At 64.1% G+C, this 107902-nt stretch carries 125 protein-coding genes (2 of these 125 running past the window's edge); 71 read left to right on the forward strand and 54 right to left on the reverse strand.

Annotation, left to right across the window (positions count from 1 at the left end; genetic code table 11):
- A protein-coding gene (locus tag J1C56_RS12840) for a diacylglycerol/lipid kinase family protein (protein ID WP_214389664.1) crosses the window boundary here: on the reverse strand, positions 1 to 391 show its beginning. The gene continues 548 nt to the left of window position 1, outside the view; the window shows 391 of its 939 coding nt (coding positions 1-391); its start codon is at positions 389 to 391; the stop codon falls past the left edge of the window.
- Between the two features lie 225 nt (positions 392 to 616).
- Positions 617 to 1279 carry a hypothetical protein gene (locus J1C56_RS12845; protein WP_214389666.1) on the reverse strand — a complete coding sequence of 221 codons (663 nt, stop codon included), beginning with the start codon at positions 1277 to 1279 and terminating at the stop codon, positions 617 to 619.
- Between the two features lie 152 nt (positions 1280 to 1431).
- On the opposite strand from J1C56_RS12845, the gene J1C56_RS12850 reads away from it, so the two are divergent.
- On the forward strand, positions 1432 to 1836 hold the full coding sequence (locus J1C56_RS12850; RefSeq protein ID WP_214389668.1) for a glycosyltransferase family protein: 405 nt from the start codon (positions 1432 to 1434) through the stop codon (positions 1834 to 1836).
- 140 nt (positions 1837 to 1976) lie between these two features.
- On the opposite strand, the gene J1C56_RS12855 is transcribed toward J1C56_RS12850, so the two are convergent.
- Entirely contained in the window at positions 1977 to 2219 is a 243-nt protein-coding gene (locus J1C56_RS12855) for a DUF1344 domain-containing protein (RefSeq protein ID WP_067959585.1), read from the reverse strand.
- Positions 2220 to 2682: 463 nt separating this feature from the next.
- Between J1C56_RS12855 and J1C56_RS12860 the strand changes: the two genes are divergently transcribed.
- Entirely contained in the window at positions 2683 to 2940 is a 258-nt protein-coding gene (locus tag J1C56_RS12860) for a SemiSWEET family sugar transporter (RefSeq protein ID WP_246591330.1), read from the forward strand.
- Positions 2941 to 2949: 9 nt separating this feature from the next.
- On the opposite strand, the gene J1C56_RS12865 is transcribed toward J1C56_RS12860, so the two are convergent.
- The 3 genes from J1C56_RS12865 to J1C56_RS12875 all read right to left on the reverse strand — a co-directional run bounded on the left by J1C56_RS12865 (position 2950) and on the right by J1C56_RS12875 (position 6219).
- Positions 2950 to 3897: a DUF3137 domain-containing protein gene (locus J1C56_RS12865; RefSeq protein WP_214389672.1), complete on the reverse strand. Its 948-nt coding sequence runs from the start codon at positions 3895 to 3897 to the stop codon at positions 2950 to 2952.
- 105 nt (positions 3898 to 4002) lie between these two features.
- Positions 4003 to 5082, reverse strand: coding sequence for a CapA family protein (locus J1C56_RS12870; protein ID WP_338001431.1), 1080 nt, complete (start codon positions 5080 to 5082; stop codon positions 4003 to 4005).
- A 45-nt stretch (positions 5083 to 5127) separates the two neighbouring features.
- Positions 5128 to 6219 (reverse strand): glycosyltransferase family 4 protein, encoded by a 1092-nt coding sequence (locus J1C56_RS12875; RefSeq protein ID WP_214389674.1) that lies wholly within the window; start codon positions 6217 to 6219, stop codon positions 5128 to 5130.
- A gap of 251 nt (positions 6220 to 6470) precedes the next feature.
- Between J1C56_RS12875 and J1C56_RS12880 the strand changes: the two genes are divergently transcribed.
- From J1C56_RS12880 to J1C56_RS12900, 5 genes are all read left to right on the forward strand, one after another.
- Positions 6471 to 6905, forward strand: coding sequence for an SH3 domain-containing protein (locus J1C56_RS12880; RefSeq protein ID WP_214389676.1), 435 nt, complete (start codon positions 6471 to 6473; stop codon positions 6903 to 6905).
- A gap of 110 nt (positions 6906 to 7015) precedes the next feature.
- A complete protein-coding gene (gene uvrB, locus J1C56_RS12885; protein WP_214389678.1) occupies positions 7016 to 10072 on the forward strand; it encodes an excinuclease ABC subunit UvrB in 3057 nt (1018 codons plus the stop codon).
- 76 nt (positions 10073 to 10148) lie between these two features.
- Complete coding sequence (locus J1C56_RS12890) at positions 10149 to 10373, forward strand: antitoxin MazE family protein (RefSeq protein ID WP_214389680.1); 225 nt, start codon at positions 10149 to 10151, stop codon at positions 10371 to 10373.
- Positions 10370 to 10720, forward strand: coding sequence for a type II toxin-antitoxin system PemK/MazF family toxin (locus tag J1C56_RS12895; protein WP_214389682.1), 351 nt, complete (start codon positions 10370 to 10372; stop codon positions 10718 to 10720). Before J1C56_RS12890 ends, J1C56_RS12895 begins: the two co-directional genes overlap by 4 nt.
- A 277-nt stretch (positions 10721 to 10997) precedes the next feature.
- Complete coding sequence (locus tag J1C56_RS12900) at positions 10998 to 11426, forward strand: VOC family protein (RefSeq protein WP_214389683.1); 429 nt, start codon at positions 10998 to 11000, stop codon at positions 11424 to 11426.
- Between the two features lie 40 nt (positions 11427 to 11466).
- On the opposite strand, the gene J1C56_RS12905 is transcribed toward J1C56_RS12900, so the two are convergent.
- A complete protein-coding gene (locus J1C56_RS12905) occupies positions 11467 to 12084 on the reverse strand; it encodes a glutathione S-transferase family protein (RefSeq protein WP_214389685.1) in 618 nt (205 codons plus the stop codon).
- Between the two features lie 233 nt (positions 12085 to 12317).
- Here J1C56_RS12905 and J1C56_RS12910 point away from each other — a divergent pair, with 233 nt between their 5' ends.
- From J1C56_RS12910 to J1C56_RS12925, 4 genes are all read left to right on the forward strand, one after another.
- The gene (locus tag J1C56_RS12910) at positions 12318 to 12761 is read left to right on the forward strand and encodes a hypothetical protein (RefSeq protein ID WP_214389693.1); all 444 of its coding nucleotides are present in this window, start codon (positions 12318 to 12320) and stop codon (positions 12759 to 12761) included.
- Positions 12736 to 13716 (forward strand): 4-hydroxy-tetrahydrodipicolinate synthase, encoded by a 981-nt coding sequence (dapA, locus tag J1C56_RS12915; RefSeq protein ID WP_214389695.1) that lies wholly within the window; start codon positions 12736 to 12738, stop codon positions 13714 to 13716. Before J1C56_RS12910 ends, dapA begins: the two co-directional genes overlap by 26 nt.
- Before the next feature lie 128 nt (positions 13717 to 13844).
- Positions 13845 to 14102, forward strand: a complete 258-nt coding sequence (locus J1C56_RS12920; RefSeq protein WP_214389697.1) for a hypothetical protein — start codon at positions 13845 to 13847, stop codon at positions 14100 to 14102.
- A gap of 107 nt (positions 14103 to 14209) precedes the next feature.
- Positions 14210 to 14530, forward strand: coding sequence for a hypothetical protein (locus J1C56_RS12925; RefSeq protein ID WP_214389699.1), 321 nt, complete (start codon positions 14210 to 14212; stop codon positions 14528 to 14530).
- 74 nt (positions 14531 to 14604) lie between these two features.
- Here J1C56_RS12925 and J1C56_RS12930 read toward each other — a convergent pair whose 3' ends face one another.
- Positions 14605 to 15087 (reverse strand): Lrp/AsnC family transcriptional regulator, encoded by a 483-nt coding sequence (locus tag J1C56_RS12930; protein WP_420797384.1) that lies wholly within the window; start codon positions 15085 to 15087, stop codon positions 14605 to 14607.
- A gap of 105 nt (positions 15088 to 15192) precedes the next feature.
- Between J1C56_RS12930 and J1C56_RS12935 the strand changes: the two genes are divergently transcribed.
- The 3 genes from J1C56_RS12935 (at position 15193) to J1C56_RS12945 (ending at position 18780) form a co-directional block, all read left to right on the forward strand.
- Entirely contained in the window at positions 15193 to 16389 is a 1197-nt protein-coding gene (locus J1C56_RS12935) for a diaminopropionate ammonia-lyase (RefSeq protein ID WP_214389703.1), read from the forward strand.
- 144 nt (positions 16390 to 16533) lie between these two features.
- Positions 16534 to 17889, forward strand: a complete 1356-nt coding sequence (locus tag J1C56_RS12940; RefSeq protein ID WP_214389705.1) for a serine hydrolase — start codon at positions 16534 to 16536, stop codon at positions 17887 to 17889.
- A gap of 72 nt (positions 17890 to 17961) precedes the next feature.
- Positions 17962 to 18780, forward strand: coding sequence for an alpha/beta fold hydrolase (locus tag J1C56_RS12945; protein ID WP_214389707.1), 819 nt, complete (start codon positions 17962 to 17964; stop codon positions 18778 to 18780).
- A gap of 4 nt (positions 18781 to 18784) precedes the next feature.
- On the opposite strand, the gene J1C56_RS12950 is transcribed toward J1C56_RS12945, so the two are convergent.
- From J1C56_RS12950 to J1C56_RS12960, 3 genes are all read right to left on the reverse strand, one after another.
- Positions 18785 to 21928, reverse strand: a complete 3144-nt coding sequence (locus tag J1C56_RS12950) for an efflux RND transporter permease subunit (RefSeq protein ID WP_214389709.1) — start codon at positions 21926 to 21928, stop codon at positions 18785 to 18787.
- Between the two features lie 113 nt (positions 21929 to 22041).
- Positions 22042 to 23181, reverse strand: coding sequence for an efflux RND transporter periplasmic adaptor subunit (locus J1C56_RS12955; RefSeq protein ID WP_214389711.1), 1140 nt, complete (start codon positions 23179 to 23181; stop codon positions 22042 to 22044).
- A 52-nt stretch (positions 23182 to 23233) separates the two neighbouring features.
- On the reverse strand, positions 23234 to 23839 hold the full coding sequence (locus J1C56_RS12960) for a TetR/AcrR family transcriptional regulator (RefSeq protein ID WP_214389713.1): 606 nt from the start codon (positions 23837 to 23839) through the stop codon (positions 23234 to 23236).
- 309 nt (positions 23840 to 24148) lie between these two features.
- Here J1C56_RS12960 and J1C56_RS12965 point away from each other — a divergent pair, with 309 nt between their 5' ends.
- Together J1C56_RS12965 and J1C56_RS12970 are read left to right on the forward strand one after the other, a co-directional pair.
- A complete protein-coding gene (locus tag J1C56_RS12965; protein WP_214389715.1) occupies positions 24149 to 24793 on the forward strand; it encodes a DUF1326 domain-containing protein in 645 nt (214 codons plus the stop codon).
- Positions 24790 to 25659: a DUF2182 domain-containing protein gene (locus tag J1C56_RS12970; RefSeq protein ID WP_214389717.1), complete on the forward strand. Its 870-nt coding sequence runs from the start codon at positions 24790 to 24792 to the stop codon at positions 25657 to 25659. The genes J1C56_RS12965 and J1C56_RS12970 overlap by 4 nt, the downstream gene beginning before the upstream one ends.
- Here J1C56_RS12970 and J1C56_RS12975 read toward each other — a convergent pair.
- From J1C56_RS12975 to J1C56_RS12985, 3 genes are all read right to left on the reverse strand, one after another.
- Entirely contained in the window at positions 25656 to 26183 is a 528-nt protein-coding gene (locus J1C56_RS12975; RefSeq protein WP_214389719.1) for a GNAT family N-acetyltransferase, read from the reverse strand. The two genes, J1C56_RS12970 and J1C56_RS12975, sit on opposite strands and share 4 nt — an antisense overlap.
- Positions 26184 to 26189: 6 nt before the next feature.
- Positions 26190 to 26747, reverse strand: coding sequence for a helix-turn-helix domain-containing protein (locus J1C56_RS12980; protein WP_338001432.1), 558 nt, complete (start codon positions 26745 to 26747; stop codon positions 26190 to 26192).
- 190 nt (positions 26748 to 26937) lie between these two features.
- The gene (locus tag J1C56_RS12985) at positions 26938 to 27612 is read right to left on the reverse strand and encodes a class I SAM-dependent methyltransferase (protein WP_420797385.1); all 675 of its coding nucleotides are present in this window, start codon (positions 27610 to 27612) and stop codon (positions 26938 to 26940) included.
- Between the two features lie 156 nt (positions 27613 to 27768).
- Here J1C56_RS12985 and J1C56_RS12990 point away from each other — a divergent pair, with 156 nt between their 5' ends.
- Positions 27769 to 28563 carry a polysaccharide deacetylase family protein gene (locus J1C56_RS12990; protein WP_246591331.1) on the forward strand — a complete coding sequence of 265 codons (795 nt, stop codon included), beginning with the start codon at positions 27769 to 27771 and terminating at the stop codon, positions 28561 to 28563.
- Positions 28564 to 28717: 154 nt separating this feature from the next.
- On the opposite strand, the gene J1C56_RS12995 is transcribed toward J1C56_RS12990, so the two are convergent.
- The 5 genes from J1C56_RS12995 to J1C56_RS13015 form a co-directional block, all read right to left on the reverse strand.
- Positions 28718 to 29011, reverse strand: coding sequence for a GYD domain-containing protein (locus J1C56_RS12995; RefSeq protein WP_214389723.1), 294 nt, complete (start codon positions 29009 to 29011; stop codon positions 28718 to 28720).
- Positions 29012 to 29176: 165 nt separating this feature from the next.
- Positions 29177 to 29749: an S-(hydroxymethyl)glutathione synthase gene (gene gfa / locus J1C56_RS13000; protein ID WP_214389725.1), complete on the reverse strand. Its 573-nt coding sequence runs from the start codon at positions 29747 to 29749 to the stop codon at positions 29177 to 29179.
- Between the two features lie 162 nt (positions 29750 to 29911).
- Positions 29912 to 30556, reverse strand: a complete 645-nt coding sequence (locus J1C56_RS13005) for a VOC family protein (RefSeq protein WP_214389727.1) — start codon at positions 30554 to 30556, stop codon at positions 29912 to 29914.
- Between the two features lie 184 nt (positions 30557 to 30740).
- Positions 30741 to 31439, reverse strand: a complete 699-nt coding sequence (locus J1C56_RS13010; protein ID WP_214389728.1) for an aspartate/glutamate racemase family protein — start codon at positions 31437 to 31439, stop codon at positions 30741 to 30743.
- 86 nt (positions 31440 to 31525) lie between these two features.
- Complete coding sequence (locus tag J1C56_RS13015) at positions 31526 to 32437, reverse strand: LysR substrate-binding domain-containing protein (RefSeq protein WP_214389730.1); 912 nt, start codon at positions 32435 to 32437, stop codon at positions 31526 to 31528.
- Positions 32438 to 32544: 107 nt separating this feature from the next.
- Between J1C56_RS13015 and J1C56_RS13020 the strand changes: the two genes are divergently transcribed.
- Together J1C56_RS13020 and J1C56_RS13025 are read left to right on the forward strand one after the other, a co-directional pair.
- Positions 32545 to 32724, forward strand: a complete 180-nt coding sequence (locus J1C56_RS13020; RefSeq protein ID WP_214389732.1) for a hypothetical protein — start codon at positions 32545 to 32547, stop codon at positions 32722 to 32724.
- A gap of 148 nt (positions 32725 to 32872) precedes the next feature.
- Positions 32873 to 34360, forward strand: coding sequence for a serine hydrolase (locus tag J1C56_RS13025; protein WP_246591367.1), 1488 nt, complete (start codon positions 32873 to 32875; stop codon positions 34358 to 34360).
- An 11-nt stretch (positions 34361 to 34371) separates the two neighbouring features.
- Here J1C56_RS13025 and J1C56_RS13030 read toward each other — a convergent pair whose 3' ends face one another.
- Together J1C56_RS13030 and J1C56_RS13035 are read right to left on the reverse strand one after the other, a co-directional pair.
- Entirely contained in the window at positions 34372 to 34755 is a 384-nt protein-coding gene (locus J1C56_RS13030) for a nuclear transport factor 2 family protein (RefSeq protein WP_246591332.1), read from the reverse strand.
- Between the two features lie 20 nt (positions 34756 to 34775).
- The gene (locus J1C56_RS13035) at positions 34776 to 35414 is read right to left on the reverse strand and encodes a glutathione S-transferase N-terminal domain-containing protein (RefSeq protein ID WP_214389738.1); all 639 of its coding nucleotides are present in this window, start codon (positions 35412 to 35414) and stop codon (positions 34776 to 34778) included.
- Positions 35415 to 35521: 107 nt separating this feature from the next.
- Here J1C56_RS13035 and J1C56_RS13040 point away from each other — a divergent pair, with 107 nt between their 5' ends.
- A complete protein-coding gene (locus J1C56_RS13040; RefSeq protein WP_214390273.1) occupies positions 35522 to 36151 on the forward strand; it encodes a TetR/AcrR family transcriptional regulator in 630 nt (209 codons plus the stop codon).
- A gap of 90 nt (positions 36152 to 36241) precedes the next feature.
- Here the strand turns inward: J1C56_RS13040 and J1C56_RS13045 are convergent, their stop codons facing one another.
- Positions 36242 to 37123 carry an NmrA family NAD(P)-binding protein gene (locus J1C56_RS13045; RefSeq protein ID WP_214389740.1) on the reverse strand — a complete coding sequence of 294 codons (882 nt, stop codon included), beginning with the start codon at positions 37121 to 37123 and terminating at the stop codon, positions 36242 to 36244.
- Positions 37124 to 37204: 81 nt separating this feature from the next.
- Here J1C56_RS13045 and J1C56_RS13050 point away from each other — a divergent pair, with 81 nt between their 5' ends.
- On the forward strand, positions 37205 to 38131 hold the full coding sequence (locus J1C56_RS13050; protein WP_214390275.1) for a LysR family transcriptional regulator: 927 nt from the start codon (positions 37205 to 37207) through the stop codon (positions 38129 to 38131).
- A 118-nt stretch (positions 38132 to 38249) separates the two neighbouring features.
- On the opposite strand, the gene J1C56_RS13055 is transcribed toward J1C56_RS13050, so the two are convergent.
- Positions 38250 to 38648, reverse strand: coding sequence for a GFA family protein (locus tag J1C56_RS13055; protein WP_246591335.1), 399 nt, complete (start codon positions 38646 to 38648; stop codon positions 38250 to 38252).
- Positions 38649 to 39250: 602 nt separating this feature from the next.
- Between J1C56_RS13055 and J1C56_RS13060 the strand changes: the two genes are divergently transcribed.
- Both J1C56_RS13060 and J1C56_RS13065 read left to right on the forward strand, forming a co-directional pair.
- The gene (locus J1C56_RS13060; RefSeq protein WP_214389743.1) at positions 39251 to 39685 is read left to right on the forward strand and encodes a hypothetical protein; all 435 of its coding nucleotides are present in this window, start codon (positions 39251 to 39253) and stop codon (positions 39683 to 39685) included.
- A 101-nt stretch (positions 39686 to 39786) separates the two neighbouring features.
- Complete coding sequence (locus J1C56_RS13065) at positions 39787 to 40140, forward strand: hypothetical protein (RefSeq protein WP_214389745.1); 354 nt, start codon at positions 39787 to 39789, stop codon at positions 40138 to 40140.
- 62 nt (positions 40141 to 40202) lie between these two features.
- Here the strand turns inward: J1C56_RS13065 and J1C56_RS13070 are convergent, their stop codons facing one another.
- Positions 40203 to 40661 carry a Kazal-type serine protease inhibitor domain-containing protein gene (locus tag J1C56_RS13070; protein WP_214389746.1) on the reverse strand — a complete coding sequence of 153 codons (459 nt, stop codon included), beginning with the start codon at positions 40659 to 40661 and terminating at the stop codon, positions 40203 to 40205.
- Positions 40662 to 41095: 434 nt separating this feature from the next.
- Between J1C56_RS13070 and J1C56_RS13075 the strand changes: the two genes are divergently transcribed.
- The 4 genes from J1C56_RS13075 to J1C56_RS13090 all read left to right on the forward strand — a co-directional run bounded on the left by J1C56_RS13075 (position 41096) and on the right by J1C56_RS13090 (position 42983).
- Complete coding sequence (locus tag J1C56_RS13075; protein ID WP_067959476.1) at positions 41096 to 41308, forward strand: cold-shock protein; 213 nt, start codon at positions 41096 to 41098, stop codon at positions 41306 to 41308.
- A 227-nt stretch (positions 41309 to 41535) separates the two neighbouring features.
- Positions 41536 to 41946, forward strand: a complete 411-nt coding sequence (locus J1C56_RS13080) for a hypothetical protein (RefSeq protein ID WP_214389747.1) — start codon at positions 41536 to 41538, stop codon at positions 41944 to 41946.
- Positions 41947 to 42127: 181 nt separating this feature from the next.
- On the forward strand, positions 42128 to 42340 hold the full coding sequence (locus J1C56_RS13085) for a cold-shock protein (protein ID WP_018428999.1): 213 nt from the start codon (positions 42128 to 42130) through the stop codon (positions 42338 to 42340).
- A 205-nt stretch (positions 42341 to 42545) separates the two neighbouring features.
- On the forward strand, positions 42546 to 42983 hold the full coding sequence (locus J1C56_RS13090) for a BA14K family protein (protein WP_214389749.1): 438 nt from the start codon (positions 42546 to 42548) through the stop codon (positions 42981 to 42983).
- Between the two features lie 164 nt (positions 42984 to 43147).
- Here J1C56_RS13090 and J1C56_RS13095 read toward each other — a convergent pair whose 3' ends face one another.
- The 3 genes from J1C56_RS13095 to J1C56_RS13105 form a co-directional block, all read right to left on the reverse strand.
- Positions 43148 to 43789 (reverse strand): MBL fold metallo-hydrolase, encoded by a 642-nt coding sequence (locus J1C56_RS13095; RefSeq protein WP_214389751.1) that lies wholly within the window; start codon positions 43787 to 43789, stop codon positions 43148 to 43150.
- Between the two features lie 164 nt (positions 43790 to 43953).
- Entirely contained in the window at positions 43954 to 44244 is a 291-nt protein-coding gene (locus tag J1C56_RS13100; protein ID WP_214389753.1) for a hypothetical protein, read from the reverse strand.
- Positions 44245 to 44396: 152 nt separating this feature from the next.
- Complete coding sequence (locus tag J1C56_RS13105; RefSeq protein WP_214389755.1) at positions 44397 to 45290, reverse strand: branched-chain amino acid aminotransferase; 894 nt, start codon at positions 45288 to 45290, stop codon at positions 44397 to 44399.
- Between the two features lie 239 nt (positions 45291 to 45529).
- On the opposite strand from J1C56_RS13105, the gene J1C56_RS13110 reads away from it, so the two are divergent.
- The 4 genes from J1C56_RS13110 to J1C56_RS13125 all read left to right on the forward strand — a co-directional run bounded on the left by J1C56_RS13110 (position 45530) and on the right by J1C56_RS13125 (position 48993).
- A complete protein-coding gene (locus J1C56_RS13110; RefSeq protein WP_214389764.1) occupies positions 45530 to 46060 on the forward strand; it encodes a MarR family winged helix-turn-helix transcriptional regulator in 531 nt (176 codons plus the stop codon).
- Positions 46050 to 46769 carry a response regulator gene (locus J1C56_RS13115; RefSeq protein WP_214389766.1) on the forward strand — a complete coding sequence of 240 codons (720 nt, stop codon included), beginning with the start codon at positions 46050 to 46052 and terminating at the stop codon, positions 46767 to 46769. The genes J1C56_RS13110 and J1C56_RS13115 overlap by 11 nt, the downstream gene beginning before the upstream one ends.
- A 127-nt stretch (positions 46770 to 46896) precedes the next feature.
- A complete protein-coding gene (locus J1C56_RS13120; RefSeq protein WP_214389768.1) occupies positions 46897 to 47136 on the forward strand; it encodes a hypothetical protein in 240 nt (79 codons plus the stop codon).
- A gap of 444 nt (positions 47137 to 47580) precedes the next feature.
- Positions 47581 to 48993 (forward strand): ATP-binding protein, encoded by a 1413-nt coding sequence (locus J1C56_RS13125; protein WP_214389769.1) that lies wholly within the window; start codon positions 47581 to 47583, stop codon positions 48991 to 48993.
- On the opposite strand, the gene J1C56_RS13130 is transcribed toward J1C56_RS13125, so the two are convergent.
- The 3 genes from J1C56_RS13130 to J1C56_RS13140 all read right to left on the reverse strand — a co-directional run bounded on the left by J1C56_RS13130 (position 48994) and on the right by J1C56_RS13140 (position 51638).
- The gene (locus J1C56_RS13130) at positions 48994 to 49650 is read right to left on the reverse strand and encodes a methionine ABC transporter permease (protein ID WP_214389771.1); all 657 of its coding nucleotides are present in this window, start codon (positions 49648 to 49650) and stop codon (positions 48994 to 48996) included.
- Positions 49631 to 50716 (reverse strand): methionine ABC transporter ATP-binding protein, encoded by a 1086-nt coding sequence (locus J1C56_RS13135; protein WP_214389773.1) that lies wholly within the window; start codon positions 50714 to 50716, stop codon positions 49631 to 49633. Before J1C56_RS13135 ends, J1C56_RS13130 begins: the two co-directional genes overlap by 20 nt.
- Positions 50717 to 50789: 73 nt before the next feature.
- Positions 50790 to 51638, reverse strand: coding sequence for a MetQ/NlpA family ABC transporter substrate-binding protein (locus J1C56_RS13140; protein WP_214389775.1), 849 nt, complete (start codon positions 51636 to 51638; stop codon positions 50790 to 50792).
- A 299-nt stretch (positions 51639 to 51937) separates the two neighbouring features.
- Here J1C56_RS13140 and J1C56_RS13145 point away from each other — a divergent pair, with 299 nt between their 5' ends.
- Positions 51938 to 52939 (forward strand): glycosyltransferase family 4 protein, encoded by a 1002-nt coding sequence (locus J1C56_RS13145; protein ID WP_214389777.1) that lies wholly within the window; start codon positions 51938 to 51940, stop codon positions 52937 to 52939.
- Between the two features lie 236 nt (positions 52940 to 53175).
- On the opposite strand, the gene J1C56_RS13150 is transcribed toward J1C56_RS13145, so the two are convergent.
- The 3 genes from J1C56_RS13150 to J1C56_RS13160 form a co-directional block, all read right to left on the reverse strand.
- Complete coding sequence (locus tag J1C56_RS13150) at positions 53176 to 53535, reverse strand: tRNA-binding protein (RefSeq protein WP_214389779.1); 360 nt, start codon at positions 53533 to 53535, stop codon at positions 53176 to 53178.
- A 9-nt stretch (positions 53536 to 53544) separates the two neighbouring features.
- Complete coding sequence (locus J1C56_RS13155; protein WP_214389781.1) at positions 53545 to 54045, reverse strand: type III secretion system chaperone family protein; 501 nt, start codon at positions 54043 to 54045, stop codon at positions 53545 to 53547.
- Positions 54046 to 54365: 320 nt separating this feature from the next.
- Positions 54366 to 54680 (reverse strand): accessory factor UbiK family protein, encoded by a 315-nt coding sequence (locus J1C56_RS13160; RefSeq protein ID WP_192568600.1) that lies wholly within the window; start codon positions 54678 to 54680, stop codon positions 54366 to 54368.
- A 160-nt stretch (positions 54681 to 54840) separates the two neighbouring features.
- Between J1C56_RS13160 and J1C56_RS13165 the strand changes: the two genes are divergently transcribed.
- The 8 genes from J1C56_RS13165 (at position 54841) to J1C56_RS13200 (ending at position 61160) form a co-directional block, all read left to right on the forward strand.
- Positions 54841 to 55092, forward strand: coding sequence for a type II toxin-antitoxin system ParD family antitoxin (locus J1C56_RS13165; protein WP_214389789.1), 252 nt, complete (start codon positions 54841 to 54843; stop codon positions 55090 to 55092).
- A 4-nt stretch (positions 55093 to 55096) separates the two neighbouring features.
- Positions 55097 to 55396: a type II toxin-antitoxin system RelE/ParE family toxin gene (locus J1C56_RS13170; protein ID WP_214389791.1), complete on the forward strand. Its 300-nt coding sequence runs from the start codon at positions 55097 to 55099 to the stop codon at positions 55394 to 55396.
- Between the two features lie 87 nt (positions 55397 to 55483).
- Positions 55484 to 56338, forward strand: coding sequence for a prolipoprotein diacylglyceryl transferase (lgt, locus tag J1C56_RS13175; RefSeq protein WP_214389792.1), 855 nt, complete (start codon positions 55484 to 55486; stop codon positions 56336 to 56338).
- A complete protein-coding gene (locus J1C56_RS13180; protein ID WP_214389795.1) occupies positions 56335 to 57420 on the forward strand; it encodes a class I SAM-dependent methyltransferase in 1086 nt (361 codons plus the stop codon). The genes lgt and J1C56_RS13180 overlap by 4 nt, the downstream gene beginning before the upstream one ends.
- Positions 57421 to 57526: 106 nt before the next feature.
- Positions 57527 to 58318: a peptidoglycan editing factor PgeF gene (gene pgeF / locus J1C56_RS13185; RefSeq protein WP_214390279.1), complete on the forward strand. Its 792-nt coding sequence runs from the start codon at positions 57527 to 57529 to the stop codon at positions 58316 to 58318.
- Between the two features lie 4 nt (positions 58319 to 58322).
- Complete coding sequence (locus J1C56_RS13190; RefSeq protein WP_214389803.1) at positions 58323 to 59474, forward strand: M24 family metallopeptidase; 1152 nt, start codon at positions 58323 to 58325, stop codon at positions 59472 to 59474.
- 43 nt (positions 59475 to 59517) lie between these two features.
- Positions 59518 to 60111: a hypothetical protein gene (locus J1C56_RS13195; protein WP_214389805.1), complete on the forward strand. Its 594-nt coding sequence runs from the start codon at positions 59518 to 59520 to the stop codon at positions 60109 to 60111.
- Between the two features lie 113 nt (positions 60112 to 60224).
- Positions 60225 to 61160 carry a ribose-phosphate pyrophosphokinase gene (locus J1C56_RS13200; RefSeq protein WP_214389807.1) on the forward strand — a complete coding sequence of 312 codons (936 nt, stop codon included), beginning with the start codon at positions 60225 to 60227 and terminating at the stop codon, positions 61158 to 61160.
- 76 nt (positions 61161 to 61236) lie between these two features.
- On the opposite strand, the gene chrA is transcribed toward J1C56_RS13200, so the two are convergent.
- The 3 genes from chrA to J1C56_RS13215 form a co-directional block, all read right to left on the reverse strand.
- A complete protein-coding gene (gene chrA / locus J1C56_RS13205) occupies positions 61237 to 62571 on the reverse strand; it encodes a chromate efflux transporter (RefSeq protein WP_214389809.1) in 1335 nt (444 codons plus the stop codon).
- Between the two features lies 1 nt (position 62572).
- Complete coding sequence (locus J1C56_RS13210) at positions 62573 to 63376, reverse strand: chromate resistance protein ChrB domain-containing protein (protein ID WP_420797390.1); 804 nt, start codon at positions 63374 to 63376, stop codon at positions 62573 to 62575.
- Positions 63377 to 63496: 120 nt separating this feature from the next.
- Positions 63497 to 64261, reverse strand: coding sequence for a sulfite exporter TauE/SafE family protein (locus J1C56_RS13215; RefSeq protein WP_214389813.1), 765 nt, complete (start codon positions 64259 to 64261; stop codon positions 63497 to 63499).
- A gap of 271 nt (positions 64262 to 64532) precedes the next feature.
- Here J1C56_RS13215 and J1C56_RS13220 point away from each other — a divergent pair, with 271 nt between their 5' ends.
- The 9 genes from J1C56_RS13220 (at position 64533) to J1C56_RS13260 (ending at position 71626) form a co-directional block, all read left to right on the forward strand.
- Positions 64533 to 65147 (forward strand): 50S ribosomal protein L25/general stress protein Ctc, encoded by a 615-nt coding sequence (locus J1C56_RS13220; RefSeq protein WP_214389815.1) that lies wholly within the window; start codon positions 64533 to 64535, stop codon positions 65145 to 65147.
- 27 nt (positions 65148 to 65174) lie between these two features.
- Complete coding sequence (gene pth / locus J1C56_RS13225; protein WP_214389817.1) at positions 65175 to 65912, forward strand: aminoacyl-tRNA hydrolase; 738 nt, start codon at positions 65175 to 65177, stop codon at positions 65910 to 65912.
- An 87-nt stretch (positions 65913 to 65999) separates the two neighbouring features.
- Complete coding sequence (locus J1C56_RS13230; RefSeq protein ID WP_214389819.1) at positions 66000 to 66407, forward strand: GFA family protein; 408 nt, start codon at positions 66000 to 66002, stop codon at positions 66405 to 66407.
- A gap of 101 nt (positions 66408 to 66508) precedes the next feature.
- The gene (locus J1C56_RS13235) at positions 66509 to 67048 is read left to right on the forward strand and encodes a dihydrofolate reductase family protein (protein WP_214389821.1); all 540 of its coding nucleotides are present in this window, start codon (positions 66509 to 66511) and stop codon (positions 67046 to 67048) included.
- A 74-nt stretch (positions 67049 to 67122) separates the two neighbouring features.
- Complete coding sequence (ychF, locus tag J1C56_RS13240) at positions 67123 to 68226, forward strand: redox-regulated ATPase YchF (protein ID WP_214389823.1); 1104 nt, start codon at positions 67123 to 67125, stop codon at positions 68224 to 68226.
- A gap of 465 nt (positions 68227 to 68691) precedes the next feature.
- Positions 68692 to 69486, forward strand: coding sequence for an APH(3')-II family aminoglycoside O-phosphotransferase (locus J1C56_RS13245; RefSeq protein WP_214389825.1), 795 nt, complete (start codon positions 68692 to 68694; stop codon positions 69484 to 69486).
- Positions 69487 to 69652: 166 nt separating this feature from the next.
- Positions 69653 to 70627 (forward strand): magnesium/cobalt transporter CorA, encoded by a 975-nt coding sequence (gene corA, locus J1C56_RS13250; protein ID WP_214389827.1) that lies wholly within the window; start codon positions 69653 to 69655, stop codon positions 70625 to 70627.
- Positions 70628 to 70709: 82 nt separating this feature from the next.
- Positions 70710 to 71171 (forward strand): MaoC family dehydratase, encoded by a 462-nt coding sequence (locus J1C56_RS13255; RefSeq protein ID WP_214389829.1) that lies wholly within the window; start codon positions 70710 to 70712, stop codon positions 71169 to 71171.
- On the forward strand, positions 71168 to 71626 hold the full coding sequence (locus J1C56_RS13260) for a MaoC family dehydratase (protein ID WP_214389831.1): 459 nt from the start codon (positions 71168 to 71170) through the stop codon (positions 71624 to 71626). Before J1C56_RS13255 ends, J1C56_RS13260 begins: the two co-directional genes overlap by 4 nt.
- A 212-nt stretch (positions 71627 to 71838) precedes the next feature.
- Here the strand turns inward: J1C56_RS13260 and J1C56_RS13265 are convergent, their stop codons facing one another.
- Entirely contained in the window at positions 71839 to 73221 is a 1383-nt protein-coding gene (locus tag J1C56_RS13265; protein WP_214389833.1) for an FAD-binding oxidoreductase, read from the reverse strand.
- 434 nt (positions 73222 to 73655) lie between these two features.
- On the opposite strand from J1C56_RS13265, the gene J1C56_RS13270 reads away from it, so the two are divergent.
- Complete coding sequence (locus J1C56_RS13270; RefSeq protein WP_214389835.1) at positions 73656 to 74231, forward strand: dihydrofolate reductase family protein; 576 nt, start codon at positions 73656 to 73658, stop codon at positions 74229 to 74231.
- 73 nt (positions 74232 to 74304) lie between these two features.
- Here the strand turns inward: J1C56_RS13270 and J1C56_RS13275 are convergent, their stop codons facing one another.
- The 9 genes from J1C56_RS13275 to J1C56_RS13315 form a co-directional block, all read right to left on the reverse strand.
- Entirely contained in the window at positions 74305 to 74850 is a 546-nt protein-coding gene (locus J1C56_RS13275; RefSeq protein WP_214389837.1) for an adenine phosphoribosyltransferase, read from the reverse strand.
- A 142-nt stretch (positions 74851 to 74992) separates the two neighbouring features.
- On the reverse strand, positions 74993 to 75856 hold the full coding sequence (locus J1C56_RS13280) for a cytochrome c1 (RefSeq protein ID WP_214389839.1): 864 nt from the start codon (positions 75854 to 75856) through the stop codon (positions 74993 to 74995).
- A gap of 29 nt (positions 75857 to 75885) precedes the next feature.
- Positions 75886 to 77187, reverse strand: a complete 1302-nt coding sequence (locus J1C56_RS13285; protein ID WP_214389841.1) for a cytochrome b — start codon at positions 77185 to 77187, stop codon at positions 75886 to 75888.
- A 19-nt stretch (positions 77188 to 77206) separates the two neighbouring features.
- The gene (gene petA, locus J1C56_RS13290; protein ID WP_214389843.1) at positions 77207 to 77770 is read right to left on the reverse strand and encodes a ubiquinol-cytochrome c reductase iron-sulfur subunit; all 564 of its coding nucleotides are present in this window, start codon (positions 77768 to 77770) and stop codon (positions 77207 to 77209) included.
- 322 nt (positions 77771 to 78092) lie between these two features.
- A complete protein-coding gene (locus J1C56_RS13295) occupies positions 78093 to 78404 on the reverse strand; it encodes a DUF6665 family protein (RefSeq protein WP_214389845.1) in 312 nt (103 codons plus the stop codon).
- A gap of 9 nt (positions 78405 to 78413) precedes the next feature.
- A complete protein-coding gene (locus J1C56_RS13300) occupies positions 78414 to 80243 on the reverse strand; it encodes an ABC transporter ATP-binding protein (protein ID WP_214389847.1) in 1830 nt (609 codons plus the stop codon).
- Positions 80244 to 80409: 166 nt separating this feature from the next.
- A complete protein-coding gene (locus J1C56_RS13305; protein WP_214389850.1) occupies positions 80410 to 82287 on the reverse strand; it encodes an ABC transporter ATP-binding protein in 1878 nt (625 codons plus the stop codon).
- 280 nt (positions 82288 to 82567) lie between these two features.
- The gene (locus J1C56_RS13310) at positions 82568 to 84448 is read right to left on the reverse strand and encodes an ABC transporter ATP-binding protein (protein ID WP_214389852.1); all 1881 of its coding nucleotides are present in this window, start codon (positions 84446 to 84448) and stop codon (positions 82568 to 82570) included.
- Between the two features lie 154 nt (positions 84449 to 84602).
- The gene (locus tag J1C56_RS13315) at positions 84603 to 84920 is read right to left on the reverse strand and encodes a hypothetical protein (protein ID WP_214389853.1); all 318 of its coding nucleotides are present in this window, start codon (positions 84918 to 84920) and stop codon (positions 84603 to 84605) included.
- A 279-nt stretch (positions 84921 to 85199) separates the two neighbouring features.
- On the opposite strand from J1C56_RS13315, the gene J1C56_RS13320 reads away from it, so the two are divergent.
- On the forward strand, positions 85200 to 85658 hold the full coding sequence (locus J1C56_RS13320; protein WP_214389855.1) for a tRNA (cytidine(34)-2'-O)-methyltransferase: 459 nt from the start codon (positions 85200 to 85202) through the stop codon (positions 85656 to 85658).
- Between the two features lie 163 nt (positions 85659 to 85821).
- On the forward strand, positions 85822 to 86259 hold the full coding sequence (soxR, locus tag J1C56_RS13325; protein ID WP_214389857.1) for a redox-sensitive transcriptional activator SoxR: 438 nt from the start codon (positions 85822 to 85824) through the stop codon (positions 86257 to 86259).
- Positions 86260 to 86308: 49 nt separating this feature from the next.
- Here soxR and J1C56_RS13330 read toward each other — a convergent pair whose 3' ends face one another.
- A complete protein-coding gene (locus J1C56_RS13330; protein ID WP_246591336.1) occupies positions 86309 to 87082 on the reverse strand; it encodes a DUF4394 domain-containing protein in 774 nt (257 codons plus the stop codon).
- Between the two features lie 167 nt (positions 87083 to 87249).
- Here J1C56_RS13330 and J1C56_RS13335 point away from each other — a divergent pair, with 167 nt between their 5' ends.
- The gene (locus J1C56_RS13335) at positions 87250 to 87801 is read left to right on the forward strand and encodes a sigma-70 family RNA polymerase sigma factor (protein ID WP_214389859.1); all 552 of its coding nucleotides are present in this window, start codon (positions 87250 to 87252) and stop codon (positions 87799 to 87801) included.
- Positions 87798 to 88523 (forward strand): anti-sigma factor, encoded by a 726-nt coding sequence (locus tag J1C56_RS13340; RefSeq protein ID WP_214389869.1) that lies wholly within the window; start codon positions 87798 to 87800, stop codon positions 88521 to 88523. The genes J1C56_RS13335 and J1C56_RS13340 overlap by 4 nt, the downstream gene beginning before the upstream one ends.
- A 98-nt stretch (positions 88524 to 88621) precedes the next feature.
- Here J1C56_RS13340 and J1C56_RS13345 read toward each other — a convergent pair whose 3' ends face one another.
- Positions 88622 to 88879 carry a hypothetical protein gene (locus tag J1C56_RS13345; RefSeq protein ID WP_214389879.1) on the reverse strand — a complete coding sequence of 86 codons (258 nt, stop codon included), beginning with the start codon at positions 88877 to 88879 and terminating at the stop codon, positions 88622 to 88624.
- A gap of 78 nt (positions 88880 to 88957) precedes the next feature.
- On the opposite strand from J1C56_RS13345, the gene hemF reads away from it, so the two are divergent.
- From hemF to J1C56_RS13365, 4 genes are all read left to right on the forward strand, one after another.
- On the forward strand, positions 88958 to 89872 hold the full coding sequence (gene hemF, locus J1C56_RS13350) for an oxygen-dependent coproporphyrinogen oxidase (protein WP_214389881.1): 915 nt from the start codon (positions 88958 to 88960) through the stop codon (positions 89870 to 89872).
- A gap of 122 nt (positions 89873 to 89994) precedes the next feature.
- On the forward strand, positions 89995 to 91860 hold the full coding sequence (locus J1C56_RS13355) for a DEAD/DEAH box helicase (protein WP_214389883.1): 1866 nt from the start codon (positions 89995 to 89997) through the stop codon (positions 91858 to 91860).
- 276 nt (positions 91861 to 92136) lie between these two features.
- Positions 92137 to 92397 (forward strand): DUF1344 domain-containing protein, encoded by a 261-nt coding sequence (locus tag J1C56_RS13360; RefSeq protein WP_214389885.1) that lies wholly within the window; start codon positions 92137 to 92139, stop codon positions 92395 to 92397.
- A 244-nt stretch (positions 92398 to 92641) separates the two neighbouring features.
- The gene (locus tag J1C56_RS13365; RefSeq protein WP_115731123.1) at positions 92642 to 92827 is read left to right on the forward strand and encodes a DUF1059 domain-containing protein; all 186 of its coding nucleotides are present in this window, start codon (positions 92642 to 92644) and stop codon (positions 92825 to 92827) included.
- A gap of 59 nt (positions 92828 to 92886) precedes the next feature.
- On the opposite strand, the gene J1C56_RS13370 is transcribed toward J1C56_RS13365, so the two are convergent.
- The 3 genes from J1C56_RS13370 to J1C56_RS13380 are packed head-to-tail and all read right to left on the reverse strand — an operon-like array spanning position 92887 to position 95416.
- Positions 92887 to 94143, reverse strand: a complete 1257-nt coding sequence (locus J1C56_RS13370) for a CCA tRNA nucleotidyltransferase (protein WP_214389887.1) — start codon at positions 94141 to 94143, stop codon at positions 92887 to 92889.
- Positions 94140 to 94772 (reverse strand): CoA pyrophosphatase, encoded by a 633-nt coding sequence (locus tag J1C56_RS13375; protein WP_214390283.1) that lies wholly within the window; start codon positions 94770 to 94772, stop codon positions 94140 to 94142. Before J1C56_RS13375 ends, J1C56_RS13370 begins: the two co-directional genes overlap by 4 nt.
- The gene (locus J1C56_RS13380) at positions 94772 to 95416 is read right to left on the reverse strand and encodes a DUF1285 domain-containing protein (RefSeq protein WP_214390291.1); all 645 of its coding nucleotides are present in this window, start codon (positions 95414 to 95416) and stop codon (positions 94772 to 94774) included. Before J1C56_RS13380 ends, J1C56_RS13375 begins: the two co-directional genes overlap by 1 nt.
- A 318-nt stretch (positions 95417 to 95734) precedes the next feature.
- Here J1C56_RS13380 and J1C56_RS13385 point away from each other — a divergent pair, with 318 nt between their 5' ends.
- From J1C56_RS13385 to J1C56_RS13400, 4 genes are read left to right on the forward strand one after another with little or no spacing between them, the layout of a single operon-like run.
- Entirely contained in the window at positions 95735 to 96739 is a 1005-nt protein-coding gene (locus tag J1C56_RS13385) for an AAA family ATPase (RefSeq protein WP_214389889.1), read from the forward strand.
- Positions 96739 to 97653: a DUF58 domain-containing protein gene (locus J1C56_RS13390; protein ID WP_214389890.1), complete on the forward strand. Its 915-nt coding sequence runs from the start codon at positions 96739 to 96741 to the stop codon at positions 97651 to 97653. Before J1C56_RS13385 ends, J1C56_RS13390 begins: the two co-directional genes overlap by 1 nt.
- Positions 97650 to 100475 carry a DUF4159 domain-containing protein gene (locus J1C56_RS13395; protein ID WP_214389892.1) on the forward strand — a complete coding sequence of 942 codons (2826 nt, stop codon included), beginning with the start codon at positions 97650 to 97652 and terminating at the stop codon, positions 100473 to 100475. Before J1C56_RS13390 ends, J1C56_RS13395 begins: the two co-directional genes overlap by 4 nt.
- A 1-nt stretch (position 100476) precedes the next feature.
- A complete protein-coding gene (locus J1C56_RS13400) occupies positions 100477 to 102549 on the forward strand; it encodes a hypothetical protein (RefSeq protein ID WP_214389901.1) in 2073 nt (690 codons plus the stop codon).
- 100 nt (positions 102550 to 102649) lie between these two features.
- On the opposite strand, the gene J1C56_RS13405 is transcribed toward J1C56_RS13400, so the two are convergent.
- Entirely contained in the window at positions 102650 to 102820 is a 171-nt protein-coding gene (locus J1C56_RS13405; RefSeq protein ID WP_214389903.1) for a hypothetical protein, read from the reverse strand.
- A gap of 344 nt (positions 102821 to 103164) precedes the next feature.
- On the opposite strand from J1C56_RS13405, the gene J1C56_RS13410 reads away from it, so the two are divergent.
- From J1C56_RS13410 to J1C56_RS13430, 5 genes are all read left to right on the forward strand, one after another.
- Positions 103165 to 103371, forward strand: coding sequence for a cold-shock protein (locus J1C56_RS13410; protein WP_067959320.1), 207 nt, complete (start codon positions 103165 to 103167; stop codon positions 103369 to 103371).
- 130 nt (positions 103372 to 103501) lie between these two features.
- A complete protein-coding gene (locus J1C56_RS13415) occupies positions 103502 to 103768 on the forward strand; it encodes a hypothetical protein (RefSeq protein ID WP_214389905.1) in 267 nt (88 codons plus the stop codon).
- On the forward strand, positions 103765 to 104019 hold the full coding sequence (locus tag J1C56_RS13420) for a hypothetical protein (RefSeq protein WP_214389907.1): 255 nt from the start codon (positions 103765 to 103767) through the stop codon (positions 104017 to 104019). Before J1C56_RS13415 ends, J1C56_RS13420 begins: the two co-directional genes overlap by 4 nt.
- 29 nt (positions 104020 to 104048) lie before the next feature.
- Positions 104049 to 104189 (forward strand): hypothetical protein, encoded by a 141-nt coding sequence (locus J1C56_RS13425; protein WP_214389915.1) that lies wholly within the window; start codon positions 104049 to 104051, stop codon positions 104187 to 104189.
- Positions 104190 to 104218: 29 nt separating this feature from the next.
- Complete coding sequence (locus tag J1C56_RS13430; protein ID WP_214389917.1) at positions 104219 to 104449, forward strand: hypothetical protein; 231 nt, start codon at positions 104219 to 104221, stop codon at positions 104447 to 104449.
- 140 nt (positions 104450 to 104589) lie between these two features.
- On the opposite strand, the gene clpS is transcribed toward J1C56_RS13430, so the two are convergent.
- On the reverse strand, positions 104590 to 104895 hold the full coding sequence (gene clpS, locus J1C56_RS13435; RefSeq protein ID WP_214389919.1) for an ATP-dependent Clp protease adapter ClpS: 306 nt from the start codon (positions 104893 to 104895) through the stop codon (positions 104590 to 104592).
- Positions 104896 to 105088: 193 nt separating this feature from the next.
- Between clpS and J1C56_RS13440 the strand changes: the two genes are divergently transcribed.
- The 4 genes from J1C56_RS13440 to J1C56_RS13455 all read left to right on the forward strand — a co-directional run bounded on the left by J1C56_RS13440 (position 105089) and on the right by J1C56_RS13455 (position 107649).
- Complete coding sequence (locus tag J1C56_RS13440; RefSeq protein ID WP_214389921.1) at positions 105089 to 105442, forward strand: DUF1428 domain-containing protein; 354 nt, start codon at positions 105089 to 105091, stop codon at positions 105440 to 105442.
- A 162-nt stretch (positions 105443 to 105604) separates the two neighbouring features.
- Complete coding sequence (locus tag J1C56_RS13445) at positions 105605 to 106558, forward strand: helix-turn-helix transcriptional regulator (protein ID WP_214389923.1); 954 nt, start codon at positions 105605 to 105607, stop codon at positions 106556 to 106558.
- Between the two features lie 231 nt (positions 106559 to 106789).
- Complete coding sequence (locus tag J1C56_RS13450; protein WP_214389931.1) at positions 106790 to 107146, forward strand: hypothetical protein; 357 nt, start codon at positions 106790 to 106792, stop codon at positions 107144 to 107146.
- The gene (locus tag J1C56_RS13455) at positions 107143 to 107649 is read left to right on the forward strand and encodes a hypothetical protein (RefSeq protein ID WP_214389933.1); all 507 of its coding nucleotides are present in this window, start codon (positions 107143 to 107145) and stop codon (positions 107647 to 107649) included. The genes J1C56_RS13450 and J1C56_RS13455 overlap by 4 nt, the downstream gene beginning before the upstream one ends.
- Before the next feature lie 177 nt (positions 107650 to 107826).
- Here the strand turns inward: J1C56_RS13455 and choV are convergent, their stop codons facing one another.
- Positions 107827 to 107902: the final stretch of a choline ABC transporter ATP-binding protein gene (gene choV, locus J1C56_RS13460; protein WP_214389935.1), read on the reverse strand. The gene runs 1106 nt beyond the window's last position; 76 of the gene's 1182 nt are visible here — the last part of the coding sequence; its start codon lies off the right edge, out of view — the gene reads right to left on this strand; the stop codon is at positions 107827 to 107829.

A 107902-nucleotide genomic window follows, 5' to 3' on the forward strand; every position in this document is an offset into this window, starting at 1 on the left:
AGATGCGGCCGGCGTCGATCAGACGGTCCCGGCCTTCGGCGATGCGCGCGATCGCCGCCTGGATATCGAGCGGAATGCCCATGCCGCGGGCGAAATCGGAACCGGTGCCACAGGGCAACACACCGAGAATGGCCGCCTCGCCCGTTTCGGCCTGCATCTGCAAAAGCCCGTCGGCAACCTCGCTGATCGTGCCGTCGCCGCCAGCCGCAACCACCAGCCCGCAGCCAAGCGCCACCAGGTCGCGGGCAAGCACCGCGCCGTCGCCCGGCTCGGTCGTCTCGCGAAACTCGACCTCGCCGAAGCGCTGCGTCAGCGCTGCCGCAACCTCGGTCCAGTGCGTGTCCAGCCTGCCGCCGCCGGCCACCGGATTTCTGACGACGCCGACCTTCACGAACGCACCCTCCCCGGCAGCATACGCGCCACCGCCTCCGCGCTTATTGTTAGCCGCACGGGCAAATGCGCAAGGGGGTGAACCAGGGGCTCGCTGACTTTCCCCAGACGTTCGTCTCCCGGTATCCCCGGGATCTCGGCAGGAGCCACGCTCGCCGACCTCAACGGCTGGCTACCGCAATCATCGGCGGAGGAACGTCTTGGCAATCGCCGTCAGGCCGGCATGCTATTTCGTGCACTTTTCCAGCGAGGCGGCGCTGAGCATCCCAATCGCGCAGTCCGGGCCGATGGCATTCACGGAGATCACGGCAAAGTTCAGGGGCGCAGCGTGCACCTCCCCACTGTGGTTGATGACGACGACGAGAGATGGCGGCCCCAGATTGACCTCACATTTGTACATGCCGGTTTTGCTTTGGGTTGGATTGCCATCGCGATCTATCGAGCCGTCGAAATCGACGAAGCGCTGCTTGTAGCTAACAACAGAGGACTTCCCCGCCTCAACCAACGTCGGACTGATCGAGTCAAAGGCCAGTGTTCGGTCGGATACTTCGATGCTCGCGCAATTCAGCGCAGGTCTCAGGGCGCCTGGCTGCTTGCCTATGTTGGTCACGGACAGGCTCAGCAAATCGTCGCCAAAGTATCCGTCCCCCTTCTTCACCAAACCAGTCGTGTAGCTGCCAGCGACCGTCAGGTTCGGACTGCCAGGAAAGAGCATTTGCTTGATTGTCGGGCCGACGGTGCCGAGCACCGAAAGCAATGCAATCAACAGCGATAGCGTCAGGGTGGAAATATTGAAATACTTGCGCCACCCCTGCCAGTTCTTGCACTCGTTGCAGAGTATCTGACCGTCCTCGATGTGGCTTCTGCACGCCCAACATGGTTCCGCCATGGCCCCCTCCACCAAAACACAACCTTAGATTACATAACTGTAACAACCTAAGGCCTTCGACCACAGCCACCATCATGCCATGATTGCGGCCAACTGGCGCCGCGATCTGAGCGGAGAAATCGCAGCGTCAACAATCCCTGAGGATTCGGACCGTGATCAAGTCTGCCCTTGTCGCCATGACCATCGTCGGCTGCGACTGCGATGCCAAGCTTTGCGAATATATCGGCGAGACGCCGGCACAGTGGACCTCCGTCGCCGACTGCGAGGCGGCGATGAAGAGCCGCATCCTGCGCGAAGGCAACCATGCCTATCCGCTGGTGACGGGCATCTGCCGCACCACCACTTTCGCTGACCCGCAGCTCGCGGCGGCTCCGGCGGTCCAGCCCGAGGTTCTGCCCGCCGCTTATGCCGGCACCAGCGAAGACGATGGCTCCGTGCTCTACCGCACTGCCAATGGCTACGCGCTGGTTCGCTCGGGGCTTGACCGTTTCGCCGACGGCACGCTTGCGGTGGCGAAGCGCTCGTCCAGCTGGCTTGCCGCCAACATCGGCTTCTGAACACATCCGGTGGCATGAAAAATAGCCTACCTCAAAAGAGGCCGGCCACAGTTTGGTTTGCGTCGTGGAAGGGTGTCAAGAACGTCACCCGCCCTGCCCGGCGCATGGCAGTGCCGGCAGGGCGAGCTTGCAATTCGGTGTTACGAAGCCGCTTCGATCGCGGTCACGGCGCCGGTCGTGTCGTCCACGGTCACCTTGACCTTGGCGCCGGCAGCCAGGCCGTCGACCTTGAGTGTTTCGGGGATGACATAGGTCTTGCCGTCGTCGAGCGTGATCGAGCGTGTCGCCGGGTCGACCGACTGGACTGTGCCCTGGACTTCGGCGGCATAGGCGGCACCGATGAAAGCGAGCGAAGCGACGGTCGTTGCAAGGATCTTGTTCATGTCTGGTACTCCCGTTCTGGTCTGTCCGGGCTGGCCCCACCCTCGTAGCAAGGCCCGCCGAACGAGATGGAGACTGACCGGCGAAACGGCTCGACGCAAATCACGTTGCGTGAAATTATCGAACAGAATCATAGGCTTATTTCCGCCGCATTTGGCCGCAACCACCCCATCGCCGGCTGCTTCGGCACCTCCCCGATATTGCTTTGGCCCTTGGCAGGCATGCGTTGGCAGGCGTCACACCACTGTCATCGCCTCGCCACCCCAAGGCCGGATTCCGGAACGGCCGATCACGAAACGCCTTTCGACGTCGACGCGGAGAGATTTTTTCCGCTCGGGCTGCCACCCTCCCGCGACGTTTTGCGCCGTCGTTTCGTTGGGCCAGCACGCTCCATCCGCTTCACAGTCGCCAGTGATTCTGGCATAGCTCGCGCCGCACGATTTGTGCTTTTGGGAAGCTCCCGCCTTGAACCCCCTGTTTGAAATCGTCGGCGCCGTCGCCGCTGTCCTGACCACGCTGTGCTGGTTGCCGCAGATCGCCAAGATCCTGCGCGAGCGCAAGACCAGCGACATCTCGCTCGGCACCAATGCAGCGCTTGCCACCGGCATATCGCTATGGATCGTCTACGGCGTGGCGCTCGGCTCGCTGCCGGTGATCCTGTCGAACTCGGTCACGCTGCTCTTCATCCTCGCCATCGTCGGGCTCAAGCTGCGCTTCGGCTGACCTGAGGTTTCAAGACCCGATCTTGCGCACCAGCGAGGCCGTCGCCAGGATCGTCGCCATGTCGGCGATCATCGGCTCGATATGCGCCTTGTAGTCGAGCGCCACGTTTGACGCCGGCAGTTCGAAAAAGTCCTTCTTGTGCGGCAGCAGCAGAAAGCCGTCCTTGCCCGACAGCGCAATCCGCGCCGGCTCGCCCGGCCAGGCTTCCTTGAGCCAGGTCAACGCCTGGGCCATCTGCCCCGACACCAGCGGCTGCGCCGCCGCGACATTGTCGCTGCGGAAATCATAGGCCTCGTCCAGCGCGCCTCCGGACCTGATCTCCTCCATCCCGCCGAACATTTCGCGGAAGAAGCCCATCACGGTATTGGTCTTGAGCGTTGCCACCAATATGCCCGGAAACGGCTTCGCCATGTCGAAGGCGACGATGATACCGTCGAACAACGTGACGTCGGACTTCTCCACACGCCGCCATGCCGCGGTCTCGTAAAGCTCGAAAGTGAAGCCCTCGTATTTGCCCGAGATGATGTCGTCGAACTGGCTGTCGCTGTAGTCGCCGATCGTTTCGCGCGGCAGCTTGGCGAAGGTCGCAGGCACGTCGCCCTTGCCGAGCCGCATGTTCTCGATGAAGCCGAAGACGATCGGCAACAGCTTGTTGCGGAATGAGGCGTTGGCAAGCTCGACCGGCTTAACGGCCCGGAAATAGGCGAAGAACGCCGCCACGAATACCGCCGCATAGAGGTAGACATGCGGCGTCGATACCCAGACCTCGGCGGGATCAGCGGCGAGATTGAAAATCAGCGCCAGCACAAGCACCGCAACGATCAGTCCACCGAGATAGAGCGGCACCCGCCACCACGTCGAAAGCCTGATCGCATCGCGCTCGGCCTGATAGGCCTCAAGGTCTTTCTTGATACCCGCGATCGCCGCCTCGTCGGGCATGAAACCAGCTGCGCTCATATGTGCCCCCATGGCGCGCCGAAATCGTGCCGCCCGCTCGTCGGATGATAACGGCTTTTCGCCAAATGTCGCGGTGTAAACAAGGGGATGGCGCGGCAACCGGACTCAGCTCGTGAAGCCTGCCTCACCCGCTCCATAGACCGCCTGCCAGCGCGCCAGCGCCTTCACGCCCAGTTCGCCAGCCACCTTGGCCAGCGGCAGCATCTTCTCACGCTCGCCGTCGCGCTGGCGCATGAACGGCACCATGCGGTAGCTCGCGATCTGGCCACGCGTCGCCGCATCGGCGCTGACGTCGACGATCAGGATCGCCCCGATCCGCCCCGGCCACGGTTGCCGCGCCAGCGCCGTGCCAAGGAAATCGCCCAGCCCGTAGGCCACCAGCGTGTCGTCGATGCGCGCAATCGGCTGCACGACATGGGCGTGATGCCCGACAACGAGCCCGACGCCGAACTCGGCCAGCCGCTGCGCCCTGGCGCGCGTCTCGGCTCGCGGAAAATGCCGGAACTCCCAGTCCCAATGCGGTACGGCGCAAACCAGGTCCGTCCCGTCCGAAAGGCTAATGCCAGCGGCGAAGAAATCCTCGGCCATCGCCACCCGCCCGGCAAACGCTGAAGCCGGCGCGTTGCGCCATTGCGTGAACGCACAAAGCCCGAGCGTGACCGGCCCGACCGCGCGCTTCGTCACCGACGTCGTCGTCCCTATCGTGGCGATGCCAAGCGCGTCGAGCGTCGCCCGGGTCGCCTCGAAGCCCGCTATGCCCTGGTCGAGCACGTGGTTGTTGGCGAGCGACAGCACCAGCCGCTCGGGCGTGATGGCCGCAGCCGCCAGCGCGCCTTGGAGAAACTCCCGCGTCATCGCGTGGTGGGTTCCAAGCCGCGTCCCAAGCCGGGCGCTGGGCTTTGCAACGACAGGGCTTTCGCAATTGCCGATCACCAGGTCCGCCGAAGCAAGCAGCGCTGTAAGCGCGCGATCGAAAACCGGTGGCCTGCGGTTGGCGACGGCGGAGATATCGCCGACGAAAGCTAGGCGCACGGTCTGCCCATGCTGGGGCAGGAACCGCACCTGGTCGGGCAGGTAGCCGGCGCCGCCACCGCGCAGCGACGGCTTCACGAACCGCGCCGGCCAGGAAATCTTGTAGGAGAAGGGATAGTTGGACACGCTGCGCCTGAAATTGACCGTCGCCACACTAACAGCATTTCATTGCGCACAGCTGGCGGTTCCAGCCAGCCGCTATTTTTGCAAGCGCCTTTTGCTCGAACGCTCGATGGCCAGCCGGTAGATCTTGTCGATCTCGCCAACGATGCGCTGCGGGTCGAGCTGGCGTGCGATCTCCTGCCGCCCCGCCTGCCCTACGGCTCGGCGCTGGGCCTCGTCCTGTAGATCCAGCACTGCCGCTGCCATGCCGGCAACGTCGCCGACCGCAAGTGTCTGCCCGGCAGGCAGCAGGTCGACCATGTTGCCGACCCGCGTCGACAGCACCGGTATTTCAGCCGCCATCGCTTCGAGCGGCGCGATAGGCGCCTGCTCGTCGCGCGACGTCATCATGAACACATCGAAGGCCGGCAGCAGATCGAGCGCGTCGTTGCGCAGTCCCGGCAAATGGATCCGGCCCTGCACCTCCGGCGCTGCAATGGCGTCGTCCCAGTCGGGCATGATGTCCTTGCCTTGCTTGGTTGAGCCGATCACCAGCAGTTCGGCATCGACACCTTTGTCCAGTAGCCGGCGCAGCACGCGCACCATGTCGATCTGGTTCTTGCGCCCGCCCAGTTGCCCGACCGAGCCGATCAGGAATGCCTCCTCGCGAATGCCGAGGACTGCCCGGGCCTGCTTCCTGCTTTGCGCGTTGACCGGTTCGATCCTGGACACATCGAACATGTTGGGCAACAGATGCATGTGCCGGCGTGAAACCAGCCAGTGCTTGATATAATAATCCACCGTCCACTGGCTGAGCCCGATGACCTCATGGGCAAACAGCCATGGCAGCTGATACTGGCGTGCATGCGCCGTCATCACGATCGGCGTTCCCGCGGCGCAGCGGAACACCAGGCCAAACTTGTTGCCACCGCTGCCGTGTGTGTGCACCACATCCTCGCCCCAGTCGCGGATGGCATAACCGACGCGGCGAATCTCCTTCGGCGTCGTGGCGAAGTTCGAGCCCATCATCTGGATCGGGCCGTCGAATTTCTGGTGTTCGATCCACGAACCCAGCGAATGCACCAGCATCACCTCATCCCCGGCGTCGAGCTGTGCCTGGATCAGGATCCTGGAACTGGTGGCGACGCCGTTCAGCGCGCCATGGCCGACAAGATGCGCGATCTTCATTGCGCTGGCGCCAGCTGCGAACGGTTGGTCAGGAAGCTCATCTGTCGTCCGGGTCTCAAATTGGATGGACGCTCTCTAACATTCCCGAACGCTCCGGCATACATGGCTTGTGCACGCACATCGCCGCGCCTCAGGCTGTGGCAGATCTGTTACCCAGGCATAAAGGATATTGCCGGCACTACACTGGCGCGCGTGACAAAAGGCAGTAATCTCAAGCAGTTCGAAATGATTCAGGTCTGGAGGGACTGCCCATGATGTTTCGAAGACTTGTCACCACTGCCGCCTTGCTGGCCGGTTTGATGGCTCTTCCGGTCACTGCCATGGCCGCCGATGCCTACACCACCGGCAACGTCAATGTCCGCACCGGTCCCGGCACGGGCTACGCCAAGGTCGGCACGCTCTATGAAGGCACGCGGGTCGATCTGCGCGGCTGCGAAAGCAACTGGTGCAACATTCGCGGCGACGGGCTGCGCGGCTGGGTCTCCGCCAACTATCTTTCCGACTATGTCGGCCGCCCGCCGGCCGTGGTCGTGGCCCCGACGATCGTCGTGCGGCCGCCTCATTATCGCCCGCCGCATTGGAACCGCCCGCCACACTGGAATCGCCCGCCCAAGCCACGGCCGCCGAGGCCGCGTCCGCCCGGCGCGCACTGCAAGATCGCTCCCGGCTTCCCTTGCCCACGCTGACAACTTCCTGACAGCCTGATGTCAGGAGCACGATTGATCATCGGCGCGGGTGCCGGCTTTCCGGCATCCGCACCCTTTCCATTTTAGCTGATACCGCCCATATTTCGCCCATGGCCAAATCTCCTGAAAAGAAATCGCCCGCTTCGGGAAGCGACAACCGTGCCGCGCAGCGCAAGCGCGGCGGCAATGGCGTGACCGACTTCCTCGACGCCTCCGAGCCGCTGCATCGTGGCGGCTTCAGCGAGGCGCCGCAGGCAGAGTTTTCCGGCGCGCCACTCTCCGGCTCGATCGCCGACTGGGCAGAGCAGATCGCCAAGGAGGCTGAAAAGCCTCAGCCCAAGCCAAAGAAGATCGCGGAAAAAAGCTCGGCGCCGACACGCTCGTCGCGCGGCACCTCGATGGGGGGGGCTGCCTCGGCCAGGGATCGCACCGCCGCGGGTCTCAGCCCGGTCGCCGGTCTCGACATCTCGCTCGAAGATGCCGCGTCATTGTCCAATTCCGGCGTCACCGCCACCGTCGCTGCCCTTTCGGCGCTGATCGAGAGCGGCAACCCGCTGTTCAAGGACGGCGAAATCTGGGTGCCGCACCGCCCTGCCCGCCCGGACAAGTCCGAAGGCGGCATCCAGATCGTCATGCAGTCGGAGTTCGAGCCGGCCGGCGACCAGCCGACCGCTATCAAGGACCTCGTCGAGGGCGTCAATTCGGCCGAGCGCACCCAGGTACTGCTCGGTGTCACCGGCTCCGGCAAGACCTTCACCATGGCCAAGGTGATCGAGCAGACGCAGCGCCCGGCGCTGATCCTGGCGCCCAACAAGACGCTGGCCGCCCAGCTCTACAGCGAGTTCAAGAAGTTCTTCCCCGACAACGCGGTCGAGTATTTCGTCTCCTATTACGACTACTTCCAGCCCGAGGCCTACGTCCCGCGCACCGACACCTATATCGAGAAGGAATCGACGATAAACGAGCAGATCGACCGCATGCGCCACTCGGCGACGCGCTCGCTGCTTGAGCGCGACGACGTCATCATCGTCGCCTCGGTCTCGTGCATCTACGGTATCGGCTCGGTCGAAACCTATACGGCCATGACCTTCCAGATGGCGGTCGGCGACCGGCTCGACCAGCGCCAGCTGCTCGCCGACCTCGTCGCCCAGCAGTACAAGCGCCAGGACATCAATTTCGTCCGCGGCTCGTTCCGCGTCCGTGGCGACACCATCGAAATCTTCCCGGCCCACTTGGAAGACTCGGCCTGGCGCATCTCGCTGTTCGGCGACGAGATCGATTCCATCACCGAGTTCGACCCCCTTACGGGACAAAAAACCGGCGACCTCAAGAGCGTCAAGATTTACGCCAACTCGCACTATGTGACGCCCCGCCCAACCTTGAATCAAGCCATCAAGTTGATCAAGGAAGAGCTGCAGCACCGCCTGCAAGAGCTTGAAAAGGCTGGCCGCCTGCTCGAGGCCCAGCGCCTGGAGCAGCGCACGCGCTTCGACCTCGAGATGCTGGAGGCCACAGGCTCCTGCGCCGGCATCGAGAACTATTCGCGTTATCTCACCGGCCGCCGTCCCGGCGATCCGCCGCCCACCCTGTTCGAATACATTCCCGACAACGCGCTGGTTTTCATCGACGAAAGCCATGTCACCGTGCCGCAGATCGGCGGCATGTATCGCGGCGACTTCAAGCGCAAGGCGACGCTCGCCGAATACGGCTTCCGCCTGCCATCCTGCCTGGACAACCGGCCGCTGCGCTTCGAGGAGTGGGACGCGATGCGTCCACTATCCGTCGCAGTGTCGGCGACGCCCGGCAACTGGGAGATGGAAGAGGCCGGCGGCGTCTTCGCCGAACAGGTCATCCGCCCGACCGGCCTGATCGACCCGCCCGTCGAGGTTCGTCCTGCAAAAACCCAGGTCGACGACGTCGTCGGCGAAATCCGCGAGACGACCAAGGCCGGCTACCGCACGCTAGTCACCGTGCTGACCAAGCGCATGGCCGAGGACCTGACCGAATACCTGCATGAGCACGGCGTGCGCGTGCGCTACATGCACTCCGACATCGACACGCTGGAGCGCATCGAAATCCTGCGCGACCTGCGCCTCGGCGCCTTCGACGTGCTTGTCGGCATCAACCTGCTGCGCGAGGGCCTCGACATTCCCGAATGCGGTTTCGTCGCCATCCTCGACGCCGACAAGGAAGGTTTTCTGCGCTCCGAGACGTCGCTGATCCAGACCATCGGCCGCGCCGCGCGTAACGTCGACGGCAAGGTCATCCTCTACGCCGACCAGATCACCGGCTCGATGGAACGCGCCATGGCCGAAACGTCGCGCCGCCGCGAAAAGCAGGTGGCGTGGAACGAGGCCAACGGCATCACCCCGGAAAGCGTCAAGTCGCGCATCTCCGACATCCTCGACTCGGTCTACGAGAAGGACCACGTCCGCGCCGACATCTCGCAGTTCACCGACGAAGCCGGTGCGATGATGGGCAACAACCTCAAGGCCCATCTCGACGCGCTCGAAAAGCAGATGCGCAGCGCCGCCACCGATCTCGACTTCGAAAAAGCCGCCCGCATCCGCGACGAGATCAAGCGCCTGCGCGAGATGGAACTCGCCATCTCCGACGACCCGCTGGCCAAGTATGTCGACATGGAAAGTCCGGCGTCCGGCCGCGAAAAAGGCAAGCACAACAAGGGCGTCGCCAAGCATCGCACAGTCGAGGAGCAGGAACGTTTCCGCAAGCTCGACGCGGCGCGCGCCGCCGAGGAGGCGGCCAAGGCTGCGCGGCCGAACCTGTTCCGCAAGCCAAAGCTCGACGAAATGGGCGCCGACGGCGCCGTTCCCACCGGCAAGTCGCTGTTTGCCAAGCCTGATATCGACGACATGGGTCCGGGTACGGATATGGCGACGCCCGCCGGCGCGATACCAAGGTCGCTGTTCAAGAAACAGTCCGCCGACGAGGCGCACGGCGCCGACTACGGCGTGCCGAATGAAACAGACAAAACCCTGTTCAAGAAGAACAACCTCGACGAGATGACCGTACGCCGCACCGAAAAACCGGTCGAGGGCGTCAAGCCGGTCAAGCGCGCCAAGATCGGCGCGGGTTCTTACGAGGACCCGGCCGAAGCCGCGCGCGAAAAGAAGCGCCCGGGCAAGTCGGGCCGACCGGGGCGGTAGGCAGGACGACAAATGTTCAAAGCTGGGCAATCAGACAAAAATGCGATAGGTTACATGTAACCGTCAGAGATCTGATATGTCCTCGACATCGTCCCCAAAGCCATCCCGCGTAAAGGTGCAAGAGCACCGCGAACGTCTGCGTCGGCAAGGATTGCGGCCCATTCAGATATGGGTGCCTGACACGCGTGCGCCGTCGTTCCGCTCTGAAGCGCATCGCCAGTCGCTGGCTGTGGCGGCTGGCCCTGACGCCTTTGACGATCAGGCCTTCATCGACGCCATCTCGGATTGGGATGGTGAATGAGGCGCGGCGACATCTGGATCGTCTCGGGAGGAAAAGACTACGCGAGCAAGCCACGCCCGGTTGTCATCATCCAAGACGATAACTTTGATGCAACTGCGTCCATTACCGTTTGTGCGTTTACAACGGATACGACCGACGCCCCCTTGTTCCGCCTGCTCGTCGAACCAAGCGAACAGAACGGCCTGCGCAGCGGCTCTCGCCTGATGGTCGACAAGATCACCACAGTACCGAAGTCGAAGATAGGAGCGCGTGTCGGGCGCTTGGACGATGAGGATATCTTGCGTCTCAACCGCGCCGTTGTGGTATTCCTCGGGCTGGTAGCTTCCCCACGGGCCAGCGAGTCTTAGGTTCAGGTCAGCGGCGGGCACCTACTTCCCGGGAATCTGCACCGTAGTTGCTGACTTTTTTCGCCTGCATCATGTGTTCTGCGCCACGCTGAGCCGGCTTTTCCACCTGGCAGCTAACCTCGTTCGCGACAAAAAAGTTTGTCAGCCTTGTCGGGCTCGGTCCGTTTCGTTCGTCTTCAAGACGAGGCACCGTACTTAACGATGCCGCTGCAGCTACCTTTGAGAACGTGCCGCCGCAACGCGCGGTCCGCCTTTTGGGTCAGAAACGGAGAGAGAAATGTCGGAAGCACAGAACACAGCATACCCCGCCCCGAAGGTCCTTGGCGGCTTGGTCGCTTACCTCCAGGTCGACGGCGCCTTCAAGGCCGCCGAGTTCTACAAGCGCGCCTTCGGCGCCGAGCAGGTCTTTGCCTATCCCGCCGACGAAAAGGGCCGGACCATGCACATCCATCTCTACGTCAACGGCTCGTCGATGATGCTGTGCGACGCCTATCCCGAGCACGGCCATGCGCACGAAAAGGCGCAGGGCTACACCATGCAGCTCATCCTCGGCGACGACATCGACGCCTGGTGGAAACGCGCCGTCGAAGCCGGCTGCGAGGTTGTCGTGCCGCTCGACGTCATGTTCTGGGGTGACCGCTGGGGCCAGCTGCGCGATCCGTTCGGCGTCGCCTGGGCGATGAACGCGCCGGTCAAGCAGGCCTGACAGGCTTGAACCATGCTGCGCGCCTCCACGGCGCGCAGCATCACCTTCTGTCGTGCGTCTCGCCCGACAGCGGCGTTGCCAGCATCGACGGGCGCTTTTCGAAAGCGTCGAACCACTGCGTCAGCCGCGAGCGCCCGCGAAACGATGGCAGGTCGCGGAACGCCATCCATGACAGCGCCGTGGCCAGCGCGACATGCCCTACATGCAGGCCACCATCCTCGATCTCGCCTTCGAGCCAGTCATAGGTCGCCTCGATTTTATCAATGAACCCCTCGGCAAGCGCCTCGTAGCGCAGGGGCTCGGGCCGCCGCTCCGTCTCCCAGCGCAGGCCGATGCCCGTCTGCGCCAGTCCTTGCGCCACGGCCTGCAGCCGCAACGCCTGCCAGCGCGCCTCACCCTCCTCCGGGATCAGCTTCCGACCATCGTGTAGCGTATCGAGATAGGCGCAGATCACATCCGAATCGAAGATCGGCGCGCCGTCCGTTCGCAACAGCACCGGCACCTTGCCAAGCGGGTTCTCCGCATAGACCCGGGCATTGCGCAAGGTCGGGCTGGTCTCGTGGTGGATCACCTCGAGCCGGTCGGCAATGCCGGCCTCATGGGCGAAAACGAGCGCCTTGCGGGCGAAGGGCGAATGGGTCTGGTAGTAAAGGATCATCGTTTTCCCATGCAGGCTGGCGGCAGATAGCTGCGCCGTTTCTAGCCGTTGGACGGCAAGAATTGCGCTCTAATTGGCGCGCGTCGACGCAAGTTCGTTTCGCGCCGGCGCACCTCTTTGATGCGTTTCCGCACCGCTGCCACAAGCAGGCCCGTCCCTATGCGATTCCTATAAAACCGCCCGCTTCCCTCTCTCGAATTCACACGCGATGGAGGGCTATCTGTTCTCCCATCATGAAGCCGGAAAACATCGCTGCGCTGGCAGATCGTGTCGCCGACATAAGGATCCTGCGCGAACACCATGTCTGGGCCGCCGCCGACCTGTTTGGCCTTGACGGCCTCGACGACAGGTCGCGGCAAACCCGTCGAAAATTCCGGGCGCTGATGGAAGCCGATGCACTGCTCGATGCGGTGCTGTTGCTTGCCGCCAGTGCCGAACCGCCGCGACAGGTCGAAAACCTCAGCAATCACGCCGGACACTGGGTCTGTGCCATGCGCTACGCCACAGCTGGCGCCAGCCGATCCTGCACGGCCGAACATGCCGACCTCGCGACCGCGGTCCTTGCTTCGCTGCTGGCAAGCTTCCAGCAGCCGTCCACGGCGCGCCGCCGCCGCGCCACCCCTTTCCTCCAGCACGAACGGGCCCACCGCAATGACACCCAAAGCCGTGACCACTGACCAGATTCACCCGCGCTTTTTCGGCGCCATATCAGCGCTCCCCACCCCCTTCAGGAACGGCGAAGTCGACCTGAAAAGCCTCGCCGCCCTCGTCGAATGGCAGATCGCGGAAGGCATCAACGGCCTCGTTCCCTGCGGCACCACGGGCGAAGCCCCGACCCTGTCCTGGCATGAGCGCATCATGGTGATCCGCAAGACGGTGGCTGTATCGAACGGGCGCGTGCCGGTCATCCCAGGCACCGGCACCAACAGCACGGAATCGACTGTTGCCTTCACCGCTGCCGCTCGCGATTTCGGTGCCGATGCCGCGCTGATCGTCACGCCTTATTACAACAAGCCGAGCCAGGCCGGCATCGTCAGGCATTTCGAGACGATCGCGGCCAAGGTGAACATCCCTGTTATCGTCTACAACGTGCCGGCCCGCACCGGCGTCGACCTGACACCCGCCACCATCGAGCAGCTGGCCGCCATCCCCAACATCGTCGGCTTCAAGGATGCGACCGGCGACCTGTCGCGCCCAATGGCGTTCGCCCAAAGGTTCGGCGACCGCTTCACCTGGCTGTCCGGCCACGACGCCACCGCCTTCGGCTTCAACACCATGGGCGGCAGCGGCACCATTTCGGTCGTTGCCAATGTGGCGCCGCGCCTTTGCGTGGCCATGCACGACGCCTGCCGGCGCGGCGACCCGCACGCGGCGCGCGAAATCCACAACCGCCTGCGCCCGCTCGTCGCAGCGCTCGAACTCGAAACCAACCCGGTGCCCGTCAAGCACGCCCTTCACCTGATGGGCAGGATGTCATCGGACGTCCGGCTGCCGCTGGTCGAGGTCGAGCCGAACACCGCATCCGCCATTCGCGACAACCTGTCGGTGCTCGACGCACAGCCCCGCCCCTCGCGCGCGCTGCGTCCCGTCCGGATGGCCGCCCGGGCGGGCTCGAACATCAGGCATTTATGATATCTGAATTTCTTCGCCCTCTGCCGCCAATCGAATTCATATGGCGCGGGCATCACATCATGAAATGCAACGAACCTCTCGGGATGCAGCAGCACCGCACCCGGGAACTTGAGGAAAGGCACGACACCATGGGCACTCTGGCTCGCGACATCCACCCGGCTCTCCACAGCCACCGCTTCATGGTTGGCCGCGACCCGCATGGGCGCTGGGTTGTCAGCGACGAAATGGGTCTGGTCGGTGGCATCTTCGCCGACAAGGAATCCGCCGTCAGGTTCGCCCTCGCCGAAAGCGATCACATGCCGGGCGCCGTGTTCTGCGCGCCCTGCGAGATCACGCTCAACCTCGAGCCGATTTCCGACCAGGCAATCGCCGGCGGTCGCCACTAGCCCAGGCACTAGCTCCAAAGGGCGAATTCACGCAGCCCGCCCGTCCATGTTCAAATGCCCTGATGGCCGCCCCTTCCGGGTGGCCGGCGGGAAAGGAGCAAGGTGTCATGGCAGGTCTGAGCGCATTCGCCTTCGCAGCGAGCATCTTCGCAACGGTTGCGGCATTTTCGGTCGCCGATGCGGCACCAATGGTACCAGCGCCGGGTGACCTAACAGCCCTTTCCGTCAGCGATGGCCTCATCCTGGCCGGCAGCAGATCGGTGACGGTCTCGAAATCGACCAGCAACTCGAGCTCGCAGTCGAAAAGCTGCTCCAACGGCAGCTGCACGACCGACACCGATTCCAAGAGCAATTCCGGCACCAGCTCTTCGACCAGTACGTCGACGAGCACCAGCTCTTCGAGCAATTCGAACACCAACTCGAACTGACCGCGATAGCGCTTCAGCCAGTTTCCAGCGCCGAACCCCAGCATTTCTCAGGCCCGCTCCGGCGGGCCTGTTTTTCATGCCAATGGCACCGTCAGCCCGGCCTTGACCCGATCCATCGCCACCAGCGTGCGGAACTTCTTGATGTTGGGGTCAGCAAAAAACAGCCGCCGGGTCAGCGCCTCATACTCGGCCATGCTAGCAACCGTCACCACCAGCACGAAATCGGCCTCGCCGGTTACGTAGTAGCATTGCTGCACTTCCGGCGCCGCCGCGAAGGTCGCCTTGGTGGCGTCGAGCAAGTCGATCTGCTCGCTCTCCACCGATATCTCGACGATGATGGTGATCGGCCGTCCCACCCTGTCGGGCTCGACCACCGCGACATTGGCCGAGATGACGCCGCTCTCTTCCAAACGCTTGATGCGACGTTGCACCGCCGGAGCCGACAGGTTCACCGCTTCGCCGATCTCGCGCTGCGGCGTTGCGTTGTCGCGCTGCAGGATGTCGAGGATCCTCAGGTCGAAATCATCGAGATCGACTGCCTTCGCCGCTTTCCGCAAAACGCCATCCTTTGCGATACAAACTTGCATCAACACGGTCAGATAAGAGCGCATTTCTCGCCAACGGTGCAATATAAATGCGCCGACCGAGGAGACACCGCCGCAATGCTCATCCGCAACCAGCATCCCGACTACCGCAAGCCGCTAGAAGCGATCGATGCCGAGACACTTGGCGTTGCCGCCGCCGAAACTGTCGAGCGCTTCCTGGCGCGCCGGCCGAACCACCGCCCGACGCCGCTGCGTTCGCTGCCGGCGCTCGCGAGCGAGCTCAACCTTGGCGCCATTCACCTCAAGGACGAGGGCTATCGCCTCGGCCTCGGCAGCTTCAAGGCGCTCGGCGGTGCCTATGCGGTCATCCGCCTGGTGCTGGAAGCGGCGGAACAGGAGCTCGGCCACCCGGTCGACATCGCCGAACTGCACAGCCCTGAAGTGGCGAAAATCTCCGCCACCATGACCTTCGGCTGCGCCACCGACGGCAATCATGGCCGCTCGGTCGCCCAAGGGGCGCAGCTTGTCGGCGCCCGCTCGGTGATCTTCGTTCATGGCGGGGTCAGCGACGCGCGCGTCGCGGCCATCGCCCGCTACGGCGCCGTGATGGAGCGCGTCGCCGGCACCTATGACGATTCCGTCGCCGAGGCCGCCCGCGTCTGCGAAGCCAATGGCTGGACCGTCGTCTCCGACACCTCATGGCCCGGCTACGAGCGCATCCCCGGACTTGTCATGCAGGGCTACACCGCGATCTTCCGCGAGGCGCTCGAAAAGCTGCCTGAAGCACCGACCCATGTCTTCATCCAGTCCGGCGTCGGCGGCATCGCCGCCGCTGCCTCGGGCTACCTCGCCTGCCGCCTTGGCGAGGCGCGTCCGACCTTCGTGGTCGTCGATCCCGCCCGCGCCGCCTGCATCTTCGAAACCGCGCGGCAAGGCAAGCCGGTCAAGCTCCAGCATGGCGAACCAACCGTCATGGCGATGCTCGAATGCTACGAGCCCTCGCAGGTCGCCTGGCGCGTGCTGTCGCGTGTCGCCGACGCCTTCATGACCGTCGAGGACGAGATCGCCGTCGAAGTCATGAACCTTCTCGCCCGCCCGTTCGGCCACGACCCGGTGGTGGTATCAGGCGAAAGCGGCGGCGCCGGTCTCGCCGGCCTGCTCGTCGCCGCCCGCGACCCCGAGATGCGCGCGGCCATCGGCCTCGACGCCCATTCACGCGTCCTGCTCGTCGTCACCGAAGGCGCCACCGATCCCGACCGCTACCGCGAGCTGGTCGGCCTTACGCCGGGGGATCTTGCCATCGCAGGGAAATGACGGACGTTCCCTTCTGCGGGCGGCGCCCCCTTCTCTCCTTGTGGGAGAAGGCAAGCGCGCTTCTTCCACCCACTTCGCGCCATGCTAGTGCAATGTCCGCCGCCTATCAGCGATCATCCAGTCTGACATGAGGGCACGTCCGAGATGACCTTTTCTACCGCGGCAGTTTCCTCCAGCTCGCACTTTCCATCCATCGCCGAGATCAAGCGCATCCTCGTCGAGCGCATCGACGTGCAGCGCCAGAGCGTCGGCATCGTGGTCGGCACGTTCGGCCCCGAAGGCCGCGTGATCGTCTCGCATGGCAATTTCGGCGCCTACTACGCCCGCCCGGTCGACGCCGACACTGCCTTCGAAATCGGCTCGATCACCAAGGTCTTCACCACGCTTGTGCTTGCCGAAATGGCTGGGCGCGGCGAGATCGGGCTGGACGACCCGGTCGCCATGCACCTGCCCGCAACCGTCCACATGCCCACGCGCGCCGGCCGCGAGATCACCCTGACCGACCTCGCCACCCACACCTCGGGCCTGCCGCGCCTGCCTGAAAACATGGCGCCTGCGGACGACGACAACCCCTATGCCGACTACAGCGTCGAGCAGATGTACGCGTTCCTGTCCGCCTATGAGCTGCCGCGCGACATCGGCAGCCAGTACGAGTACTCCAATCTCGGCATGGGCCTGCTCGGCCACGTGCTCGCCCGCCGTGCCGGCACGAGCTATGGCGCGCTGGTCCGCGAGCGCATCCTGGCACCGCTCAACATGCGCTCCACCGCCGACACCCCGGCCGTCTACATGAAGTCGCGCCTCGCCAACGGCCACGATGACCAGCTGATGCCGGTGCTGAACTGGGACCTGCCGACGCTCGCCGGTGCCGGCGCCCTGCTGTCCACCGCCGACGACATGATGAACTTCGTCGAGATGCTGGTCGATGCCCGTACTTCGCCGCTCCGCGAAGCGCTCGCCACCACGCTTTCAATCCGCCGCCCGGCTGACGCGGGAGACGACGAGACAGGCCTCGGCTGGGTCATCTCGGGGAGCGGCGACGACCAGATCATCTGGCACAATGGCGGCACCGGCGGCTATCGCTCCTATCTCGGCTTCATGCCAGCCAAGGGTGTCGGGGTCGTAGCCCTTTCCAACACCTCGACCGAAGCCGGCGTCGACGACATCGGCCGGCACCTGCTCGACAGCAGGAACCCGCTGGCCGAGCCGCCGCGAGAACGAGTCGCAATCACCCTCGATCCGGCGATCTATGATCGCTATGTCGGCATCTACAGGCTGGCCCCGGAGTTCGAGATCGCGATCACGCGTGAAGGTGCGGGCCTGTTCGCCCAGGCGACCGGCCAGGGCCGCCTCGAGATTTTTGCCGAGAACGAGACGCGGTTCTTCCTCAAGGTCGTCAACGCCCAGATCACCTTCGACGTCGGCGCCGACGGGCGCGCCACCGGCCTGACGCTGCACCAGAACGGCACCGACCAAAAGGCGCCGCGAGCGGAGGCGTAGCCGCGGGCCATCGGAGCGGATATCCTGTTCGCGTCGAGGCCAATGCCTCGACGCGATGGGTTTCGATCACCGATGAAACCGATGTCCCAGGACGATTTCGCCTCGTCGAAGCAGGGTTGCCTCCTGCCGAATGGTATCCGTATCGCCTATGTCGAACTTGGCGACCTGCGCGGAACGCCCGTTCTGCTCCTGCACGGCTTTACCGACAGCGCGCGCAGCTGGAGCCTGGTTGCGCCCTGCCTTGCGGCCGGCCTGCGGCTCATCGCACCTGACTTGCGCGGGCATGGGCATTCCGACAAGCCGGAGGGATGCTACGCGATCCCCGAACTGGCCCATGACCTCAGGCTTTTCCTTGCCGAACTCGGCATCGCGCAAGCCCATGTCGTCGGTCATTCGCTGGGAGGGCGGCTTGCGCAAGCCGTTGCCGAACGCTGGCCGCAAATCGTCCGCAAGATCGTGCTGATGTCGACATCCCCCGTGCCGCGCGAACGTGCTGGCTGGCTGTGGAACAACATCGTCGGACTGCGCGATCCCATTGATCCGGATGGCGATTTCGTGCGGGAATGGTGCACCGGCACCGTGCCGGTGGACGAGGAATTCCTCATCCATGTCCGCCGGGAATGCGCCGCTGTTCCAGCCCGTATCTGGCATTCGGTCTATTATGAGCAGACGGCCTACGATCCACTGCCACTACTGCGGGACATTTCCGCCCCGACGCTCATCATGCGCGGCGAACACGACGACATCGCCACGTCAGAACATCAATCTCAGATGCTGGCCGCGATCGGCGGCGCAAAGCTGATCACGCTGCCTGGCCTTGGCCACAACATGCATTGGGAGGCGCCCGACCTTGTCGCCGGGCACATCCGTTCGTTTCTTCAGCGGGCGTAGACCCCTATTCCGCCGCCAGCGCCGGGTGCAGAATGACCGCAGCGGTGTCTTCGCCCTTCTCCACCTGCGGTTCGGCCGGCTTGTTCTTCGGCTCACGGCCGAAGAACAGCGCATAGCCGGCCGGCAGCACCAGGATGGTCAAGACAGTGGCCACCAGGATGCCGCCCATCATCGCATAGGCGAGCGGGCCCCAGAACACGCCCCAGGAAATCGGGATCAGCGCCAGCACCGCCGTCATCGCCGTCAACACGATCGGCCGGAAGCGGCGCACGGCGGCGCCAATGATCGCCTCCGAACGCTCCATGCCCGCCGCGATGTCCTGGTCGATCTGGTCGATCAGGATGATCGAGTTGCGGATGATGATGCCGAGCAGCGCGATGACGCCGAGGATCGCCACGAAGCCGAACGGCGCGCCAGAGATCAGCAGCGCCGCCGCCGCGCCGATGATGCCGAGCGGACCGGTGGCCAGCACCAGCATCGCCTTGCCGAAGTGCTGCAGCTGCACCATCAGCAAAAGCACGATGACCAGCAGCATGACAGGGGCCTTGGCGGCGATCGAGGCCTGGCTTTCGGCCGCATCCTCCGCACCGCCCTGGATCTCGACCTTGTAGCCGGGCGCCAGGCTGTCGCGCAGCGGCTTGAGATCGGCGTAGAGCTTCATCGCCACGTCGTTGGGCTGGATGTGGTCGGGCAGCGTCGCACGGACCGTAATGGTGGGCAGGCGGTCGCGGCGCCATTCGATGCCCTGCTCCATCACAGGCACCACCTTGGCCACCTGCGACAGCGGCACGAACCCGCCGAAGTCGGTTGGAATATAGACCGAGTTGACCGCCGTCAGCAGGTGACGGTTGGCTTCAGGCTCGCGGGCGACGATCGACACCGTCTCCTCGCCGTCGCGGAAGTTGTCGAGCGGCGCGCCCTGCATCGTCGCCTGCAGCATCTGGCGGATGCGCTGCGAGGAAACGCCCAGTGCCCGCGCCCTGTCCTGGTCGACGACCAGCTTCATCGCCGGCACCTGCTCCAGCCAGTCGTCATGGATGGCGGCAAGCTCTGGCGTCGCAGCGAACTTCGCCTTGACCTCGTCGGCGATGCGACGCACCTCGGCCCTGTCGGGACCGGTCACGCGCAGCTGCACCGGCCAGCCGGTCGGCGGTCCGAGGAACAGCCGGTCGACCTTGCCGCGGATCGAAGGAAAATCCTCGGCCAGGATGCCGCGCAGCTTGACGATCAGCCGCTCGCGCGCCGGCTCGTCATTGGCCATGATCAGGAGCTGGGCGTAGTTCGGGTTGCGCAGCTGCTGGTCGAGCGGCAGGAAGAAGCGCGGCGCGCCCTCGCCGATATAGGTGGCGATGAACTTCTTGTCCGGATCGGCCATCATTTTGGCTTCCAGCGCCTCGGCCTGCTTTTCGACCTCCTTGATGGAGGTGCCTTCGGGCAGCCACAGATCGACGAGGATTTCGGGCCGCGACGACTGCGGGAAGAAGTTCTGCGGAATGAACTGGAAGGCAAACAGCGAGCCGAAGAACGTCACCAGCGTCATCACCAGCACGATGATGCGGTGGCGCACGGCCCAGCTCACCGTCGCGCGCAGGCGGCGGTAGAAGCTGGTGTCGAAGGCATCGTGATGGCTGCCGGCATGCTGGCGCTGCTTGAGGATCATGTTGCCGAGCCATGGCGTGAAATAGACCGCCACGAACCACGATATCACCAAGGCGATGCCGACGACGTAGAACAGCGAGCGCACATATTCGCCCGCCGTGGATTCGGCGAAGCCGACGGGGATGAAGCCCGCGGTGGTGATCAGCGTGCCGGTCAGCATCGGAAACGCCGTCGACGAATAGGCAAAGGATGCCGCCTCGACCTTGACCAGCCCCTCCTCGAGCTTGCGCTCCATCATCTCGACGACGATCATCGCGTCGTCGACGAGCAGCCCGAGCGCGATGATCAGCGCGCCGAGCGAAATGCGCTGCAGGTCGATGCCGAGCTGGTACATCACAGCGAAAGTAGCGGCCAGCACCAGCGGGATGGTGATGGCGATGACCAGGCCCGAGCGCCAGCCGATCGACAGGAACGACACCACCAGCACGATCAGCAGCGCTTCGATCAGCGCCTTCATGAACTCGCCGATGGCTTCCGTCACCACTTCCGGCTGGTTGGAGATCTGGTCGACCGAAACGCCATAGGGCAGCGCTTCCTCGAAACGCTTGTAGGTCTCCTCGACCGCCTTGCCGACGTCGGTGACCTTGAAGCCCTTGGCCATCACCACGCCGACCTGGACGCTGTCCTGGCCGTTGTAGCGGAACTTGCGCTGGTATGGATCCTCAAGCCCGGTCGTCACGGTGGCGATGTCGCCGAGACGGGTGACCTGGTTGCCGGCGCGCAGGCGCAGCTCGCGGATGTCGGCTGTCTTGGAAAGATCGCCCTCGACCGAAATGCGTACCGAATGTGTGCCGGTATCGACGGCGCCGGCCGGGTCGATGTTGTTCTGGCCGGCAATGGTGTTGCGCACGTCGTTCAGCGTCAGGCCGCGTTCGGCCAGCGCCTTGGACGAGACGTCGATGTAGATGCGCTGCGGCTGGTCGCCGAGGATGACGGCCTTTTCGACGCCGGGCGTCGTCAACAGCATGTCGCGCGCCTTGATCGCCAGCGCCTTGAGCTCGGGATAGCTGTAGCCCTCGCCGGCGATCGAATGCAGCGTGATGAAGGTGTCGCCGAACTCGTCGTTGAAATAGGGTCCGAGCAGGCCTTGCGGCAGCTCGCTCGAAATGTCGCCGACCTTCTTGCGCACCTGGTAGAAGGCGTCCTTCACCTCGGCGGTGTTGGTGTCGCCCTTGACCTGCACGGTAATGATGGCGCTGCCGGCGCGGGTATAGGACTTCACCCAGTCGAGATGCGGCGTTTCCTGCAGCTTGCGCTCGATCTTGTTGACGACCTGGTCCTGCATCTCCTCGATCGAAGCGCCCGGCCATACCGCCTGCACCACCATGACGCGGAAGGTGAATTCCGGATCCTCGCTCTGGCCCATGCGCATCAGGCCGAGGGCACCGGTGATGATGATCAGCCCGAACAGGAAGCGTGCGATGCTCGGATGCCCGATCGCCCAACGCGACAGGTTGAAGGGCTTTTTGTCCTGGCTGGAATTGTCCATGGCCGTGGTTCCACGCTGGCGCACGCGGCCGGTATCCGGCACAGCTGATGCGCAGGTTCAATTTTGAATGGCGTTGGCGGCGGCCAGATCGGCCGCCGCGGCAGGCACTGTCTTTAGCGAATGGCCGCGGTGGCTTCGTTCGAAGCAGCGCGCTGTTCCGGCGTCGGCAGCTTGACCTTCAGGTTTTCGGCCATGAACTGCGTTCCGGCGGCGACGACGATGTCGCCCGGCTTCAGCCCGTCGGCGACCTGGACGCCGGCATCGGCGAAGCTTGCGACCTTGATGCCACGGGCATGCACCTGTTCGTCGTTGACGACCCACACGATGTCCTTGCCGTCCTGATTGGCCAATGCGCTGAGCGGGATCGACACGAACTCCTTGCCGTTATTTACCGACGCCTCGATTGTCGCACTCATGCCCAGCAGCACGCGGGCATCATCGGGCAGGCTGACGCGCACCGAAAACGTCCGCGACTGCGGATCGGCACTGCCGGCGACCTCGCGCACCTTGCCGTCGAGCACGAGCTTGTCGTCGGACCAGAAGCTCACCTTGACCGGCTTGCCGGGCTGGAACTGGGCGATCTCCAGTTCGGGAACGGCGATCTGCACTTCCTTGTCGCCGTCGACCGCGACCGCGACGACAGGCGTTCCGGCGCCGACCACCTGGCCGCTATCAGCGTTGACTGCGGTGACGATGCCGTTCTGGTCGGCGCGAAGCTCGGCATAACCGACCTGGTTCCTGGCCTGGCGCAGCGACGAAAGCGCTGCGTCGCGCTGCGACGAAGCCTGCTTGTAGGCAAGCGATGCCTGCTCGCGCTGGGCTTCGGACGCGAACTTCTTGGCAAACAGCTGCGCTGCGCGATCGTCGACAAGGCGGGCCGTCTCGACCTGCTTTTCGGCCGCCTGCAGGTTGGCTTCCGCCGTGCTGACGCCGAGCTGGTAGTCGGTTGCATCGATGCGGGCGAGCAGGTCGCCCGACTTCACCTTGTCGCCGATGTTGACGACCCGTTCGGTGATCTTGCCGGCGACGCGGAAGCCGAGATTCATCTCGGTGCGCGCCTTCACGGCACCCGAATAGTCGAGCTCGCGGGTCGTACCCATGCTGGCGATCTCGACAACCTTGACGGGGCGGATCGCTTCGACCGTCTCGGTCTTGGCTTCGGAGCAGGCGGAAAGGCCAACGCCAAGCAGCGACACCAGAGCCAGGCTGGCAAGAGGACGCAGGTTCGCATTGAAGGTTTTGAACGAAATCATCGTTCGCACTCCTGGTTGTCTATTGATCTTGATGTCGGCCCGTGGGCCCCGGCTATTTCAGCGCCCTGAGGGCGTAATCAGTAAGTTCCTCGAACGTCGCCCGATTGGGCTTGTTGACGCACTGCGACACCATCTGCGGATGGCAAAGTGTCGCCGTCGCGGCACCAAAGCAGCGTGCGGCTATCTGAGGGTCCTGTTCGGCGAACTCACCCGCCGCGATGCCCTCGCGGATCACCTCGGCGATGAGGTCGTGCAGCCGGTCAATGTGCTTTTCAATGACATGCCAGTCGCGCTCGAGCGCGACGACGACCATCTCATGCACCTTTTCCTGGTCGAGCATGGTCTCGACGGTCAGGTTGTGCTGGGCATGGATGAAGCGGCGCAAGCGATCGCTGGCACTGCCTTCAGCACGCAGAATTTCGCAGGCCATCTGGTAGACCGCACCGAGCATGCGGCCGCAGATCGCCTGGTGGATTTCGACCTTGGAGGCGAAAAAGCGATAGATATTGGCCGGCGACATGCCGAGGTCGCGGGCAATGTCGGCGACATTGGTCTTGGTGTAGCCGTAGTGCCTGAACAGCCGCTCGGCGGAATCGAGGATGCGCACGACAGTTTCCTGTCGCGCCAGATCCACGGGGCTTTCAGCAACGTCATTCATGTTCAGGCCGCTCGATTTTACGACTGACGAATTTCTAATTTCGTCAGTCGTAAAACGTAAATCGTCCGCAGTCAATCCGCTGCACTGCAAAAACTGACATAAGCTGCCATCGGAGCTGCGGGCCGCCAGAAAATTGGCACGCGGCAAACGCTCCGTAAGCCGGTTATGGAGACCGCCATTTTCTGCTACAGTGCATGACTTCTGGGGACGGTGCCGAACGTTCCGGTATGGCTAATCCAGCAATCCAGCCAACAAACCGGAATGAACCCGCAAACGACTTGCCGAGCTTGCAAACGCAAGGAGGTGAAGATGCCGGCCGTCACATGGACACTCAAGGGACGTGAATTCCTGCACTGCAACTGCGCCTATGGCTGCCCGTGCCAGTTCAATGCGCTCCCCACCCAGGGCCACTGCAGCGCCATCGGCGCGATCGATATCGAGCAGGGCCATCATGGCGCAACGAAACTCGATGGCCTGCGCATTGCGATGATCGTGGCCTGGCCCGGTGCCATCCATCACGGCCACGGGCAAGTTGTCGCGATCGTCGACGAACGGGCGACGCCGGACCAGCGGGAAGCGCTGCTCCGGATCATGACCGGCGAAGACACCGAGCCGGGCGCGACCTTCTTCCAGGTCTTTTCGACCACCTTCGAGAAGGTCCACGACCCCGTATTCGCCAAGATCGACATTCAGGTCGACATCGACGGGCGCACCGCCCGCGTGAACATTCCCGGCGTCATGGACGCACGCGGCGAGCCGATCCTGAACCCGGTGACGTCAGAGGCCCATCGCGCCCGCATCAACCTTCCCAACGGCTTCGAATACACGGTCGCCGAAGTCGGGCGCGGCTGGGTCAAGACATCGGGCGCGATCGAACTCGACCTCAACGATTCGCATGCGCATTTCGCCCACATGCACATGACTGAAAGCGGGGTTGTCCGCCCAACCCAATGAGCACCTCCCGCCTCGAACTGATGTTGAGGCGGGATCGGGCCGTCATCCTCGGCGCCATCGCCGCCGTTGCAGCCTTGGCATGGGCCTATGTAATCTGGCTCGCCGCGAACATGGGAGCGCTGCCGCCCGCTGGCGCTGACATGCCCGGAATGACCATGCCAGGCATGGAAATGCCCGACATGGCCACGCCCAACACGGACATGCCGGGGATGGATATGGGCACCACGCTCGCCCCTGCCCTGCGTGGCTGGAGCGTCGGCGATTTCGCCTTCATGTTCGCCATGTGGGCCATCATGATGGTCGGCATGATGCTGCCGTCGGTGGCGCCGATGCTGCTCATCTATGCCGGTGTCGCGCGCCAGGCCGGCTCGCGCGGCAAGCCCTTCGCCGCCACCGCATGGTTCGCCACCGGCTACCTGCTTGCCTGGACGGCTTTCTCCATGCTCGCCACATCTGCGCAATGGGCGCTCGAAAGCACCCTGTTGCTGACGCCGATGACGGGCATCGGCACCGCGCTCGGCGGCATCGTGCTCATCGTGGCCGGCGTCTACCAGTGCACGCCGCTCAAGGACGTCTGCCTGTCGGCCTGCCAGAGCCCGCTGCAGTTCATCATGCGCCATGGCGGCTTCCGCCCGGACCCGCTCGGCGCGATGAACCTGGGCGCGGAGCACGGCATCTACTGCATCGGCTGCTGCTGGGCGCTGATGGCGATCCTGTTCGTCGTTGGCATCATGAACCTGCTCTGGGTCGCTGCGATCGCCGCCTTCATCCTGCTCGAAAAGCTCGTCGGTCCCAGCCGCCTGCTGTCCCGGGCGGCTGGCGCCGTGCTGATCGCCGCCGGTGCCTGGATGCTGTTTGTGAACTAGAGCAGCTTGTACATCACCGTCGTCGCATCGAGCCGGTCGCTGCCGAATGGATCGCGTGCATAGGCCGGGATGACGCCCACTGTCTTGTAGCCAAGTGCCGTGTACAGCGGCTCGGCATTGTCGCCGGTGCGTGTATCGAGCGTCATCAGGCTGCGTCCCAGGTCTCGCGCCCGCGCCTCAAGCTCCCGCATCAGCAATTGCGCGATGCCCTGGCGCCTGTAATCGGGATGCACCATCAGCTTGTTGACGTCGGCACGGTGCGGCTGGTTGGGCATGGTATCGCAGCCGAGCTGCACGGTGCCGGCGATCCGCCCGTCCTTGCTGGCCACCAGCATGATCCGCGTCCCCTCGCGCACGCCTGGCAGCACCTTGTCGCGCCAGAACGCCTCGGCCTCAGCCTGCGTGTAGGGCAGCACGAAGCCGATGCTCGCCCCGTCATGCACGCAGGCATGCAGCAGCCCGCCAAGCTCGCCGAGATGGCTCGCGACGTCGTCGGCGGAAAAGATCGAAACGGCTAAGCTCATGATGCCTCACACGACAAAGAGAAAATACTTGGCACCAGCCTCCGCCGACGTGGCAAAGGCGCTCGGCCCGAACAGTTGGTAGCGCAGGCAGTCGCCGGGTCTGAGTTCATGGGCCCTGCCGTCGACGGTCACCTGGAGCTGCCCTTCGAGCAGCAGCAGATGGTGTTCGAGCCCCGGCCGCGGCGGCGCGTCGTAGGTAATGCGCGTGTCGGCATCGAGTTCGCATTCCAGCGCCTCGCCGGCCAGCGTCTGCGCCGGCGGCGAGATCGAACGGCGGCGAAAGCCGATCTCGGGATCGGACCAGACAGCCTGCGCATCGCGGCGCACCACCGGCGCGAACTCGCCTTCGACCATGTGCATCAGCCGCGACATCGTCAGTCCGTATGCGGCGCACAGCTTGCCGAGTACGCTCGCCGTCGGGCTGACCTCGGCGTTTTCGAGACGCGACAGCGTAGCCCGGCTGACAGTGCTGCGCTTAGCCAGCTCATCCAGCGGCCAGCCGCGTTCGGCCCTGAGCGACCGCAGCCGCTGGGCGATGCGCCGATCAATACTGTCCTGGTTCAACGCCCCATCCATATGAGAGAAATATTCTCGTATATGGGAATGAGTCAAGCCGCCAACGCCGCCCTCACGCTAAGAACCAGATGCCGGGCGCGAGCGGTCGTCATCCCGGAAACCGAAGCGGAGCGCAGGAACCCGGCCGCTCCCGTCAATGGGTCAGGGGGTGCGCTCACCGGAAGGCGATGGGCCGTGCCTACGCGAACGAAAACACGGCACTCGGCTTTGTCGTGGCGGCATTGCCGCTGCCGACATCCGCCACCGCATACTCAGCGACCAGTTGAAGCCGTCCGTGCGGCAGGTGCGCCCGGCCGGGGTCGCCGACAAGCACGTCGATGCCGGCGGCGACGCAGCGGTCGAGGAAGGCGGTCACACGCACCGCAAGATCGGCGTCGTAGAACAGGTCGCCAACGGCAACGATGTCCACCTCAGGCACAGGACCGCCGGTCAGGTCGCCGCCAACAGCGGTGACCTCGACACCATTCAGCGTCGCATTCAGCCCGATCGCGGCCACGCCGTTGCCGTCGACCTCGGCCGCAAGCACGGCACGCGCGCCCGCCATGGCCGCGGCGATGCCGACCAGCCCGGAACCGGCGCCAAGGTCAAGCACGCGCCGCCCCCTCACAGCTTCGGGCCTTTCCAGGAAATGCCGCGCCAGCACCAGCCCGCCAGCCCATTGATAGGCCCAATAGGGCGGCGGCGGATCGCCCTCGCCGTCCGCATCGCCGGCCAGCCGCCACAGCCCGCTGCCCGGATGCGCGGCATGGAGCCTGATCTCGGGAACCGAAGGCACCGCCACGACATGCATGTTGCAGCGGATGAACTCGGCGACATCAGTTTGTCTGTCTTGCCCGATGCCCTGGTGATTCAATGTCCGATCCCGAACCGTTGCTATGACGCGTCGACATCTAGCACGCGGCCGGTCACGCGCGCCGCTGAAATACACAGTCCGGACCGCCGCCTTTGCACAGCCAGCTGTCACAGGATACCGATATCGCCGGCGACAACTGCAGGAGCAACAGGCGCAATGATGCTGATGACAACAGGCAAAAGGCGTGGCGTCACCGCATCAGCCATCGCCGTCGTCTGGTTCTTCACTGCCTTCGTCTTGGCTTGTTGGCCGACACAGGCGGCGGACCGCACGATCTACCTGACCTTCGACGACGGGCCGCTCGACGGCACCAGCAACATCCTCGACGTTCTCCAGGCGGAAAACGTCCCTGCCACCATGTTCATGGTCGGCCTGCACGCCAAATCCAGCCCGGAAAGCAAGGCGCTGGTCGCCCGCGCCAAATCCATGCCGCTGGTGACCGTCGGCAACCACAGCTACAGCCACGCCTACAACAGGTACCGCAGGTTCTACGCCGACACCGAGGCGGTCGTCGCCGACATGGTGCGGGCCAATGCGGTGCTCGGGCTCGAGGCGCCGACCCATGCCCGGCTGCCCGGCCGCAATGTCTTTCGCCTGCCCAACATCTCGACCAACGACCTGTCGATCGACCAGCACGAAAGGAACGTCGAGCAACCGGACTACGAATTCGTCGCCGCCACCGGTTTCTGGCTCTACGGCTGGGATCACGAATGGGTCCACGACGGCACCGGCAAGCCGGTGCAGAGCGTCACAAGGCTTGTCAGCGAGATCGACCACATGTTCAGCGGCAAGGTCCGTTTTGTCAGGCCGAACAGGCTGATCCTGCTGATGCACGACGAAATGTTCCGCGACACCTTCAATGGCACGGCCAACCTCACCGCGCTCATCCAGGGGCTCAGGCAGCGCGGCTACAGCTTCGGACACATCCCCGACTATGACCCGTTGAACTAGAGCAATTCCAGGAAAACCGTGCAGCGGTTTTCCGTCCAAAATTGCGCAAAAACAACAAGATAGAGAGATTTCGCATTTCGAAGAAAAGCGGAATCTCGTGCGGGGCAGAAACCCGAAGAGACGAAAGGCCTCCGCCCCGCGACGGGAAAGAAAATCAGCCCATCTTGGCCAGGATCTTGTTCATATCCGCGGCATCGAAAGCCTTGAGTGTCTGTGTCTTGATATTGCCGAGCGCGGAAATGGACAGGCTGAGCGCCGTCGCCGTCAGGTCGTCGGGCGCCTCGACAATGGCGACCACGTCATGCTTGCCGAGTGTCCACAACAGCGTGTGAACCTTGGCGCCACTCCTGTCGGCCATTGCCCTGAACGCATCGGCCCGTTTGGTCGTCTCCCGTACCGACTTGACGCCTTGATCGGTGAAGTTCGTCAGGAAAACATAATATGCCATGCTGACCTCCCTCAGTTGAGGAGGCGTGCGGGCGCATCAGGCGTTGCCGCCGTTTCTCCCACCCGCACCCTAGCACGGGGCGCGATGGCTGGATGCAGGCAGGGCATAGGCTTTAGGAGCTAGGGCCGGCCACCGCGGGCCAGCCCAATGCCTTCAAGGCATGCCTCAGGCTTTCAGCACGCCCGACTTCTTCGCCGTCCAGGTCGCGATGTAGTCCATCAGCCCGGGCGACAGGCAATCGTAGGGCTCAAGGCCGAGTTCCTTCAGCCGGCCACGCACGCCGTCCATCTCGGAGGGGTCGACGCCCGCCTCGATGATCGACGACACGAAGGCGGCAAAGCCCGGCTCGGCCCAGCCCGCTTCCTGGAAGCGCTCGGGATGGATGAAGTCGAGGCCCTTGAAGGCATGGTCGCGCTCGACCGGACCGTACATGTGCACGCCACAGGCCTTGCAGGCATGGCGCTGGATCAGGGCCGAAGGATCGACGACGGCAAGCTTGTCGCCATTTTCCACAACCGTCACGTTTTCATGGGCGGTGACCGCCACCACCGAGAACTTGGCGCCTTCCGGCTTCCAGCACTTGGTGCAGCCGCAGGCGTGGTTGTGGGCGACCTGCCCCTTGATCGCCACTTTCACCGGCCGGTCGGCGCAGGCGCAGACAAGCGTGCCGCCGCTGAAGCTTGAGCTGCCGGGTTTGACCCCGCCGTCGAGTGCCGGATGTATCGAAACTGAAGCCATGTCCTGTTCCTCCCTGTTCTGGCGTCCGGGCGGACGCCGTCAAACGCTATGCGTCAAAGAACTCTATGAGGCTGGTCCCATACGATACATGTCGCGGCGGCATTTGTGCATATCCGCCGTTCAGATTGCCGTGAGTTCGGGGGCCCTGGTCGCCCGAACGGCTCAGTCGGCCGGGCCGGCAAACAGGATCAGGTTTCCATCCGGGTCGAGCACGATGAAATTCCTCGCACCCCAGGGCTCCTTGCGCAGCGCCTGGTGAAAGCGCACGCCAGCCGCCTGGAAGTCGAGAAACAGCTGCTTGATCTCGTCCGCGCTGTCGACGGTGATCGAGGCGGACAGCAGGTGTTCGCGTTCGCGGATATCGCCGGCAAATACCGGCTGGCACACCAGCCTGAGCGCAAGCTGCGCCTTGTCCCTGACGACCTGTCCGTAAAACGGCGGCTCGCCATGGACGAAGTCGACGGCAAATCCGAGCTTGTCGGTAAAGAACGTGCACGATGCCACGACATCGGCGACGAACAGCTGCGCTGCGGTCGAACTGAGAACGGGACGCTTGACTTGTTTGGTTGGATTGTTCACTGCTGGGGCTCCTGATTTGAGCGCCTGCCAACCGGCAAAACCCTGCTGCCGCGCGACGAGTTCCTGCGCGTCGGCGAGCTTGAACGAAGCCTGCATCACCTCGATGTCGTCGAGGTGCTGAAATCGCGGCAAACCCGCCCTGATCTCAGCGGCAACCGGGTAATAGCCTTCGCGATGCCAGCGCAGATACTGCTTGGCCTGCTTCTTGAGGTTTTCGAGGTTCGGCATGGGCGCAACTGTTGGACTGTACCTGACAGTAGGCGGGCATTGCCCTTTCGGCCTTCGCCGATGCGCCCTACGCAGCCCCGAAATCCTGCCTTGCCCGGCTCACCTTTGTCAATTGCCGCGCCAGACGCGTCGCCGGGCGATCTCCCGGCGGGCAAGCCCGGCCGTGAGACTGCCATGGGCAGGCTCACGCCAGCGCCCGCTCCACCGCCGCTTCGGCGTGGATCGCGGTCGTGTCGAACAGCGGCACCGCGCTGTCTTCTGGTCCGACCAGCAGCATGATCTCGGTACAGCCGAGGATCACAGCTTCCGCGCCGCGCGCGACAAGCCGCGCGATCACCTCGCGATAGGCGTTGCGCGACGAAGCCTCGACGCGTCCCTGCACAAGTTCCTCATAGATGATGCGGTGCACGGTGGCCCGGTCTTCCGCCTCCGGCACCAGCACTTCGAGCCCGTGGCGCCCGGCGAGCCTGCCCTTGTAGAAATCCTGCTCCATGGTGAAGGCGGTGCCGAGGAGGCCGACGCGACCGAGCCCGGCGGCGCGGATGCGCGCGGCGGTCGGGTCGGCGATGTGCAGCAAGGGAATGCCGATCGCCGCCTGCACCTCATCGGCCATGCGGTGCATGGTGTTGGAGCAGATGACGACGAGGTCGGCGCCGCCGCGCTCCAGCCGCCGCGCCGCGTCGATCATCTCCAGCGTCGCCTCCTGCCAGCGGTCGGCACTCTGCAGCGCCTCGATCCCGGCGAAGTCGAACGACCACATCAGCATGCGCGCCGAATGCAGGCCGCCCAGCCGCGCCCGCACCTGCTCGTTGATGATGCGGTAATATTCGGCCGAGCTTTCCCAGCTCAACCCACCGATCAGACCAATGACCTTTTGCGCCATGCGGCTCTTTCCTCAGACATCCAGCCTGCCGCTCTAACCCCTGGCCTGGCCATACGGCAAGCGGCCAGCCGTGACCGAACAGCAGCTCAGCGACCGCCTCTCCCCAGCGTCCGTTCGACCTCGGCCAGGATCCATTCGCGAAAAACCTTGATCTTGGGCACGTTGCGGCGCTCCTCGGGATAGACCAGCCAGAAGCCGGAGCCGTCGGAGCCGACATGCTCGAAGGGCTGGACCAGCGTGCCGTTGGCGAGCTCGTCGCGGTAGAAGACCGGCGTCAGCATCGCCACGCCATGGCCGGCGATGGCGGCGATCGCCTCATAGGCCTGCGAGCCCATCTTCGGCGCCGGGCGCTGCGGCAGCATGTCGGCGGGCAGGCCGGCACCCACGAACCAATCGCCCCACCACAGGTCGCCGGGGTCGATCTGCGGCAGCCTGAGCAGGTCGGCCGGCTCCTTGACCCCGCCGATGGTCGCCGCGAGCTTCGGGCTCAGCATCGGTGCGAAGTCGGTCGGCACGATCAGGTGTCCGGCCAGCCCCGGCGGCAGGTTTCCGTCATCCCTGCGGATGACGACATCGACCTGCTCGGTGCGGAAGTCGGTGTTTCGGGTCGTCGTCTCCAACCGCACCGCGAGATCGGGCTGTACCATCTGGAAGGCGCCGAGGTGGCGCGCCAGCCAGCTCGCGGCGAATGTCGGCAGCGTCGAGACGACCAGCACGCCGCGCGCCCCGCCGCGGGTTTCGCCCCAGGCTTCGCCCAGCATCTCGAAGGCGGCGCTGACCTTCGGCGCCAGCGCCCGGCCCGCCTCGGTCAGCTCGGTCTGCTTGGGCCGCCTCAGAAACAGCGGCGTACCGGCGCGCTCCTCCAGCAGCTTGATCTGGTAGCTCACCGCCGCTTGCGTCGTGCCGAGCTCGTCCGCTGCCCGGGTAAAATTGCCGAGCCGCGCCGCCGCCTCGAAGGCGCGGATCGCGGTCAGCGGCGGCAGCTGATTGATCGCCATAAGTTTTCCTTATGCACACATTCCGACGTTCAGTTGGATTCATAGCAAAAACAGGCGGAATGTGGCGATACCTCCTCAACAGAATTTGACCATCGAAAGCCACGCACATGACCCGCGTTACCCTGGCCGCCGCCCTCGGCCCGCTCCAGACATGGCTGACCCAGCTCGCAACGAGCACCCGCCATGGCACGCGCCGCGCCAGGTTCGATCCGCGCGAGCTGTCGCTCCACCTCAATCGCGACCTCGGTTTTCTCGACGGCCGCGACCCGGCCGGCACGATCAGATAGCCGCGTACCGCGCTTGGCTTCCTCAACGGCAGGCTGTAGCTTCCCATGCAGGCCACGCTGTAGAGGGAGCCGGCGCATGCAGCTGTCCGCAAGGTCGTTCATCCGCCGCTGCCTGGCGTGGATCCTGCCCGCCATCGCGCTGGCACCGATGCCCTCATCCGCCCAGACCGCGACAGCCGAGCAGGTCACCGCCGCGCTGGCGAAACTCGAACAGCTGGCCGGAGCAGCCGTTGCCGACGGCAGCGTGCCGGCGCTCGCCATCGGCGTCGTGCACGACGACAAAATCGTCTTCCTCAAGGGTTTCGGCGTGCGCGAAGCCGGCAAACCGGAAAAGGTCGACGCCGACACGGTGTTCCAGATCGCATCGATGTCGAAGCCGATTTCGGCGACTGTCGTGGCAGCACTGGTCAGCGACGGCATCGTATCGTGGGATTCGAAGATATCCGACCTCGACCCGGCCTTCCGGCTCGCTGATCCTTATCCGACCGGCGAGCTCAACGTCCGCGACCTGTTTTCCCATCGCAGCGGGCTTCCCGGCACCGCCGGCGACGATCTTGAGGAGATCGGCTACGACCGCGCCGAAATCCTGCGCCGTCTCCGGTTCGTCTCGCCCTCATCGAGCTTCCGCGCCGGCTATTCCTACAGCAATTTCGGCCTGACCGAAGGCGCGACAGCCGCAGCCATACCGACGGGAAAGCCCTGGGAGGCGGTCGCCGAGGAAAAGCTCTATCGTCCGCTCGGCATGGCCTCGACAAGCTCCCGCCATGCCGATTTCGTCAGCCACGCCAACCGCGCAGCACTCCACATCAAGGCCGACGGCGCCTGGGCGGCCAGGGTCGAGCGCCAGCCGGACGCGCAGGCACCGGCCGGCGGCGTCAGTTCGACGGTGCGCGACCTCGCCCAGTGGCTTCGCCTCGAACTCGCCAACGGCAGCCATGACGGCAGGCAGCTCATCGCGGCCACAGCCCTCGACCAGACCCATATCCCGCTGATGGCGCGCGGCAGCAACCCGGTCAGCGGCGGCCAGTCGTTCTACGGCCTCGGCTGGAACGTCGAGTTCGGCCGCCATGGCCTGAGCTGGGGCCACGCCGGCGCCTTCAGCGTCGGCGCCCGCAGCCTCGTCACCTTGTTCCCGAAACGGCAGCTCGGCATCGTCATCCTCGCCAACGCCTTCCCCACCGGCGTGCCCGAGGGCCTGTCGGACAGCTTCGCCGACCTCGTCTTCGACGGCAAGGTCGCAAAGGACTGGGTCAAGGACTGGAATTCGATCTATGCCGGCCTGTTTGGCCCGGCGGTCGCGGCAGCCAAGGCGACCTATGCCACGCCGCCCTCGCCGGCCACGCCAGCCCTTTCAGGCGAGGCCTATGCCGGCCGCTACGCCAACGACTTCGTCGGCGAAGCCACCGTCGCAGCCACCGGAGACGGCCTCGTTCTCAAGCTCGGCCCTGATGGCGCCAAGTCCTATCCGCTCAGACATTTCGACCGCGACCTGTTCTTGAGCTTTTCCTCACCCGAACTGCCCGACATGCCCTCGGCCGTCAGCTTCGTGATCGGCCCCGCCGGCAAGGCAACGTCAGTGACAATCGAGGCGCTCGACGGCAATGGGCTCGGCACGCTGCGGCGAATGGCCGACTGAGCTTGCCGGCTTCACGCGCCCTTGACGTAGCCCTGGGCCTCGACGATCCGCCCGCCGCGCACGCGCATCAGATTGACCCCGCGCACCGAGCTTGCGTGGTCGGCGCCCCACACCAGCCGCCACCTGATCTCGCCGCGGTCGCCGCGGGCGATGATGCTTTCCGGTTCGAAATGCGCTCCTTGCATCGTTGCGATCCCGCGCCACAGCGCGATGCAGGCAGCCTTGCCTTCATGGCGCGAGCCGTCGGGCGCCGGCTGGGTGTTTTCAATGACGCAATCGTCGGCAACGAGATCGTCCAGCGCGGCGGGATCGTGGGTCAGGAACACCTGGTTGAATCTCTCAAGGATCGTTTCGGTCTGGACGCTCTCGGCGTCGGAAAAACTTCCGCTTGTCATGATGGGCTCCATTTGCCGGGTCATGCCGCAAGGCGCGGCGCAAAGAAGATGCCGTTCGAACGCGGGTAGAGACCTTCCGCCTTGAGTGCCTCAAGCACGAGCGGCCGCGCGCCGATGCCTTTCATGAAGGCTTCAAGTTGCGGCCAGCGCGACAGGTCGATGCCGAGCCATTGCGACCAGTTGAGGCAGACGAACAGGTAGATGTCGGCCACGCTCAGCGTGCCGCCGGTGAGATGGCCGTCCTCAAGCCGCGATGCCGCCCAGTCGAGCCGCGCTGCGACATGCTTGTGCAGCACCTCCTTCACCGGCGCGTAGGCAGGCGCGAACATCTGCCCCATCGGCTTGTGGAGTTCAGTCGACACGAAATTGAGCAGCGACTGGATCTTCCGGCGCGCCTGCGCGGTCCGCGGCGCCAACCCGCCTTCCGGCTTGAGATCGGCGAGATACTGGACGATCGCCGGGCCTTCGAAGACGATCTCGCCATCGTCGAGCACCAGCACGGGGACATAACCGTTCGGATTGATTGCAAGGAAATCCTGGCCGTCGCTGGTCCGGTGCGTGGCCCGCTCGACATGGATGATTTCGACGTCGAGCCCGAGTTCCCGGGCAACGATATGGGGCGACAGCGAACACGCCGCTTGGTGGATATAGAGCTTCATTCTGGTCCCTCCTGCTGGTGTACGACGAGCCGCGATTGGCATCTCGACTTTTATGCGATGTCGCATATAATAATCGGGACTGTCAATGTTTTTATGCGAGGCCGCATATAATGAACAATGCCAAACGTGGACGCCCGATCGAGTACGACCGTGACCTCACCTTGCAGCGGGCGGGCGACCTTTTCTGGTCGGGCGGTTTTGCAGCAAGTTCGCTCGATGCGTTGAGCGAGGTGACCGAGATGACGCGGCCGAGCCTGTCGGGCGCCTTCGGTGACAAGGAAGCGCTCTACATCGCAACGCTCGAGCGCTACCGGGACACCAGCGTCGCTGCGATGACCACCATCTTGAGCGCGGCGCGGCCGCTGCGAACCGAGTTGGCCGAGGTCTACGCCAAATCGACGGATGCCTATCTGGCATCCGATGATGCTGCGCGTGGCTGCCTGCTGATTGGCACCGCCTCCGTCGAGGCCGTGCATCGCCCGGCGGTGCGCCAGGTCCTCCAGCAAAGCCTGGGTGCGTTCAATGCCATTCTGGAGCAGCGCCTGCGCAAGGCGATTGCCCAAGGCGAGCTTGGCGCTGGCGCGGATGCGGCAGGCCTTGCTTCCGTCGCCTCGGCCGTCATGCATTCCCTGGCCGTGCGCGCCCGCGCCGGCGAGCCGCGGGCAGCACTCGACCTGCTGAGCAAGGCGGCGATCGACCTGATCTGCGGCAAAGACCCCGCTGACACAATAAGCTAGGTTCGCGCAAGCCGGAGCACTTCGGCCGGTCTACCCAGCAACGACGGATCGGCGGAGGTCGCGCCTTCGGGCACAGCCTCCACACCTCTCTCAAGCCACGCCGGCTGGTTCAGCCGCTCCAACGATGCGCCTGATCGCAGCCTCAAGCGAAGTCGTGCCACTCCGCTGCTCGTTGCTGTGCTCGCGCACGAACAGGCCGTTGGCTATGCCGTCAAACATGCCGAGAAGCGCGCTAGCCACCTCGCCCGGAACCCCTTCGTCGGCAAGCAGTGCTGCGCGGCGCTCCGCCGGCACCAGCACCGGCGCCACCGGCCGGCCGAGAACATCCGCGAAGGCCGCCGCCACGTCGCCGGCGCTCCAGTCTCCCGGTCCGCTGAGCTCCACCACCCGCTTGCCGCTCCATTCCTCGCCAAGCAAGGTTGCCGCCGTCCGCCCGACATCGATCGTGCTCACCATCGGGATTTTCTGAGCGGGGTCGAGAAAGCTCGGCAGCACGCTTTCCGACGTGACCGTTCCCGCCACCTCACCCCAGGTCTCCAGGAAATAGCCAGAGCGCAGGAAGGCGGTTGCCGGCGCCACCCCGTCAAGCAGTGCCTCGAAGCGGTTGAGGGTGGCGATGACGCCGGTGCCGGAGACATGCTGCGCCCCGATCGACGACAGGACGACGGCCTTGGGCAGGCGTGCCCGCCGTGCCGCATCGGCCAGTGCCACGCCGAGTTCTTCCGTGCGCGCATAGGGATCGCCGCTCACCGGCGGCGGATTGAGCAGGAACGCCGCCTGCGCGCCTTTGAGCGCGTCGCCCATGCCGTCGGCATCCTCTATGCTCGCAACAGCCACCTCAGCGCCGAGCATCGCCCATTTTTCGCCCTGTTCCTTGCGGCGCACAACGACACGCACGGCCTCGCCGCGTTCGATGAGGGCGCGCGCTGCCTCGCCGCCGGCCCGTCCATTTGCTCCAAGCACGACATACATGATTGCCACTCCGGTTTGCTCGATGGAGGAACGGTAAGCGCGGGATTTCCATGCGTCCAATGCATGGTGTATATAGCCAGCATGCGCGAAGTGGATTTACGCCGGCTCGACCTCAACCTGCTGGTAGCGCTAGAGGCGTTGCTCGACGAGAAGAACGTCACGCGGGCCGCACAGCGGCTCGGCATGAGCCAGCCGGCTGCAAGCCGCGCGCTAGGTCGATTGCGCGCGCTGTTTTCGGACGCGTTGTTGGTCGATGGGCCGGGCGGCTATGTCCTTAGCGCCCGTGCGGAAGAGCTGCGCCCCGCTCTTCGCCGAATCCTGGCGGGCGTAAGCGAAATGCTGGAAGGCAACGCATTCGATCCCGCGACGACTACAGGTCGAATCCGGCTTCTGATGCAAGATCTTCAGGCCGCCGTACTCGCGCCGCATCTGCTCGCTCGCCTCGCCCGCGAGGCGCCGTCCCTCGACCTCGACATTGTCGCGCCCGGAACCAACGGCTTCGAAGCTTTGGAGCACGGCACCGCCGATGCAATGGTGGCGCTGATCGACGATGCGCCGGTCGGCATCCAGCGACGCCGCCTCTATGACGAGCAACTCGTCACGATCATGCGGGCGCACCACCCCGCGCTTGCCGGAAAACTCACGCTCGACCGCTTCCTGGCGCTTGAGCATATCGTGGTGAGCGTCACCGGCATCGGAGCGGCGCCTGTTGACGAGGTGCTTGCGCGGATGGGGCGGACGCGGCGGGTCAAGCTGCGCGTGCCGAACTTCTTCGCGGCAGTCGAGATCGCCGCTCGCTCCGATCTCGTCATGACCTTGCCCGCGAGCCTGGCGCGCGTGGCCGCCGACATGAGGCGATTCGTATCGCTGCCTCCGGCGCTCGATCTCGGGCGTTTCACGATGAGCCTTGCCTGGCACGCCCGCCAGCAAGACGCGCCCCGCCACATATGGCTGAGACGCATGATCGTCGCGGCAGCGGCGGATATGTCAGAGGAAGCTGCAAGCTGAGGCCGCAAAATGGGGGACGACGGCCGGTATCGGCCCGGCCTCGAAGGCCAATCAAACGGCCGTGCAACTCAGGTAAGCGGACAAAAGCGGGTTTGGGCTTGCGGCCCTGGGCCTCCCGCTATGAGGTTGCCGGATGCCCCTTTGATTGCTTTGCATCGTCGCAGATTTCGTACCACGACGGCTTTTCGTCAACGAATTCATGGAGGCTGTTCCTGACCTCCAGATCGCTGTCGAGCGCATTGGCCGCGATCGGAAAGCTGTCCATGTCGGACAGGATCTCGCCCAACGACGTGCCGCATATCTTGCAGAAGCATCGTTCATACTTGTAGGGCGCTTTCGGCTGGAACAGCTGGACATGTTCCTGGCCCTCGACCCACCTCAGGTCTTCTTTCCTGACAAATACGATGGTGCTCGCACCAACCTTGCGGCACCTTGAGCAATGACAGGTGCCCATCATCGACGGCTGGCGCAGCAGCTCGAATTTGACTGCTCCGCAGCAACAACTTCCATTGATCATCAGGCGGTTCCCCTGGCCAGGAATGCGAATCCAAAAAGAACAATACGTGAACAAGCAGGATTTCACAATGAGATCAACGGACCTGTCGAAGCGTGGATAAATCCAGACGCAAGATCTCCGCAAACATTTGATCTCACTCGCTTTTCAAAAATATTTGGCGCCGTTTTCTCCACGCCTGGCTGACCGCGCCTATACTTGCCCGCACTGCCCTCGAGGGAACCGGATGCGCACCGGGTGTTCGAAGGAGGGCGGCGGCGACCTCCCGCCTCGGCTACGGTAGCCGAGGCTCCGAGGGCCCGACGACAGGTCGGCGTTTTCCGGTGCCGTGCTCCGCGAATGGAGCATGGCGCGGCAGGGGAATGCGGAGAAGCCGCGGCGATTGTCCATGGAATGTACATGGAGCGGCGCTGTGACCGGCCAACCTCGGGACAGATGCCGGACGTGCGGTCGGTGGGACGCACAAATCTCACCTATGACGAGCGCACCACCGGCCGCCCGTCTTCCCCCATCATGATCCGGCCTTTGCAGGGCGCGGTGCCGCCAGCACGCGCCTGCATGGCAATACACTCGGTCGACCGCCCTGCAACCCCAAGGAGCCGCTCATGCAATACAGCACCGAAGAGCAAATGCCGGATTATGTCCTGGCGGAGATCGAGGATCTCCTTGCCGGCTTGCCTCAGCAACTCGCAGCCCTGTTCGCGCCAAAACCCTGGCCGCGTGCGGAGATGCTGGCGATGGCCCGCCTCATCGCCGCGGAAACAGGCGTCCCCGACCTGTGCGGCGACGTCTTTTGCCGCCGCAGCGGCCTGTGCCGGGCGGAGACGATCGGCGGCAACGGCCCGCCCTGTGCCGAATTCTGGTCCGACGAGGCGCTGACCCGGCTCGAAGGCGGCCTCGATGGGCTTGTGCTGGCATGGATGCTCGCCGAGCGCGCCGACAAGTCGGCCCGCGACCGTCTGGCCGCCCGATCCGGTGAGCCGGCACCGCAGGCTGCCAGACGAAAGGCCATGCCATCGCGACGCGCAAGGAAGCGGTAACCCTGCTGTGGCGAAATGCCGGAATCGCAACGACAGGCCATTGAACTGGCTGGGGCACGGTGCATTTTGGCCGGCAGTTCGCCAGTCCGTGGAGATGATGCATGAAAATGTTGGCCGTTTCGCTCGCAGCCGTCTTGGCAGCCTCGGTCCTGCCGGCGGGCGCTCGTCCGTTATCGGCGCACCGGCAGGCGTCCGAGGGCCTCGTCGTCAAGATCAATGGCTGCCATGGCGACGTCCGCGACGACTACATTCCCGAGATCGGTCGCCGCGCGCCGCATTACCATCTGCGCGGCAGCTGCAGGCCGGTGCTGGTCGAGGGCGAGCGCGAGATACGGCGGCGCCCATCGGCGGATTGCCACCGCGACGTACGCACCCACCGCGTCAACGGTGTCATGCTCAGGCATCGCCATGTCGGCGACGACTGCAGCATTCGCGAGGTGAGAAGCTCGTCCTGAGGAACGCTGTCCCGGCAAAAACCTCCCGGCATTGGCTGCCGGGAGATGTCCGTTCGATGCGCTCAGCAGCCGCTCTGGTCGTCGACGACGCGGTAACCGGCGGAATCGGCCTCGCAGGCATTCGGGAAGGTCCTGAGCGCGCCGCCGCGGCGGCCGCAGACAGGGCGATATTCCCTGGTGCAGAACTGCTCGTTGCCACCCCCGCCGCCGTTCCAGCCGCCACCATTGCCGCCGCCGCCATTCCAGCCGCCGTCGCCGCCGCCACGGCACTCGCCGCCACGGATGATGCGGTAGCCGGCAGCCTCGGCCATGCAGGAATTGGCGAAAGTCTGGCGATCGCCGCCGCGCCGCGCGCAAACCGGGTCATACTCGCGCGTGCAGAACTGCGGGCCCGGGTCGGGGCGCGGCGGACGCGGGCCGGGTCCGGGGCCGTCCTCGACCACCACGCACGACGCCAGCATCAGCGACAGCAACGACGCGACTGTTGCTTTTCGCGCAAAGGTCTTTGCCGAAAAAACCATGGAAATAGCTCCCTCTCGTTCCCGCCCGTGCGGGAATTGTTCCAGCCCCTGCCCCGATCCTCGCGATTCTGTCAACGAATGCAATCGGCAACCGCGCAACTGCGCCCCTCAGGCGCGGCAATCTGGCCAATGGCGGTTTTAGAAATGTCGTATATTTATGCGACGCTGCGAAGTGCCTCCGGCTTAGCCGCGACATCTTGCAACCTACGCGTTTCCATGCAATATCAGTCTCAGTTCGGGCGTTTGCTGACCCGGAGACTGGAACGTTTTGTACGACCCTTTCCCCGATAACTGTGAATCTCTGACGACCCCGTGACTCGGCGGGGGGTTTAATCATGCGCAAATGCATGACCGCCAAGCAAAACCACCGACGTGCCGCCGACGCCAGGCGGTCGGCATGTCCAGACCACTGAACGGGTGAAGGAGTTCTCCCAATGACCCAGACCGGTACCGTAAAGTTCTTCAACGCAACCAAAGGCTTCGGCTTCATCACGCCGGATGGCGGCGCGAAGGACGTTTTCGTCCACATCTCCGCTATCGAGGCTTCGGGCCTGCGCACGCTCGTCGACGGCCAGAAGGTCAGCTTCGACGTCGAGCCAGACCGTATGGGCAAGGGTCCTAAGGCTGTGAACCTCCGCGCCGGCTAAGCCGCGCAAGGTTTTTTGCTTTGAAGAGGGGCGCGGTGGGTTACCACCGCGCCCTTCTTCTTTGGTGGGTGGCTCCGCCACTATCTCTCGCCAAGCCCCACTATGTCTTGCCAAATCAACAAGATAGCCGCGCAACACCAGCCTGCGACGCTCTGGCGACACTTCGCGAACCATGGCATAGTCCGCGTCGGGAGCGAGAAAAGCTTCCCATGCAGAGGAGGCAGACCATGAAGTTGCTGAAGTCTCTGGGCGCGATCCTGCTGGCGGCAGGGCTTGGATATGGCGGGCCGGCAGCGGCCATGCCGGCAGGCGATGCGCCGCAGGCCGAAGGCGGGCTGGTGATCCAGGTCCGCGGTTGCCACGGCGACCCGCAGCGCCATTTCGTTCCCCAGTTCGGCCGCACCGAATGGCATGCCCACCGCCGGCCCGACTGTCGGCCGATCCGGGTCCGCCCGCCAATCCAGGTGCGCGATTGCCATCGCGAGGTGCGCCGCCACTTCCTGCCACGCTACGGCAACGTGCCCCACCGCCATGTCGGACCCAATTGCCGCGTGCGGGTCTACTCCAGGTTCGATCCGCATCGCCCGCGGCCGCCCTCCTGCATCCAGATCGGCCCGATCCGCTACTGCGAATATTAAGCCGGAAACGCTTTCCCTACGGCCACTTAAGCCCGGCATCCTCCGGGCTTAAGTGCTGTTTTCGCGCGCCGCCGGGGCGCGAAACTTTTGCTTGCCGATGACCCAAAAATGAACGACAAATTTCCCCTTCGGGCATTTGCCGGCCCGAAGACTGGAATTGATGGGATCAGAGGAGTTTCCCATGCCGCAGACCGGCACCGTCAAGTTCTTCAATCATGCCAAAGGCTTCGGCTTCATCACGCCGGACGACGGAGCGAAGGATGTCTTCGTTCACATCTCGGCCGTGCAGGCGTCGGGGCTTCCCGGTCTTGAGGATGGGCAGAAGGTTTCTTTCGACACCGAGCCGGACAAGCGCGGCAAGGGTCCCAAGGCCGTCAATCTGACCGTCGGCTGAGAGCCTTCGAAGCGGCCGGAGTTTCATGCTCCGGCCCTGCAACTGCTGCATTCGCCGCAACGCATATTGGCGTTTTTCGGCGGTCGTTTCTTTGACCCTTTGCGCCTGAAAATCTGTTCAGGTTGCGTTCAGGCTCGCTCCCCTAGACATGTTGCCGACGCTAACTTCTGGCCTTGATACGGGCCGGACGGCGAAGGAGACCGACATGAACCGCCTATTCAAGACCCTCGTCCTTTCGGCAGCCGTTGCCGCCACCACGCTGACCGCCCTGCCGGCGGCCGAGGCCGGCGAGCGCTGGCGCCGCCACAACCGCCACGACAACACCGGCGCGATCGTCGCAGCCGGCGCGCTCGGCCTGATCGCCGGCGCGGTGATCGCTGGCAGCAACCGCCCGCAGCCGGTCTATGACGACTATTACGACTACGAGCCGCAGCCGCGCCGGGTCTATCGTCAGGAATACCGCCAGGATTACTACCGCCCTGCCCCGGTGCAACGCCGCGTGGTCTACCGCGAGAGCTATGCCATGGAGCCGTGGACGCCTGAATGGTACAGCTACTGCTCGGACCGCTACCGCAGCTTCAAGCCGCGCAGCGGCACCTTCACCGGCTATGACGGCCTGGAGCACTTCTGCACCGCCAACTGAACGCAGCCACGGGTTTAAGCTGAAGCGGCCTCCCCTGCCCGGCCGCTCCGGCAAGGCCTGAAGCAACGACAAGAACGGCGCCAACCCTGCGGTTGGCGCCGTTTTTCATGACAGGTTTCATGACAGGCAGTCCACCCAACGGCGGCTGGCTGCAATCAGGTCAATTAGACCAGGTAGGGATTGCTGCGGCGCTCGTCACCAAAGCGGCTGCCCGGGCCGTGGCCGCAGATGAAGCCGATGTCGTCGCCAAGCGGCAACAGCTTTTCCTTGATCGAGCGGATCAACGTGTCGTGGTCGCCGCCGTAAAGGTCGGTGCGGCCGACCGAGCCCTGGAACAGCACATCGCCGACATGGGCGAACTTCGCGTCGCGGTTGTAGTAGACGACATGGCCGGGCGCGTGGCCGGGGCAATGCAGCACCTCGAAGACGTGGGAACCGAACGACACGGTCTCGCCCTCGTTCAGGAACCGGTCCGGCGCGCAGTTGCGCACGGAACCATCCATGCCGAATTTCTGCGCCTGGGTCACGAGGTTGTCGAGCAGCGGCTTGTCGGCCTCATGCGGGCCGATGATATCGACGCCGAGCGCTTCCTTGAGTTCCATCGCACCGCCGGCATGGTCGATATGGCCATGCGTCAGCCAGATCGCGGTGATCTTGATGCCGTTGTCCTTGAGCACCGACAGGATGGTTTCGACATCGCCGCCCGGATCGACCACGACGCCGGTCTTGTCGTCGGTATCGAAGAGGATCGTACAGTTCTGCTGGAAGGGCGTAACCGGCACGATCCCGGCATTGAGCTGTCCCATGGCTGGTCCTTTCCTAAGTTGGCCTCGACATAAGGACTGATCAGCGCTTCGTCCATGCACAATCTGGCAGTTGGCTGGTGGGGGTGGGGTTCAGCAGTTTGCCCCTCCCAAAAATGAAATGGGCGGCCGTAGCCGCCCAATCCGCATTCCAGTCTGAAGCGGGATTACTTCTTCATGGCACCCATGATCGCGCCGACGATGGCCGTCACGATGGCGCCGCCGCCAGCACCACCAACCACGTCGCCGAGAATGTCGCTGAGCGCACCTGCCGTTGCCGGATCAGCCGCGCCGCCGAGAAGGCTGCCGAGGATCTGTCCGCCTGCGAGACCGCCGACGCCACCGGCGATCAGCTTCGTCACCTGCCCCATCGCCGCCGTCTTGATCGCCGCGCCGACGGCCTGTCCACCGATAACGCCGGTCACAATTTGTATGATGATAGGAAGAAGCGATTCCATAACAATTCCCTCCAAATTGCATGCCGGCCCTCAGTATGCCGACAGCAACATCAGACCTCGAAATCGGGGAATGTCAAATTGGCCGCGGCCCAAACAAAAAGGGCGGTTCGAAAACCGCCCTTCCGTCGCGTCAATATATTGATTTTGCTTTGTTATTCCGCAGCAATCGCATGCTTTGGCTGAACCGCCGCCGCGTAGTCGTTCATCAGCGTCTTGGCGATTTCGCCGACCTCGAATCGGTACTGACCGATCTCGGAAACCGGCGTCACTTCAGCCGCCGTGCCGGTCAGGAAGCACTGCTCGAAGCCTTCCAGTTCCTCGGGCATGATCACCCGCTCGATGACCTCGAGGCCACGATCCTTGGCCAGACCGATGACCGTGCGACGGGTGATGCCATCGAGGAAGCAGTCGGCCTTAGGCGTGTGGATCTTGCCGTCCTTGACGAAGAAGATGTTCGCGCCGGTTGCCTCGGCCACCTGGCCGCGCCAGTCGAGCATCATCGCGTCGGCATAGCCCTTGGCTTCAGCCGCGTGCTTGGACAGCGTGCAGATCATGTAGAGGCCTGCCGCCTTGGACTTCGAAGGTGCCGTGCGTGGGTCGGGACGGCGCCATTCGGCGATGTCGAGGCGAATGCCCTTCAGCTTCTGCGCCGGGTCGAAGTAGCTCGGCCACTGCCAGATGGCGACGGCGACATTGATGCGGTTCTTGTGGGCGGCGACACCCATTTCCTCGCTGCCGCGCCAGGCGATCGGGCGCACATAGGCGTCCTTGAAGCCCTGCTTCTTCAGCAGTTCACGGCAGGCATCGTCGATCGCCTCGACCGAATAGGGAATGTTGAAGCCAAGGAGCCGCGCCGATTCATGCAGGCGCTCGGTGTGCTCGGTTAGCTTGAAGATCTCGCCGCCATAGGCGCGTTCGCCTTCGAACACCGAGCTTGCATAGTGCAGACCATGGGTTAGTACGTGAATCTTGGCGTCGGCCCACTGGACGAACTCGCCGTTCATCCAGATGAATCCATCGAGCTGGTCGAAAGGAACGGATGCCATGGTAAACCTTCCCGCAGGCGGGAGCCTGCCTATCGTTTCGTATCGTTCTTAATGGCCCGTAAGGGGCCTGCTGGATAAAGCGTAGGCGGGTCAGAATACCAAAGCAAACTCACGATGTTTCGGAAAAAACCATCGTACCTTGCCTTTTCGTTCGCAATCCGCCGAAAAGCTTGGCAAAAATTACCATCGCACCTAATTTATGTCAACAGTGCTGACATAAATTGACGGACAGGAATTCCATGGCACAACGCAGCGGCGCAACCGCCCAACCGATCCGCACCGCCGTGACGGCGGACGAAGGCATCGACTTCTCGATCATCGAGCTGATGTACTTCGCCTATCGCGACTTCACTTCGGACCCGGACCAGATACTCGCCGAATACGGTTTCGGCCGCGCCCACCACCGCGTGCTGCACTTCGTCAACCGACTGCCCGGGCTGACGGTCGCCGAGTTGCTCGACGTGCTCAAGATCACCAAGCAGAGCCTGGCGCGCGTGCTCAAACAGCTTATCGACGCCGGCTACATCGTCCAGGTCCAGGGACCACGCGACCGGCGCCAGCGCGAACTCTATCCGACACCCAAGGGCCGCACATTGACACTGGCGCTGGCGCGGCCACAGTCACGCCGCATCCATGCGGCACTTGAGGGCGCGGGAGAGACCGAGCGTGCCGGAATCGAAAGGTTCCTAAAGGCGATGGTCAATCCTGAATTAAGGGCGCAGATTGATCATCTGCCCGGAAACACGCCGGGGAAAGACCATGGAGAATAACGACAAGACGGCCAATCCGGCCACGCTGGGCGACGATGCTCCGCATCTGCTGGTCGTCGACGACGACACGCGCATCCGCAACTTGCTCAAGCAGTATCTGACCGAGAACGGCTTTCGCGTTACAGTCGCCGGCAATGCCGACGAAGCCAGGCGCAAGCTCGCCGGGCTGGACTTCGACCTTCTCATCCTCGACGTGATGATGCCGGGCGAAAACGGCATCGAGCTGACCAAGTCGCTGCGCGACGAGAAGGACGTGCCGATCCTGATGCTGACGGCGCTGTCGGAAACCGACAGCCGCATCACCGGGCTCGAGGCCGGCGCCGACGACTATCTGCCGAAGCCGTTCGACCCGCGCGAGCTGATCCTCAGGATCAACAACATCCTGCGCCGTGGCGGCCCGGCGACCACGCCGAAGGTCGAACAGCTGGTGTTCGGCCCCTATACCTTCCAGATCGCGCGGCGCGAGCTCAAGCGCGGCGGCGAAGCCCTCAAGCTCACCGACCGCGAGCAGGAAATCCTAGCCATCTTCGCCGCGCGTGCCGGCGAGACCATCCCGCGCCACGAGCTGGTGACGGGCGACTCCGAAGTCGGCGAACGCACGATCGACGTCCAGATCAACCGCCTCCGGCGCAAGATCGAGCGCGATCCAGCCAATCCCGTCTGGCTGCAGACGGTGCGCGGTATTGGGTATCGGCTCAGCGTGGAGTAGAGACCTCCAGCCAGGCACCCTCCCGGCCTTGTTGGAAGACCGGTTGTTGAAGCCGGCTGCTCCATTGTAAGATAGCGCGCCGGCGACGAGACTGCCGCATCAAGCGGGCCGGCGTGGGAGAACGGCCATGTTACGCGCAATTACGCTTGCATTTGCCCTGTCTGTCTTTCCAGCTACCGCTTTCGCCAATTCCTGCCCGAGCATCATGGCGGCGATCGACGCTGCCCTGCCCGCTTCCACCCTTGCGGAGGCGGACATGACGAAGGTCAAGGAACTGCGAGCCAAGGGCGAACAGTTGCACGCATCAGGCGATCACGCGGGATCCGAGGCAGCTCTCAACGAAGCGAAGAAAATACTCGGCATCTGAACACATAGCGTTATCGGGCTGAGTTCCGCAGCCCGCTGCCTCGGTCGTTCATCCAGCAGCGTCGCTGCGGGCGGCTTCAGTGTGCCCATTGGTACTGGAGTCGAGCAAGCTGGAGCCGCCTGCCACGATTGTTTGGCCTCGCGCCAACGCCATTGCTGCGACAGCCGAAGCCTGGAAGGCTGCGCCCTCGGGCAGGAACGCTCTTGTGATACCCCTGACACAGTGTCGGCACAGTTTCCCGCCAATCCTCCCCTGCCTTGGCGAATGCCTCGCCAGGTTTTGGATTTCCATGAAAAAGCCCTATGTTTTCAGCACTGGGCGCGACAGAATTTGACAACGTAAGCTGTTGAACTTCAAAGACAGTTTCAGAACGATCTGGCGTGGGCTAGGATCAAGGCGAGCCGGCCGGCGCGCATCACGGGCTGGCTGCGGACGGAAGAGCGGATGGCAACCACCGAAATGGAACGGCCCGACGGAGGCGGTCTCGGGACACGCGCATGGCGTGCGCTGACGGCTGTGCCGCGCAGCTGGAACCGCTTCTGGCGCCGCGTGTCGCTCTACATGCCGAAGCGGCTTTACGCGCGCTCGCTGCTCATCGTCATCACGCCGATGATCCTGCTGCAATCGGTGGTCGCCTTCGTCTTCATGGAGCGGCACTGGCAGACGGTGACCGTCCGCCTGTCGCAAGCGGTGACACGCGACATCGCCGGCATCATCGACCTGCTCGACACGTTCCCGCAGCCTGAGAGCTATGCGCAGATCATCCGCATCGCGCAGGAACGCATGTCGCTGAAGATCGACCTCCTGCCGCCCGAGCCCCTGCCCCCGCCAGGCCCGAAACCGTTTTTCTCGATCCTCGACCAGGCCCTTTCGACCGAGATCCGCAGGCAGATCAACCGGCCGTTCTGGCTCGACACCGTCGGCAACTCCAACATCGTCGAGGTGCGCGTCCAGCTCGACGACAAGGTGCTGCGCGTCTTCGTCCGCCGCAGCCAGGCATACGCGTCGAACACCCACATCTTCCTGTTGTGGATGGTCGGCACCTCGCTGGTGCTTTTGACGATCGCCATTCCCTTCCTGCGCAACCAGATCCGCCCGATCCTGCAGCTCACCGAAGCGGCCGAGAGTTTCGGCAAGGGCCGGCCGATGCCGCCCAACTTCCGCCCGCGCGGTGCCGAGGAAGTGCGGCGCGCCGGCTTCGCCTTCATCCAGATGCGCGAGCGTATCGAACGCCAGATCGACCAGCGCACGGCGATGCTGACCGGCGTCAGCCACGATCTGCGCACCATCCTCACGCGCTTCAAGCTGCAACTGGCCCTGTCGGGCAGCAAGATTGATCGCGAGGCGCTGAGCCAGGACATCGACGACATGCAGTCGATGCTCGAGGCCTATCTCGCCTTCGCCCGCGGCGAGGCCGCCGAGGACCCGGGGCGCTTCGATCTCACCAGCTATCTCGACAAGCTTGGCGAGGAAGCCAAGCTGCGCAAGCGCAAGCTGAAGGTGACGCTCGTCGGCGAACCCGAGGTGCATGTCCGCCCCAACGCCTTCTCCCGGCTGCTGCAGAACGTCGTCGGCAACGCCTTCCGCTACGCCAAGGAGGTCGAGGTCAAGGCCGTCCACGACCGCGGCATGCTGGTGGTCATGGTTGACGACAACGGCCCCGGCATTCCCGAGGAAAAGCGCGAAGAGGTGTTCAAGCCGTTCTTCCGCCTCGACGAGGCACGCAATCTTGATTCGACGGGCACTGGGCTTGGGCTGGCGGTCGCCCGTGACATCGCCCGCAGCCATGGCGGCGACATCAAGTTGAGCGACAGCCCGCTCGGCGGCCTGCGCGCCATGATCCGCGTGCCGGCCTGATCAGGCGCGGCGGTCAAGCCGCGCCACCATCCTGTCGCCGACCCACTGGATGCCACAGACAAGCACGATCAGCACCGCGACCACCGCAACCATGACAGCCGTCTCGAAGCGCTGGTAGCCATAGCGGATGGCGAGGTCGCCGAGCCCACCTGCCCCGATGGCACCGGCCATGGCCGAAGCGCCGACGAGCGTCACCAGTGTCACCGTGAAGCCGGCGACGATGCCGGGCAGCGCTTCCGGCACCAGCACCTCGCGGATGATCGCCCAGCGGCCGCCGCCCATGGCCCGCACGGCCTCGATCAGGCCGCGGTCGACCTCGCGCAGCGACACCTCGGCGATGCGCGCATAATAGGGCGTGGCGGCAATCGACAGCGGCACGATCGCCGCCCACGTACCAATGGACGTGCCGACAATCAGCCTTGTCAGCGGGATCAGCGCCACCAGCAGGATGATGAAGGGCACCGAGCGGAAGCCGTTGACGACGGCGCCGAGGAGACTGTTGACCCAGCGATTACAGGCTATGCCGCCGCGGTCGGTGGCGACAAGCGCCAGGCCAAGCGGCAGGCCGAACAGAAGCGAGATCAGCCCCGATGCCGCCGTCATCAGCACCGTCTCCCACAGCGAACGCAGGAGCAGTTCAAGCATTGTCTGTGACATAGCCAAGCACCTCTACCCGAGCTTTCCGGGCATTCAGGAATTCGATGGTTTCGGCGACACCGCCTGACGCGGTTTCGACGGCGAGAAAGAGCGTGCCGACCGGCTCGCCCTGGATGGTGTCGATGCCGCCATGGACGAGGCGGAACCGGCCTGGGATCGACGTCGCCAGCTCCGACAACAGCGGGCGGCGCGCCGCCTCGCCTGCTATGTCGACGCGCAAGATCGCCTCGCGCCCGGTGCCGGCGAGCCGGGCGGCGATTGCTTGCGGAAGCTGCGGCCGGATGCCGGCGAGCAGGCTGCGGGCCACCTCCGACTGCGGATCGGCGAAGGTCGACCAAACGGCGCCTTCCTCGACGATGCGTCCGGCATCTATGACCGCGACCCGGTCGGCGATGCTGCGGATGACTTCCATCTCATGGGTGATGAGCAGGATCGTCAGGCCAAGCTTTTGGTTGATGTCCTTGAGCAGCGCCAGGATCGAGCGCGTCGTCTCCGGATCGAGCGCCGAGGTCGCCTCGTCCGAAAGCAGCACCGCCGGACGCGCGGCAAGCGCGCGGGCGATGCCGACGCGCTGTTTCTGCCCGCCCGACAGCGACGCCGGATAGGCCTTGGCCTTGTCGGCGAGCCCGACGAGGTCGAGCAGTTCGGCGGCGCGCTTGAGCCGCTCGGCTTTCGGCAGGCCCTCGATCTTGAGCGGCAAGGCGACGTTTTCCTCGACGGATTTGGCCGACAGCAGGTTGAAGTGCTGGAAGATCATGCCTATGCGCCGGCGCAAGGGCTGCAGCTCGCGCTCGCTAAGTCCTGATATCTCGCGGCCCTCGACGAAGATCTGGCCGCTGTCGGGCCGCTCCAACCCGTTCAGGCAGCGGATCAGCGTCGACTTGCCGGCACCGCTGCGGCCGATGATGCCAAGCACCTCGCCCTTGCGCACGGTAAGCGAAACCCCGTCGACGGCCGGTGTCTGGCCGAAGCGCCGCTTGAGGTCGACGATACGCACAACCGTCTCCGACAGCGCGGTGTCGAAGGGCGGCGGCACGCCTTCGATGGTGGCGAAATGCTGGGTCATCAAATCCCCTCGGGAATGCGGAAGGCGGCCCGCCACACTGGCAGGCCGCCTCCGTTGTTATCAGTCGTCTGGCTCAGTAGGCGGCGACGCCGGTGCCCTTGTAGACGCGGTCGAACTCGGCCTTGACGGTCTCGTTCTGGTAGGCGGCGACAAGCTTCTTGACCCAGCCCTCGTTCTCATTGCCGGTCTTGACCGCAATGAAGTTGCGGTAGGGGTTGTCGGCGACCGGCTCCTGGGCGATGCGGTTGTCGGCGCTCAACCCGCTTTTCAGCGCCCAGTCGGTGTTGACCACCGCCGCATCGAGGTCCTCGACCGAACGGCCGACGATGCCGGCGTCGAGTTCCTTGATCTCGAACTTCTTCGGGTTTTCGACGACGTCGGCGACGGTCGCCAGGATGCCGGTGCCGTCCTTGAGCTTGATCAGGCCGGCATCGGCGAGCACGCGCAGCGCCCGGCCTTCGTTGGACGGATCGTTGGGCACGCCGATGACGGCGGCCTCGGGCAGTGCCTCGACCTTGGCGTGCTTCTTCGAATAGAGGCCGATCGGCCACAGGCCGGTATAGCCGACCGGGGTGATGTGATAGCCCTGCGTCTTGATCTGGTTGTCGAGATAAGGCTGGTGCTGGAAGGCATTGGCGTCGATTTCGCCGCGCTCAAGCGCCTCGTTCGGCTGGGTGTAGTCGTTGAATACGACGGTTTCGATCTCGAGGCCCTGCTTGGCGGCCTCGGCCTTTACCACGCGCCAGACATCCTCGTCCTCGCCGGAGATGATGCCGACCTTGATCGCGGTCTTGTCCTCGGCCAGCGCCTGGTGCGGGACGGTGAAGCTGATGACGGTGACGACGGAGGCGAACAGGGCGGCAAGGGCGCTACGCCGGCTGAACGCATTGCGGTTGGAAAGCGACTTGGTGATCTCGGTCATTTCGAATTCTCGCTGAAGCCGTTGGGAGGATGGCTCGCTCCGCCGATTTGCGAAGCTTGGCCATATCCTCGGCAAACGCCTCCGTTTCGGCAAAGGATCGGATTTCGCGCCAGGCGCGCGGGCAGGAATATCGTCTCAAAGAAAATGCCTGTTCGGGCAGAACCAACCTCGCCTTCGCAGGTGCGAGAAGGACGGGCCGTCATCGGCGCGTCATGCAATGCTGCTCAAAGGCCGACGCAACGAATGGAGGACCGCTGATTCCCGGCAGGCCGGGACGCGGACAATGGGGAAGACGGCCCTTGCGCATCCTGATGGTCACCGACGCATGGCGTCCGCAGATCAACGGCGTCGTGCACACGCTCGAACGGCTCGCCGAAACGCTGACCAAATTCGATGCCGAAGCCGACTTTCTGACGCCGAACATCTTCCGCACGCTGCCGATGCCGACCTACCCCGACATCAGGCTGGCGCTGACGACGCCCGGCAACGTCGCCCGGATCATCGAGAAGCGACGGCCGGACCATGTCCACCTCGTCACCGAGGGACCGCTCGGCATGATGGCGCGGCGCTACTGCCTCGCCAACAAACGCCCATTCACCACCAGCTACCACACACGTTTCCCCGAATATGTCAGCGCCCGCCTGCCGCTGCCCGAGAGCTGGACCTACGGGCTGCTGCGCAACTTCCACAATTCCGGCCAGGGCTGCATGGTCGCGACAAAGTCGCTTGCCGAAGATCTGGCGGCGCGCGGCTTCGAGAAGCTGAGGCCGTGGACACGCGGCGTCGACATCAACCACTTCCACCCCGACAAGAAGGTCGAGATGGACCTGCCGCGGCCGATCTTCCTGTGCGTCGGGCGCATCGCCGTGGAAAAGAACCTGCAGGCGTTTCTCGACCTCGACCTGCCTGGGACCAAGGTGCTCGTCGGCGACGGGCCGGAACTTGAAAGGCTGAAGGCGAAATACCCGGACGCGCATTTCCTCGGCCGGCGGCCGAGCGACGAACTGGCCGAGATCTACGCCTCATCGGACGTCTTCGTCTTCCCCAGCCGCACCGACACCTTCGGCAATGTCATCATCGAGGCGCTGGCCAGCGGCACGCCTGTTGCCGCCTACCCGGTGACGGGTCCGATCGACATCGTCGGCGACGGCATCGGCGGCGTGGTTTCGGACGATCTGCGCGAGGCGGCACTCGCCGCGCTCACGATCGACCGCGCCGAAGCCCGCGAGCGCGCCATGCGCTACACCTGGAATGCCTGCGCCGAGATGTTCCTGGACAATGTGAAGGCGGCCTACCCCTAAGCCTCGAAACCAGGGTAGTCCATGCAGGTCGCCCCTCTCCGCCTCGCTACGCGAGGCACCTCTCCCCAAAGGGGCGAGGAAGCCGACTTGGAGAAGCCGCAGCGTTGTTGCAGTGGTTTCCTCGCCCCTTTGGGGAGAGGTGTCGAGGCGTAGCCGAGACGGAGAGGGGTTTCTTGGCTGAAGGCCGGTCCGACGCTCCGAGCCATCGAGCCCCGCCGTCTCGGCCAACTCCGGCCCTAGAACAGGCGGCCGCCGTCCGGCACCTTGCGCTCGATGGCGCCGAGCACGACATCGCCGTCCTCATCAGGGAAGCCGAGGGTCAGCACCTCGGACATGAACGGTCCGATCTGGCGCGGCGGGAAATTGACGACGGCAAACACCTGCCGTCCCAGCAGCATCTCGGCCGTATAATATTTGGTGATCTGCGCCGACGACTTCTTGATGCCGATCTTCGTGCCGAAATCGATCTTCAACTTGAACGCTGGCTTGCGCGCCTCGGGAAACGGCTCGACCTCGACGATCGTGCCGGTGCGGATATCGACCTTGTCGAAATCCGCAAAGGTGATCTCGGGCTTGCGCTCGTCATGCGAACTCATGCGGCAGGCTCAGGCATTGCCGTGCGTTTCAAAGAGCACGCTTGCCAGCGCGTCCTTGGCCGAGGTGCCCGACCAGACGACGAACTGGAATGCCTGGAAGTAGCATTCGCAGGCTTCGAGCGCCGACGACAGCAGCACTTCGACCTGCTGGCTTGTCGGCTCGACGCCACCGGCCAGAAGCAGCGACTGGCGGAACATGATCGCGCCTTCGGTTTCCCAAAGGTCGAAATGCCCGAACAGCATCTGTTCATTGATCAGCGACAGCAGTCGCAGGATTTCAAGCGTACGGCTTTCCGGCACCTTGACGTCGAAAGCACAGGCGAGATGCAGCGCCTCGAAGTCCTCCATCCAGGAGAAGGAGACCTGGTATTCGGTCCAGTTGCCGACAACAGAGATCGAGATTTCGTCGTCGCCGGCACGCTCGAACGACCAGTCGTTGTTGTGAGCCACCTGCTCGATGACATCCACCGGGTGGATTTCGCGCGAGAACTCGAGTTCGAGAAGTTCCATAAATGCTTCCTGTCGTTCCGGGAGCGCCATCGCGCTCCGCGCAAAGGGCACACACGACGAACAAACTTGTTCTTGAACTCGGACGACCAGCGCTGCCAGACTCAATACCCCCAGCCGGACCGCTCCATCCGGGTGCATGACCCCGCTACGAATCATGCAACAAATTCAGTGTATTGATCAGGAGTCGCGTGAACAGCCCAATTTTTCGCAACGTCCCTTTGGGATGTGGAAACAGGCTGCGGCGCAGATTCATCAAGCGCCGGTAAGCGATTCACGACAAAGCACTTTTTCGGATGGCGCTTTGTGGAAAAGTTAACGAATTATTTCTTTGTACGAGGCTTGGCCGGAGCCGCTGGTGAGGCCTTGTCGGCGTCTTCGCCGCCCAATGCCGCGAGCTTCGACTCGAGCGCCTCGATACGGGCGACCAGCGCCTTGTTTTCGGCACGCGCCTTGATGGCCATGTCGCGCACGGCTTCAAACTCCTCGCGCTGCACGAGCTCGAGCGAATTCATCGCCCGTTCGGCCTGCGAGCGGAACGCGGTTTCGACCTCGCGCCGGACGCCCTGCGCGGCACCTGCGGCATCAGTCATCAGCTTGGCGAACTCATCCAGAATGCGGTTCGGTCCGGTCGTCATGGCAAACCCTCGCGTTGTCCATTCGACGTAGTGGGGCAAGGCTTGGAATGCAAGGGCGCGAGGCCCTCGCCGCCCGGCTTGCGCCATCGCGCCGCATTCCAGACTTGCCGCAATCAATAACTATTATTAGATTGAAAGCGTCGAATTCAGGAGCACCGCCATGGCCATCAGTGCCGATCTCGGCGCACACCTCGAAGAGGTCGTGAACCAGCTCGTCAGTACCGGGCGCTACAATTCCAAGAGCGAAGTCCTGCGCGAAGGGATCCGCCTCGTCGAGGAGCGTGAGAAGCGCCTTGCCGCGCTGGATGCGGCGCTGACCCAGGGACTCAGCGATGCCGAGGCCGGCCGCCTGGTGCCCGCCGAAGACGTTTTCGCCCGCCTCGAATCCAAGCTCCGCGCCAAAGGCCGATGACGCTGTGAAGGTCGTTTTCACCCACGCGGCAGAAATCGACCTCGGATTCATTGTCGATCACATCGCCGAGGACAATCCAACCAGAGCGCTGAGCTTCGTTCTGGAATTGCGTGAAAGCTGCGCAGGTCTTGCCGACCTGCCATTCGGCTATTCAGTCGCCAGAAGGCTTGCCGGCAGCGACATTCGCCGCCGCGTTCACGGCAACTACCTGATCTTCTACCGCGTGCACGAAAACCGGATCGAGGTTTTGCGCATCCTCCATGGCGCGATGGACTACGAACGCCTGTTTGCGCCCGACGAATGACATCTCGGTGAGCGGCTGTCTCCTGCCTTGACCCTGCCAAATGGCTGCAGCATGGTCCGCCGCGATTGCGTGGCCCTGGAGACTGATTTGAGCGAATACCTTGCCCTGCCGCTGGCAGCCCTGCCCTTTCCGAACATCGATCCGGTCATCGTGCAGCTCGGGCCGCTGGCCATCCACTGGTATGGGCTTGGCTACATCGTCGGCATATTGTTCGCCTGGTGGTATGGCAAGCGGCTGGTGACCAACGCCCGCCTGTGGCCGAACGGCACCTTGCCGATGAAGCCTGAAGCACTGGACGACTTCCTCGTCTGGGCCGCCGTCGGGGTCGTGCTTGGCGGCCGCATCGGCTACATCCTGTTTTACGACCTCGCTCGCTACATCTCCAATCCGCTCGATATCTTCGCTGTCTGGCAAGGCGGCATGTCGTTTCATGGCGGGCTGCTTGGCGTGACGCTTGCGATGTTCCTGTTCGCCCGCAAGCACGGCATCCTTGTCTGGTCGCTGATCGACGTGGTCGCGGCCGGCGTTCCGGTCGGCCTCGGCCTCGTGCGCGTCGCGAACTTCATCAATTCGGAGCTTTGGGGCCGGATGACCGACGTGCCATGGGCGGTCGAGTTTCCCACCGGCGGCCCGTTCCTGCGCCACCCGAGCCAGCTCTACGAAGCGCTGCTCGAAGGCCTGGTGCTGTTCCTCGTGCTGCGCTTCCTCACTCACTCGCGCTTGAAGCTGAAGACACCACGTTTCGTCGCCGGCGCCTTCGTCTGCGGCTATGGCATGTCGCGCATCTTCGTCGAGTTCTTCCGCGAGCCCGACCAGCAGATCGGCTATCTCCTCGGCGGCTGGCTGACCATGGGCATGGTGCTGTCGGTGCCGATGGTGCTGATCGGCGTCTGGGCGATGCTGTCGGCCAAGCCGGTGAGCGCGGCCGCAAAGCCGGCATGACCGCGCTCAAGACGTGCATCGCAAGCCTGATCGCCGCATCGGGGCCGATAAGCGTCGCCGAATACATGGCATTGTGCCTGTTCGACCCGGCGGACGGCTACTACACGACGCGCGAGCCGTTCGGGACAGAGGGTGACTTCACCACAGCGCCCGAGATCAGCCAGATGTTCGGAGAGCTCGTCGCTATCTGGCTGTACGCGGCCTGGCAGGCGTCGGGGCGCCCCGCGGGCGCGACGCTGGCCGAGATCGGCCCCGGGCGCGGCACGCTGATGAAGGACGTGCTCAGGGTGCTGACCAGGCTCGATGCGGCCTTCGTCGCCAGCGTCTCGGCGGCCTTGGTCGAGACCAGCCCAAGGCTGCGCGAGGTTCAAAAGCGGACCCTCGCCGACAGCGGCATCCGGATCGAGTGGCACGACACCGTGTCGACGCTGCGGGATGCACCGCTGTTCATCGTCGGCAACGAGCTGTTCGACGCCATCCCCACTCGCCAGTTCGTCAAGATCGGCGCTGCGTGGCACGAACGGGCCATCGGCCTCACTGAGCCGGGCGAACTTGCCTTTGTCGCCGGCCCAGCGACTATCGAGGCGGCCTTCCTGCCTCCCGGCTCGAAGGATGCACCCGAAGGTTCGATCTTCGAATTGGCTCCGGCCCGGACAGCCACCATGGAAGCCATTGCCGAACGCATCGCAGCCTCAGGAGGTGCCGGGCTGTTCTTGGACTACGGCCATCTCAGCCCCGGCATAGGCGACACGCTGCAGGCACTGCGCAGGCATCGATATGAGGACGTACTGGCAACACCCGGCGAGGCCGACCTGACCTCTCATGTCGACTTCGCAGCACTTGCGTCCGCCGCCCGCGCGCATGGCCTCGACACTCATCTGGCGACGCAAGGCGAGTTCCTGCTCGCCATGGGCTTGCTCGAACGCGCCGGCAAACTCAGCGCCAACGCGGATGACGCAGCGCGGGAAAAAATCCATTCAGAGGTCGAACGCCTCGCCGGTCCAGGCGCCATGGGCACCTTGTTCAAGGTCATCGCCATTGCGCCGCGTGGCACAAGACTTCCCTTCCCTGCCGTCAGTTGACAGTGAGCTTGCGCCTGCCCCACTGTCCGCGCTCGAAACGGCGCGGCGACCGGTGGCGGGCTGGCCCAGCCTTGACGAAATCGCTGACGAGGAAGACAAGGCGGCAATGCTGAACGACTCGAAACCGGATCCGATCCGGTCCAACTTGCTCGCCAGCGCGGAGGCCAACGGCATCCGCCACGGATATTTCACCCGCACCGGCGGGGTCTCCGAAGGCATCTACCAGGGTCTCAACATCGGCGTCGGCTCGGATGACGACCAGGTACTGGTCGTCGAGAATCGCCGCCGCGTGGCAAGCTGGATGGGTGTGGCGGCGGACCATCTGCTCAGCCTGTACCAGGTCCACTCGCCGGATGTGATCGTCGCTACCGGTCCGTTTGCCGACGGCCGGCCCAAGGCCGACGCGCTGGTGACGGACAGGCCCGGCATCGCGCTCGGCGCTTCGTCGGCCGATTGCGGCCCCGTCCTGTTCGCCGACCCCGAGGCGCGCATCATTGGTGCCGCCCATGCCGGCTGGAAGGGCGCCTTCACTGGCGTGCTCGAAAACACCGTCACCGCCATGGAGGGCCTCGGCGCAAAGCGCGAGCGCATCCTGGCCGTGCTCGGCCCGTCGATCAGCGCCGCCAATTACGAGGTCGGCCCGGAATTCGTCGCCCGTTTCACGGATGCGAATGCCGACAATGCGCGCTACTTCGCCCCGTCGGCCAACGCCGGCCACCATATGTTCGACCTCAACCTCTACACCGTCGACAGGCTGCGCAATGCGGGCGTTGTGGCCGAGGCGCTGAACCGCTGCACCTACGCGGAAGAAGACCTGTTTTATTCCTACCGGCGCACCACGCACCGCAAGGAAGCTGATTACGGGCGGCAGATTTCGGCAATTGCATTGGAGGACTGACAGCATGGCGCTGCATTTCGAACGAACCGAATTCGACGCCCGGCGCGACCGGCTGATGATCGAGATGGCCGAGAAGAAGCTCGATGCGGTTGTCCTGTTCGCGCAGGAGAGCATGTACTGGCTGACCGGCTACGACACGTTCGGCTTCTGCTTCTTCCAGTCGCTGGTGGTCATGGCCGACGGCTCGATGACGCTTCTGACGCGTTCGGCCGACCTGCGCCAGGCGCGCCACACCTCGATCATCGAAAACATCGTCTTGTGGACCGACCGCGACAACGCCAACCCGACGCTCGACCTGCGCAACCTGCTCAACGACCTCGGCCTGCTCGGCGCCCGCATCGGCGTCGAATACGACACCCATGGCCTGACCGCCTTCAACGGCCGCCGTCTTGACGAGCAGCTGCAGACTTTTGGCCAGATCGTCGATGCCTCCGGAATCATTGGCCGCTTGCGCCTGTTCAAGAGCCCGGCCGAGATCGAGAAGGCCGAAAAGGCTGCAAGCCTCGCCGACGACGCGCTCGATGCGGCGCTGCCGCTGATCAAGCAGGGTGGCGACGAGGCCAAGATCCTGGCCGCCATGCAAGGCGCGATCTTCACCGGCGGCGGTGACTATCCGGCCAACGAGTTCATCATCGGCTCAGGTGCCGACGCGCTTTTGTGCCGCTACAAGGCCGGGCGCCGCAAGCTCAACAAGAACGACCAGCTGACGCTGGAATGGGCAGGCGTCTTCAACCACTATCATGCGCCGATGATGCGCACCGCGCTCACCGGCAAGGTCTCCCGCCGCCACCAGGAGCTCTACGACGCGTCGCTGGCGGCACTTGTCGCTGTCGAAAAGGCGATGACGCCGGGCAACACCTTCGGCGACGTCTTCGACGCCCATGCCCGCACGCTGGAGACCCATGGACTGACCAAGCACCGGCTCAATGCTTGCGGTTACTCAGTCGGCGCGCGCTTCACCCCGTCGTGGATGGACATGCCGATGTTCTACCAGGGCAACCCCGAGCCGATCGCGCCCAACATGACTTTGTTTGCCCACATGATCATCATGGATTCGGAAACCGAGACCGCGATGACGTTGGGTCGTACCTATCTGACCACTGAATCCGCACCCAAGCCGCTTTCCCGCCATGATCTCGACTTGATCGTACGATGATTGCGCAGAGCGCTGAGGGGCGTTTGCCAGGGAGTTCGGGCAAATGAGACGTTGGATTTTTGCGGCAGCCTGCCTGTCCGCCTCTGTCGCCTTGTCCGCGTGCAACAGCGCCAAGGATGTCCTCGAACCATCGGCGGTCGCACCGACCGAGCAGTCGACAGCGCTTGCCAAGACCGAAGGCACCGACGTGGCTGCGCCCGCGATGGCAGGTACTGCAACCGTGGCGGCATCTGCCGTCCCGGCACAGACGGCAGCCGTAGTCAGCAAGGCGCGCGTGCAATTCGCTCCGATCGTCGGCGCGACTGTCGAGGCAGCGACGCCACTCACCCAGCGGCTCGGCACCCGGGCCCGCGAACGCGGCATCACGCTTGCCGGCAGCACCGATACCAGCCCGCCCGGCATCATCATGCGCGGCTACTTCTCGGCCATGACCGAAGGCAAGGACACAACGGTCGTTTATGTCTGGGACGTCTACGATCCAGCAGGCACGAGGCTGCACCGGATCAACGGCCAGCAGACGGCGGCTTCGGCCGGCAGCGGCGAAGGCTGGCCCGCGGTGGCGCCGGCAACGATGCAGTCGATAGCCGACAGCACCATCGATCAATTGGCCGATTGGCTGGCCGCGAAACCGGGCTAGACCGCGACATTCCGTTCCACAATGTCGCTTTTTTGGGATTCAGCGGCGAGTCCGCTTGCAATAGCGGCAAGGACCGCTAAAAGCCCGCTCATAATCTCTACCAGGATCGGTACATGAAACTCTTCGCGGGCAATTCCAACCGGGTGCTAGCAGAAGCGGTCGCGCGCTATCTCAACATTCCCCTGGGCAAGGCCAGCGTCAGGCGCTTCGCCGACCAGGAAATCTTCGTCGAGATCCAGGAGAACGTGCGCGGCGAGGACGTCTTCATCCTCCAGTCGACCGCCTTCCCGACCAATGATCACCTGATGGAACTGCTCATCATGATCGACGCCTTCATGCGTTCGTCGGCACGGCGCATCACGGCGGTCATTCCTTATTTCGGTTACGCCCGGCAGGATCGCCGCGCTTCGGGCCGCACGCCGATCTCGGCCAAGCTCGTCGCCAACATGATCGCGCGTGCCGGCGCCAACCGCGTCTTGACGCTCGACCTGCATGCCGGCCAGATCCAGGGCTTCTTCGATATCCCGACCGACAATCTGTTCTCGGTTCCGGTCATGGCCCGCGACGTCAAGGCCAAGTACAAGCAGCTCAACAACGTCATGGTGGTTTCGCCCGACGTCGGCGGCGTGGTTCGCGCCCGTGCGCTGGCCAAGCGCATCGACGCGCAGCTCGCCATCGTCGACAAGCGCCGCGAGCGCCCCGGTGAATCCGAGGTGATGAACGTCATCGGTGAAGTGCACGGCAAGGACTGCCTGCTCATCGACGACATCGTCGATTCCGGCGGCACGCTGTGCAACGCAGCCGACGCGCTGCTCGCCAAGGGCGCCACGTCAGTCACCGCCTACATCACCCATGGCGTGCTTTCGGGCGGTGCCGCCGCCCGCATCGCCGGCTCGCAGCTGCAGGAACTGGTCATCACCGACTCGATCCAGCCGACCCAGGCAGTGATGGACGCGCATAACATCCGCGTCGTCTCGATCGGCGACCTGATCGGCGAAGCGATCTCGCGCACCGCAACCGAAGAATCGGTGTCGAGCCTGTTCGACTGAGCTTTCTTCCCGAGCAGACCATTTCAAGCCCCGCCCGGTCATCCGAGGCGGGGCTTTTCGTTGCAGCCCGTGCCGTTCAGGACAGCTGCCACGCCATGCCGGCAAGCGCCGAGACGGCGAGGACTGCGATCATGTTGGCGTGGAAGCGGATCAGCGCCACGCCCGCAGCAATGGCGATGGTCGCCGCAAGCCAGTCGAAACTGCCGAAATCCAGCACCGGCAGCACGAACGGGCCCCAATTGACCTCCCCGACATTGCCGAACAGAACGTGCAGCGCAAACCACACCGCAAGGTTGGCGATGATGCCGACGACGGCGGCGGTAACTGCGGACAATGCGCTTGCCAGCCAGCTCACGTTGCGGACGGTCTCGACATAGGGTGCGCCGACGAAGATCCACAGGAAGCACGGCACGAAGGTGAACCACAGCGTGACTGCGGCTCCGGCGACGCCACCGGTGAGCGGGGCCAAGGACGAGAGCCTGGCACCACCGAGGAAACCGACGAAGACCAGCACCAGGATCAGCGGTCCCGGCGTCGTTTCGGCGAGGCCGAGGCCGGTCAGCATTTCGTCCGGCTTCAGCCAGCCATGCACCTCGACCGCCTGCTGCGCGACATAGGCGAGCACCGCATAGGCGCCGCCGAAGGTCACCGCCGCCATCTTGGAAAAGAACGTCGCTTCGGCGGTGAAGACGTGTCCGGGTCCAAGCAACTGCCACAAGGCGATCAGCGGCACGAACCAGATCGCCAGCCAGACGGCGAGTGTCGTGAAGAACCGCGCTACGCTTGGCTTCGTCCATTCCGGCATGTCATAGGCGATCTCCGGCTCGGCTTCCGCCAACGCCTTGCTCCGGCTGGCCCCGAACAGGTGCATCAGCGCGCCTGACATCGCCGCGACCGCGATGATCAGCGGGAACGGCAGCTTGAGGAAGGCGATGGCGACGAAGGCAGCGATGGCAAGGATGACCATGCTGCCGTTCTTCAGCGCGCGCTTCGACACCTTGATCAGCGCCTCGAGCACGACGGCCAGCACCGCCGCCTTGAGGCCGAACAGCAGCCCCTGCACCAAAGTGACGTGGCCGACGCTCAGGTAGATCGCCGACAACGCGGTGATGACGAGCGCGCCGGGCAGCACGAACAACAGCCCGGCCACCAGCCCACCCCTGACGCCGTGCATGAGCCAGCCGGAATAAGTGGCAAGCTGCATCGCCTCAGGTCCGGGCAACAACATGCAGTAGTTGAGCGCATGCAGGAAACGCGGCTCGTCGAGCCAGCGCTTCTCGTCGACGAGGATCTTGTGCATCAGCGCGATCTGGCCGGCCGGCCCGCCGAACGACAAAAGGCCGATCTTGGCGAAGGTCCGTGTCGCCTCCCCGAATGAAGGTGGCGCAGCCCTGAAGGGCGTCGTGTCCATGTCAGATCGCCTTTGCCGGCCAGTTGTGAGTTTCCGAGGTAGCGTACCGGCACCAGCCATACAACGCGTCGTAGATCGTCATGCCCTTTTCCAGTTGCGCGAGGTCGTCGTCCTCGATCGCCGACAGGCCGAGCGATATCGCGAGCAACCCCGCCGCCTGTGGCTCCAGGTCGAGCTGGGCTGTATCAGCGCCGCGCACGATGCGGGCAAGATGCAGCAGTGCTGGATCGGTCAGCCCGAATTCCGAAATCAGCGTGTCGAAGGTGCACTGCTCGCCGCGATGCGAATAATGCACGTCCTTGATGTCGTAAGGGATGGCGCCGATCTCGTCGGCGACGTCCTTGACCCACTCGGCCGAGACGAAGTGAAACACCGCAAGCGGATCAATGAACCGCCGGATCAGCCAAGGGCAGGCAATGCGGTCGATCTTCGGCCGCGACCGCGTCACCCACACGCTCGGCACCGGCAAGCCGGGCTCAAGTCCCGGCGCCTCGCGAGCCACAAGCGGCCCTCCAGCGGCAATCCACGCGTCGATGCCGCCTTCGAGCATGGAGACGTAAGCCCCCTCGGCAGTCAGAAGGGCTGCCGCGATCTCGCTGACATTGTGGCCGTGGGCGCAGTAGACGACGAGTTGGCGGCCGGCCGGCAGTTGCCGCAACCATTCGGCCGCCTTCGTGTGATCGCGCCAGAGCGCGCCGGGAATACGCGTCGGCGCCACCGCAAAGGCTGCGGCCCTGCGCACGTCGACGATCAATGGGCACCTGTCGGTACCGAGAAGCGGGATCAGTTGTTGGGGCGAGATCATCCTGGGCATGGTCTTTCCTCCGCATATCAAGCGAAGGCGGAACTTGGGCCACCTGGCCTCACGGGGAGTCCACCATGCCCCCGATATGTGAAGTCTATTTGAAAGCGGCGGCCGGTTCAATCACCTCAGCACACCATCGAGCGCCGGCAGGCCAATGATCGCCGCTGTCGCGATCAGGCCGTAGCAGATGCGCCGGAAGGTCGCCTCGTTGGCCCGGCTGAACAGGCGCGAGCCGATATACAGGCCAATCGCGAAAGTCGGCCCGATGGTCAGCGACAGGCCCACCGTCTCCCAGGTCAGCAGTCCGGCGACAAGGTAGCTCGAAATCGACAGCACGCTCGATATGGCGAAATAGAGCACGATGTTGGCCCGTACCGTCAGCGGCGGGATCGCCCCGCCAAGCCAGTAGGCGACGACGGGCGGCCCGCCGACCTGGGCAGCACCCGAAAACAGCCCAGAGGTCATGCCGACGGCAGCCGTCAAGCTGGCACGCGGGCGGCCATGGTAGCGCCAGCCCGACATCAGCAGCGCAAGCAGCGCAACGACAATGGCAACGATCGCCCAGCGGATCATCACGCCGTCGACATGGGTGAGAAGATAAGTGCCGGTGGGCACGCCGAGGGCTGCTCCGAGCGCCATGACGCCGACATTGGCACGATCGGCACCTCGCCACGCATTGGGAATGAGCCCGGGCGTCAGCACAAGATCGACGATCAGCAGCAGCGGCACCGCAAGCTTGGCTCCGATCAGCGCGCTAGCCACCGGCACGAAGATCAGCGCCCCGCCGAAGCCCGAGAAGCCGCGCGCGCAGCCGGCAATGAATGCGGCCACGACAAGCACCAGGATGGTGGCGGTCGGCAGATGGAGCGGGAGAAGATCTTGCATGGGCGTATTGGCAGGTCCTGGATGTTTCAGGCCGGCGTGATACAGGGATAGCCTCACATATGCGAGCGGCCACGGCAAAGCCAAGACGGAGCCAGCCTCCGCAAAGCCCCGGCGGTTGCACTTTTTGCCACCTTCGGATATAGAGCCGCCACCCGCGTAGACACCCTTGGAGGCAACGCGGCGGAAGGCCGCCTCACCCGGCGGCTTTCGACGTTTACGGATCAGGCTTCATGCCCGCCGTAGGCGCTCCATACAACCGAAAGGAAATGCCATGAGCGAAACATACGAGCTCAAGGCCGAAGCACGCGAACTGGTCGGTAAGGGGTCCGCCCGTGAAGTTCGTCGCAACGGTAAAGTGCCTGCAGTTATTTACGGCGACAAGCAGCCTCCCCTGGCCATCGCCCTGTCCTACAAGGACATCTTCTACAAGATCCATGGCGGCGGCTTCCTGACCACCGTGGCGACGATCGACGTCGGCGGCAAGAAGATCCAGGTCCTGCCGAAGGACTATCAGCTCGATCCGGTCCGTGACTTCCCGATGCACGTCGACTTCCTGCGCGTCGGCGCAAACACCGAAGTCAACGTCCAGGTTCCGGTTCACTTCATCAATGAAGAGAAGTCGCCTGGCATCAAGCGCGGCGGCACGCTGAACATCGTCCGTCACGAAGTCGAGCTGCACTGCCCGGCCAACGCGATCCCCGAATTCCTCACCGTCGACCTCGACGGCACCGACATCGGCGATTCGATCCACATCTCGGCCGTCAAGCTGCCGAAGGGCGCGAAGCCTGTCATCTCCGACCGCGATTTCACCATCGCAACGATTGCCGGCACTTCGGCTTCGAAGTCGGAAGAAGGCGCAACCACCGAGGCTGCCCCCGAGGCATAATCGACTGCATACCCGGAGGACCCGAACATGCTGCTCTTTGCAGGTCTCGGCAATCCGGGTGCGCAATATGCAAACAACCGGCACAATGTCGGCTACATGGCGGCGGACGCAATTGCCCGCCGCCATTCGTTTTCGCCCTGGACGAAAAAGTTCAAGGGCTTGATATCAGAGGGCAACATTGGCGGCGAAAAAGTCATCCTTCTCAAGCCGCAGACCTTCATGAACCTGTCCGGCCAGTCGGTCGGTGAAGCCCTGCGCTTTTACAAGCTCGAACCGTCTGCGCTGTCGGTCTTCTACGACGAGCTCGACCTCGTCGCCGGCAAGGTGCGCGTCAAGATTGGCGGCGGCGCTGGCGGCCACAACGGCATCCGCTCGATCGACCAGCATATCGCCAAGGACTACAGGCGCGTCCGCATCGGCATCGGCCATCCCGGCGTCAAGGAAATGGTCCACGGCCATGTGCTCGGCGATTTCGCCAAGGCCGACAAGGAATGGCTGGAGGCGCTGCTCGACCTCGTTGCCGACAGCTGTGATCTGCTGACCAAGGGCGACGACAACGGCTTCATGAACAAGGTGACTGTCGGCCTGCGCGACAAGCTTCAGCCCACCGGCGCGAACGACACCCTGCCGGCCAAGGCACCAAAGCCGCAGGCGCCCAAGTCCCAGAGCCACATCCGCCAGGCTCGCACGCCGCAGGCTTCGGTCAAGATTCCTGAGAGCGGGCCGATGGCCGCAATGCTGAAAAAGCTGTTCGGCAAGGACTGAAGACCCGCAAAGACATTCGCCTGCGTTCGTTCGATAATGCGCGCAATGCCCCCGCACTCCGACGCAACCGTCCGGCGAGGTGTCACCATGCAAACGAAAACTGCATCCTGCTCCTGCGGCCAGTTGAACATCGAGGTCGGGGGCGCACCGCTGGGCGTCGGTGTCTGCCACTGCCTTGCCTGCCAGCGTCGCACCGGCAGCGTCTTCGCCGCCCTGGCCGCCTTCGCCCCGCCCTACAAGGTAACAGGCACGGCAACCGAATACCTGCGCCTTGGCGACAGAGGCTCACGCTACACCTTCAGGTTCTGCCCGGTCTGCGGCACGAACCTGTTCCACACCGAAGCTGGTGCCGAAAGCGCGTTTGTGGCAGTGGCGGTCGGCGCATTCGCCGATCCGCATTTTCCTCCACCCGAGGACTCCGTCTACGACTGCCGCCGCCATTCCTGGGTCGTCCTGCCTCCGGGAACCAAGGCCTACGACAAGGATCCGGACTGACACGTGCCATCTAATGCCTTGTGCGCTCGTTGAAGGCTCCTGACATAAGTCCGACAGGCCCCATGGTAGGAAACCTTCTTTGGCAACAAGGAACGGCTCCGATGGTCTCTTCGGGCATTGACGTTATCTACATGTTCGCGATGTCGCTTGACGGCTTCATTGCCCGTAAAGACGGCACGTTTGACTGGCTCGACAACTTTCCACCTGACGACGACTACGACTTTTCCGGCTTCATGGCGTCGCTGAGCGGCATCGTCATGGGCCGCGCGACCTATGATGTCGTCCGCCGCGAACCGGAATGGGCCTACGCCCGATACCCTTGCCTGGTTGCCACCTCGCGCCCGCTCGACAACCTGCCCGAAAACGCAGAGGCAATGGCCGGCACGCCAGCCGAAATGCTTGCCAATCTTCGCGCGCGCGGCGCCAAAGGCCGTATCTGGTTGCTCGGCGGCGGCGACTTGGCCCGCCAGTTCATGGATGCCGGCCTGCTCGACACGATCGAGATCGGCACCATCCCCATAATCCTCGGCGCGGGCTTGCAGGCTTTCGGCGGCAAGCAGGCCGATCGCTGGCTCGATCTCGCCTTTGCAAAGCCGTTGGCCAACGGCGCAGTGCATGCGCAATACCGCGTGCGACGCTGAAAGACTTGACGATCTTAGGCCCTATCGCCCATAGCCCTGAGCAAATTCCGATTTCCCGATAGGACCAGAAGACCATGGGTTTCAAATGCGGCATCGTCGGCCTGCCCAACGTTGGCAAATCGACGCTTTTCAACGCGCTGACGCGCACGGCTGCCGCCCAGGCGGCCAACTACCCGTTCTGCACCATCGAGCCGAACACCGGCGAGGTCGCGGTTCCCGATCCGCGCCTCAAGCAGCTCGCTTCGATCGCCAAGTCGAAGGAGATCATTCCGACCCGCATCTCCTTCGTCGACATCGCCGGCCTGGTGCGCGGCGCCTCGAAGGGTGAAGGCCTGGGCAACCAGTTCCTCGCCAACATCCGCGAGGTCGATGCCATCGTGCACGTGCTGCGCTGCTTCGAAGACGACGACATCACCCATGTCGAGGGCCGCATCGACCCTGTCGCCGACGCCGAGACGGTCGAGACAGAGTTGATGCTCGCCGACCTCGAAAGCCTCGAGCGCCGCATCGTGCAGTTCCGCAAGCGCGCTGCCAGCAAGGACAAGGAAGCGACGACAATCCTGCCGATGATGGAGCAGGCGCTCGCCCTGCTGCAGGACGGCAAGCCGGCGCGCCTGCTGCTCAAGGGCATCGCTGCCGAGGACCTCGAAATCCTGCAGGGCCTGAACCTTCTGACCTCGCATCCGGTGCTCTATGTCTGCAACGTCGCCGAAAGCGATGCTGCGGCCGGCAACGAGCACACCCAGGCGGTGCAGAAGATGGCCGAAGCGCAGGGCGCCGGCGTCGTCGTCATTTCCGCTGCCATCGAAGCCGAAGTGGCGCAGCTGCCCGACGAAGAAGCCCAGGAATTCCTCGCCGACCTCGGTCTCGACGAGCCGGGCCTCGATAAGCTGATCCGCGCCGGCTACGAGCTGTTGCACCTGATCACCTACTTCACCGTCGGCCCCAAGGAGACGCGCGCCTGGACCGTGCACAAGGGCGCCAAGGCCCCGCAGGCGGCCGGTGTCATCCACACCGACTTCGAACGCGGCTTCATCCGCGCCCAGACCATCGCCTTCAACGACTTCGTCACGCTTGGCGGCGAAGTTCCGGCCAAGGAAGCCGGCAAGGCGCGCGACGAAGGCAAGGAATATGTCGTCCAGGACGGCGACGTGATGCTGTTCAAGTTCAACACCTGATCGCTGGCCGTCGCGTCCGAACAAGAAAAGCCCCGCATCGCGGGGCTTTTTCTTTGGTGTGGGGGGATGAGCCCGTCGGTTGCCCGCCTTTTGCACGTCCGGCTTCCGGTCCCGCCGAAGAATTAACCTTTTGCTAACCAAGCCTGGCTACGGTCGCCTGGAGATTGCAGATCGTCTCCACCTTTGACCACGGATGTACCGGCATTGGATGTTGAGACGCTAGAGAAAGGTCGGGATCACCCCGGCCTTTTTTGTTTGTCCAGGACGGCGACGTCATACGGCCAAATCCAGCACCTGGACCGGGCTCGATACTCTGTCCATTTCAAGCAGCGGGGCGTCATCACAAGACGTAGACCGCCTTGCGCACGATCAGCCAGATTGTTCTCGACGGCCCTACTTCGAATACCTATCTGCGCCCGAAGCAAGAACAGCAGTGATGCTGCCCGGCGCAGCTTTGGGGACCAGATGACACAGCACGCTTCTTTCGAAATCGATCTTCCCGTGTCGTTGCGTGAAGCTTTGGCCGGCTACAGCTGGGACCGGCAGACCATCGGCCATTCGGACGCGGGCGTGTTCAAGCTTGCGGCCTACGGCAGGCCGACACTGTTCCTCAAGACCGAAGAGACCAGCGATTTTGCCGAGCTGCCCGCCGAAGTGGTTCGGCTGCGCTGGCTGGCCAGCCAGGGCATCCCCTGCCCCGAAGTCATCGTCTTCGACACCCATGCCGGTCACAACTGGCTGCTGATGAGCGCGGTTGCCGGGCGGGACCTCGTCTCGCAACAGACCTCGCCCGACAAGGCCGTCGCCATCATGGCCGACGCGCTGCGCCGGCTTCATGCCCTCGACGTCTCTGCCTGCCTGTTCGATCACAGGCTTGAGCGACGCATCGCAGTGGCCAAGGCCCGCGTGGAGGCCGGCGAGGTCGATGAAGACGACTTCGACGACGAGCGACTCGGTCAAACCGCGCAGCAGCTGTTCGAAGAGCTTCGGGCGCGACGGCCGGCGGCCGAGTCCCTTGTCGTGACACATGGCGACGCTTCGATGCCGAATTTCATGGCAGATGACGGCCGTTTCTCAGGCTTCATCGATTGCAGCCGGCTTGGCGTCGCCGACCTGCACCAGGACCTGGCACTCGCCTGCTGGAGCATCCAGTACAACCTCGGCGAAGAGTGGGTGGCGCCGTTCCTTGCGCTCTACGGCCGGCCTGATGCGGATGAGGCGAAGCTGACTTACTACCAGTTGCTCGACGAGTTCTTCTGAGCCCAGGCGCATCCCGCCAATCTTGCCGATTTGCAACTTGACGTCGCAGGCTGCCGGGTCTATCGCGCCTAGGCACCGACCCGGTCACTCACGCACCCCGCCGGCGCAATCCAGCAACCCCCGCCCGCATCGGGCACGATATCAGCTCCAGTATGGGAGACCGGCGATGATCAAGGCATTCGTCGTGGAAAACGATCGTCTGCGCCTTGCAGACACCATTGCGGCTCAAAAGGACAGCATTGTCTGGGCCGACCTGTTCAATCCGACCAAGCAGGAAGAGACCGAGGTCGAGCAATGGCTCGGCGTTGGCGTTCCGACACGCGAGGAGATGGAGGAGATCGAGATCTCGTCCCGCCTCTATGTCGAGGACGGCGCCTACTTCATGACCGCCACCTTGCCCTCGCAGGCAGACAGCGACGACCCTGTCATGTCGCCGGTGACCTTCGTGTTGCGCCGCAACCTGCTGGTGACGATCCGCTATCATGAGCCGAAGGCGTTCCTGGCGTTCCCGCTGCGCGCGGAGAAGGCGGCGATCGGCTGCACCTCGGGCGAAACGATCCTCGTCGGGCTGCTGGAGGCGATCGTCGATCGCCTTGCCGACGTGCTCGAGCGCGTCTCTCGCGATATCGAACTGTTGTCGAAGGACATCTTCAACCCGACCGGTACCAAGGCATCCAGCCGCGACCGGGGCTTCCAGCAGATACTCAAGGACCTCGGCCGCAAGGAGTCGCTGACCTCCAATATCCGCGACAGCCTGACCTCGCTGCAGCGTCTGTCCGGCTTTCTCGCCAATGCCCTTGCCCAGGGCAAGAATGGCAAGGACGCCAAGGCGCGGGTGAAGACGCTGTCGCGCGACGTACTGTCGCTCACCGACCACGCCTCGTTCCTGTCGCAGAAGATCACCTTCCTGCTCGATGCAACGCTCGGCATGATCAACATCGAGCAGAACGGCATCATCAAGATCGTCTCGGTCGCCGCCGTCGTCTTCCTGCCGCCAACGCTGGTCGCCTCGATCTACGGCATGAACTTCGACCTGATGCCGGAGCTGAAATGGGACTTCGGCTATCCGATGGCGCTCGGGCTGATGGTCATCTCGGCCATCCTGCCGTTCTGGTGGTTCCGCCGCCGCGGCTGGCTCTGAGCCAATGATTGCCCGACGACCGGCCTTGCGTGACCCGCAGGGCCGGTCCAAGGTTATCGTACAAGCTTGAACAGGATCGCCGATGAGCACCAGGACATGGGCATATGAGGACCTTGGCGAGGGCGTCGTCATCGACCTCGGCACCAAGATCGTCGTCGCCCAAGAGGTCATCGAATTCGCCTCGGAGTTCGACGCCCAGCCCTTCCACCTCGACGAGGAGGCCGGCAAGGCGAGCATTCTCGGCGGACTGTCGGCATCGGGCTGGCACACCTGCTCGATGTTCATGCGCATGCTGTGCGATGCGCTGCTGCTCGACTCGACCTCGCAAGGCGCCCCCGGCATCGACTACGCCAAATGGAAAAAGCCGGTGCTGGCTGGCGACGTGCTGGGCGGCAAGCTGACCATCCTGTCCAGCCGCCTGTCGCGCTCGAAGCCCGGGCTCGGCTTCGTCACCTGGCGCGCCGAACTGGCCAACCAGAAGGGCGAACCCGTCTTCGAACTGGTCAACACCTGCATGTTCCTGACCCGCGAGGCAGCGCAATGACCCTCGACGAGTATCTCGGCATCGGTGTCACCATCACGCTCGGCAGCCATCACTTCAGCGCTGACGCGATCAAGGATTTTGCCCGGAAATACGACCCGCAGCCCTTCCACACCGACGAGGAAGCTGCCAAGGCAAGCGTCTTCGGCAGCCTTTGCGCCTCGGGCTGGCACACCACCGCCGCCTGGATGAAGCTCAATTTGGCGCATCGCGGCCGCGCCTGGGACGGTCCCGGACCGCAGCCTGAGTTCGGCCCCTCGCCCGGCTTCAAGAACCTGAAATGGCTGAAGCCGGTTTTTGCCGGCGAGACGGTAACCTTCACCCGCCGCGGCCTCGACCACCGGCCGCTCGCCACGCGTCCCGGCTGGCGCATGATGACCATCCACTCCGAAGGGTTCGACTCTACCGGCGACAAGGTCATCGAGTTCGACAGTGCCGTGCTGGTGAAGGTGGGCTGAGACCCCTTCCCTCGGGAGAGGGGACGCACTTGTTCACCGCCACGCTCGCTTTCGCGCCTGGCCATTGTCAAAGAGCGCTCCCGCTTGGGAGGTAGTTCGGGAAGTGGGGCGCGAGGCCGTGCCTTCTAGGGGCCGGCGCGACCAAAAAAACCGGCCACACGTGGAAAACGTCTCCACGTGTGGCCGCGCGTTCCCTTGAGTAGAGCCCCGGCTTACGGCCGGATGTTGTGGTTGACCCGGAAGAGGTTTGCCGGGTCGTAGCGGCGCTTGACGGCGACCAGTCGCTCGTAATTGGCGCCATAGGCGGCACGCACGCGCGCCTCGCCTTCGTCGTCCATCATGAAGTTGATGTAGGCACCGCCATGCGCATTGTGCTTGTGCACCGCGGCCCAGTAGGCGCTTGCCCAGTGCTTCAGCTCCGGCGCCTTCGCCGGGTCGGGGTCGATGCCGGCGATGACCATCGACCAGCGGGCGCGCCTTGCGCCCCAGGCCGTGGCGTCGGGGGCGACGTCGTGAACCGCGCCGTCGATGGGATAGAGATGCATCAGAGACAGCTCGCTCGGGCTCTTCGAGCCGTGCGCGACATGGGCGGCGATGGCCGCGTCGGACAGCTCGTCGACATAGTCGCCCTTCCAGTACCAGTGCAGGCCCTTGGGCAGCAGCGGGTCGAACAGCCCCTGCAGGTCGGCGAAGCCTATCGTCATCATGCCGTCCATCAGCGGCTCTGGCAGCGCATCACGCATCGGCTGCATCGCCCGGATGCCTTCCTCTTCGGTGCCGTTGTAGCAGCTGATCAGCGCGCAGATGCGCCGTCCCCAGATTTCGCGCGGGAACGGATCGCAGGAGGGCACCGTCTTCATGCCGAAGAACATGCCGAGTTCGCGTGGCGCCCCTGGCAGGAAGTCGCGGTACCAGCGCATGATCTCGGCGGCATGCGCGATGTCGTAGAAGATCGGCCCGGCATAGACATCCTTCGCCGGATGCGCCTGAAACGTGAAGCGCGTCACCACGCCGAAATTGCCGCCGCCGCCACGCAGCGCCCAGAACAGCTCGGGGTGTTCGTCCGCGCTTGCCGTGACGACGCTGCCATCGGCCAGCACGACCTCGGCTGCGAGCAGGTTGTCGATGGTCAGGCCGTGCTTGCGCGTGAGATAACCGGTGCCGCCGCCAAGCGTCAGCCCGGCGATGCCGGTGCTCGAGACGATGCCGGCCGGCACCGCCAGACCATGCCCGCTGGTCGCCCGGTCGACATCGCCCTGGGTGCAACCGGCCTCGACCCGGACGGTACGCGTGATCGGGTCGATATCGACGCGTTTCATCGGCGACATGTCGATGACCATGCCGCCGTCGCAGCTGCCCAGGCCCGAGCCGTTGTGGCCGCCACCGCGAATGGCGACGAGCAGCTGCCTGTCGCGGGCGTGATTAACCGCCGCGACGACATCGCCGACGTCGGCGCATGGCACGATCCAGCGTGGCCGCTTGTCGATCATGGCGTTGTAAAGTGCGCGCGACGCCTCATAGCCGGGATGGTCCTGGCCGATGAGGCTGGCGCGGAGCCGGTCGGGAAACTCGTGCGAAGCATTTGACTTCAGCATTTTGGAACACTCGTGTTTGGGAGCAAGACGCGCCAGCGCCTCGGCCAGGAACTCGTTTGTTCCGGGCGATAGAGGGCGCGCCTGGCCGGTTGAACCTGCCGCACTCGCAGCACGTCCTGTCCTACGCCGCGTCGATTTCAGGTGTTTTTCTGTAGCGGCACGGGAGTGTTTCGATTGTTTCAGCGGCAAACGTGCGGCGGAGGCAAGGAGGCCGCGGCGCCTAGTGCGATCTTCTTTCCCCGCCTCGAAACTTCCACGCCGCCTGCCTCAGCAAGGCCCGGACCTGGGGACCCATGGCCAAGTGGCGGAGGGCAACAGTCGCGATAAAATTAAACCATATGGTTGACTATTTTTCATGGCAGCCTACATTCAACCATATGGCTGAATGTCCCGCCGGATCATGTCGGCCTTGGCGGCACGCTGTGGAGGCTGAAATGCGCAAGCTGATTGCTGGAATGAAGATCTCCGTCGATGGCAAGATGGAGGGACCTGAAGGTACCGCGGACTGGGTCGAGGCGTGGTCGGAGGACTACGGCCTGACGCCCCAGATCGATGCCTGCCTGCTCGGCGGCGGCATGTATCCTGGCTACGAGAACTATTGGACGTCGCTACAGAACGAGCCGGGCACACCCGCCTGGATCACCGGCACGGCGCCGACGCCGGCCGAGCTCGAATGGGCAGGCTTCATCAAGCAAACCCCGCATTATGTGCTGTCGAACAGCCTGACCACGACGTCGTGGCCGAACACGCGCTTCCTCAGGCGACTTGACGAGGTCAAGGCGCTCAAGCAGCAGCCCGGCAAGGACATCTACCTTGTCGGAGGCGCCAAAACGACGACAAGCCTGATCGAGGCAGGCCTGGTCGACGAGCTGCGCGTCATCGTCTACCCGCTGATCGCCGGTGAAGGAAAGGCGCTCTTTGCCACCACGGAACGTCGCCATGGGCTCGAACTCAGGAAGATCGAGCAACTCCCCAACGGGCGCGTGAGCCTGATCTACGGTATTGGCTGACGCCAAGCGCACAGGGCACGTTGCCGCAAGGGCGTGGAGACATTCTCCACGCCAGCGCGGCCTCGGAGGCTCGTCAGTGGCCTTCGAAGGCGATCAGGGTGCGGACGTCGACGCCGAGCGCCTCGAGCTTCTTGCGGCCGCCAAGGTCGGGCAGGTCGACGATGAAGCAGGCGGCGACGATGTCGGCACCAATCTGGCGCAGCAGCTTGACCGCGGCTTCCGCGGTGCCGCCAGTGGCGATCAGGTCGTCGACGAGGATGACCTTCTCGCCGGCCGCAACCGCGTCCTTGTGCATCTCCATCTCGTCGAGCCCGTATTCAAGGCTGTAGGCGATGCGCACGGTCTCGTGCGGCAGCTTGCCCTTCTTGCGGATCGGCACGAAGCCGGCCGACATCTGGTGCGCGATGGCGCCGCCGAGGATGAAGCCGCGCGCCTCGATGCCGGCGACCTGGTCGATCTTGGCCCCGGCATAAGGATGGACGAGTTCGTCGATGGTGCGGCGGAAGGCGCGCGCATTGCCGAGCAGCGTGGTGATGTCGCGGAACATCACGCCCGGGCGTGGGTAGTCCGGAATGGTCCTGATAGCGCCGAGAAGCGTCTGTTCGAGCGAGGTATTCATCGGCGGGGGCTCCGTTGCCTACGGTGCTGCGCGGCCTCTTCCGGACGCTGCAGCACCATGCATTGGCAGTTTTGACGGTTCAGGCAGCAAAAGAAAAGGGCGCCTTGCGAGCGCCCTTCGATTTCGTATCGGCCAAGCCGGATCAGTGGGCGACGTTGGCCCAGACCTTGCGCTTGGTGGCGTAGACGAGGCCAGCAAACAGCACCAGGAAGATCATGACGGCAAAGCCGGTCTGCTTGCGCGCCTCGAGGTGCGGCTCGGCAGCCCACATCAGGAACGCCGAGACGTCCCTGGAATACTGCTCGACCGTCTCGGGCGAACCGTCCTCATAGGTCACCTGGCCGTCCGACAGCGGCTTGGCCATGGCCAGCGACTTGCCGCCGACGAAGAACGGGTTGTAGTGCGTGCCTTCGGCGATCTCCATGCCGGCCGGCGGCTGCTCGTCATAGCCGGTGAGCAGGGCGTGGATGTAGTCCGGGCCGTTCGACGCATACATGGTGAAGATGTCGAAGACGAAGGTCGGGAAGCCGCGTTCGACGCCGCGCGCCTTGGCGATCAGCGAGAAGTCGGGCGGAGCGGCGCCACCGTTGGCGGCAGCGGCGGCCGCCGAGTTCGGGAAAGGCGACGGGAAGTGATCGCCCGGCAGCGCCTTGCGGGTGAACATCTCGCCATCGCCGTTCGGGCCGTCCTGCACTTCGTACTCGGCGGCAAACGCCTTGACCTGAGCCTCGGAGTAACCGAGGTCCTCGAGCGTGCGGAACGCCACCAGGTTCATCGAGTGACAGGCCGAGCACACTTCCTTGTAGATCTTCAGGCCGCGCTGCAGCTGGCCCTTGTCGAAGGTGCCGAACGGGCCGGCGAAGGTCCAGTCCATTTCCTTCGGCTTGTGGATCGGGAAGTGTGTCGGCTCGGCAGCGTGGTTCGCTTCCTCTGCAGCGACCGCCACGCCGGCGGAGCCGACGAGGAGGAAGCCGATGACCGCCAGACCGTTGAGAATCTTTTTCATTCCAAAATCCCTTTCAGATTCTCGTTGGCTCAGCCGCGGGTTTCGGGCGCTGCGGTCGCACCAGCCGGATGAGCCGAACCCGACTTGTTCTTCTCGAGCACCGCTTCGGTGATCGAGTTGGGCAAGCGGCGGGGCGTCTCGATCAGGCCGAGAACCGGCATGATGACCAGGAAGAATGCGAAGTAGTAGAGCGTGGCCAGCTGCGACATGATCACGTAGGCACCTTCAGCGGGGCGCGAACCGAGCCAGCCGAGGAAGATCGCGTTGATGACGAAGAGCCAGAAGAACAGCTTGTACCAGGGACGGTAGACAGCCGAACGGACCTTCGAGGTGTCGAGCCACGGCACGACGAACAGCACCGCGATCGAACCGAACATGGCGAGCACGCCACCGAGTTTGGAGTCGATCGGCCCGATGTTGAACGTGATGGCGCGCAGGATCGCGTAGAACGGCAGGTAGTACCATTCCGGAACGATGTGCGCCGGGGTCTTCAGCGAGTCGGCCTGGATGTAGTTGTCGGGGTGGCCGAGGAAGTTCGGGATGTAGAAGATGAAGTAGGCGAACACGGCCAGGAACACGACCATGGCGAAACCATCCTTGATGGTCGCGTAGGGCGTGAAGGCGACGGTGTCGGTCTTCGACTTCACTTCGATGCCGGTCGGGTTGGTCTGGCCGGTGACATGCAGCGCCCAGACGTGCAGGACGACGACGCCGGCGATCATGAACGGCAGCAGGTAGTGCAGCGCAAAGAAGCGGTTCAGCGTCGGATTGTCGACGGCGAAGCCGCCGAGCAGCAGCTGCTGGACCCATTCGCCGACCAGCGGAATGGCGGTGAAGAAGCCGGTGATGACGGTCGCGCCCCAGAACGACATCTGACCCCAGGGCAGAACGTAGCCCATGAAGCCGGTTGCCATCATCAGCAGGTAGATGATGCAGCCGAGGATCCAGAGCAGCTCACGCGGCGCCTTGTAGGAGCCGTAGTAGAGACCGCGCATGATGTGGATGTAGACGGCGATGAAGAAGAACGACGCACCGTTGGAGTGCATGTAGCGGAGCAGCCAACCGGAGTTGACGTCGCGCATGATCTTTTCGACCGACTGGAAGGCCAGCGTGGTGTCGTTGGCATAGTGCATGGCCAGCACGACGCCGGTGAGTATCTGCGCCACCAGCATGATCGAGAGAATGCCGCCGAAGGTGTAGGCGTAATTCAGGTTGCGCGGAACCGGGTAGGAGACGAATGAATCGTGCACCAGCCGCGGCAGCGGCATGCGTGCGTCGATCCAGCGGCCGATGCCGGTCTTGGGCGAATAGGTCGAGTGTCCACCGCTCATGGAATTAAGTCCCCCTGCCTCAGCCTACCCGGATGGTCGTGTCGGAAATAAACTGGAAATTCGGAATATGAAGATTTTCCGGCGCCGGTCCTTTACGGATGCGGCCGGCCGTATCGTAGTGCGAGCCGTGGCACGGGCAGAACCAGCCACCGAAATCGCCCTGCTGGCCGAGCGGCACGCAGCCCAGATGGGTGCAGACGCCGACCATGACCAGCCAGTTTTCCTTGCCTTCGCCGGCGGTGCGATCGATGTCGGTCGCCTGGGCGTCGGAAGAGATGTTGGCGTTGCGCGCGACCGGATCCTTGAGATCGGCCATCGGCACTTCCTGGGCTGCCTTGATCTCTTCGGGCGTGCGGTTGCGGATGAACACCGGCTTGCCGCGCCACTTGACGGTCAGCGACATGCCCGGCGTCAGCGACGAGACGTCAACCTCGATCGAGGATGCGGCGAGCGTCGATGCGTCCGGGCGCATCTGGTCGATGAAGGGCCAGGCCACGGCGGCGGCGCCGACTGCTCCGGCCATGCCGGTGGCGACGTAGAGAAAATCGCGGCGATTGGGCTCGCTCGTATCGGTTGCGCTCACGGGACCTGATCCTTTTGCCTCAATTCCAACCGGAGGCTGAGCAATTGTCCCCGCTCATGGATGCAAGCCCGACAGCGCATGGCAACCAGGCTAGCGAATTCCTCCGGCATTTGGACTTCGGTTTATGCGTGAAGGCCGTTTTTGTCCAGACGCGACTAGGCACATGGGCAGATTGTCGCGGGGATGACGCGAAGCGGTGGAAAACCTCCCGGAAACAGCGGCCTCCGGCGGGTTTGCGGGTAGTTGAGCGGCCCCTGACATGAGCGCGCTTTTGCTTCCGCGGCACGGGCTGCCCTTGCGCCGGAAAAACATCGCCAAAGGCTCAGCTCGCGCCGAGTCGCGCCAGCACCTCGCGCGGAATGGCGTAGTCGCGGATGGCGTCGTCATGCTTGCGCAGGCCGCACAGTTCGCGCTGGATGAAATAGGCGTAGACGGCCTCGGTCGCCGCCTTGAGCAACACCCGGCGCTGATCGGCGTCGCCGTGATGGGCGTTGAGCCTGGCGAGTGCCTCGCCGGCACGATCACCGGAGCGACCAAGGGCGGCGGCTTTTTCGGCCAGCAGCTCGTATTCGAGCACATTGAGCGTCTGCTCGGAACGGTTCGACAGGATGGAGGGCGGGCGAACGGACGACATCGGACGATCCTACTCCGCCGCGAGCCGATCGGCCAGGAAACCACCGGACTGGCGCTTCCACAATTGTGCGTAGAGCCCGCCCTTGGCGATCAGCGCGTCGTGGCTGCCTTCCTCGACGATGCGGCCCTCGTCGAGCACGATCAGCCGGTCCAGGGCTGCGATCGTCGACAGGCGGTGGGCGATGGCGATGACGGTCTTGCCCTCCATCAACCTGTCGAGATTGTCCTGGATCGCCGCCTCGACTTCCGAGTCGAGCGCCGAGGTCGCCTCGTCGAGGATCAGGATCGGCGCGTCCTTGAGCATCATGCGGGCGATCGCCACGCGCTGGCGCTGGCCGCCCGACAGCTTGACGCCGCGCTCGCCGACATGGGCGTCGTAGCCCCGCCGGCCGCGCGGATCGGCGACGTCGACGATCTCGGCCTGCGACGCCCCCGCCCGGCCGTAGCCGATATTGTCGGAGATAGAGCGGTGCATCAGCATCGCATCCTGGCTGACGACGCCGAACTGGGCACGCAGCGACGCCTGGGTGATGTCGCGCACGTCGCGGCCGTCGATCATGATGCGGCCCTGCTCGACGTCGAACAGGCGCAACGCGAGGTTGACGATGGTTGTCTTGCCGGCACCGGAGGGACCGACGAGCGCGACGCGCTCGCCGGGGCGGATGTGCAAATTGAGGTTTTCGATGACACCGCTGCCCTTGCCGTAGTGGAAGGAGACGTTGTCGAACAGGATGTCGCCGCTAGCGCGCGGCAGGACAGTGGCATTCTCGGCGTCGCGGATCGCCGGGCGAACCGAAATGGTGCGGGTGGCGTCCTGGATGGTGGCGTAGTTGCGGACGAGGCCGTTGATGTTGAACATCATCCAGCCCGACATCTGGTTGAGCCGGAAGACGAGGCCAAGGGCGGCGGCGATCGCCCCGGTGGAGATTTCGCCGCGCGACCAGCTCAGGATGCAGATGCCAGCGACCGCCGCCATCATCGCGCCGTTGATCAGCGCCACTGCCGAACGCACCGTGGTGATCGACCGGGTCAACCTGAACACTGCGCCGAGATAGCTTTCGAGCCCGTCGCGGACATAGGCGTGCTCGCGCCGGCCGCTGTCGAACAGCTTCACCGCCATGATGTTGGTGAAGGCGTCGACGAGGCGGCCGTTGAAGATAGAGCGCTGGTCGGCGGTGGCGCGGCCGGCCCGGCGCATCTCCGGCAACAGGTAATAGATGATCGCGGCATAACCGGCGAACCAGGCAAGCACCACGACCCCCATCAGCGGGTCGAGCGAGACCAGGATGGTCAGCGACAACAGCACGAAGGTGAGGAAGGCCCACATCGTCTGCAGCACATTGACGATGAAGTCGCCGACGGCCTCGCCGCCCTGCACGATCTTGGTGGCGATGCGGCCGGCGAAATCGTTCTGGTAGAAATCGTAGGGCTGCTCGATGACCCGCCGGAACGCCTGCCAGCGCACCATGGAGAAGAAGCCGGGCACCACGACCTGCTGCTCGACGATGGCCGAGCCGATGATGATGACGGCGCGGACGACGAGGATCAGCACCAGCAGGCCGGCGAGTTCGGGCCAATGATCGGCGAACAGCCGCTGCGGACTGGTGGCATCGAGCAGGTCGATGAGCCAGCCGACCGACCAGTAGAGCGCGGCATCGATGGCACCGGCGAGGAAGCCGCTGATCAGAAGCAGCGCGAACGGCCCCTTCGCCTGCCGGGCGAAGTAGAGAATGAAGGCCCAGGCGCTCTCGGGCAGGACTTCGCGGTCGGTGTCCTGGAACGGGTCGATGGCGCCTTCGAAGCGCTGCCAGAACTTTTGCTGGAAGGGTTCGGGGCTCATTGGGGCACCCCAAAATTGAGATGAGGGCGCTGCCCCTCACCCTTACCCTCTCCCCGTGAAGGACGGGGAGAGGGAGGTTTCGGCGTTGCCGCTTGTCCCTTCTCCCCGTCCTTCACGGGGAGAAGGTGCCGGCAGGCGGATGAGGGGCGGATTTCGTGAGCGAACATCACGCCGGCCTCGATTCGTCGAGAACGCCGTCCTCGTGGAACAGGAAGCCGCCGGACTGGCGCTTCCAGAGCCGGGCATAGAGGCCGTCGAGCGCCAGCAGCTCGTCATGCGTGCCTTGTTCGGCGATGCCGCCCTTGTCGAGCACGATCAGCCGGTCGAGCGCGGCGATCGTCGACAGGCGGTGGGCGATGGCGAGCACGGTCTTGTCCTGCATCAGCGCCTGCAGGTTTTGCTGGATCGCCGCCTCGATGTCGGAATCGAGCGCCGAGGTCGCCTCGTCGAGGATCAGGATCGGCGCGTCCTTGAGGAAGACGCGCGCGATCGCCACGCGCTGGCGCTGGCCGCCCGACAGCTTGACGCCGCGTTCGCCGACGAATGCGTCATAGCCCTGGCGCCCGCGATTGTCCGCCAGCGTCTGGATGAAGTCGTGCGCCTCGGCCTTGCGCGCCGCCGCAATGACCTCGTCGTCCGTGGCATCGGGCTTGCCGAGCTTGATGTTGTCGCGCAGCGAGCGGTGAAACAGCGCGGTGTCCTGGCTGACCACGCCGATCGAGCCGCGCAGCGAATTCTGGGTGACGGCCGAGATGTCCTGGCCGTCGATCAGGATGCGGCCGCCTTCGAGGTCGTATAGGCGCAGGATCAGGTTGGCGAGCGTGGTCTTGCCGGCACCAGAGGGGCCGACGATGCCGACCTTTTCGCCAGGCTTGACCACAAGCTCGATGCTGTCGAGCACGCCACCGCCCTTGCCATAGTGGAAGACCACCTTGTCGGCATGGATTTCGCCGCCCTTGACCACCAGTTCGGCGGCACCTGGCCTGTCGGTCAGGCCGAGCGGCTGGGAGATCAGCGCCTTGGAATTTTCCAGCACGCCGAGATTTCGCAGGATGCCATTGAGCTGCATCATCAGCCGGCCAAGCAGCATGTTGAGCCGCAAAACGAGGCTGAGCGTGAAGGCGACGGCGCCGACTGATATCGCACCCTCGATCCACAGATGGATCGAATACCAAGCAATGGCCGTGATCATGACGCCCGACAGTGCCGTCAGCGCCAGGCGCACGCCGGTGAGGCGGCGCGTGAACGGCCTGAGCGCATCGAGATAGATGTTGAATCCGGAGCGGATGTAGCGGTCGTCGCCATCGGCGGCGAACAGCTTCAGCGTCTGCACGTTGGAATAGGAATCGACGATGCGCCCGTTGATCATCGAACCCGCTTCGGCGGTCGCCTCGGCATGCTTGCGGATCGACGGCAGGTAGTGGTTGGCGAGGAAGCCGAAGGCGACGATCCATACGACCACCAGTGCTGCCAACCGCCAGTCGAGCCCGGCGACCACGGCGAGCGTGGTGATGGTGTAGACCAGCATGAACCACACCACCTCGATGAAGCTCTCCATCAGGTCGCCGGTCGCCTGCCCCGCCTGCCAGACCTTGGTGGCGATGCGGCCGGCGAAGTCGTTCTGGAAGAAGGAATAGGACTGGCGCGAGACGTGGCGATGCGCCTGCCAGCGCACGAGGTTGTAGAAGCCGGGTGTGATCGTCTGTTCGTCGACGAGGGCTGAAAGCCCGACGATCAGCGTGCGCACGACGAGCACGACGACCGCCATGAACAGCACTTCGGGGCCGGCGACGTCCCACAGGGCCTGCCAGCTGCGCTCGGTCGGCAGGCCGTCGAGAATGTCGACGAGGCGGCCGACGAAATAGAAAAGCCCCGCTTCGACCAGCGGGGCGATGCCGCCGATGACCAGCATGGCGAAGAAGGCGAATTTGGCCTGGCCGACATAATGCCAGATGAAGCCCCAGACGGTGGCGGGGGGCCGGAGATTCTCGGGCTCGCGGAAGGGATAGACCCAGCTTTCGAACCATTTGTAGATTCTGTTCATCAGCACTCTGGGCTATCCGGCGGCAACGACTCACTATTTTCGGATCGAAGCATTTCGAAGGCAACGTCCTAGCGCCAAGTCTTCTCCCGCTGCACTCGTTCGTGAACAGAAGTGCCGCAGAAGTCCCCCTCCCCCTTGTGGGGAGGGGTTAGGGGTGGGGGTCTTCGGGCGCCCACGAACCCTCTGGACGTACATGCAACGAATCGGTCGAAGACAACCCCCACCCTATATCCCTCCCCACAAGGGGGAGGGAGGGCGTCGTCGTCTCGCCCCGACGCCCCTACTCCGCCGCCTGGCCTTTGGCCTCGGCGTCGTTGGCCGCTTCGCCGGCGACGTCGTCGAGCAGGAAGCCGCCGGACTGGCGCTGCCACAGCGAGGCATAGATGCCACCCTTGGCGACCAGTTCGTCGTGGCTGCCCTGTTCGACGATGCGGCCCTTGTCCATGACCACCAGCCGGTCCATCGCCGCGATTGTCGAGAGCCGGTGGGCGATGGCGATGACGGTCTTGCCTTCCATCAGACGGTAGAGGTTTTCCTGGATCGCGGCTTCGACTTCCGAGTCGAGCGCGGACGTCGCCTCGTCGAGGATCAGGATCGGCGCGTCCTTGAGCATGACACGCGCGATGGCGATGCGCTGGCGCTGGCCGCCTGACAGCTTGACGCCACGCTCGCCAACATGCGCCTCGAAGCCCTTGCGGCCCTTGGGATCGGACAAGGCTCCAACGAAGTCGAGCGCTTCGGCCCGTCGCGCGGCCTCTATCATCATCTCTTCGGTGGCGTCGGGACGGCCGTAGAGAATGTTGTCGGCGACCGAACGGTGCAGCAGCGAGGTGTCCTGCGTGACCATGCCGATATGGGCGCGCAGGCTGTCTTGCTGGACAGTCGAAATGTCCTGCCCATCGATGACGATGCGCCCGCCCTCGATGTCGTAGAAGCGCAGCAGAAGGTTGACCAGTGTCGACTTGCCCGCGCCTGAGCGGCCGACGATGCCGACCTTTTCGCCTGGGCGAACCTTGAGCGTGAGGTCCTCGATGACGCCTTTCTTCTTGCCGTAGTGGAAGCGCACGTTGTCGAAGGCGATCTCGCCCTTGTCTACGACGATCTCCTTGGCGTTGGGCTTGTCTTCGACCAGGCGCGGCATCGAAATCGAGGTGATGCCATCCTGGACGGTGCCGATGCTCTCGAACAGGCCCGAGACCTCCCACATGATCCATTGCGACATGCCCCAGAGCCGGAGCACAAGGCCGAGCACGACCGCGACCGCGCCGATGGAGACCGCACCATTGAGCCACAGCGAGATCGACAGGATGCCGACCGACAGCAACAGCGACGAGTTGAGCAAGTAAAGGACGCCGTAGAGCGAGGTCACCAGCCGCATCGACCGGTAGACGGTCTCCATGAACAGCGACATGCCTTCCCTGGCAAACGACGCCTCGCGGCGCGAATGCGAGAATAGCTTGACCGTCTGGATGTTGGTGTAGCTGTCGACGACGCGGCCGGTCATGGTCGAGCGCGCGTCGGCCTGCTCTTCGGCGACCTTGCCCAGGCGTGGCACGAAATAGCGCAGCAGCGCCACATACATGACGAGCCAGACGATCAGGGGTGCGGCGAGGCGCAGGTCGGCAGAGCCGACGATGATCAGCACGCCGAGGAAATAGACGATGACATAGTTGAGCACGTCGATCAGCTTGACCACGCATTCGCGCACGGCGAGCGCGGTCTGCATCAGCTTGGTGGCGATGCGGCCGGCGAACTCGTCCTGGTAGAAGCTCATCGATTGCTTGAGCAAATAGCGGTGCACCTGCCAGCGGATGCGCATGGGATAGTTGCCCATCAGCGTCTGCTGGTTGACCAGCGACTGCAGCACCACCATGCCCGGCAGGACGACCATGACGATGAACGCCATGCCGGCGAGCTTCCAGCCTTCGTTTTGCAGGAAGGTCTCGCGGTTCTGGTTCGACAGCCAGTCGACGATGTTGCCGAGGAAACCAAACATCCACACTTCGGCGAGCGCGATCAGCGACGTCAGCACGGCGGCGATGACGATGTAGGTCCACGCACCCTTGGTGTAGTGCAGGCAAAACGCGACGAGCGTCTTCGGCGGCTCGACCGGTTCCTCCACGGGGAACGGATTCAGTCTGCTTTCAAACCAGCGGAACATTTCAGTCTCTCAGTTCAGTATGCGGCACGCAGCGAATTCCGCGTGGGGCGTATCTTGGAGGGCCACTGGCACGGCCATTATTCGCCGGATCATCGTCGTGGAGCCGCGGCGGAGCCCTCGGAATGTAGGGGACCGCTGAGGATTCGGCGAATCCTCAGCGGTTGCCTCCTGACATCGTTCTGGCAGCAGGCCTCGCCGCACCCGACCGGCCGGCAAGCCGGCCGATCAGGGCTTTGATGCGGCCGAACAGCGGCCGGTAGCTGGGGTCGACGACGACATTGCTCATGTCGACGTCGGGCAGCATGCCGCGATGCAGACGCTGCCGAACCGGCGGGTTCGCCTTGGGCTGATGCGCGCCGAGCGCCAGCATCATGGCATGGTGCCTGGCGTCGGCTATGTCGTTGCGGTGAACGAAAAATACAGAGTCGTGGTCGTTACGGGCATTGTGCCCGTTGGGGATGTTGACAAACATCGGAATTGTCCTTCGAAAACCGGATAAGGGCTTCTGCGGACCGAGATGCGAAAATGCCTGGTGATGTCAGGTAAGGTCGTCGAACCGGTCCGCCCTAGGCGGTACGTCGCCCACAGGTGGGGCGGTGAATGTCAAGCAGCATCATGTACCCCTCCATCGGTTCGAGTTGACAATGATGGCCGTATACGCCCATTCGCGGCCCAACGCTACCGCCTCATCTTCACTTTTTGCTTTGGCACGACTTGCTGTTGCTTTGCCGCCACAGATTAGGATATCGACATGGATCAGCGTCTGCGCATCGCGCTCTACCAGCCAGACATCGCCGGCAACACCGGCACCATCCTGCGCATGGCGGCTTGCCTCGGCATCGCCGTCGACCTGATCGAGCCCGCCGGCTTCGACATTTCCGACCGGGCGCTCAAACGCGCCGGAATGGACTATCTCGAAATGGCGGCCCTGACCCGGCATGTCGACTTCGACCGCTTCGAGGACTGGCGCAAGAGTGAAGGCCGCCGCCTCGTGCTTTTGTCGACCAAAGCCGCCCTGCCCTATACGGATTTCCGCTTCGAAGCCGGCGACATCGTCATGCTCGGCCGCGAATCGGCCGGGGTTCCGGATCACGTCCACGATCTCGCCTTCGAGCGGCTGATCATCCCGATGCCCGGCGGCGGGCGCAGCCTCAATGTCGCGCTCAGCGCGGCGATGGTGGCCGGCGAGGCGATTCGCCAGCTCGGCTGACAGGGCGGCGACCATGCGCAGCAGCGCTGTGGCGAAACAGCCTCCCTGCGGGCTGGTGTTCCAGTCGGTTGCAGCTGTTTTCGCCATGTCGTCATCCTTCCTTGCACGGTGAAGGATATCCTCGTACAACCTCAACTAATATTGAGGTCAAGCGGGAATTTTCATGGCCAGCGAACTGACTGTCGGCGAAGTCGCCAAGCGCAGCGGCGTTGCCGTCTCGGCGCTGCATTTCTACGAGACGCGCGGGCTGATCCACAGCCACCGCACGGCCGGCAACCAGCGCCGCTACGCCCGCGACGTGCTGAGGCGGGTGGCGGTGATCAGGATCGCCCAGGACGTCGGCATCTCGCTTGCCGACATCGCCGCCGCCTTCGCCGCCCTGCCCGACGGCCGCACGCCGACGCGCGAGGATTGGAGTCTGCTTTCAACGGGTTGGCGCCACGACCTCGATCACCGCATCGAACAATTGAAGAAGCTGCGCGACGGCCTGACCGACTGCATCGGCTGCGGCTGCATGTCGATCGACAAGTGCCCGTTGCGCAACCGCGAGGACCGGCTGGCGCGCCAGGGTCCGGGACCGAGGCGGCTGCTGGTGGAGTGAAACGGCCGACCCGGGGCGCTGCCGTCCCGGGTCGGTACTGTTCGATGCGTCAGCGCAGGATGGCAAGGTCGCGCAGGCCAGCATCGAGGCCCTCGGCCGCCTTTTCAGCTGCACCGCTCTCCATGCTGACCTTGTAGAGCATTCCGCCTGTGGCCAGCCACGCGGTGTTGGCGCCATCTTCCGACGTCTGGATGTCGAAGCCGACGGCGTCGCCGGGCTCGATGCCGAGCTTGCCGATCGTCTTCAGCGTACCGTCATTCGGCTTGGTCTGCTGCAAGAACAGCCCGCCGGCGTGGATGTCGTACATCGCCGTTTTTTCGGGCTTGCCGAAGGAATTGGTATAGGCGGTGGCAATGATCTCGGTCGGCATCTCGGCGCTCGCATCGCCAGCCTCGAAGGCGAGCTTGCCGTCTTCGGTTACCGCGCCGGTCGCGGGATCGGCACGCAGATTGGTGCCGTCGGACGCAATGACGCGCAGCTTGTCGGCTGCCGGGTTGAAGTCGACGCTGACCTTGGCGCCCTCGGGCGGCAGCTTGGACAGCTTCGACACCGCCGTAGCCGCACCGGTGTCGAGGTTGATGGTGACCAGCGAGCCGTCGCCGGCAAGGCCATAGACCATGTTATCGGACGATCGCAGGTCGATTCCATGGAGCTTGTCGACCCCGGTCACCTCGATCTTCCTGGCCTCGCCCGGCTTGTCGGTGTCGAACCAGATCAAGGTCTTGTCGCCGGAAAGGCCAAGCGCCGGAGCAGCCACTGCCGCTGCGGAAAAGCCGGCGAGCATTGTGCCGGCAAGGGCGATATGCAGTGCGATGCGGTTCATGTCGATCTCCTTCTCGTTGGTCGGTGAGCGCTGGTGATTTCGCGTCGCTCGCCGGCCTTACCCGCGGGATCGGGTTCTGGATGCAGGACGCCGCAAATTTCTCAGAAGGGCTTGCATCCCCTGATGCATCCGGCGTGTATCATTGCAAATGGACGAGAAGGGACCGCATGTCGGCTGTCGAACAAGGCGACCAATTCTGTAACGGCCTGATGCTTCGGGTCGCAAGCGGCGACCGCGAGGCGCTCGGCGACCTTTTCGCCAGCGAGGCCGGCATGCTGATCGCCATCGCCCGCCGCATCCTGCGCCGCAAGGATCTCGCCGAGGAAGCAGTGCAGGAAGGCTTCATCGCCGCCTGGAAGCATGCGCCGCGCTTCGATCCGGCGCGCGGCAGCGCCCGCGCCTGGCTGACCACCATCGTCCGCAACCGCGCGCTCAACATGCTGCGTGACGGCCAGCGCCTCCGTCTGACAGGTGACGACATGGCCAGGCACGGCGAAAGCGACAGCGGCGCCGACGCGGCCTTCGAGGCTCTCGACGAGGCCGACGCGCTCAAGCATTGCCTGAGCCAGTTGGACGAGGCGCGGCGCAGGTCGATCCTGCTGGCCTATGTGCTGGGCTACACACATGGCGAGATCGCAGCGAAGCTGAACGCGCCCCTGGGCACCGTCAAAGCCTGGATTCGCCGCGGCGTCATCGCCTTGCAGGAGTGCCTGTCATGAGCAGCGACAGCGAACGCCTTGCCCACGCCGGCGACTATGTGCTCGGTCTGCTGGATGACGACGCGCGCGCCGAAGCGGAGCGCGAGATGGAGCGCGACCCGGAATTTGCCGAGACCGTGCGACGGCTCGCCGAGCGCATGTCCAGCCTCGACCACACCGCGAAGCCCGCCGAGGTGCCTGCCGGCATGTGGGGCGAAATCCTGGGCAAGATCTCAACGCTGCGGCAGGACCAGAACGAAGCTTCGCCGCCGGAACAAAGCGCTGCCAATCAGAACAGCGCGACGCAGGCGCCCCCCTGGCGCAAACTGGCTCTGGCAGCCTCGCTCGCGGCCGCGTTCGGCCTCGGCTATGCCGGCGGCTTCGTCATGAAGGCGACGCCGGAGCCGGTTGTGCTCGTGGTGCTGCAGACGCCCGACAACACCACGGGGGCGGTGTTCGAGGCCTTTGCCGACAACAGCGTCAAAATCATCCCGCTTGCCGATTTCGAGGTGCCGCAGGACAAGATCATGCAGGTGTGGACGCTCTACGACACTGCGGTCGGCCCGGTTTCGCTGGGCACGCTGTCCAGCGCCGAGGTGACCACGCTGAAGGGCCAGGCGCTGCCTGTGCCCGCGACCGACCAGCTCTACGAGATCACGCTCGAACCCCGCCCCGGCTCGCCGACCGGCAAGCCGACGGGACCGATCCTGGTCAAGGGATTTGCAAAACGGCCGGCTGGTTAGCCAGGGCACCGAAGGCTGTTTTTGAATCTTGTAGCAATGGCTTGCAGCCGCCAGCTGCGGTTGCGCGGCAGCCCGACTCAGTCTCGGTTTAGAGAAGATCAGTCCGATGTCGGCAGGCGGCGGATGGTGAATTCGATGACGTCGCCTGGGCGCTCGAACCAGCTTTCGATCTCGGTCCAGTAGGCCTGCTTGGGCCAGCGCGAAAACCACTCCTGCGCCTTGAGCCGTGCGTCGTTGCGCGGCAAAACGAAGGTCTCGCGCAGGAACCCGTCGCGGGGTCTGCTTTCACGTTCAGCCCGGCTGCGCTGAAGCCTTTTTGCGAGGTCATCCAGCGGCGGTCTGGTCGGGGTGCCCATAAAGAACTCCTTGACCCTTACGAGAAGGAGATTAGGGATCGCGCCGGACAATTACGAGTCATTTGTGCGGAGCTTAAATTGCAGCGTCCCGAAATTCCGGCCGGACTGCCGGCCGACATCGAAGACAAGAAGATGCGCGCCCGCGCCTGGTTCGAGGAACTGCGCGACCGCATCTGCCTCGCCTTCGAGGCGCTGGAAGACCAGGTCGAGGGGCCGCTGGCGTCATGGGCGCCGGGCCGTTTCGAGCGCACGCCGTGGCAGCGCGACGAAGGCAAGGGCGGCGGCGGCATCATGTCTATGATGCATGGCCGGGTGTTCGAGAAGGTCGGCGTCCACACCTCGACGGTGCATGGCGAGTTCTCGCCCGAGTTCCGCAAGCAGATGCCGGGTGCCGAGGAAGACCCGCGTTTCTGGGCTTCCGGCATTTCGCTGATCGCCCATCCGCAAAACCCGAACGTGCCGGCCGTGCACATGAACACGCGAATGGTGGCAACCTCGCGCTGGTGGTTTGGCGGCGGCGCGGACCTGACGCCGGTGCTCGACCGCAGGCGCAGCCAGGAAGACGCCGACACGGTCGCCTTCCACAAGGCAATGCAGTTTGCCTGCTCCAAGCATGCCGGCGTCGCCGACCACCAGAGATACAAGGACTGGTGCGACGAGTATTTCTTCCTGCCGCACCGCAACGAGCCGCGCGGCACCGGCGGCATCTTCTTCGACTGGCAGCATTCGCCGGAGGAAAAGGGCGGCTGGGACGCCGACTTCCGATTCGTCCAGGACGTCGGCCGCGCCTTCCTCGTCACCTACCAGCATCTGGTGCGGCAGAACTTCAACACCAACTGGACCGACGGCGACCGCGACGAACAGCTGGTCCGCCGAGGCCGTTACGTCGAGTTCAACCTGCTTTACGACCGCGGCACGATCTTCGGGCTGAAGACCGGCGGCAACATCGCCTCGATCCTGTCGAGCATGCCGCCCGAAGTCAGGTGGCCCTGACAGCGGCGCATGGCTGCCCTGCCCGCCGTTGCATTGACGCGCGGGCAGCAAACCTTTAGAGAGCCCGCTTTCCTTGGCCCTCGTCCTGTAGTGACGGGCCTTGCTCTCATTGGAAGATTTTTGTGACGATTTTCGACAACATGGTTCCGGCGCTGGCCGGGGCGCTCGCCGCGCGTGGCTACGAAACGCTGACCCCGGTGCAGACTTCAGTACTGGCTCCCGAGGCTGAAGGCGTCGACCTTCTGGTCTCGGCGCAGACCGGCTCGGGCAAGACGGTGGCCTTCGGCATCGCGATCGCGCCAACGCTGCTTGACGGCCGCGAGCGCTTCGACCGCGCCGGCGCCCCAAGCGCGATGATCATCGCGCCGACCCGCGAACTCGCCATCCAGGTGCGCCGCGAGTTCGAATGGCTTTATGCCGGAACCGGCGCCCGCATCGCATCGTGCGTCGGCGGCATGGACATGAGCAAGGAACGCCGCGCGCTCAACGACGGTGCCGACATCGTGGTCGGTACGCCGGGCCGCCTGCGCGATCATATCACCCGCGGCTCGCTCGATATTTCGGGCCTCCGCGCCGTCGTCCTCGACGAGGCCGACGAGATGCTCGACCTCGGCTTCCGCGAGGATCTCGAATTCATCCTGGCGGCAGCGCCGCAAGAGCGCCGCACACTGCTGTTTTCGGCCACAGTGCCGCCGCAGATCGCCCAGCTGGCGAAGCGCTTCCAGCGCAACGCACTGCGCATCACCGCAGCCGGCGAAAGCCGCCAGCACGACGACATCGAATACCGCATGGTTCTTGTCGCGCCGCCGGAGCGCGAGAACGCCATCATCAACACGCTGCTTTATTTCGACGCCCAGAGCACGATGGTGTTCTGCGCGACGCGCGAAGCGGTCAAGCACTTCTCGGCGCGACTTGCCAATCGCGGCTTTGCCGTGGTGGCGCTGTCGGGCGAACTGAGCCAGGCCGAGCGCAACAACGCGCTGCAGGCGATGCGTGACGGCCGTGCGCGGGTTTGCGTTGCGACCGACGTTGCCGCTCGCGGCATCGACCTGCCGAACCTGGACCTCGTCATCCACGCGGACCTGCCGACCAACCCGGACACGCTGCTTCACCGCTCGGGCCGTACCGGCCGCGCCGGTCGCAAGGGCGTCTGCGTCCTGATCGTGCCGTTCCACCGCCGTGGCAGCGCGACCCGCCTGCTCAAGCTGGCGAAGCTCGAGGCAACGACGCAGTCAGCACCCGGACCGGCCGAGATCGACGCCCGCAACCGCGAGCGCATGCTGGCCGAACTCAACGACATCGAGGCGGCTGGCGAGGACGAAGCGGCGATCGTCGCCGAGGTCCTGGCCGCGCATTCGCCCGAGACGCTGGCGCTCGCCTGGCTGCGCCAGCAGATGGCGTCACGGCCGGCGGCCGAAGAGCTTTCGGACCGCCCGATCCCGGCCTTCGATGCCGCCAAGGCCGAGCGTCCGGACAATCGCTTTACCGACGGTGTCTGGTTCTCCGTTTCGGTCGGCCGCAAGCAGCGCGCCGAGCCGCGCTGGCTTTTGCCGCTGCTGTGCAAGGCCGGTCATGTGACCAAGACCGAGATCGGCTCGATCCGCATCTTCGACACGGAATCACATTTCGAAATCGTGGCCAAGCGCGCCGACAACTACGCCCGGACCGTCGAACAGAACGGCTCTGGCGAAAAGGGCGTCGACATCAAGCGGCTGGCAGGCGCACCTGGCGGCGGCGACAGCGCAGGCAAGCCGAAGAAGCAGCATCGCAAGGGCCAGTACGACCCTTCCGACAAGCCGCCCTTCAAGAAGAAGGCCTTCGAAAAGAAGCCCTACGAGAAGAAGCCGTACGAAAAGCGTTCCGGCGACAAGCCGGCCTTCGACAAACCCGCTTACGCCAAGCCGGCCTATGACAAGCCCGCCTACGACAAGCCAGCGGGCACCGGGGCGCCAAAGAAGTACAAGCCGAAGAAGAAATTCGGCGAGTAACCGCAAGCCTCTTGTTGGGTCTTACTTTTTCGTAAGATTCGCGCTTGCCACATTCGGCGCCACAAAGAGAAAATTTGGCGTCGAATATGGCTAAGTCACCGTCTGGAAATATGTTTTTCGTCTAATATGCCCCAACACAGGCCCCGCTATTTCTAGCGCCGGGGCCGGGAAACGCCGGCGGTTCGATCTCATCGACCGCGACGCGACGTGACCGGACGGCCCTTCATCAGGCGGGACCATCCGTTTTGGACGCCCGCATTCGTCGGAGAGCATGCCATGCGCAAGCTTCTTGTTCCGGCAGCCGCAGCTGCCATTTTCGCAACCTCTGCCGTCGCCTTCGCCGCCGTCCAGCATACCGACGGGACGATCAAGACGTTCGACGCCAAGGCGATGAGCCTGACCCTCAACGACGGCACGGCCTTCGTGCTGTCCAAGAAGTTCAAGGACCCTGGCCTCAAGGCAGGCGAAAAGGTCTCGGTCATGTGGGACATGAGCGGAACGAACAAGGTGGCAGAATCCGTGAAGATCGTGAAATAGCGCCTCAGCCGCGCGCTGCAAAAAGGGCGGAACACGAGGTTCCGCCCTTTTTCATTGATGCGGCGCGCGAGCCAGTGGAATCATTTTTTCAACGCGCGGCGGCAATGCACTGACAAAGCGGGGCTTTTTCGCGGAAGCGCGGCCGGGCCATGTCAAACTGCCGGCTGGCCTACCACCAGGGGCAACCAATCGCCCGATTGCGTGTTATAGTGCACCCCCGAACGGACGAGGAAGGAGACATCCGATGAAGGAATTTCAATGCGGGTCGCTTGTCCCCGGCTGCCAGTGGCATACCCGCCACGAGGACGAAGCTGAAATCATTCGCCGCGTGGCCGAGCATATGCGCGAAACGCACGGCGAAACCATCATCCGCGAAACGATGATCGAAGCGATTCGCTCGCGCATCGAAAAGGTCCGCGACGCGGCTTGACTTCTGGATCTTGCGCATGGTGCTTTCCGAAAATCGACACCGATTTTCGGGCCTGTGCGTCAGGCTTTCAGCCTTTCAGCGCCGCGCTCGAGCAGCGCGTCGCGTGCCAGCGAAAAACCGCTGTCGACCCACTCCCCCTCCAGAGACTTGAGCAAGGAACCGAGCGCGACACCCTCGACGCCGAGCGGAGCAAGGTCGCCGCCGCGCAGGGGAAAATCGGGTTTTTGCCATTTGCCGGTGAAGGAAAGCAGGCGGAAATAGCCGCCCGCCTCGATCAGCGCCTTGTCGTCCTGCTCGGCCCTGCCCCGCGCCGAGGCGAGATCGAGCCGCAGGCGGTCGGCGATGGCTTCGACATTGCCGCGATAAAGCCGCTTGGCTAGTTCACCCTCGGTGACGACAGGCTCGACCTTGGCTGTTGCCGCCCACTGGACCAGCCTGTCGGTCTCGGCATTGGAAAGCCTGAGCCGCTCGCCGAGCGTTTTCATGCGCGCCGCGTCCGGCGGCACGATCGATTCGAGCCGCAACAGCGGATCGGCTTTCCAGCCGAGATCGTTCTCCGCCCGTACCAGCGCGTGGATGGCATCGATGCCCCACTTCTCGCTCTCGGGCAGTGCCGCCGTCAGAACGCCGGACTGGCGCATCCACAACAGCGCGCGCGACGGATCGGGCGCGCCAAGCAGCCGCTTCAGCTCCGACCAGACACGCTCGGCGGACAGCCGCGCGATGCCGTCCTTGAGCCGGGCGCTGGCCTTCAGCCCTTCGGCATCCGGACGGCCCTTGCCGTACCAGGCGAAGAAGCGGAAAAAGCGCAGGATGCGCAGGTAGTCCTCGCGGATGCGGGTCTCGGCATCGCCGATGAAGCGCAGCGTGCGGCTTTCGAGATCGGCAAGCCCGCCGACGAGGTCGATCACGCTGCCGTCGGCCAGGGCGTAAAGCGCGTTGATGGTGAAGTCGCGCCGTTCGGCGTCGAGCTTCCAGTCGCTGCCGAAGACGACCTTGGCGCGGCGGCCGTCGGTCTCGACATCGGCGCGCAATGTGGTGACCTCGAACGGCTTGCCGCCTGATATGACCGTGATGGTGCCATGCTCGGCGCCGGTGGGCACGGTCTTGAACCCGGCCGCTTCAGCGCGGCGTACGGTCTCGTCAGGCAGGTTGGTGGTGGCGATGTCGACATCGGCGACAGGCTCGCCGAGCAGCGCGTTGCGCACGGCACCGCCGGCGATACGCGCTTCCCCGCCATCGGCATTCAGCGCGGCAAGCAACTGCTGCAGCTGCGGGTCGTTCAGCCAGGTGGCTCCTGATATCGTGGCGCTCATGTGTAGAGCCTTTCATAGAGCGCGCGGATGATGCCAGCGGTGACACCCCAGATGTAGCGCTCCTCATAGGGCATGGCGTAGAAGAAGCGCTCCTGGTCCTGCCAGGTTCGGCTGGCGCGATCGTGATTGGCCGGGTCCATCAGGAAACCGAGCGGCACCTCGAAGACATCGTCGACCTCGCCCTCGTTGGGCGTGAGCTGAAAACCGGGGCGGACGATGCCGAGCACCGGCGCGATGCGGTAGCCGCTGCCCGTGACATAGTCGGGCAAGCGCCCGATAATTTCGATGTAGTCGGAGGTTATGCCGATCTCCTCGACTGTTTCGCGCAGCGCTGCAGCCTCGGGCGAAACGTCGGTCGGGTCGATGCGCCCGCCGGGAAAGGCGATCTGGCCGGAATGGCTTTTCAGCTTCTCGGCGCGCTTGGTCAGGATGACTGTCGAGGCATCGCCATGGTCGACCACCGGGATCAGCACCGCAGCGTCGCGCAGCCGGTCGTGCACGAACAACTCGCGCATGTCGGGGTTGAGCACGTGGTCGCCATAATCGGCGGCGGCATCGTTGAGATGCTCCTGTGCTGCGCGCTGGCGGAAATCCTGCGCCGAATAATGCGCTGTCGGGGCATGAACCATCACACGCTCAACCGCTCCAGCCTGTCCCAGGGCATCACGGGGTAGACCTCGCCGTTGGAACGCACGGCAAACATGTCCTTGCCATCGATCTCGATGCGTTCGCCAATTTCAGCGAGCTCGTACATGACAGGGCGCGCGACAAGCGCCTCAAGGCGCCCGCGGACGAGCAGATAAGGCTTGAGGCCGCCGGTCTCGGGTTCGTCGACGAAACGCAGAGGATGCTCGGGTCCGGCTTCTACGACATCGCCGACATTGGTGCGGAAGGTCAAAACCTGTTCGGTGCCCTCGCCCGTGACGTTCATCTCGACCGCAACGAAATGCGCGTCGACGACGCGGATGCCGACCTTTTCCACCGGGGTGATCAGGTAGGTCTTGCCGTCTTCGTCCTTGCGCAGGACCGTCGAAAACAGCTGCACCAGCGGCATGCGGCCGATCGGCGTGCCCAAATAGAACCAGGTTCCGTCGGGACGGATTTCCATATCGAGATCGCCGCAGAAATCGGGATTCCAGCGCTCGACCGGTGGCAGCCCCTTGCCGGCACGGGCGGCGCGCGAAATCAGCGCCTCGAGGCCGGCCGCGTCGCCGGCGCGGGTGAGCCCAAGGTCAGTTGTCGCCTCGCGGCTATGGTCAAGGTCGCCAGTCATGGTCACGAAATAGTCACTGTTGTTGCGCTTGTCAGCATAGGCAAGTGATTTAAGTTCAATGCCATGACCTCGCAAAGGTGCGGGCATGGAGATCGCGACGCCCGGGATCGTTTGACCTCTGGGGATTGGGCGGCAGGCACGACGTCCACACGGACGACGCACCGGACCAAGAGGCAAATAATCCTTGTAGATTGACGAAGCGGCCCCCTGTTCTGATGGACGAGAGAGGCACGCTGTAGCATTTTGAGTGAGCGCATCGGCGGTCCGGGAATCGGTTTCGATTTCGGGGCCCCGCGCCAGAAGAAGGATCCGGCCCGCATGAGCGTGATGATCAAGGAAACGGCGATGAGCGAGAGCGAGATGATCGCCGCAGCCGAACGTGCGCTTGCCGACATCGCCAAGATCCGCGCCGGCGTCGGCCGCGTCATCTTCGGCCAGGAAAGCGTCGTCGAACGCACGCTGGTGGCGCTATTGGCCGGCGGCCATGCGTTGCTGGTCGGCGTGCCCGGCCTTGCCAAGACCAAGCTGGTCGAAACGCTCGGCATCGTGCTCGGCCTCGACTCGCGCCGCATCCAGTTCACCCCAGACCTGATGCCATCAGACATCCTCGGCTCCGAGGTGATGGAGCAGGACGAACAGGGCAAGCGCTCCTTCCGCTTCATCTCAGGGCCGATCTTCGCGCAATTGCTGATGGCCGACGAGATCAACCGCGCAAGCCCGCGCACCCAGTCGGCGTTGCTGCAGGCGATGCAGGAATATCATGTGACTGTCGCCGGCGAGCGCCACGACCTTCCCGCCCCCTTCCATGTGCTGGCAACCCAGAACCCGCTCGAGCAGGAAGGCACTTATCCACTGCCGGAAGCCCAGCTCGACCGCTTCCTGATGCAGGTCGACATCCTCTATCCCGAGCTCGAAGCGGAGCGGCGCATCCTGCTGGAAACCACCGGCATCGAGGACGCAAAAGCCCAGAACGTGCTCGACCCCGAGCGACTGAAGGACATCCAGCACCTGATCCGGCGCATGCCTGTACCCGAAACCGTCGTCGAGGCGATCCTCAAGCTGGTGCGCTCGGCGCGACCCGGCCAGGGCCACGCCGAGACCGACAAGCACGTCTCCTGGGGTCCCGGCCCGCGCGCCAGCCAGGCGCTGACGCTGTGTGCCAGGGCGCGCGCGCTCTATGACGGGCGGCTCGCACCATCGATCGACGACATCCGCGCGCTGGCGGAACCGGTGCTGCAACACCGCATGGCACTGAGCTTTGCCGCCCGTGCCGAAGGCATGACGGTCCGCGACGTGGTGGCGCGGCTGGTCAAGGACATCTGATGGCGCGCATCGGCGAGGCATCGGCACCGGTTGCGACCAGCGATGCGCTTGCGCGCGGCAGGCTGCGCGCCTCGCTGGTGCCTGACCTTCTGGTCGAGGCCCGCCGCATCGTAAGCACTGTCATCGCCGGCTGGCATGGCCGCAAGAAGCGCGGCATCGGCGAGAATTTCTGGCAGTTCCGGCCCTACGTCCAGGGCGAGGCTATGGCCCGCATCGACTGGCGCCGCTCGGCCCGTGACGACCACACTTACGTGCGCGACCGCGAATGGGAAGCCGCCCACACTGTCTGGCTGTGGGCGGACCTTTCGCCGTCGATGCTGTTCAAGTCGAAGAGCGCGACTGTGTCGAAGGAATCGCGCGCGCTGGTGCTGGCATTCGCGCTGGCCGAGCTTTTGTCGCGCAGCGGCGAGCGTATCGCCTGGCCGGGACTGACCGATCCGTTCAGCGCCCGCAACGGCGCCGAGCGCCTGGCCTCGCATCTCGCGCAAGCCGTTTCGCTGCCGGCGAAGCCTGATCTTTCCGGCATCCGCCGCTTTTCCGACATCGTCATCATCGGCGACTTCCTCGACCCGGTCGAAGAAACGATGGCCTGGCTCGATACGCTGGCCCGCCATGGCGCGCGCGCGCATCTGATCGAGGTCGCCGACCCGGCCGAAGAAAGTTTTCCTTATGCCGGCCGCACCGAATTCACCGATCCTGAAACCGGTGAAAAGCTGACCGCCGGACGCGCCGAACAATTGTCGGAAGCCTATCGCAACCTCTATGCGGCGCGGCGCGAGGAACTGGCAGCCTGGTGCAAGCGGCTGGGCTGGAGCTACACCGTCAACCATACCGACCGCCTCGCCTCGGACGCGCTGGTGCATGTGCACATGGCATTGACCGCCGAAGGCCACGGACCGGGAGGGCGCCGATGAGCTGGCTGCCGCTTTCGTTCGGATTTCCTGTCGTGCTGTGGGGACTTTTGGCGCTGCCCGTCATCTGGTGGCTGCTCAGGCTGACCCCGCCCAAGCCGCAGGCCGAGATCTTTCCGCCACTGAAGATCCTGGCGCGGGTGTTCAAGAAGGAAGAGATGCCGCACCAGAGCCCGTGGTGGCTAACGCTGCTGCGCCTGTTGATGGCGGCACTGGTGGTGCTGGCGCTGGCCGAGCCGATCTTCAACCCCCGCGAAAAGCTCTCCACCAGCGAAGCGGCACTGGCGATGGTCATCGACAACGGATGGACAAGTGCGCCCGACTGGAGCCTTCGGGTTGCGACCGCCGAGCGCCTGATCAAGGACGCCGAAGTCAACGAAGCTCCCATCCTGCTGGCTTTTACCGCGGAAAAACCCAACACGCAGATAGGCCCCTATAGCGCAAGAGAAGCGCGCGAGCGGCTCAATGCCATCAAGCCCCGGCCTGTGCCCACCGATCGGCCAGCGGTCTACGCCCGCGTCGCCAACACGCTCAAGGAATTGCCCGGAGCGACGATCGCCATTCTCACGGACGGCCTGGCGGCAAAGGACGACCAGACGTCGTTTGCAACGTTGCTGGGCCAGAACCCACGCAACGTGGTGTGGGTGCAGCCGACGCGGCTCGATACCATCGCGCTTGCATCCGCCGACAATGAAGTCGACCGTTTCACGATCACTGCTGTTCGCGCACCCTCGAACCCCGCGCCCGCCTATCTGACCGCCGGGGTGTTTGACGACAAGGCGCGCAGGATCGGCGACGCGGCGATCACATTCCGCCCCGGCGAGGCGCGAGCGACCGGAGAGATCATCGTGCCGTTCGAGTTGCGCAACGACTTCTCCTGGATCGCGCTTGACGGACAGGGCCATGCTGGCGCCATGCGCGTGCTCGACGAGAACGCCAAGCGCCGCAGAGTTGGTCTGCTTTCGCAAACGCCGGTCGATCAATCGCGGTTATTGCTGTCGCCGCTGTATTACATCAAACGTGCGCTCGAGCCTTTCGCGGATATGGTGGAACCGGCAAGCCCCGATCTGATCGAGGCCGTGCCGGACCTTCTGGCGCAAAAGCCCGCCGTCATCGTCATGGGCGACGTTGGAACGCTTCCCGAGAGCGTTCGCGCACCTCTGATCAAATGGATGGACGAAGGCGGCACGCTTGTTCGCTTCGCCAGTTCAAGGCTGATTACGGCGGGCAACGATCCCGATTTGCTTCCGGTCAGCCTGAGGCTTGGGGAACGCCTGCTCGGCGGCTCCTTGTCGTGGACGGAACCGCAACCCGTGGCGCAGTTCCCTTCGACAGGGCCGTTTGCCGATCTTCCCGCCCCTTCCGAAGTGACCGTCAGCAGGCAGGTTCTTGCCGAGCCGACACCGGATCTCGTCGACAAGACCTGGGCTGTCCTGGCCGACGGGACCCCGCTCGTCACTGCAGACAGGCGCGGCAAGGGCATGGTGGTTCTGTTCCATATTGCGCCACAGGCGACTTGGTCGAACTTGCCGATTTCGGGCAGTTTCGTCGAAATGCTGCGCCGGATCGTGCAGCTGTCGAGAAATCAGGGCGCCTCTGGAGCGCGCGCCGAGTCGCCCGTGGCCACGCTCGCGCCATACCGGATGATCGGCGCGGACGGCTATCTCGCGCCCCCGGACGGCGACACGAAGCCACTGCAGGTTGGTGGCGGCCATGTGCCGGCGATCACCCTCGACAATCCCCCGGGAATGTACGGCTCCGAGGAAGGCGTATTCGCCCATAATTTGCTGGAGAGCGATGCCGTGCTCGATCCGCTGCAGCGGCCGCAGATATCGGTCCCGGTGATGTCTGAACGTTACGCGCTAGACGAGTCGCGCGATATGAAAGCGCCCCTGCTTGCGGTCGCAGCGGCCCTGCTTTTTGTCGATGGCCTGATCGTGCTGTGGCTGGGGGGAATGTTCAACAGGCGACGTCGGGCCACACAGGCGGCGACGGCCGCCATGGTCGCGTTGATCGTGGCATCTTCGCTCTTGATGTTCATGCCAGTCGCCTCGGCCCAGGATTCCAAGCCAGGCGACATCCAGGCGATCGACGCCATCTCCAAAACCCGGATTGCCTATGTGCTGACCGGCGAAGCGTCGATCGATGCGATCAGCCGGGCCGGCATCACCGGGCTGACCAAGTTCCTGGTCGAAAAGACAGCGCTCGAGCCGGGCGAGCCGGCCGGCGTCGATATCGCCAAGGATGAGCTCGCCTTCTACCCGCTGATCTACTGGCCGATCGATCCGGCAGCACCGATGCCGAGCGAGGCGGCGATTGCCCGCATCGACGAATATATGAAGGAAGGCGGAACCGTGCTGTTCGACACGCGCGACCAATTCGCCAATGGCATCGGCACGGATTCGGCGAGCCCGGCCACCGAACGGCTGCGCGACATTCTTGGCAATCTCAATGTTCCGCCGCTGGAGCCGGTGCCGGCCGATCATGTGCTGACCAAGGCCTTCTTCATCCTTCCCGAGTTTCCCGGCCGCTTCAATGGCAGCCCGCTGTGGGTCGAGGCGTCGCTGGATGCAGAAAACACCGACAACCGTCCGGTGCGCACCGGCGACGGCGTCACTCCGATCATGATCACCGCCAACGATCTTGCCGGAGCCTGGGCCATCGACGAGAATGGCGACCCGATGCTGCCGACAGTGCCATCGGATCCGATGCAGCGGGTCTATGCGCTGCGCGCCGGCGTAAACATCATCATGTACATGCTGACCGGCAACTACAAATCCGACCAGGTGCACGTGCCTGCGCTACTCGAACGGCTGGGGCAGTAGCATGAACTGGTCCGTCGCCTTCGAACCCCTGCTGTCATGGCCATTGCTTGCAGCCCTTATGGGGCCGCTGGCACTGCTTGCATTCGTCGGCCTCTGGTTCCGCCAGCGCGGCGGATGGTTGAGGCTGGCAGCACTTGCCGCACTTGGACTCGCACTTGCCAATCCCGTCATCCTCGACGAAGAGCGCGAGCCGCTCAAAAGCGTAGTCGCCATCGTTGTCGACCGCAGCCAGAGCCAGGACATCGGCGATCGCACCGCTCAGACCAACGCCGCGGTCGAAGGGCTGAAGGAACGGCTAGCCCGCTTCCGCCAGTTCGAGGTGCGCGTGGTCGAGGCCGGACGCACAGATGACCGTACCGAGACACGGCTTTTTGCCGGGCTTGAGAGCGCCTTTCACGACGTGCCGCCCTCGCGCATCGGCGGCGCTGTGATGATCACCGACGGCCAGGTGCATGATGTGCCGGCAGCACCCGTCATCAATGCGCCACTGCACGCGCTGATCACCGGCAATGCAGACGAAAGGGATCGTCGCATTCGCTTCGAGCAGGCCCAGCGCTTCGGCATCGTCGGCAAGCCGCTCGACATGACCTATCGGGTGATCGACACCGGCGGCGACGCCGCTTCGGTCGACGTGCGCGTGTCGATCAACGGCAACCAGGTTTCTGTGCAGCGCGCTTTCATCGGCCAGGAAATGCCGCTGCAGATCACCATTCCGAGCGCTGGACGCAACATCGTCGAGCTGTCGATCGACCGCGTTCCGGGCGAGCTGACCGACACCAACAACCGCGCCATAGCGCTGGTCGACGGTATCCGCGAGAATCTGCGCGTGCTGCTGGTCTCGGGCGAACCGCATGCCGGCGAGCGCACCTGGCGCAACCTGCTGAAGTCGGACGCCTCGGTCGACCTGGTGCATTTCACCATCCTGCGGCCGCCGGAAAAGCAGGATGGCACGCCGATCAACGAGCTGTCGCTGATCGCGTTTCCGACGCGCGAGTTGTTCGTCGAGCGTATCAACGACTTCGACCTGATCATCTTCGACCGCTACCAGCACCGCGACGTGCTGCCGATCCTCTATTACGACTACATCGCCGAATATGTCGAAAAGGGCGGCGCGCTGCTGATCGCCGCCGGCCCCGAATATGCCGGGGAGCAGTCGATAGCCAACACGCCGCTGATCTCCGCCCTGCCGGCGATGCCCAATGGCGACGTCATCGAAAAGGCGTTCTATCCGCGCCTGACCGAACTCGGCCAGCGCCATCCGGTGACGCGTAGCCTTGAAGGCTCAGGCCAAGAACCGCCGCGCTGGAGCCGCTGGTTCCGCCAGATCGGCATCGAGCAGCCGGAAGGCGAAGTGGTGATGAAGGGCGCGGACGACAGGCCGCTGCTTCTGCTCGACCGCAAGGGCGAAGGCCGCGTCGGCATGTTCCTGTCCGACCAAGGCTGGCTGTGGGCGCGCGGCTACGAGGGAGGCGGCCCACATGTCTCGCTCTACCGCCGCATCGCGCACTGGCTGATGAAGGAGCCTGAACTCGAGGAAGAACGCCTGACCGCCGACGGCCGCGGCATGGTGCTCGACATCAGGCGCCAGACAATGCGCGACGAAGCCGGCCCGGCCCGCATCATCACGCCGTCGGGCAAGACGCTCGACGTGCAGCTCAACAAGAGCGAGCCCGGCATCTTCACCGGCAGCGTCGAAACCAGCGAAATCGGCCTCTATCAGGTTGGCAATGGTGATTTGACGGCGCTTGCCCATGTCGGGCCGGTCAACGCACCTGAGTTCGCCGACGTGGTGTCGACGGAGAACGTGCTGCGTCCGGCGGCCGAGGCAACCGGCGGCGACGTACGCCGCCTTGCCGCGACGGGCATATCAGCCTTGTCCAACGGCATCTCGCTGCCAGGCGTCGTGCCAGTGCGTGGCAGCGCCGAGGCCTCCGGCCGCGACTGGCTCGGTTTCCGCACCACGGATGACAGCGTATTGAAATCGGTGTCGCGCGTGCCGCTGTTCGGCGGCTTCCTCGGGCTTGGCCTGCTGCTTTTGGCGCTTGGGGCGATGTGGTATCGCGAGGGGCGCTAGGGTCAGTTCCGTTCCGATTGAATCGGAACGGGCTCTGTTTTTTATCGGAGCATGATCTGACAGGCTGCCGCTTTTCGGGACCGTGCTCGAATGCCCTGCGTCAACGCAGGCGGTTGTCTTCCATCATTTGCAGCACGCGGCGCCGGGATCCGTCGCTGTCGGCAAGCCGCAAACGCGCGGTCTCGTCCTTGCGCGCGGTCAGCTTGACCGGCTTGACGAGCGGCACCGGCAGTTTGACAGCTGAGGTCTTCGGCCTTTTCGTGAACATCATGGCTTTGTCCTCATATGGGGGAATGCAGTCCGCCGCGAAGAACCAAATGGTCCTGCGGAAAGCAACTGCTAATTGTCTGCTAGTGCGGAAACCGTATCAGCATTCCACGACCGGTGCTAGACGGACACGACCCGAAATAAATTCGCAAATAAAACCAGCCTAGCAAAAAACACCTTACATAAACCGCAATTAAAGGCTATAAGTAACGTATCGTTTTTTGGGCCAAGCTTGGCTATCGCGGCGTCAGAGGTTCTCGACCCGCCAAACTCACTCCAAATCGTCGATCTATTGATGTGCGGCAATACTTGCCGCGCGACGACTTTTCTCATTCGAAAGATACTCACATGAACACTGGAACCGTAAAGTTCTACAACGGCCAGAAGGGTTTTGGCTTCATCGAGCAGGCCGGCGGCGGCAAGGACGTGTTCGTCCACGTCAGCGCGCTTGAGCGCGCAGGCTTCTCCGGCCTCGCCGAAGGCCAGAAGCTGAACTTCGAGCTTGAACGCGACAACAAGGGCCGCGAGTCGGCCACCAATCTTCAGCTGCTCTGATTTCATTTGATCGGATCGACGGACGCTGACCACGGATGTACCGGCAGCGTCTATCCGGTCTGACCTGAGCACGTTTGAAGTGAGGAAAGCGGGGCATTGCTCCGCTTTTTGTCCATTTCGGGAGGCATTGATGACCGGGCGCACCAAACGTTCAACCGTCCATTTCGACAGGCCGTTCGCCTTGCGCGGGATTGAAGAGACCCAGCCGGCTGGCGACTACGACATCGACCAGGACGAAGAACTGATCGACGGCATCTCGTGGATCGCCTACCGGCGCGTTGCTACCTACATGCACCTGCCCGCGCGCTCGTCCAACCTGCTGACAAGCCAGGTTCTCGCCATCGACTATGCCGAACTAGAAGCCGCACTGCGGCAGGACCAGGAAAAGGCCGCATGATCAGGTTCACAAAAGGGCCGGCTTCGACCCCACGCGTGGAAAAGCCCTCGCATCGCTTCACTGTCGGCCAGATGGTGCGGATCAGGAGCCGCATCGGCATGGCGGTGAAGGACGCCGAGACCTTCCATGTCAAGGCGACGCTGCCGGCCAAGGACGGCTCGCCGCAATACCGCATCCGCAGTGACCGCGAAAACCACGAACGGGTCACCACGGAAGACAATCTCGAGGGAGCCGAAGCGGTAGCCGAATAGGGCCGTTTCGCAACAGGAAGGACACGACCATGGCCAAGGGCCAGCAACGCAGCAACCGCGAAACCAGGAAGCCCAAGAAGGAGAAGGTCGAGGTCAAAGCCACAGCCGCCTTCGGTTCGCAGGTCAAGCAGGCAGAGACCACATCCTACAAAGGCAAGCCGAAAGGCTAACCTACCCGCAAAGGCGGCTGGAGGCGGATTTGAATTTCGTCATCGAATTCTATCGCCTGCGCGAGGAAGACGGCGCGCACGCCACGCTCGATCGGGTTTCGCTCGAAGCGCTGGATATCAAGGCAGCCGTCGGGATCGCCGGCTCGCTTTTCCATACGCTCGCCATGCCGCAGGTACCGGACCAGGTCCGCATCTGCGACATGGGCGGGCGCGAACTTTATGACGGCCCGGCCTCGGGCACCGAGCCGGCATTGCCGTAAAGGATCGGCGGAAGCCTGCCGTGCAGATCCCTGCCCTTCGGGCGTTCACGTCCCTTTAAACGTCCAATCGACGTCTCAATCCGCCCGAAGCGGAGCGAACATTCGTCGCTTGTGGCTTCGTCCGCTGCGCGGACCGCCCCTCACTCCTCCGGCTCTGTCGTGAACTGCAATGGGTAGCCCTTGGCCTTGCCGGCTTCGGTGGCGCGGGTGGCCTTGGTCTCGGCGACATCCCTGGTGAACACAGCCACGACACAGACGCCGCGCTGGTGGGCGGTGATCATCACCCTGTGGGCCTGATCCTCCGACATGTGGAACTCGCCCTTGAGCACCGTGACGACAAATTCGCGTGGCGTGAAGTCGTCATTGACGAGGATGACCTTGTGCAGCTTCGGCCGCTCGGTCTTGGGTCGGAGTTTGGTGCGTGGAACCGTGGTGGTCTGGGGCATGGCAATCGCGCCTCATGCTCACGTCCTCGCAGTATGGGGTCGATCAAGGCGCACCGCAATGATTTCGGAACCCGCAGCCCTGCACGGCCATTGTGCCTGCAGGCGGTGCGGGTCGCATAAAAAATTCGAAAACACTGTCGGAACAGGCGCCGGCCATTCGTCCTTGCAAGGTCACAACACGAGGAGAAGAAGCATGTCTTACGTTGATGGTTTCCTGCTTGCGGTGCCGAAAAGCAATATCGAGGCCTACAAGGAGATGGCGCGCCTGGGGAGCGAGGTCTGGAAGGACCACGGCGCAATCGCCTATGTCGAGTGCCTGGCCGACGACGTGCCTTATGGCGAAGTCACCTCCTTTCCCCGGGCGGTGCAGGCCACGGACGACGAGATCGTCGTCTTCTCATGGATCGTCTACCGCTCGCGTGAGGAACGCGACGAGATCATGAAGAAGGTGATGGCCGACCCGCGCCTGGAGGGCGATCCGGCATCATGGCCGTTCGACGGCAAGCGCATGATCTATGGCGGCTTCAAGCCATTCGTTGAAAGCTGATCGCGACTGAAGCAATGGCGGTTGCCGGCAGGTACCGGCGGCCGCCGGCTTGACCGCAACAGCCGTTCCGTGAATAAGGATGCAACAACCCGCATAGGCTGAACCTGCAACCAACTTCCCGCATAGGTAGCCGGCGGGTGCATTCTGAGACGGAACCGTTCGATGCAGCGCTTGTCGACCCTTGATGTTCCCGCGCGCGACCGCCTGGCCTATCTCCATGATTTCGTCGCCCGCCATGTCGCGGGCCTGCGCTTCCGGCCTGAAGACGCCGACAGCTTCGCCTTCAACCTGTCGGCATATTTTCTGGATGGTCGCACGACGGTGGGCACCGCCTGCTATTCGGCGGTGTTCGGTGAACGCCCCAAGGACCTTTTGGCGGCAGACGGCCGGCAGGATTACCTGTTGACCATCCACACCTCCGACTACGAGGTGGCCATGGAAGGCAAGAGCCCACTCATCATCAAGGCCGGCGATATCACCCTCGTCAACGAGGGCTCCGCCATGGCCTTTGCCCTGCCCGCGACATTGCTCAAGGTGGTGTCGCTCGAAGAGGCGCGGCTGGCAGCCCTTGCTCCGCGGGTGCGGATGCGCGCACTCCACCACATATCGGCGAGCGCTGCCGGGGCGAGCCTGCTGACGGGCTATGCCGACCTGCTGCGGGCGGCAGCACCCGACGGCGAGGCCGGACGGCGGCTGGCCAGCAGCCACCTCTACGATCTTGCCGCCCTGGTGATTCAGGGCGGCAGCGCCGATACGGCCGAACAGGTACGGCCGAGCCTGGGCGCGGCACGGCTCGAACTGGTCAAGGCCGAGATGCTGCGCCAGCTGACCGACCCGGAGTTGAGCGTGGCTGCCATTGCGCGGCGCCAGGGCATCACGCCACGCTACATCCAGCGCCTGTTCGAGCAGGAAGGGCTGACTTTCTCCGAGTTCCTGCGCGACGCGCGGCTCGACCTCGCCCGCAAATCGCTCGACATGCCCGGCGCTGCGACAGTGTCGGCGATCGCCTTCGATGCCGGCTTCAACGACCTGTCGCATTTCAACCGCGTCTTCCGCCAGCGCTTTGGCGCGACGCCGACAGAGATCAAGGCCGCAGCGCTTCGCCGCTGTCAGTAGCTCAAGACTCAGTTCGTCCCAATCCGCATCTGTTCGCCTCATGCCAAGACGACCGCCTTTTGGCTGTCGTAAAGCAGCGTCGTGGCGGACCGATGCATCCGACGGGCGGGGGCGCTCTTCGAACGCATGCGAGGCCGGCCATCGCCGGACCGTCGACTGGGCAGAGTCGGCGGTCCGCGCATGGGCCGTCTCCACGGAGTTCGCGCCATCTCCAGCGAAATCGAGAGATCCATGAAGAGAGCGATTGCATTGATCCTGTGCGGCGTGCTCGCCGCCTGCAGCCAGACGACTTCGACAACCAGCACAACCCAAGCCAGCGCAGGCGCGCCGAAGGCGGCGGCCCAGGTCGCGCCCAAGGGCAAGAAACAGACGGCGGCACAGCGCTGCGAGGAAGCGATGCGCAAGGCAACCCAGGCTCAGACCAATGCCGCCATGCTCGGCGGCGCGCTGTCGATGGTCGGCGGCTTGGGCGGTTTTGGCCGCGGTGGCGCGATCGCGGGCTCAGTGGCTTCGGTCGGCGGCTCGCTGGTTCAGGCCAAGGCGCAGAACGACGCCGACACGGCGCTTAACGCGGAGTGCATGGGATGAGCTTTTCCCTTGGACGCCACCTGGCTGCAGGCCTGTTGAGCACGAGCCTGGCACTTGGCGCATTCGTGCTGCCGGCTCGCGCATTGACGGTGGAAGAGGCCGGCAAGGTCGTGAGGCTATTGGGCGAACTTGAGCCCGAGCTTGGCCGTCTCGCCTATGACGAGGAAGAGGCCGACCAGTGGTTCGACGACGATGCCGGCCTCGAAGGCCGTATCGCCAAGGCCGGCTTTACCCGCGAAAGCTGGAAGGAGGCGCTGGGCGCCACCTTCCGGGGCTACCTTGCGTCGATCGCCACCGAACGGTTCGAAGCGACGTTCTCCGGTCTGGTCGAAAAGGTCGACGCCAGCGACCTGAACGCCGAGCAGAAGGCCGAGATGCGCAGCTTCGTCGTGGAAAAGATCGCCGAGACGCGGGCATTGCGCGCCGAGGGGGCGCAACATCTCGGCGCCGTGCAGCCTTATGCGGCCAGGCTGAACGAGTTGTTGGGCGACGAGGAAGAGTGAGCCGCAAGCGAAATGCTGAGCGTTGACGATCTACCCCCTTGTGGGGAGGTAGCGCCGAAGGCGCGAGTGGGGCAAAAAGATTCTAGGCATGGGGGCAATACCCCCGCCCCGTCTCTCTCGCTTTGCCTTGCAAAGCTCGCTCGCCGACCCTCCCCACAAGGGGGAGGGTAAAGACTGTCATCTCCGCAGCACTGCTGACAGCACGTCGCGGATGCCGATGGCGCCGACGAAGCGCGACTGGTCGTCGAACAGC

The sequence above is a fragment of the Aminobacter anthyllidis genome, from assembly GCF_018555685.1.
Taxonomy (GTDB): Bacteria; Pseudomonadota; Alphaproteobacteria; order Rhizobiales; family Rhizobiaceae; genus Aminobacter; species Aminobacter anthyllidis.

What these genes read in the sequence shown, in the direction of transcription:
- J1C56_RS13245 (WP_214389825.1), top strand. Translation starts at nt 68,692, where the DNA reads ATGACACAGCACGCTTCTTTCGAAATCGATCTTCCCGTGTCGTTGCGT.
- J1C56_RS13365 (WP_115731123.1), top strand. Translation starts at nt 92,642, where the DNA reads ATGAAGGAATTTCAATGCGGGTCGCTTGTCCCCGGCTGCCAGTGGCAT.
- J1C56_RS12955 (WP_214389711.1), bottom strand. Translation starts at nt 23,181, where the DNA reads ATGATTTCGTTCAAAACCTTCAATGCGAACCTGCGTCCTCTTGCCAGC.
- J1C56_RS13085 (WP_018428999.1), top strand. Translation starts at nt 42,128, where the DNA reads ATGCCGCAGACCGGCACCGTCAAGTTCTTCAATCATGCCAAAGGCTTC.
- J1C56_RS12975 (WP_214389719.1), bottom strand. Translation starts at nt 26,183, where the DNA reads ATGAGCTTAGCCGTTTCGATCTTTTCCGCCGACGACGTCGCGAGCCAT.
- uvrB (WP_214389678.1), top strand. Translation starts at nt 7,016, where the DNA reads ATGGCCAAATCTCCTGAAAAGAAATCGCCCGCTTCGGGAAGCGACAAC.
- J1C56_RS13025 (WP_246591367.1), top strand. Translation starts at nt 32,873, where the DNA reads ATGCCCTCATCCGCCCAGACCGCGACAGCCGAGCAGGTCACCGCCGCG.
- J1C56_RS13265 (WP_214389833.1), bottom strand. Translation starts at nt 73,221, where the DNA reads ATGCTGAAGTCAAATGCTTCGCACGAGTTTCCCGACCGGCTCCGCGCC.
- J1C56_RS13030 (WP_246591332.1), bottom strand. Translation starts at nt 34,755, where the DNA reads ATGACAAGCGGAAGTTTTTCCGACGCCGAGAGCGTCCAGACCGAAACG.
- J1C56_RS12960 (WP_214389713.1), bottom strand. Translation starts at nt 23,839, where the DNA reads ATGAATGACGTTGCTGAAAGCCCCGTGGATCTGGCGCGACAGGAAACT.
- J1C56_RS13100 (WP_214389753.1), bottom strand. Translation starts at nt 44,244, where the DNA reads ATGGAATCGCTTCTTCCTATCATCATACAAATTGTGACCGGCGTTATC.
- J1C56_RS13455 (WP_214389933.1), top strand. Translation starts at nt 107,143, where the DNA reads ATGAGCTTTTCCCTTGGACGCCACCTGGCTGCAGGCCTGTTGAGCACG.
- pth (WP_214389817.1), top strand. Translation starts at nt 65,175, where the DNA reads ATGCTGCTCTTTGCAGGTCTCGGCAATCCGGGTGCGCAATATGCAAAC.
- J1C56_RS13390 (WP_214389890.1), top strand. Translation starts at nt 96,739, where the DNA reads ATGGCGCGCATCGGCGAGGCATCGGCACCGGTTGCGACCAGCGATGCG.
- J1C56_RS13380 (WP_214390291.1), bottom strand. Translation starts at nt 95,416, where the DNA reads ATGACTGGCGACCTTGACCATAGCCGCGAGGCGACAACTGACCTTGGG.
- J1C56_RS13340 (WP_214389869.1), top strand. Translation starts at nt 87,798, where the DNA reads ATGAGCAGCGACAGCGAACGCCTTGCCCACGCCGGCGACTATGTGCTC.
- J1C56_RS13315 (WP_214389853.1), bottom strand. Translation starts at nt 84,920, where the DNA reads ATGTTTGTCAACATCCCCAACGGGCACAATGCCCGTAACGACCACGAC.
- J1C56_RS13220 (WP_214389815.1), top strand. Translation starts at nt 64,533, where the DNA reads ATGAGCGAAACATACGAGCTCAAGGCCGAAGCACGCGAACTGGTCGGT.
- J1C56_RS13300 (WP_214389847.1), bottom strand. Translation starts at nt 80,243, where the DNA reads ATGAGCCCCGAACCCTTCCAGCAAAAGTTCTGGCAGCGCTTCGAAGGC.
- J1C56_RS13420 (WP_214389907.1), top strand. Translation starts at nt 103,765, where the DNA reads ATGATCAGGTTCACAAAAGGGCCGGCTTCGACCCCACGCGTGGAAAAG.
- J1C56_RS13215 (WP_214389813.1), bottom strand. Translation starts at nt 64,261, where the DNA reads ATGCAAGATCTTCTCCCGCTCCATCTGCCGACCGCCACCATCCTGGTG.
- J1C56_RS13115 (WP_214389766.1), top strand. Translation starts at nt 46,050, where the DNA reads ATGGAGAATAACGACAAGACGGCCAATCCGGCCACGCTGGGCGACGAT.
- J1C56_RS12965 (WP_214389715.1), top strand. Translation starts at nt 24,149, where the DNA reads ATGCCGGCCGTCACATGGACACTCAAGGGACGTGAATTCCTGCACTGC.
- J1C56_RS13275 (WP_214389837.1), bottom strand. Translation starts at nt 74,850, where the DNA reads ATGAATACCTCGCTCGAACAGACGCTTCTCGGCGCTATCAGGACCATT.
- J1C56_RS13110 (WP_214389764.1), top strand. Translation starts at nt 45,530, where the DNA reads ATGGCACAACGCAGCGGCGCAACCGCCCAACCGATCCGCACCGCCGTG.
- J1C56_RS12845 (WP_214389666.1), bottom strand. Translation starts at nt 1,279, where the DNA reads ATGGCGGAACCATGTTGGGCGTGCAGAAGCCACATCGAGGACGGTCAG.
- J1C56_RS12970 (WP_214389717.1), top strand. Translation starts at nt 24,790, where the DNA reads ATGAGCACCTCCCGCCTCGAACTGATGTTGAGGCGGGATCGGGCCGTC.
- J1C56_RS13035 (WP_214389738.1), bottom strand. Translation starts at nt 35,414, where the DNA reads ATGAAGCTCTATATCCACCAAGCGGCGTGTTCGCTGTCGCCCCATATC.
- J1C56_RS13295 (WP_214389845.1), bottom strand. Translation starts at nt 78,404, where the DNA reads ATGTCGTCCGTTCGCCCGCCCTCCATCCTGTCGAACCGTTCCGAGCAG.
- J1C56_RS12995 (WP_214389723.1), bottom strand. Translation starts at nt 29,011, where the DNA reads ATGGCATATTATGTTTTCCTGACGAACTTCACCGATCAAGGCGTCAAG.
- J1C56_RS13090 (WP_214389749.1), top strand. Translation starts at nt 42,546, where the DNA reads ATGAACCGCCTATTCAAGACCCTCGTCCTTTCGGCAGCCGTTGCCGCC.
- J1C56_RS13450 (WP_214389931.1), top strand. Translation starts at nt 106,790, where the DNA reads ATGAAGAGAGCGATTGCATTGATCCTGTGCGGCGTGCTCGCCGCCTGC.
- J1C56_RS13320 (WP_214389855.1), top strand. Translation starts at nt 85,200, where the DNA reads ATGGATCAGCGTCTGCGCATCGCGCTCTACCAGCCAGACATCGCCGGC.
- J1C56_RS13045 (WP_214389740.1), bottom strand. Translation starts at nt 37,123, where the DNA reads ATGTATGTCGTGCTTGGAGCAAATGGACGGGCCGGCGGCGAGGCAGCG.
- J1C56_RS13130 (WP_214389771.1), bottom strand. Translation starts at nt 49,650, where the DNA reads ATGTCACAGACAATGCTTGAACTGCTCCTGCGTTCGCTGTGGGAGACG.
- J1C56_RS13060 (WP_214389743.1), top strand. Translation starts at nt 39,251, where the DNA reads ATGCAATACAGCACCGAAGAGCAAATGCCGGATTATGTCCTGGCGGAG.
- J1C56_RS13065 (WP_214389745.1), top strand. Translation starts at nt 39,787, where the DNA reads ATGAAAATGTTGGCCGTTTCGCTCGCAGCCGTCTTGGCAGCCTCGGTC.
- J1C56_RS13410 (WP_067959320.1), top strand. Translation starts at nt 103,165, where the DNA reads ATGAACACTGGAACCGTAAAGTTCTACAACGGCCAGAAGGGTTTTGGC.
- J1C56_RS13360 (WP_214389885.1), top strand. Translation starts at nt 92,137, where the DNA reads ATGCGCAAGCTTCTTGTTCCGGCAGCCGCAGCTGCCATTTTCGCAACC.
- J1C56_RS13125 (WP_214389769.1), top strand. Translation starts at nt 47,581, where the DNA reads ATGGCAACCACCGAAATGGAACGGCCCGACGGAGGCGGTCTCGGGACA.
- J1C56_RS12920 (WP_214389697.1), top strand. Translation starts at nt 13,845, where the DNA reads ATGGGCACTCTGGCTCGCGACATCCACCCGGCTCTCCACAGCCACCGC.
- J1C56_RS13310 (WP_214389852.1), bottom strand. Translation starts at nt 84,448, where the DNA reads ATGTTCCGCTGGTTTGAAAGCAGACTGAATCCGTTCCCCGTGGAGGAA.
- J1C56_RS13140 (WP_214389775.1), bottom strand. Translation starts at nt 51,638, where the DNA reads ATGACCGAGATCACCAAGTCGCTTTCCAACCGCAATGCGTTCAGCCGG.
- J1C56_RS13335 (WP_214389859.1), top strand. Translation starts at nt 87,250, where the DNA reads ATGTCGGCTGTCGAACAAGGCGACCAATTCTGTAACGGCCTGATGCTT.
- chrA (WP_214389809.1), bottom strand. Translation starts at nt 62,571, where the DNA reads ATGGACACGACGCCCTTCAGGGCTGCGCCACCTTCATTCGGGGAGGCG.
- J1C56_RS13255 (WP_214389829.1), top strand. Translation starts at nt 70,710, where the DNA reads ATGAGCACCAGGACATGGGCATATGAGGACCTTGGCGAGGGCGTCGTC.
- corA (WP_214389827.1), top strand. Translation starts at nt 69,653, where the DNA reads ATGATCAAGGCATTCGTCGTGGAAAACGATCGTCTGCGCCTTGCAGAC.
- J1C56_RS13165 (WP_214389789.1), top strand. Translation starts at nt 54,841, where the DNA reads ATGGCCATCAGTGCCGATCTCGGCGCACACCTCGAAGAGGTCGTGAAC.
- J1C56_RS13135 (WP_214389773.1), bottom strand. Translation starts at nt 50,716, where the DNA reads ATGACCCAGCATTTCGCCACCATCGAAGGCGTGCCGCCGCCCTTCGAC.
- J1C56_RS12905 (WP_214389685.1), bottom strand. Translation starts at nt 12,084, where the DNA reads ATGATCCTTTACTACCAGACCCATTCGCCCTTCGCCCGCAAGGCGCTC.
- J1C56_RS13010 (WP_214389728.1), bottom strand. Translation starts at nt 31,439, where the DNA reads ATGGCGCAAAAGGTCATTGGTCTGATCGGTGGGTTGAGCTGGGAAAGC.
- J1C56_RS13345 (WP_214389879.1), bottom strand. Translation starts at nt 88,879, where the DNA reads ATGGGCACCCCGACCAGACCGCCGCTGGATGACCTCGCAAAAAGGCTT.
- J1C56_RS13235 (WP_214389821.1), top strand. Translation starts at nt 66,509, where the DNA reads ATGGTCTCTTCGGGCATTGACGTTATCTACATGTTCGCGATGTCGCTT.
- J1C56_RS13070 (WP_214389746.1), bottom strand. Translation starts at nt 40,661, where the DNA reads ATGGTTTTTTCGGCAAAGACCTTTGCGCGAAAAGCAACAGTCGCGTCG.
- J1C56_RS13180 (WP_214389795.1), top strand. Translation starts at nt 56,335, where the DNA reads ATGACCGCGCTCAAGACGTGCATCGCAAGCCTGATCGCCGCATCGGGG.
- pgeF (WP_214390279.1), top strand. Translation starts at nt 57,527, where the DNA reads ATGCTGAACGACTCGAAACCGGATCCGATCCGGTCCAACTTGCTCGCC.
- J1C56_RS13370 (WP_214389887.1), bottom strand. Translation starts at nt 94,143, where the DNA reads ATGAGCGCCACGATATCAGGAGCCACCTGGCTGAACGACCCGCAGCTG.
- J1C56_RS12990 (WP_246591331.1), top strand. Translation starts at nt 27,769, where the DNA reads ATGATGCTGATGACAACAGGCAAAAGGCGTGGCGTCACCGCATCAGCC.
- J1C56_RS12900 (WP_214389683.1), top strand. Translation starts at nt 10,998, where the DNA reads ATGTCGGAAGCACAGAACACAGCATACCCCGCCCCGAAGGTCCTTGGC.
- dapA (WP_214389695.1), top strand. Translation starts at nt 12,736, where the DNA reads ATGACACCCAAAGCCGTGACCACTGACCAGATTCACCCGCGCTTTTTC.
- J1C56_RS13385 (WP_214389889.1), top strand. Translation starts at nt 95,735, where the DNA reads ATGAGCGTGATGATCAAGGAAACGGCGATGAGCGAGAGCGAGATGATC.
- J1C56_RS12910 (WP_214389693.1), top strand. Translation starts at nt 12,318, where the DNA reads ATGAAGCCGGAAAACATCGCTGCGCTGGCAGATCGTGTCGCCGACATA.
- J1C56_RS13155 (WP_214389781.1), bottom strand. Translation starts at nt 54,045, where the DNA reads ATGGAACTTCTCGAACTCGAGTTCTCGCGCGAAATCCACCCGGTGGAT.
- J1C56_RS13020 (WP_214389732.1), top strand. Translation starts at nt 32,545, where the DNA reads ATGACCCGCGTTACCCTGGCCGCCGCCCTCGGCCCGCTCCAGACATGG.
- J1C56_RS12925 (WP_214389699.1), top strand. Translation starts at nt 14,210, where the DNA reads ATGGCAGGTCTGAGCGCATTCGCCTTCGCAGCGAGCATCTTCGCAACG.
- J1C56_RS13120 (WP_214389768.1), top strand. Translation starts at nt 46,897, where the DNA reads ATGTTACGCGCAATTACGCTTGCATTTGCCCTGTCTGTCTTTCCAGCT.
- J1C56_RS12940 (WP_214389705.1), top strand. Translation starts at nt 16,534, where the DNA reads ATGACCTTTTCTACCGCGGCAGTTTCCTCCAGCTCGCACTTTCCATCC.
- clpS (WP_214389919.1), bottom strand. Translation starts at nt 104,895, where the DNA reads ATGCCCCAGACCACCACGGTTCCACGCACCAAACTCCGACCCAAGACC.
- J1C56_RS13095 (WP_214389751.1), bottom strand. Translation starts at nt 43,789, where the DNA reads ATGGGACAGCTCAATGCCGGGATCGTGCCGGTTACGCCCTTCCAGCAG.
- J1C56_RS13415 (WP_214389905.1), top strand. Translation starts at nt 103,502, where the DNA reads ATGACCGGGCGCACCAAACGTTCAACCGTCCATTTCGACAGGCCGTTC.
- J1C56_RS12875 (WP_214389674.1), bottom strand. Translation starts at nt 6,219, where the DNA reads ATGAAGATCGCGCATCTTGTCGGCCATGGCGCGCTGAACGGCGTCGCC.
- J1C56_RS12855 (WP_067959585.1), bottom strand. Translation starts at nt 2,219, where the DNA reads ATGAACAAGATCCTTGCAACGACCGTCGCTTCGCTCGCTTTCATCGGT.
- J1C56_RS13285 (WP_214389841.1), bottom strand. Translation starts at nt 77,187, where the DNA reads ATGAGCGGTGGACACTCGACCTATTCGCCCAAGACCGGCATCGGCCGC.
- J1C56_RS13230 (WP_214389819.1), top strand. Translation starts at nt 66,000, where the DNA reads ATGCAAACGAAAACTGCATCCTGCTCCTGCGGCCAGTTGAACATCGAG.
- J1C56_RS13105 (WP_214389755.1), bottom strand. Translation starts at nt 45,290, where the DNA reads ATGGCATCCGTTCCTTTCGACCAGCTCGATGGATTCATCTGGATGAAC.
- J1C56_RS13440 (WP_214389921.1), top strand. Translation starts at nt 105,089, where the DNA reads ATGTCTTACGTTGATGGTTTCCTGCTTGCGGTGCCGAAAAGCAATATC.
- J1C56_RS12890 (WP_214389680.1), top strand. Translation starts at nt 10,149, where the DNA reads ATGTCCTCGACATCGTCCCCAAAGCCATCCCGCGTAAAGGTGCAAGAG.
- J1C56_RS12865 (WP_214389672.1), bottom strand. Translation starts at nt 3,897, where the DNA reads ATGAGCGCAGCTGGTTTCATGCCCGACGAGGCGGCGATCGCGGGTATC.
- ychF (WP_214389823.1), top strand. Translation starts at nt 67,123, where the DNA reads ATGGGTTTCAAATGCGGCATCGTCGGCCTGCCCAACGTTGGCAAATCG.
- J1C56_RS13050 (WP_214390275.1), top strand. Translation starts at nt 37,205, where the DNA reads ATGCGCGAAGTGGATTTACGCCGGCTCGACCTCAACCTGCTGGTAGCG.
- J1C56_RS13005 (WP_214389727.1), bottom strand. Translation starts at nt 30,556, where the DNA reads ATGCCGAACCTCGAAAACCTCAAGAAGCAGGCCAAGCAGTATCTGCGC.
- J1C56_RS13305 (WP_214389850.1), bottom strand. Translation starts at nt 82,287, where the DNA reads ATGAACAGAATCTACAAATGGTTCGAAAGCTGGGTCTATCCCTTCCGC.
- J1C56_RS13150 (WP_214389779.1), bottom strand. Translation starts at nt 53,535, where the DNA reads ATGAGTTCGCATGACGAGCGCAAGCCCGAGATCACCTTTGCGGATTTC.
- J1C56_RS13075 (WP_067959476.1), top strand. Translation starts at nt 41,096, where the DNA reads ATGACCCAGACCGGTACCGTAAAGTTCTTCAACGCAACCAAAGGCTTC.
- J1C56_RS12945 (WP_214389707.1), top strand. Translation starts at nt 17,962, where the DNA reads ATGAAACCGATGTCCCAGGACGATTTCGCCTCGTCGAAGCAGGGTTGC.
- J1C56_RS13210 (WP_420797390.1), bottom strand. Translation starts at nt 63,376, where the DNA reads ATGATCTCGCCCCAACAACTGATCCCGCTTCTCGGTACCGACAGGTGC.
- J1C56_RS13160 (WP_192568600.1), bottom strand. Translation starts at nt 54,680, where the DNA reads ATGACGACCGGACCGAACCGCATTCTGGATGAGTTCGCCAAGCTGATG.
- J1C56_RS13055 (WP_246591335.1), bottom strand. Translation starts at nt 38,648, where the DNA reads ATGATCAATGGAAGTTGTTGCTGCGGAGCAGTCAAATTCGAGCTGCTG.
- J1C56_RS13400 (WP_214389901.1), top strand. Translation starts at nt 100,477, where the DNA reads ATGAACTGGTCCGTCGCCTTCGAACCCCTGCTGTCATGGCCATTGCTT.
- J1C56_RS13375 (WP_214390283.1), bottom strand. Translation starts at nt 94,772, where the DNA reads ATGGTTCATGCCCCGACAGCGCATTATTCGGCGCAGGATTTCCGCCAG.
- J1C56_RS12950 (WP_214389709.1), bottom strand. Translation starts at nt 21,928, where the DNA reads ATGGACAATTCCAGCCAGGACAAAAAGCCCTTCAACCTGTCGCGTTGG.
- soxR (WP_214389857.1), top strand. Translation starts at nt 85,822, where the DNA reads ATGGCCAGCGAACTGACTGTCGGCGAAGTCGCCAAGCGCAGCGGCGTT.
- gfa (WP_214389725.1), bottom strand. Translation starts at nt 29,749, where the DNA reads ATGGCTTCAGTTTCGATACATCCGGCACTCGACGGCGGGGTCAAACCC.
- J1C56_RS13330 (WP_246591336.1), bottom strand. Translation starts at nt 87,082, where the DNA reads ATGAACCGCATCGCACTGCATATCGCCCTTGCCGGCACAATGCTCGCC.
- J1C56_RS13395 (WP_214389892.1), top strand. Translation starts at nt 97,650, where the DNA reads ATGAGCTGGCTGCCGCTTTCGTTCGGATTTCCTGTCGTGCTGTGGGGA.
- J1C56_RS13015 (WP_214389730.1), bottom strand. Translation starts at nt 32,437, where the DNA reads ATGGCGATCAATCAGCTGCCGCCGCTGACCGCGATCCGCGCCTTCGAG.
- J1C56_RS13445 (WP_214389923.1), top strand. Translation starts at nt 105,605, where the DNA reads ATGCAGCGCTTGTCGACCCTTGATGTTCCCGCGCGCGACCGCCTGGCC.
- J1C56_RS12880 (WP_214389676.1), top strand. Translation starts at nt 6,471, where the DNA reads ATGATGTTTCGAAGACTTGTCACCACTGCCGCCTTGCTGGCCGGTTTG.
- J1C56_RS13405 (WP_214389903.1), bottom strand. Translation starts at nt 102,820, where the DNA reads ATGATGTTCACGAAAAGGCCGAAGACCTCAGCTGTCAAACTGCCGGTG.
- J1C56_RS13270 (WP_214389835.1), top strand. Translation starts at nt 73,656, where the DNA reads ATGCGCAAGCTGATTGCTGGAATGAAGATCTCCGTCGATGGCAAGATG.
- J1C56_RS13280 (WP_214389839.1), bottom strand. Translation starts at nt 75,856, where the DNA reads ATGAAAAAGATTCTCAACGGTCTGGCGGTCATCGGCTTCCTCCTCGTC.
- J1C56_RS13190 (WP_214389803.1), top strand. Translation starts at nt 58,323, where the DNA reads ATGGCGCTGCATTTCGAACGAACCGAATTCGACGCCCGGCGCGACCGG.
- J1C56_RS13200 (WP_214389807.1), top strand. Translation starts at nt 60,225, where the DNA reads ATGAAACTCTTCGCGGGCAATTCCAACCGGGTGCTAGCAGAAGCGGTC.
- J1C56_RS12935 (WP_214389703.1), top strand. Translation starts at nt 15,193, where the DNA reads ATGCTCATCCGCAACCAGCATCCCGACTACCGCAAGCCGCTAGAAGCG.
- J1C56_RS13195 (WP_214389805.1), top strand. Translation starts at nt 59,518, where the DNA reads ATGAGACGTTGGATTTTTGCGGCAGCCTGCCTGTCCGCCTCTGTCGCC.
- J1C56_RS13080 (WP_214389747.1), top strand. Translation starts at nt 41,536, where the DNA reads ATGAAGTTGCTGAAGTCTCTGGGCGCGATCCTGCTGGCGGCAGGGCTT.
- J1C56_RS12895 (WP_214389682.1), top strand. Translation starts at nt 10,370, where the DNA reads ATGAGGCGCGGCGACATCTGGATCGTCTCGGGAGGAAAAGACTACGCG.
- J1C56_RS13260 (WP_214389831.1), top strand. Translation starts at nt 71,168, where the DNA reads ATGACCCTCGACGAGTATCTCGGCATCGGTGTCACCATCACGCTCGGC.
- J1C56_RS13425 (WP_214389915.1), top strand. Translation starts at nt 104,049, where the DNA reads ATGGCCAAGGGCCAGCAACGCAGCAACCGCGAAACCAGGAAGCCCAAG.